The 110,616-nt window shown below is 70.2% G+C and carries 111 protein-coding genes, 2 tRNA genes and 1 pseudogene (1 of these 114 only partly in view); 50 read left to right on the top strand and 64 right to left on the bottom strand.

From position 1 onward, the window contains the following. Positions 1–127, bottom strand: partial view of a hypothetical protein gene (locus MKK60_RS12815; protein ID WP_147727275.1) — the 5' portion only. Its footprint begins 113 nt before the window's first position; the window shows 127 of its 240 coding nt (coding positions 1–127); its start codon is at positions 125–127; its stop codon lies off the left edge, out of view. A 406-nt stretch (positions 128–533) separates the two neighbouring features. On the opposite strand from MKK60_RS12815, the gene MKK60_RS12810 reads away from it, so the two are divergent. Then, complete coding sequence (locus MKK60_RS12810) at positions 534–659, top strand: hypothetical protein (protein WP_409567394.1); 126 nt, start codon at positions 534–536, stop codon at positions 657–659. Between the two features lie 271 nt (positions 660–930). Continuing rightward, positions 931–3,831: a M10 family metallopeptidase C-terminal domain-containing protein gene (locus MKK60_RS12805; RefSeq protein WP_243986272.1), complete on the top strand. Its 2,901-nt coding sequence runs from the start codon at positions 931–933 to the stop codon at positions 3,829–3,831. Between the two features lie 421 nt (positions 3,832–4,252). Here the strand turns inward: MKK60_RS12805 and MKK60_RS12800 are convergent, their stop codons facing one another. Then, a complete protein-coding gene (locus tag MKK60_RS12800; RefSeq protein WP_243986270.1) occupies positions 4,253–5,305 on the bottom strand; it encodes a DUF6551 family protein in 1,053 nt (350 codons plus the stop codon). Positions 5,306–5,750: 445 nt separating this feature from the next. Here MKK60_RS12800 and MKK60_RS12795 point away from each other — a divergent pair, with 445 nt between their 5' ends. Both MKK60_RS12795 and MKK60_RS12790 read left to right on the top strand, forming a co-directional pair. Further along, the gene (locus MKK60_RS12795; RefSeq protein ID WP_243986268.1) at positions 5,751–6,335 is read left to right on the top strand and encodes a hypothetical protein; all 585 of its coding nucleotides are present in this window, start codon (positions 5,751–5,753) and stop codon (positions 6,333–6,335) included. Next, on the top strand, positions 6,328–6,573 hold the full coding sequence (locus MKK60_RS12790) for a hypothetical protein (RefSeq protein WP_243986266.1): 246 nt from the start codon (positions 6,328–6,330) through the stop codon (positions 6,571–6,573). Before MKK60_RS12795 ends, MKK60_RS12790 begins: the two co-directional genes overlap by 8 nt. Before the next feature lie 35 nt (positions 6,574–6,608). On the opposite strand, the gene MKK60_RS12785 is transcribed toward MKK60_RS12790, so the two are convergent. After that, positions 6,609–6,845 carry a hypothetical protein gene (locus MKK60_RS12785; protein WP_147841751.1) on the bottom strand — a complete coding sequence of 79 codons (237 nt, stop codon included), beginning with the start codon at positions 6,843–6,845 and terminating at the stop codon, positions 6,609–6,611. Positions 6,846–7,571: 726 nt separating this feature from the next. Next, positions 7,572–7,648 (bottom strand) — tRNA-Arg (locus MKK60_RS12780). Positions 7,649–7,997: 349 nt separating this feature from the next. Here MKK60_RS12780 and dusA point away from each other — a divergent pair. Next, entirely contained in the window at positions 7,998–9,017 is a 1,020-nt protein-coding gene (gene dusA / locus MKK60_RS12775; RefSeq protein WP_279604079.1) for a tRNA dihydrouridine(20/20a) synthase DusA, read from the top strand. Here the strand turns inward: dusA and MKK60_RS12770 are convergent, their stop codons facing one another. Genes MKK60_RS12770 through cobS form a run of 3 tightly spaced genes read right to left on the bottom strand, consistent with a single transcriptional unit; the run spans position 9,018 to position 10,785 of the window. Next, positions 9,018–9,707: a TIGR02281 family clan AA aspartic protease gene (locus tag MKK60_RS12770; protein WP_243951022.1), complete on the bottom strand. Its 690-nt coding sequence runs from the start codon at positions 9,705–9,707 to the stop codon at positions 9,018–9,020. Further along, positions 9,704–9,925: a DUF1289 domain-containing protein gene (locus MKK60_RS12765; RefSeq protein WP_147841755.1), complete on the bottom strand. Its 222-nt coding sequence runs from the start codon at positions 9,923–9,925 to the stop codon at positions 9,704–9,706. The genes MKK60_RS12770 and MKK60_RS12765 overlap by 4 nt, the downstream gene beginning before the upstream one ends. A gap of 38 nt (positions 9,926–9,963) precedes the next feature. Then, positions 9,964–10,785, bottom strand: coding sequence for an adenosylcobinamide-GDP ribazoletransferase (gene cobS, locus MKK60_RS12760; RefSeq protein ID WP_243986257.1), 822 nt, complete (start codon positions 10,783–10,785; stop codon positions 9,964–9,966). A 133-nt stretch (positions 10,786–10,918) separates the two neighbouring features. On the opposite strand from cobS, the gene cobT reads away from it, so the two are divergent. From cobT to queC, 3 genes are read left to right on the top strand one after another with little or no spacing between them, the layout of a single operon-like run. After that, positions 10,919–11,956, top strand: coding sequence for a nicotinate-nucleotide--dimethylbenzimidazole phosphoribosyltransferase (cobT, locus tag MKK60_RS12755; RefSeq protein ID WP_243986247.1), 1,038 nt, complete (start codon positions 10,919–10,921; stop codon positions 11,954–11,956). A gap of 4 nt (positions 11,957–11,960) precedes the next feature. Beyond that, positions 11,961–12,317 (top strand): 6-carboxytetrahydropterin synthase QueD, encoded by a 357-nt coding sequence (queD, locus tag MKK60_RS12750; protein ID WP_243986240.1) that lies wholly within the window; start codon positions 11,961–11,963, stop codon positions 12,315–12,317. Continuing rightward, positions 12,310–13,041, top strand: coding sequence for a 7-cyano-7-deazaguanine synthase QueC (gene queC, locus MKK60_RS12745; protein WP_243986234.1), 732 nt, complete (start codon positions 12,310–12,312; stop codon positions 13,039–13,041). The genes queD and queC overlap by 8 nt, the downstream gene beginning before the upstream one ends. A 13-nt stretch (positions 13,042–13,054) precedes the next feature. Here queC and MKK60_RS28460 read toward each other — a convergent pair whose 3' ends face one another. Beyond that, entirely contained in the window at positions 13,055–14,131 is a 1,077-nt protein-coding gene (locus MKK60_RS28460; RefSeq protein WP_279604078.1) for a methyl-accepting chemotaxis protein, read from the bottom strand. 169 nt (positions 14,132–14,300) lie between these two features. Continuing rightward, on the bottom strand, positions 14,301–14,861 hold the full coding sequence (locus MKK60_RS12735) for a TetR/AcrR family transcriptional regulator (RefSeq protein WP_243986226.1): 561 nt from the start codon (positions 14,859–14,861) through the stop codon (positions 14,301–14,303). A gap of 173 nt (positions 14,862–15,034) precedes the next feature. Between MKK60_RS12735 and MKK60_RS12730 the strand changes: the two genes are divergently transcribed. The 9 genes from MKK60_RS12730 to MKK60_RS12690 all read left to right on the top strand — a co-directional run bounded on the left by MKK60_RS12730 (position 15,035) and on the right by MKK60_RS12690 (position 22,219). Beyond that, entirely contained in the window at positions 15,035–15,967 is a 933-nt protein-coding gene (locus tag MKK60_RS12730) for a quinoprotein relay system zinc metallohydrolase 2 (protein ID WP_243986224.1), read from the top strand. A gap of 41 nt (positions 15,968–16,008) precedes the next feature. Then, positions 16,009–16,842 carry a quinoprotein dehydrogenase-associated SoxYZ-like carrier gene (locus MKK60_RS12725; protein WP_243986222.1) on the top strand — a complete coding sequence of 278 codons (834 nt, stop codon included), beginning with the start codon at positions 16,009–16,011 and terminating at the stop codon, positions 16,840–16,842. After that, the gene (locus MKK60_RS12720; protein WP_243986220.1) at positions 16,842–17,438 is read left to right on the top strand and encodes a rhodanese-like domain-containing protein; all 597 of its coding nucleotides are present in this window, start codon (positions 16,842–16,844) and stop codon (positions 17,436–17,438) included. Before MKK60_RS12725 ends, MKK60_RS12720 begins: the two co-directional genes overlap by 1 nt. A gap of 199 nt (positions 17,439–17,637) precedes the next feature. Continuing rightward, positions 17,638–18,462, top strand: a complete 825-nt coding sequence (gene panB, locus MKK60_RS12715) for a 3-methyl-2-oxobutanoate hydroxymethyltransferase (RefSeq protein ID WP_243986218.1) — start codon at positions 17,638–17,640, stop codon at positions 18,460–18,462. 101 nt (positions 18,463–18,563) lie between these two features. Beyond that, on the top strand, positions 18,564–18,800 hold the full coding sequence (locus MKK60_RS12710; RefSeq protein WP_147841765.1) for a hypothetical protein: 237 nt from the start codon (positions 18,564–18,566) through the stop codon (positions 18,798–18,800). 105 nt (positions 18,801–18,905) lie between these two features. After that, positions 18,906–20,279: an MBOAT family O-acyltransferase gene (locus MKK60_RS12705; RefSeq protein WP_243986212.1), complete on the top strand. Its 1,374-nt coding sequence runs from the start codon at positions 18,906–18,908 to the stop codon at positions 20,277–20,279. A 4-nt stretch (positions 20,280–20,283) separates the two neighbouring features. Continuing rightward, positions 20,284–21,303, top strand: coding sequence for a hypothetical protein (locus MKK60_RS12700; protein ID WP_243934716.1), 1,020 nt, complete (start codon positions 20,284–20,286; stop codon positions 21,301–21,303). 176 nt (positions 21,304–21,479) lie between these two features. Continuing rightward, on the top strand, positions 21,480–21,899 hold the full coding sequence (gene dksA / locus MKK60_RS12695) for an RNA polymerase-binding protein DksA (RefSeq protein ID WP_147728054.1): 420 nt from the start codon (positions 21,480–21,482) through the stop codon (positions 21,897–21,899). A 140-nt stretch (positions 21,900–22,039) separates the two neighbouring features. Continuing rightward, positions 22,040–22,219 (top strand): hypothetical protein, encoded by a 180-nt coding sequence (locus MKK60_RS12690; RefSeq protein ID WP_147728053.1) that lies wholly within the window; start codon positions 22,040–22,042, stop codon positions 22,217–22,219. A 19-nt stretch (positions 22,220–22,238) separates the two neighbouring features. Here MKK60_RS12690 and flgH read toward each other — a convergent pair whose 3' ends face one another. From flgH to flgF, 4 genes are read right to left on the bottom strand one after another with little or no spacing between them, the layout of a single operon-like run. Then, entirely contained in the window at positions 22,239–23,003 is a 765-nt protein-coding gene (gene flgH, locus MKK60_RS12685; protein WP_147841768.1) for a flagellar basal body L-ring protein FlgH, read from the bottom strand. 33 nt (positions 23,004–23,036) lie between these two features. Beyond that, a complete protein-coding gene (flgA, locus tag MKK60_RS12680; protein WP_243986210.1) occupies positions 23,037–24,122 on the bottom strand; it encodes a flagellar basal body P-ring formation chaperone FlgA in 1,086 nt (361 codons plus the stop codon). Between the two features lie 22 nt (positions 24,123–24,144). Further along, a complete protein-coding gene (gene flgG / locus MKK60_RS12675) occupies positions 24,145–24,936 on the bottom strand; it encodes a flagellar basal-body rod protein FlgG (protein WP_147728051.1) in 792 nt (263 codons plus the stop codon). Positions 24,937–24,950: 14 nt separating this feature from the next. Beyond that, a complete protein-coding gene (gene flgF / locus MKK60_RS12670) occupies positions 24,951–25,691 on the bottom strand; it encodes a flagellar basal-body rod protein FlgF (protein ID WP_147841770.1) in 741 nt (246 codons plus the stop codon). A gap of 280 nt (positions 25,692–25,971) precedes the next feature. On the opposite strand from flgF, the gene fliL reads away from it, so the two are divergent. The 4 genes from fliL (at position 25,972) to MKK60_RS12650 (ending at position 29,156) form a co-directional block, all read left to right on the top strand. Continuing rightward, a complete protein-coding gene (fliL, locus tag MKK60_RS12665) occupies positions 25,972–26,487 on the top strand; it encodes a flagellar basal body-associated protein FliL (protein WP_147728049.1) in 516 nt (171 codons plus the stop codon). A gap of 52 nt (positions 26,488–26,539) precedes the next feature. Then, entirely contained in the window at positions 26,540–27,754 is a 1,215-nt protein-coding gene (gene fliM, locus MKK60_RS12660; protein ID WP_147728048.1) for a flagellar motor switch protein FliM, read from the top strand. Positions 27,755–27,771: 17 nt separating this feature from the next. Continuing rightward, positions 27,772–28,275: a DUF6468 domain-containing protein gene (locus MKK60_RS12655; protein ID WP_243986205.1), complete on the top strand. Its 504-nt coding sequence runs from the start codon at positions 27,772–27,774 to the stop codon at positions 28,273–28,275. Between the two features lie 128 nt (positions 28,276–28,403). After that, a complete protein-coding gene (locus tag MKK60_RS12650; protein WP_243986334.1) occupies positions 28,404–29,156 on the top strand; it encodes a MotE family protein in 753 nt (250 codons plus the stop codon). A gap of 70 nt (positions 29,157–29,226) precedes the next feature. On the opposite strand, the gene MKK60_RS12645 is transcribed toward MKK60_RS12650, so the two are convergent. Beyond that, on the bottom strand, positions 29,227–29,778 hold the full coding sequence (locus MKK60_RS12645; protein WP_243986203.1) for a GNAT family N-acetyltransferase: 552 nt from the start codon (positions 29,776–29,778) through the stop codon (positions 29,227–29,229). A gap of 141 nt (positions 29,779–29,919) precedes the next feature. Further along, positions 29,920–31,086 (bottom strand): type III PLP-dependent enzyme, encoded by a 1,167-nt coding sequence (locus MKK60_RS12640; protein ID WP_243986201.1) that lies wholly within the window; start codon positions 31,084–31,086, stop codon positions 29,920–29,922. Between the two features lie 763 nt (positions 31,087–31,849). Here MKK60_RS12640 and MKK60_RS12635 point away from each other — a divergent pair. Then, positions 31,850–32,383: a GNAT family N-acetyltransferase gene (locus MKK60_RS12635; protein ID WP_243986199.1), complete on the top strand. Its 534-nt coding sequence runs from the start codon at positions 31,850–31,852 to the stop codon at positions 32,381–32,383. A 10-nt stretch (positions 32,384–32,393) separates the two neighbouring features. On the opposite strand, the gene MKK60_RS12630 is transcribed toward MKK60_RS12635, so the two are convergent. Beyond that, the gene (locus MKK60_RS12630) at positions 32,394–32,630 is read right to left on the bottom strand and encodes a hypothetical protein (RefSeq protein WP_147728402.1); all 237 of its coding nucleotides are present in this window, start codon (positions 32,628–32,630) and stop codon (positions 32,394–32,396) included. A 188-nt stretch (positions 32,631–32,818) separates the two neighbouring features. Here MKK60_RS12630 and MKK60_RS12625 point away from each other — a divergent pair, with 188 nt between their 5' ends. The 3 genes from MKK60_RS12625 to glcF all read left to right on the top strand — a co-directional run bounded on the left by MKK60_RS12625 (position 32,819) and on the right by glcF (position 37,020). Further along, a complete protein-coding gene (locus tag MKK60_RS12625) occupies positions 32,819–34,261 on the top strand; it encodes a lipopolysaccharide biosynthesis protein (protein ID WP_243935445.1) in 1,443 nt (480 codons plus the stop codon). Positions 34,262–34,363: 102 nt separating this feature from the next. After that, positions 34,364–35,548 (top strand): FAD-binding protein, encoded by a 1,185-nt coding sequence (locus tag MKK60_RS12620; RefSeq protein WP_243986197.1) that lies wholly within the window; start codon positions 34,364–34,366, stop codon positions 35,546–35,548. A gap of 131 nt (positions 35,549–35,679) precedes the next feature. Further along, positions 35,680–37,020: a glycolate oxidase subunit GlcF gene (gene glcF / locus MKK60_RS12615; protein WP_243986195.1), complete on the top strand. Its 1,341-nt coding sequence runs from the start codon at positions 35,680–35,682 to the stop codon at positions 37,018–37,020. Between the two features lie 6 nt (positions 37,021–37,026). On the opposite strand, the pseudogene MKK60_RS12610 reads toward glcF, so the two are convergent. The 4 genes and pseudogenes from MKK60_RS12610 to fumC form a co-directional block, all read right to left on the bottom strand. Then, positions 37,027–37,653 (bottom strand): annotated as a pseudogene (locus MKK60_RS12610) (MBL fold metallo-hydrolase); the annotation flags it as partial. A gap of 2 nt (positions 37,654–37,655) precedes the next feature. After that, positions 37,656–37,871 (bottom strand): ribbon-helix-helix domain-containing protein, encoded by a 216-nt coding sequence (locus MKK60_RS12605; RefSeq protein WP_147727339.1) that lies wholly within the window; start codon positions 37,869–37,871, stop codon positions 37,656–37,658. A 172-nt stretch (positions 37,872–38,043) separates the two neighbouring features. Further along, positions 38,044–38,235: a DUF4169 family protein gene (locus tag MKK60_RS12600; protein ID WP_243986193.1), complete on the bottom strand. Its 192-nt coding sequence runs from the start codon at positions 38,233–38,235 to the stop codon at positions 38,044–38,046. Between the two features lie 30 nt (positions 38,236–38,265). After that, positions 38,266–39,678 carry a class II fumarate hydratase gene (gene fumC / locus MKK60_RS12595; RefSeq protein WP_243986192.1) on the bottom strand — a complete coding sequence of 471 codons (1,413 nt, stop codon included), beginning with the start codon at positions 39,676–39,678 and terminating at the stop codon, positions 38,266–38,268. 135 nt (positions 39,679–39,813) lie between these two features. Here fumC and MKK60_RS12590 point away from each other — a divergent pair, with 135 nt between their 5' ends. Further along, positions 39,814–41,208, top strand: a complete 1,395-nt coding sequence (locus tag MKK60_RS12590) for a cytochrome P450 (RefSeq protein ID WP_243986191.1) — start codon at positions 39,814–39,816, stop codon at positions 41,206–41,208. A 12-nt stretch (positions 41,209–41,220) separates the two neighbouring features. Here MKK60_RS12590 and MKK60_RS12585 read toward each other — a convergent pair whose 3' ends face one another. Beyond that, positions 41,221–41,970 carry a phosphodiester glycosidase family protein gene (locus MKK60_RS12585; protein WP_147727335.1) on the bottom strand — a complete coding sequence of 250 codons (750 nt, stop codon included), beginning with the start codon at positions 41,968–41,970 and terminating at the stop codon, positions 41,221–41,223. A 196-nt stretch (positions 41,971–42,166) separates the two neighbouring features. On the opposite strand from MKK60_RS12585, the gene MKK60_RS12580 reads away from it, so the two are divergent. Then, positions 42,167–42,637, top strand: coding sequence for a hypothetical protein (locus tag MKK60_RS12580; RefSeq protein ID WP_147727334.1), 471 nt, complete (start codon positions 42,167–42,169; stop codon positions 42,635–42,637). Between the two features lie 61 nt (positions 42,638–42,698). On the opposite strand, the gene MKK60_RS12575 is transcribed toward MKK60_RS12580, so the two are convergent. Continuing rightward, positions 42,699–43,109 (bottom strand): DUF4174 domain-containing protein, encoded by a 411-nt coding sequence (locus tag MKK60_RS12575; RefSeq protein ID WP_243986190.1) that lies wholly within the window; start codon positions 43,107–43,109, stop codon positions 42,699–42,701. A 126-nt stretch (positions 43,110–43,235) separates the two neighbouring features. On the opposite strand from MKK60_RS12575, the gene MKK60_RS12570 reads away from it, so the two are divergent. From MKK60_RS12570 to MKK60_RS12550, 5 genes are all read left to right on the top strand, one after another. Beyond that, entirely contained in the window at positions 43,236–44,252 is a 1,017-nt protein-coding gene (locus tag MKK60_RS12570; protein ID WP_243986189.1) for an NADP-dependent oxidoreductase, read from the top strand. A gap of 210 nt (positions 44,253–44,462) precedes the next feature. Then, positions 44,463–44,999 (top strand): single-stranded DNA-binding protein, encoded by a 537-nt coding sequence (gene ssb / locus MKK60_RS12565; RefSeq protein ID WP_243934693.1) that lies wholly within the window; start codon positions 44,463–44,465, stop codon positions 44,997–44,999. 363 nt (positions 45,000–45,362) lie between these two features. After that, positions 45,363–45,968 carry a TadE/TadG family type IV pilus assembly protein gene (locus MKK60_RS12560; RefSeq protein WP_243986188.1) on the top strand — a complete coding sequence of 202 codons (606 nt, stop codon included), beginning with the start codon at positions 45,363–45,365 and terminating at the stop codon, positions 45,966–45,968. Beyond that, a complete protein-coding gene (locus tag MKK60_RS12555) occupies positions 45,962–46,627 on the top strand; it encodes a TadE/TadG family type IV pilus assembly protein (RefSeq protein ID WP_409567338.1) in 666 nt (221 codons plus the stop codon). Before MKK60_RS12560 ends, MKK60_RS12555 begins: the two co-directional genes overlap by 7 nt. Positions 46,628–46,659: 32 nt before the next feature. After that, positions 46,660–48,327, top strand: a complete 1,668-nt coding sequence (locus MKK60_RS12550) for a vWA domain-containing protein (RefSeq protein WP_147727838.1) — start codon at positions 46,660–46,662, stop codon at positions 48,325–48,327. On the opposite strand, the gene MKK60_RS12545 is transcribed toward MKK60_RS12550, so the two are convergent. Next, a complete protein-coding gene (locus tag MKK60_RS12545) occupies positions 48,328–51,000 on the bottom strand; it encodes an MGH1-like glycoside hydrolase domain-containing protein (protein WP_243986186.1) in 2,673 nt (890 codons plus the stop codon). Between the two features lie 191 nt (positions 51,001–51,191). Here MKK60_RS12545 and MKK60_RS12540 point away from each other — a divergent pair, with 191 nt between their 5' ends. After that, positions 51,192–52,166, top strand: a complete 975-nt coding sequence (locus tag MKK60_RS12540; RefSeq protein WP_243986184.1) for a phosphoribosylaminoimidazolesuccinocarboxamide synthase — start codon at positions 51,192–51,194, stop codon at positions 52,164–52,166. Between the two features lie 72 nt (positions 52,167–52,238). Here MKK60_RS12540 and MKK60_RS12535 read toward each other — a convergent pair whose 3' ends face one another. Continuing rightward, positions 52,239–53,600 carry a nucleotide sugar dehydrogenase gene (locus MKK60_RS12535; RefSeq protein ID WP_243986182.1) on the bottom strand — a complete coding sequence of 454 codons (1,362 nt, stop codon included), beginning with the start codon at positions 53,598–53,600 and terminating at the stop codon, positions 52,239–52,241. Between the two features lie 189 nt (positions 53,601–53,789). On the opposite strand from MKK60_RS12535, the gene MKK60_RS12530 reads away from it, so the two are divergent. Then, positions 53,790–54,332 carry a hypothetical protein gene (locus MKK60_RS12530; RefSeq protein ID WP_243986180.1) on the top strand — a complete coding sequence of 181 codons (543 nt, stop codon included), beginning with the start codon at positions 53,790–53,792 and terminating at the stop codon, positions 54,330–54,332. A gap of 126 nt (positions 54,333–54,458) precedes the next feature. Here the strand turns inward: MKK60_RS12530 and MKK60_RS12525 are convergent, their stop codons facing one another. Next, entirely contained in the window at positions 54,459–55,928 is a 1,470-nt protein-coding gene (locus MKK60_RS12525) for a sensor histidine kinase (protein WP_243935420.1), read from the bottom strand. Between the two features lie 49 nt (positions 55,929–55,977). Further along, positions 55,978–56,679 (bottom strand): response regulator transcription factor, encoded by a 702-nt coding sequence (locus MKK60_RS12520; protein ID WP_243935262.1) that lies wholly within the window; start codon positions 56,677–56,679, stop codon positions 55,978–55,980. Positions 56,680–56,979: 300 nt separating this feature from the next. On the opposite strand from MKK60_RS12520, the gene MKK60_RS12515 reads away from it, so the two are divergent. Further along, the gene (locus MKK60_RS12515; RefSeq protein ID WP_147842201.1) at positions 56,980–58,188 is read left to right on the top strand and encodes an oxalate decarboxylase family bicupin; all 1,209 of its coding nucleotides are present in this window, start codon (positions 56,980–56,982) and stop codon (positions 58,186–58,188) included. A gap of 10 nt (positions 58,189–58,198) precedes the next feature. Here MKK60_RS12515 and MKK60_RS12510 read toward each other — a convergent pair whose 3' ends face one another. After that, the gene (locus tag MKK60_RS12510; protein WP_243986178.1) at positions 58,199–59,332 is read right to left on the bottom strand and encodes a DUF2778 domain-containing protein; all 1,134 of its coding nucleotides are present in this window, start codon (positions 59,330–59,332) and stop codon (positions 58,199–58,201) included. A 225-nt stretch (positions 59,333–59,557) separates the two neighbouring features. Beyond that, positions 59,558–60,364: a lytic transglycosylase domain-containing protein gene (locus MKK60_RS12505; RefSeq protein WP_147725576.1), complete on the bottom strand. Its 807-nt coding sequence runs from the start codon at positions 60,362–60,364 to the stop codon at positions 59,558–59,560. A 152-nt stretch (positions 60,365–60,516) separates the two neighbouring features. Here MKK60_RS12505 and MKK60_RS12500 point away from each other — a divergent pair, with 152 nt between their 5' ends. Beyond that, positions 60,517–60,804: an MTH1187 family thiamine-binding protein gene (locus tag MKK60_RS12500; protein WP_243949564.1), complete on the top strand. Its 288-nt coding sequence runs from the start codon at positions 60,517–60,519 to the stop codon at positions 60,802–60,804. 38 nt (positions 60,805–60,842) lie between these two features. Here MKK60_RS12500 and MKK60_RS12495 read toward each other — a convergent pair whose 3' ends face one another. From MKK60_RS12495 to MKK60_RS12450, 10 genes are all read right to left on the bottom strand, one after another. After that, entirely contained in the window at positions 60,843–61,046 is a 204-nt protein-coding gene (locus MKK60_RS12495) for a hypothetical protein (RefSeq protein ID WP_147725574.1), read from the bottom strand. A 362-nt stretch (positions 61,047–61,408) separates the two neighbouring features. Beyond that, positions 61,409–61,498, bottom strand: a tRNA-Ser gene (locus tag MKK60_RS12490). A 110-nt stretch (positions 61,499–61,608) separates the two neighbouring features. Beyond that, a complete protein-coding gene (locus MKK60_RS12485; protein WP_147841394.1) occupies positions 61,609–61,953 on the bottom strand; it encodes a hypothetical protein in 345 nt (114 codons plus the stop codon). A gap of 241 nt (positions 61,954–62,194) precedes the next feature. Beyond that, positions 62,195–63,064: a MipA/OmpV family protein gene (locus MKK60_RS12480; RefSeq protein ID WP_243986175.1), complete on the bottom strand. Its 870-nt coding sequence runs from the start codon at positions 63,062–63,064 to the stop codon at positions 62,195–62,197. A gap of 168 nt (positions 63,065–63,232) precedes the next feature. Continuing rightward, positions 63,233–64,684: an amidase gene (locus MKK60_RS12475; protein ID WP_243986173.1), complete on the bottom strand. Its 1,452-nt coding sequence runs from the start codon at positions 64,682–64,684 to the stop codon at positions 63,233–63,235. A 22-nt stretch (positions 64,685–64,706) separates the two neighbouring features. Then, entirely contained in the window at positions 64,707–65,699 is a 993-nt protein-coding gene (locus MKK60_RS12470; RefSeq protein WP_243986171.1) for an ABC transporter ATP-binding protein, read from the bottom strand. After that, positions 65,696–66,676: an ABC transporter ATP-binding protein gene (locus MKK60_RS12465; protein WP_243986167.1), complete on the bottom strand. Its 981-nt coding sequence runs from the start codon at positions 66,674–66,676 to the stop codon at positions 65,696–65,698. The genes MKK60_RS12470 and MKK60_RS12465 overlap by 4 nt, the downstream gene beginning before the upstream one ends. Next, the gene (locus MKK60_RS12460; RefSeq protein WP_147725568.1) at positions 66,673–67,605 is read right to left on the bottom strand and encodes an ABC transporter permease; all 933 of its coding nucleotides are present in this window, start codon (positions 67,603–67,605) and stop codon (positions 66,673–66,675) included. Before MKK60_RS12460 ends, MKK60_RS12465 begins: the two co-directional genes overlap by 4 nt. Continuing rightward, on the bottom strand, positions 67,602–68,579 hold the full coding sequence (locus tag MKK60_RS12455; RefSeq protein WP_243986166.1) for an ABC transporter permease: 978 nt from the start codon (positions 68,577–68,579) through the stop codon (positions 67,602–67,604). Before MKK60_RS12455 ends, MKK60_RS12460 begins: the two co-directional genes overlap by 4 nt. 24 nt (positions 68,580–68,603) lie before the next feature. Beyond that, entirely contained in the window at positions 68,604–70,196 is a 1,593-nt protein-coding gene (locus MKK60_RS12450) for an ABC transporter substrate-binding protein (RefSeq protein WP_243986165.1), read from the bottom strand. A 308-nt stretch (positions 70,197–70,504) separates the two neighbouring features. Here MKK60_RS12450 and MKK60_RS12445 point away from each other — a divergent pair, with 308 nt between their 5' ends. Further along, complete coding sequence (locus tag MKK60_RS12445; RefSeq protein WP_147725565.1) at positions 70,505–71,011, top strand: hypothetical protein; 507 nt, start codon at positions 70,505–70,507, stop codon at positions 71,009–71,011. Positions 71,012–71,036: 25 nt separating this feature from the next. Here the strand turns inward: MKK60_RS12445 and MKK60_RS12440 are convergent, their stop codons facing one another. From MKK60_RS12440 to MKK60_RS12430, 3 genes are all read right to left on the bottom strand, one after another. Then, positions 71,037–71,252, bottom strand: a complete 216-nt coding sequence (locus MKK60_RS12440; RefSeq protein ID WP_147841387.1) for a hypothetical protein — start codon at positions 71,250–71,252, stop codon at positions 71,037–71,039. Between the two features lie 262 nt (positions 71,253–71,514). Further along, entirely contained in the window at positions 71,515–72,243 is a 729-nt protein-coding gene (locus MKK60_RS12435; RefSeq protein ID WP_243986164.1) for a MarR family winged helix-turn-helix transcriptional regulator, read from the bottom strand. A 147-nt stretch (positions 72,244–72,390) separates the two neighbouring features. Beyond that, on the bottom strand, positions 72,391–72,789 hold the full coding sequence (locus tag MKK60_RS12430; protein ID WP_243986162.1) for a response regulator: 399 nt from the start codon (positions 72,787–72,789) through the stop codon (positions 72,391–72,393). A 170-nt stretch (positions 72,790–72,959) separates the two neighbouring features. Here MKK60_RS12430 and MKK60_RS12425 point away from each other — a divergent pair, with 170 nt between their 5' ends. Further along, entirely contained in the window at positions 72,960–73,529 is a 570-nt protein-coding gene (locus MKK60_RS12425; protein WP_243986160.1) for a hypothetical protein, read from the top strand. A gap of 128 nt (positions 73,530–73,657) precedes the next feature. Here MKK60_RS12425 and MKK60_RS12420 read toward each other — a convergent pair whose 3' ends face one another. Then, the gene (locus tag MKK60_RS12420) at positions 73,658–74,929 is read right to left on the bottom strand and encodes an adenosylmethionine--8-amino-7-oxononanoate transaminase (RefSeq protein ID WP_243986158.1); all 1,272 of its coding nucleotides are present in this window, start codon (positions 74,927–74,929) and stop codon (positions 73,658–73,660) included. A gap of 90 nt (positions 74,930–75,019) precedes the next feature. Here MKK60_RS12420 and MKK60_RS12415 point away from each other — a divergent pair, with 90 nt between their 5' ends. After that, a complete protein-coding gene (locus MKK60_RS12415) occupies positions 75,020–76,141 on the top strand; it encodes an aminotransferase class I/II-fold pyridoxal phosphate-dependent enzyme (protein ID WP_243986156.1) in 1,122 nt (373 codons plus the stop codon). 6 nt (positions 76,142–76,147) lie between these two features. Here the strand turns inward: MKK60_RS12415 and MKK60_RS12410 are convergent, their stop codons facing one another. The 4 genes from MKK60_RS12410 to purE form a co-directional block, all read right to left on the bottom strand. Continuing rightward, a complete protein-coding gene (locus tag MKK60_RS12410; protein WP_243986154.1) occupies positions 76,148–76,594 on the bottom strand; it encodes a DUF6894 family protein in 447 nt (148 codons plus the stop codon). Between the two features lie 200 nt (positions 76,595–76,794). After that, positions 76,795–77,667: a tetratricopeptide repeat protein gene (locus MKK60_RS12405; RefSeq protein ID WP_243986152.1), complete on the bottom strand. Its 873-nt coding sequence runs from the start codon at positions 77,665–77,667 to the stop codon at positions 76,795–76,797. A gap of 274 nt (positions 77,668–77,941) precedes the next feature. Next, positions 77,942–79,042: a 5-(carboxyamino)imidazole ribonucleotide synthase gene (locus MKK60_RS12400; protein ID WP_243935283.1), complete on the bottom strand. Its 1,101-nt coding sequence runs from the start codon at positions 79,040–79,042 to the stop codon at positions 77,942–77,944. Beyond that, positions 79,039–79,536 (bottom strand): 5-(carboxyamino)imidazole ribonucleotide mutase, encoded by a 498-nt coding sequence (gene purE, locus MKK60_RS12395; RefSeq protein WP_243935285.1) that lies wholly within the window; start codon positions 79,534–79,536, stop codon positions 79,039–79,041. Before purE ends, MKK60_RS12400 begins: the two co-directional genes overlap by 4 nt. Between purE and MKK60_RS12390 the strand changes: the two genes are divergently transcribed. Continuing rightward, positions 79,505–79,669 carry a hypothetical protein gene (locus tag MKK60_RS12390; RefSeq protein ID WP_243935604.1) on the top strand — a complete coding sequence of 55 codons (165 nt, stop codon included), beginning with the start codon at positions 79,505–79,507 and terminating at the stop codon, positions 79,667–79,669. The genes purE and MKK60_RS12390 overlap by 32 nt on opposite strands. Here the strand turns inward: MKK60_RS12390 and MKK60_RS12385 are convergent. Continuing rightward, on the bottom strand, positions 79,659–79,877 hold the full coding sequence (locus MKK60_RS12385; protein WP_147725555.1) for a YdcH family protein: 219 nt from the start codon (positions 79,875–79,877) through the stop codon (positions 79,659–79,661). The two genes, MKK60_RS12390 and MKK60_RS12385, sit on opposite strands and share 11 nt — an antisense overlap. Positions 79,878–80,034: 157 nt before the next feature. Here MKK60_RS12385 and MKK60_RS12380 point away from each other — a divergent pair, with 157 nt between their 5' ends. From MKK60_RS12380 to MKK60_RS12345, 8 genes are all read left to right on the top strand, one after another. After that, positions 80,035–80,217 carry a YdcH family protein gene (locus MKK60_RS12380; RefSeq protein WP_147725554.1) on the top strand — a complete coding sequence of 61 codons (183 nt, stop codon included), beginning with the start codon at positions 80,035–80,037 and terminating at the stop codon, positions 80,215–80,217. Between the two features lie 151 nt (positions 80,218–80,368). After that, complete coding sequence (locus MKK60_RS12375) at positions 80,369–82,297, top strand: propionyl-CoA synthetase (RefSeq protein WP_243986150.1); 1,929 nt, start codon at positions 80,369–80,371, stop codon at positions 82,295–82,297. A 103-nt stretch (positions 82,298–82,400) separates the two neighbouring features. Further along, the gene (locus tag MKK60_RS12370; RefSeq protein WP_243986148.1) at positions 82,401–83,519 is read left to right on the top strand and encodes an NADH:flavin oxidoreductase/NADH oxidase; all 1,119 of its coding nucleotides are present in this window, start codon (positions 82,401–82,403) and stop codon (positions 83,517–83,519) included. Between the two features lie 54 nt (positions 83,520–83,573). Next, entirely contained in the window at positions 83,574–84,509 is a 936-nt protein-coding gene (locus MKK60_RS12365) for a glycosyltransferase family 2 protein (protein WP_243986146.1), read from the top strand. Next, the gene (locus tag MKK60_RS12360; RefSeq protein ID WP_243986144.1) at positions 84,506–85,465 is read left to right on the top strand and encodes a glycosyltransferase family 2 protein; all 960 of its coding nucleotides are present in this window, start codon (positions 84,506–84,508) and stop codon (positions 85,463–85,465) included. The genes MKK60_RS12365 and MKK60_RS12360 overlap by 4 nt, the downstream gene beginning before the upstream one ends. Before the next feature lie 54 nt (positions 85,466–85,519). Continuing rightward, positions 85,520–86,278, top strand: a complete 759-nt coding sequence (locus MKK60_RS12355; RefSeq protein WP_147858102.1) for a glycosyltransferase family 2 protein — start codon at positions 85,520–85,522, stop codon at positions 86,276–86,278. After that, positions 86,275–86,973, top strand: coding sequence for a TVP38/TMEM64 family protein (locus MKK60_RS12350; RefSeq protein WP_243986142.1), 699 nt, complete (start codon positions 86,275–86,277; stop codon positions 86,971–86,973). Before MKK60_RS12355 ends, MKK60_RS12350 begins: the two co-directional genes overlap by 4 nt. Further along, the gene (locus MKK60_RS12345) at positions 86,970–88,415 is read left to right on the top strand and encodes a DUF2142 domain-containing protein (RefSeq protein WP_243986140.1); all 1,446 of its coding nucleotides are present in this window, start codon (positions 86,970–86,972) and stop codon (positions 88,413–88,415) included. Before MKK60_RS12350 ends, MKK60_RS12345 begins: the two co-directional genes overlap by 4 nt. Positions 88,416–88,428: 13 nt before the next feature. On the opposite strand, the gene glgA is transcribed toward MKK60_RS12345, so the two are convergent. After that, positions 88,429–89,964 carry a glycogen synthase GlgA gene (gene glgA / locus MKK60_RS12340; RefSeq protein WP_243986137.1) on the bottom strand — a complete coding sequence of 512 codons (1,536 nt, stop codon included), beginning with the start codon at positions 89,962–89,964 and terminating at the stop codon, positions 88,429–88,431. Positions 89,965–90,141: 177 nt separating this feature from the next. Beyond that, the gene (locus tag MKK60_RS12335; RefSeq protein WP_243986135.1) at positions 90,142–91,728 is read right to left on the bottom strand and encodes an alpha-amylase family glycosyl hydrolase; all 1,587 of its coding nucleotides are present in this window, start codon (positions 91,726–91,728) and stop codon (positions 90,142–90,144) included. Between the two features lie 392 nt (positions 91,729–92,120). On the opposite strand from MKK60_RS12335, the gene MKK60_RS12330 reads away from it, so the two are divergent. Continuing rightward, positions 92,121–94,754 (top strand): glycogen/starch/alpha-glucan phosphorylase, encoded by a 2,634-nt coding sequence (locus tag MKK60_RS12330; protein ID WP_243986330.1) that lies wholly within the window; start codon positions 92,121–92,123, stop codon positions 94,752–94,754. On the opposite strand, the gene MKK60_RS12325 is transcribed toward MKK60_RS12330, so the two are convergent. The 15 genes from MKK60_RS12325 to coxB all read right to left on the bottom strand — a co-directional run bounded on the left by MKK60_RS12325 (position 94,730) and on the right by coxB (position 110,144). Next, complete coding sequence (locus MKK60_RS12325; protein ID WP_187274634.1) at positions 94,730–95,659, bottom strand: ferredoxin--NAD(+) reductase; 930 nt, start codon at positions 95,657–95,659, stop codon at positions 94,730–94,732. The genes MKK60_RS12330 and MKK60_RS12325 overlap by 25 nt on opposite strands. Positions 95,660–95,693: 34 nt before the next feature. After that, entirely contained in the window at positions 95,694–96,080 is a 387-nt protein-coding gene (locus MKK60_RS12320; protein WP_243986126.1) for a hypothetical protein, read from the bottom strand. Positions 96,081–96,385: 305 nt separating this feature from the next. Next, positions 96,386–96,817 carry a DUF805 domain-containing protein gene (locus tag MKK60_RS12315; protein ID WP_243986125.1) on the bottom strand — a complete coding sequence of 144 codons (432 nt, stop codon included), beginning with the start codon at positions 96,815–96,817 and terminating at the stop codon, positions 96,386–96,388. A 167-nt stretch (positions 96,818–96,984) separates the two neighbouring features. After that, the gene (locus tag MKK60_RS12310; RefSeq protein WP_147725207.1) at positions 96,985–99,855 is read right to left on the bottom strand and encodes an EAL domain-containing protein; all 2,871 of its coding nucleotides are present in this window, start codon (positions 99,853–99,855) and stop codon (positions 96,985–96,987) included. 211 nt (positions 99,856–100,066) lie between these two features. After that, on the bottom strand, positions 100,067–101,362 hold the full coding sequence (locus MKK60_RS12305) for a M16 family metallopeptidase (protein WP_243986124.1): 1,296 nt from the start codon (positions 101,360–101,362) through the stop codon (positions 100,067–100,069). Beyond that, positions 101,359–102,771 (bottom strand): threonine synthase, encoded by a 1,413-nt coding sequence (gene thrC, locus MKK60_RS12300; protein ID WP_243986120.1) that lies wholly within the window; start codon positions 102,769–102,771, stop codon positions 101,359–101,361. The genes MKK60_RS12305 and thrC overlap by 4 nt, the downstream gene beginning before the upstream one ends. 69 nt (positions 102,772–102,840) lie before the next feature. Next, positions 102,841–103,254 (bottom strand): DUF4864 domain-containing protein, encoded by a 414-nt coding sequence (locus tag MKK60_RS12295; RefSeq protein WP_243945788.1) that lies wholly within the window; start codon positions 103,252–103,254, stop codon positions 102,841–102,843. A gap of 63 nt (positions 103,255–103,317) precedes the next feature. Continuing rightward, a complete protein-coding gene (locus MKK60_RS12290) occupies positions 103,318–104,010 on the bottom strand; it encodes an SURF1 family protein (RefSeq protein ID WP_243986328.1) in 693 nt (230 codons plus the stop codon). A 74-nt stretch (positions 104,011–104,084) separates the two neighbouring features. Continuing rightward, complete coding sequence (locus MKK60_RS12285; RefSeq protein ID WP_243935313.1) at positions 104,085–104,456, bottom strand: DUF983 domain-containing protein; 372 nt, start codon at positions 104,454–104,456, stop codon at positions 104,085–104,087. Positions 104,457–104,609: 153 nt separating this feature from the next. Beyond that, positions 104,610–105,467: a cytochrome c oxidase subunit 3 gene (locus MKK60_RS12280; RefSeq protein WP_147725199.1), complete on the bottom strand. Its 858-nt coding sequence runs from the start codon at positions 105,465–105,467 to the stop codon at positions 104,610–104,612. A gap of 166 nt (positions 105,468–105,633) precedes the next feature. Next, positions 105,634–106,236 (bottom strand): cytochrome c oxidase assembly protein, encoded by a 603-nt coding sequence (locus tag MKK60_RS12275; RefSeq protein ID WP_243986119.1) that lies wholly within the window; start codon positions 106,234–106,236, stop codon positions 105,634–105,636. Further along, on the bottom strand, positions 106,236–106,415 hold the full coding sequence (locus MKK60_RS12270; protein WP_147725195.1) for a hypothetical protein: 180 nt from the start codon (positions 106,413–106,415) through the stop codon (positions 106,236–106,238). The genes MKK60_RS12275 and MKK60_RS12270 overlap by 1 nt, the downstream gene beginning before the upstream one ends. Continuing rightward, the gene (locus MKK60_RS12265; protein ID WP_243935525.1) at positions 106,415–107,359 is read right to left on the bottom strand and encodes a heme o synthase; all 945 of its coding nucleotides are present in this window, start codon (positions 107,357–107,359) and stop codon (positions 106,415–106,417) included. The genes MKK60_RS12270 and MKK60_RS12265 overlap by 1 nt, the downstream gene beginning before the upstream one ends. A 237-nt stretch (positions 107,360–107,596) precedes the next feature. Further along, complete coding sequence (gene ctaD, locus MKK60_RS12260) at positions 107,597–109,225, bottom strand: cytochrome c oxidase subunit I (RefSeq protein ID WP_147725193.1); 1,629 nt, start codon at positions 109,223–109,225, stop codon at positions 107,597–107,599. A gap of 82 nt (positions 109,226–109,307) precedes the next feature. Next, positions 109,308–110,144: a cytochrome c oxidase subunit II gene (coxB, locus tag MKK60_RS12255; RefSeq protein WP_147725192.1), complete on the bottom strand. Its 837-nt coding sequence runs from the start codon at positions 110,142–110,144 to the stop codon at positions 109,308–109,310. Between the two features lie 285 nt (positions 110,145–110,429). Between coxB and MKK60_RS12250 the strand changes: the two genes are divergently transcribed. Continuing rightward, the coding region (locus tag MKK60_RS12250) for a hypothetical protein (protein WP_243986118.1) at positions 110,430–110,616 on the top strand (187 nt) is incomplete at its 3' end.

Raw genomic sequence — 110,616 nt, 5'->3', positions numbered from 1 at the left:
CGGCGCGGATCTCGTCGCGAAAATCCGAGAGGAAGCCGACCGGGTAGCGGTTCTCGCTCGCCATCCGGGCGATGACGCCGGTGAGCAGGATCTGCAGCCCGAGAACCCGGCCGTTGAGTTCGTCCATCGTCGTCCCCCGTCCCAGGCACGCGCTGCGCCATCCGGGCGCCGGATCGCCGAGCGATCCATCCGGACGGTCGCGAATGCGACGTCCACGGCCCGATCTATCCCAAAAGCGGGACGCCTCTGGAAGCGGCATCGTCATCTGGGTGCGGACGTGCGGACCGTCCGGCATCGTGGGCATGACGCCAGCTACCGCTTCGACGACCGACGCCGCGGACGGGGTCGAGAGCACGGGCCGTGGCGCGCAGCCGCATCGGCACCTGGGGGCGCTCGGTGTGCGCGTCAGCCGAGAACCGCTCCCCCTTCGAACGGCGTGCCGGCGACGATGCGGTTGCGGCGCAGGGCGCGTGGCATGGCGAGGCGTTCGCGATTGCGACGAGCCGTGGGAAGCGCGCTCGCGAAGCTGGGTCGTGGAGCGGACCCATGCCGGGTTCGATCGCTTCCGTCGCCTGCCCGTCCGCTCCAAGCGACGCGCCGACATCCACGACGCCTTCACCGCCCTCGCCGCAAGCTTCATGACCCGCAACCAGATCTGACGGTTCCGTTAGGCGCTTCGAGACCGGTATAATTTCTTATGTGAAGATCGAAGCGGACATACTGTCTTATTGCCTTTGTTCTGTAGTTATTTTCAGTATTTACTTGATGTAATGACTGCGCGCCGGCGCAACGGGCGCGAGCCGCAAAAGTACGATCTGCGAAGAATCGAGCGAGGCTGTTAACGGCTTGTTCGAACCTCGGAAAATAAACCTGACGGCATCGCGCGCCGGATCTGCGATCGGCGGACGCGCGCATATCGGGGGGCGAAGCATGGCCGAGCAGACGACGGGCATCTGGTATTTTGGCAATCCGGTGATCGACAGCCTGAACGTCGGGCGAGCCTGGATCGGACCGGACCTGACCTACAGCTTCGCCTACAGCGACATTAACGGCAACGGCGTCCCGGACATGGACGAGGGCGACTGGAAGCCGTTCTATCGCGAGATCATCGCAAATATTGAAAGCTTCACCGCCTTGCGCTTCACCGAGGTCGCATGGGGCGGCAATCTGAGCTTCAGGCTCGAGGAAGGCGGTGGCGGCGAATCGGTGCTGCCGTGGGTGGGCGTGACCAGCGCCGACAGCGTCATCGGCATCAACGCCAATGTGGCCGGATCGGCCGCGGCGGTGCGGCTGGGCACCTACTCGGAAACATGGTTCCACGAGACCGGCCATGCCCTGGGCCTCAAGCACACTCACGACCTCGATTTCGGAAATGTCCTGGATGGCGCGACCTGGGCGGGCGATCCCGGCAGGCATCAGCTGAATTCTCAGCTGTACTCTGTGATGACCTACACCTCGCCATTCCTGGGCGAGGACAACCCGTTCACACCCTGGGTCGATTACGGAACGCCGCTCAACGCTCAGCCCGGCTCTTATGCCGCGATCGACATCGCAGCGCTGCAGGCGATGTACGGCCGGTCCGAAAACGCCACCGGCGACACCGTCTATCGCTTTGGCGACGACGTCGACTTCAACCACGGATATACGACGATCTGGGATACCGGCGGCATCGACTCGATTGCGTACGTCGGCGACGTCCGTTCCAAGATCGATCTGCGCGCCGCGACGCTGAAGGAAGAGATCGGCGGCGGCGGCTGGGTGAGCACGTCCGAGACGTTCACCGGCGGCTTCACCATCGCCAACGGCGTCACGATCGAGAATGCGGTCGGCGGCCGCGCGGCCGACATTCTGATCGGCAACGATGTCGCCAACCGGCTCGATGGCGGCGCCGGCGACGACAAGCTGACCGGCAATGGCGGCGACGACGCGCTCGTCGGCGGCACGGGCTTCGACACGGCGGTGTACGCGGGCAACCGCGCGGATTACACCGTGATCTGGAATCCCGCCGCGTTGAACGCCGGCTTCTCGATCCGCGGCGCGGCGACCGGCACGGATACGCTCAGCGGCATCGAGATGCTGTCGTTCGACGACGGCACGGTCGCGGTCGCCGACCTGATGGCTGCGTTGCGCGCGCGCGGAGGCGTCGGGCAGCAGGAAACCGTCATTCCGGCCGTGCTGGCCGCCGACATCCACGGCGCCTTCACCGCCACCGCCCAGGCCCGGTTCGACGATCCCGCCGGCGGCACGTGGCAGCGCGTGTTCGACTTCGGCAACGGCCCTGGGCAGGACAACGTGTTCCTGGGCCAGCGCGCCGACAGCACCGACATGATATTCGCGATCTGGCGCGACGGCCGGCCCTACAGCATCACCGCCGCGAACGCGATCGTTGCGGGCGAGACGGCGACGTGGAAGGTCGCGGTCGACGACGGCGGCACGATGCTCCTGTCGAAGAACGGCACGCTGGTGGCGCAGGGTCAGGGTGTCGTCCCCGCCGACGTCGCGCGCGCCAGCGAACTGGTCGGCAAATCCAACTGGGGCTGGGACACGCCGCTGATCGGCAAGGTGCTCGACGTCACCGTGGCCCAGAATCCGGCGGACATCCATGGCGCCTTCGTTGCGGACGTCGTCGCCCGGTTCGACGATCCGGCCGGCGGCGCGTGGCAGCGCGTGTTCGACTTCGGCAACGGCCCCGAGCGGGACAACGTGTTCCTGGGCCAGCGCGCCGACAGCACCGACATGGTGTTCTCGATCTGGCGCGACGGCGAGGACCACAGCATCACCGCCAAGGACGCGATCGTCGCCGGGCAGGACGCGCACTGGACGACGAGCGTCGACGAGACCGGTGTGATGAAGCTCTACAAGGACGGCGTCCTGCTCGCCGAAGGGCACGGGGTCGTTCCCGCCGATGTCGTGCGCACCAGCGAGTTGGTCGGCAAGTCCAACTGGACGAGTGATGCGCCGCTGCTCGGCAGTGCCGGCAAGGTCGACGTCCATGCCTACAGCGAACTGAATCATGCCGAAGGGGCTTTCTCGGTCAGCGCCGAGGCGCGCTTCGATGATCTCGGACACGGCTGGTACCAGCGGATCTTCGACACCGGCAGCGGCGCGGACACGAACAACATCTGGATGGGCCAGGTCGGGAACGGCGCCGACATGGCGTTCGAGATCATCGAGGACGGCATCAAGCACCGGCTGGTCGCCAAGCATGCGATCGCCCAGAGCGAAACCGCGCTGTGGCAGGCGAGCGTCGACGAGGGTGGCGTCATGCGCATCTACAAGGACGGCGTGCTGCTCACGCAGGGCGAGGGCGCGGTGCCGTCGGACGTGGTGCGCGGCCACAGCCTGATCGGCGCGTCCAACTATGCCAGCGATACCCCCTTGGTCGGCAGCGTGAACCATCTCGAGGTCCAGGCCCACAACGCGATTCCCGAGATCCACGGCGCGTTCGACGCCTACGCGACCGTACGCTTCGACGACCTCGATGCGGGCGGCTTCCAGCGCGTATTCGACACCGGCAACGGCGCGGGGACGGACAACATCTGGCTGGGGCAGGTCGGGCAGTCCGACACCATGGCGTTCGAGATCTTCGACAAGGGCGTCGCACACCGGATCGCCGCCGCGGACGCGATCGTCGAGGGAGAGACGGCGACCTGGCACGCCGGCGTGGACAGCCACGGCCTGATGCAACTGTTCAAGAACGGTACGCTGCTGGCACAGGGGCAGGGCGAGGTGCCGGACGACGTCGCTCGCGCCAGCGATCTCGTCGGCGCCTCGAACTGGGCGAACGACGCCCATCTGAAGGGAATCGTCCACGACCTGTTCTTCGTCTGACGCCGCGACCGAGGAGCCTTCGTTCCGAACCCGCGCCCATCCGATCTCGATCGGATGGGCGCGTATCGCATGCGTCCCGCTCGTTCCGTGCCGATGCGGCGATGCAGGTGGATCGCATCCCTTCGATCGGCCGGATTCGAAGGATGTGCATCGCGGCGCACGTGACGATGGCGGGGCGAGCGAGCGGCATTCGGCGGCTTGGTACCGTCGGTCAGATGTCGATTCTCCGGCGCAGGCGTTCGGTCGCCGGGCAACGCGAGCGGCCCCGGGCGGCATTGTCGTGCCTCCGCCGTGGCTCGATCACGACGTCGGCAGGCAGGATCGCGCGCGACCCGTCACACGCCGCCCGCGCGCGCGAACTGTGGCCGGGTCGCAGGGGGGGGCCGACGTGGCGAGGCGTTCTCAACGCGATGCACCGCGCTCAGAGGTTGACGACCTCGAGATTGGGGCGCGGCGCGTCCCAGCGCACGGGTCGATGCTCGCGCGTGACCGGCATGAGGGCCGACAGCTCGACCGCGATCACCTCGGCCATTCTCTGCACGAGGTCGCTTCCGGTGGCCGAGCCGTCGTCGCAGCGGGCCTGCAGGCGCGCGAGATCGATCTGGTCGAACGCGTCGAACAGGGCGAGGGCGCCCTCGCGCCAGTCCTGATGCCGGTCGATCGCCGCGCACAGGGCCTTGATCATGCGGGCATTCAGCATCCCGGGCTTGTTGTTGCCGGTCTCGATCACGCATTGCAGGGCGGTGATGACGGTGTTCTGGCCGTGCCGCTTGATGCATTGCTTGATCGCGCCGACCGCCATGGTCTGGCCGGCGGCCTGCTTGCTGATCGGCAGCGGATAGCGGAGCAGCGTGGCGTCCGCCCGGGCGCAGACGTCGGCGACCTGGACGGCCCAGGTCTCGCCGGCGACCAGGGCGGCGGCGTGGACCGCGACGCGGGCGATCGGCGTGGTGACGCAGTTGATCGCCTTGAACGCCGCCGCCTGCTGCTCACGCGCGGCGATCACGATCTGGCAGGGCACCTCGTCGTACCCGACGAGCAGCGCCGCCGTGGTGCGATGCTGCCCGTCGATGATCGCGAAGCGGCCGCCTTCGACGGGGGAGACGACCACGGGAGTGAAGCACCACCACGAGAACATGCTGGCAATGCGTTCGACGTTCCTGCGACCCACACCGATGATCGGGCGCTGGTAGCTCGGGTCGATCGTCAGCGCGCTGATCTTCAACCATTGCAGCATCGGCGCCACCCCGGCGTCGACGTGACTGGGACGCGTGAACCCATCGGTAGAGATCGTATGCATGGCCTGCCCTCGAACGAATTCTCGCCTGTCGCGATCGATATCCCGGCTCCTGCCGGCTGCGATGTTTCCCTCGATCGTGTCCTGCAGCGGATCCGCGATGTTGATTTCAGGCGACGAAGTGACCAGTCGGTTCTGATCGCGCTTCGAAGCCCGTCCACGATCCGGATCGAGCATTTTGCCGTTTATTGATTTCCGCCAAATTGTATTTGACGAAAAACTGTATCCATTAGGAGAAAAAGTCAATGTTAACCTATATTAAACCGGACGTTGTGTTTGGGGCGGCCCTATAGTGGATTTTTGCCAGTTTCCAGGACACGCGCTGCGGATGGTCCGGTGCCTCGGATGGGGCCGAGATGCCATCGTCGTCCGTCGATGATGTTCGGATTTTTGTGCTGGACGATCGCACGATGGCTGCAAACAGCGCTGCCGAATTGCCGAAGATCGTCATCGTCCGTGCGGGGTTTTGATTTTATATCCATTGTAGCATCATATTCGATTCCATAAACTAGAAATTTGATTGATATCTATTTTTGAGACTGTGATATGCATGCAATATCTTAGAGCAAATGAGCTTAGAATGGGATTTCGGCTGGGATATTCAGCATTCGTAGTCGATGTTATGAAGCCGGATGAGGCGGAGCGGAGCTTTGTCCCTCTCCTCGACACGCTTCCCGGGAGGCTCACTGGCAACGACCAGCGCCTGATTGGTCTTGAGAAAACCGACATCGAGAGCGCCGCGCTCCACGCGTCATCGGTTTACTGTTTTGAGTCGCGATTTAGCGTTTTGCACAGGGTTCTTGCGTCGATCGGTCAGATCCTCGCCCCACAACTGGAGGTCGACGGCGACCGTCTCGCGCGGGGGAACCCCGCCGTTCTGGCCGTCTCGCGTCGCGCGGGCGTATCCTTCGCATTCGGCGAATGGGTCCGAGCCGCGTCCGATCTCGCGGGCAGGCTCGGAAACACGGCCGAGCGTACTCCGGTGCGGGCGGACTCACCGACCAATCGATCGAGTGCCGCCTCTGGCGTCGACACGACCGATTCAGTGCCCTGCCACGTCGTCATCGCGGATCGGGTGGCTGCGAGCGACAAGCCGGCGGATCCCAAGGGGATTGCGGGCCATGCCTGGCTCGCCCAACCCTTCGCGAGCCGTGCCGTCAGGCCTTTCGCCGCGATGGCCGGCCGGGAGCGGCGGCGCCATGGCTGAGGCGAAGCCCTGGCTGCCCGCGAGCGGGCGCTACCGCCTCGAGATCCTGTCGCGCGGCGCTCGCCTCTACCATCCGCAGGACCGCCAGATTAGAGCCCTGGCCAAGCGCGGGCTGATCGAACCCTTGCCGGAGGCCGACCTCGCCGGTGCCTGCCGCTGGACGATCACCGAGGCCGGGCTGACCGCGCTGATGGGGTTCGTGCCCGCAAGCAAGATGGGGCCGTCGGGCAACGGCTGATGCTCCGCGAGCTTCGGCATCGGGGAACGCCCGACTCAGCCACCGGGCTCGACATCGAGCGTTCTCGCCGGACCCTCCAGTTCCTTGGCGACATCGTGGAGCACCTGCTCGACCAAAGGCGGCCACGGGACATCGCAGGCCTGAAGCAGCTTCGCCGCATCGAGAAGCGCTTCGATCTGCGCCGGCAGGATCGGACCGCCCACCATCTGCGCATAGCGGACCCGAGCCGCGAGAGCCGACGACAGCCGTACGACTTCCGAGCGTTTGTCCATCTATGGCTCCGGGGATTCGTTCTTGTCGTAGTTCACCAAAGCGATGCTTTCAAAATGGTCGTCTCAAGGGTTGTTATTAAATATTTCACGACTATCATTAAAGTGGCTGTGAGATTTAATCAATTAATTAAATTTGATTTTTTATCCCCAGAGATCACAACTTGTAGCATTTTGGAGACGAGTAGGCAGTTGGGCTCGATAAATAAATTTCGATATATCGATAAAGAGTAGCATCAAAATTATGAACTACATCGCGCGCGCTGTGCGACGAAGCCACCGCGAATGTCACGCACCTCGCGTCCGCGCGCTGCGCTCCGAGCGCCTACGCAGATCCAATAGCAGGACAGGAGTTAGGCCACCGCCGCCGTGAAACGGAACCTAGACCGGCTCTGTCGAATGGTCGAGGACGAGGTTGGCGATTTCGAAGCGGTCGGGAAGGAACGCTGCAGGCTGCCGACGGCTCAGCGGACCTTAGCAGATGCGGCGCTGCAACGGCCCCGTGTCGGCGAGTTTCCCGCGCGTTCGCCCGGTTGCCGACCGTGGGTTCCCCCGGCCGATGCGAGAGACCATGACGATGGGCGAGATTTCGTTCCGAAACGCGTGGCTTCCGGTGTTCGTCGACCGCGCCGTGACGAACGTCGTCGACCGAGTCGATGACAGGACCATCTGGGCGTCGTCGTGGCGGGTGCATGGCCACCGCCCGGTGTTCGCATTGCTGTGTGGGAATGGCGCGCCCGAAAGGATTCGAACCTCTGACCCCCAGATTCGTAGTCTGGTGCTCTATCCAGCTGAGCTACGGGCGCCCTGCGGACCGGTCGGCGGTGGAGGCCTGTTCCGGTCGCGAGGGGGTGTCTAGAGGGTCGTTCCGCGCTTGGCAAGTGGGTATCGGCAGGTGGGTTGGCGGAGCGGTCCCTTGCCGTCGCGCACGCGGCGCATCGATCCGATGGCTCGCGACGGCGCTCGCAACCGAGGCGTCGCTCGGGCCCGCGCATCGCCGAGCCCATTGTGCTGCCTTTGTGCCGTCTCCTGCGCATGGTATCCGAACGCGTCCGCGCGCCGGCTCGCGGCCGAGGTGGATACGGCAAAGCCGCCGCAGGCGGGCAGGGCGGCGTCCTGCCGGCGAGAGATGCTTTTTTGGGGTACGAGATCCGAATGATTGCGGCGGCCGAGACGGACGGCACCCTCGCGGGCTGGCGCTTCAGCGTCGCGCCGATGATGGACTGGACGGATCGCCATTGCCGGGCGTTCCATCGTGTGCTGTCGGCGCGGGCGCGGCTCTATACCGAGATGGTCACCACCGGCGCGGTCATCCACGGCCCACGGGAGCGGCTGCTCGGGTTCTCGCGCGCGGAGCATCCGGTGGCGGTGCAGCTCGGCGGCTCCGAGCCGGCCGACCTCGCCGAGGCCGCGCGGATCGCGGAGGGCTACGGCTACGACGAGATCAACCTGAACGTCGGCTGCCCATCGGACCGGGTGCAGAACGGGCGCTTCGGCGCCTGCCTGATGCTGGAGCCAGAGCATGTCGGCGCCTGCGTCGCGGCGATGAAGGCGGCGGTGCGGGTGCCGGTGACGGTGAAGTGCCGGATCGGCGTGGACGAGCAGGACCCGGAGCCGGCGCTCGACACGCTCGCCCGCGCGGTCGTCGCGGCCGGCGTCGACGGGCTGATCGTGCACGCGCGCAAGGCCTGGCTCCAGGGCCTGTCGCCGAAGGAGAACCGCGACGTGCCGCCCCTCGACTACGGCCGGGTGGTCCGCCTCAAGCAGGCATTTCCCGCCCTGCCGATCGCGGTGAACGGCGGCATCGCCACCGTGGCGCAGGCGAAGGCGCACCTGTCCGGCCTCGACGGCGTGATGGTCGGGCGCGCGGCCTACGGCGATCCGGCCGGGCTGATCGCGGTCGATCCCGAGCTGTTCGGGGCGCCGGCCCCGGTGGCGGACGCGTTCGAGGCGGTCGAGGCCTATGCGCCCTACGTCGCGGCGGCGCTGGAAGGCGGCGAGCGGCTCCATGCCATCACCCGGCACATGCTCGGGCTGTTCAACGGGCGGCCGGGCGCGCGGGCGTACCGGCGCCACCTCTCGACGGCGGGCGTCGAGGCCGCGGCCGACCTCGCGACCCTGCGCGCGGCCGTGGCGCTGGTCTCGCGGGCGTTGCCGGAGCGGGACGCCGCCTGATCAGCGCCCGCGCAGGATCAGCCGGTCGCCGCGGACCTCGTAGCCGGCGAGCCGCGTCAGGAAGCTCTGCCCGAGCAGGTTGCCGTCGAGGGCGCCCGGCTTGGCGACGAGCGCCGGGACGCGCCGTTCCGTGATCGGGCCGATGGCGAGCGCGTCGAGCGTGGTCGGCGCGGCATAGGCGATGCCGTTCGCCGTCGCGACGCGGGCGGTGAATGCGCCGGCTTCCGGGCGGAGGCCGAGCGCCGCGGCGTTCTCCGCGGTGAGGACGACCGCGCTGGCGCCGGTGTCGAAGGCGAAGCTCTGGCTCCGCCCATCGACCTGCGCCTCGACCAGGAATGCGCCGTCCGACCGGCGCGTGATCGTCACTGTGCCCCCGGGGCCGATCGTCGGGGAGCCGGGGCGCAACGCACCGGTCACCCGCGCGCCGACCTCCTGCAGCGGCTCGCGATAGACGTAGCCGACGATGCAGGCGAGCCCGAGGCCGCACCAGAGCAGCAGCGCCTGGAGGTTCTTTCCGGGGGCGCCGGCGAATTGCCGCCAGAACCCGGCGACCACCAGCGCGAGGATGCCGGCGCCCCAGGCGAGGCCGGCGAGCTGGTCGGGCTCGATCGCCCCGGCGATCCGGCCGCCGTCGGTCGCGACCAGCACGGCCACCACCAGGCCGATCGCGATCAACGCGAGGATCGTCATGCCGGCGTTCCGGCCACCGCGAGACCGGCCCCCCGCAACCGGGCCGGGAGCCCTGCCATGATCGCGCGGCGCTGCGGCTCGGAGAGCGAGCCCCACAGCCCGATCTCGTCGCGCGTCCGGCCGCAGCCGATGCACAGGCCGCTCGGCCCGTCGAGGACGCAGACCTTGGTGCACGGGCTCGAGGGTTTGCCGGACGACGTCGGGATGGGCGGGTTCATGCCGCGTCCATGCCCGCTTCGTGGCCTTGCGATCAAGCTCAGACCGTGGCCAGCAGGGCGAGCAGGGCCCCGATCTCCGCGACCTGCTGGCAGGCTCCGACGACGTCGCCGGTCTGCCCGCCGATCTTCCGCCGGGCGATGCGCGTCATGGCGAGGGCGGCAAGCGGCGCCAGCACCACCATCGCGAGGATGCCGGAGAACGGCAGACCGAGCGGCCGCGCCAGCAATGCCAGCACCAATCCGATGCCGATGGCCGTGCCCGTCGCCGCCCGGCTCGGGCGGCCGACCGCGGCGGACAAGCCCTCGGGCCGGGCCGGCGCGAGCAGCACCATCGGCGCGAGCGCGGCGACCCGCGACAGGATCGCGGCGAGGGCGAGGCCGGTGGCGGCGGCCGTGCCGGTCCGGTCCAGGAGGGTGGCGAACGCGCCGATCCGGAGCGCCAGCGACAGCATCAGCGCGACGCCGCCATAGGCGCCGATGCGGCTGTCCTTCATGATCTCGAGCCTGCGCTCCGGCGTCGCGCCGCCGCCGAACCCATCGGCGACGTCGGCGAGGCCGTCCTCGTGCAGCGCACCGGTGAGCATCACCGCGACGGCGACGGCGAGCGTCGCCGCGACGAAGGGCCCGAGGTCGATCCACCATCCGGCGATCAGCACGAGGGCCGGCGGCAGCGCCAGAATCAGGCCGGCCAGCGGCAGCATCCGTGGGATCGTCCGGAAGTCGGGGACGGCGTGCGGATCGGGCTCGCCCGGAAACCTCGGCAGCGGCAGGCGCGAGTAGAAGCGCAGGCAGGCCGCCAGATCGTGCAACAGGTCGCGGCCCGGCCAGTCGGCCTCGCCGCGGAACGGTCCGCCCACCATCACGCCGCCTTCGCTCGCAATCGGCCTTCGTCCGCACGCAGCCTTCACCCGCGCGTCCCGCACCACTATAGCTCGCGGGAACGGCGCGCCCGTCCACCGGCGCAAGCCCGCCCACAACAATCCTTCGGACCCGATGACCGACCCGACCCCGTTCGCGGATATCCGCCGCCTGATCGAGACGATGCCCGGCCCCGATCGCGATGCGACCGCGGCGATCGCGGCGCGCGAGGCGCGGCTGACGAAGCCCGCCGGCGCGCTCGGGCGGATGGAGCAGCTCGTCGCCTGGCTCGGGGCGTGGCAGGGCAAGGCGATGCCGACGCTGGACCGGCCGCTGGTCTGCGTGTTCGCCGGCAGCCACGGCGTGACGAAGCGCGGCGTCTCGGCCTTCCCCGATGCGGTGAATCGCCAGATGCTCGAGAACTTCGCCGCGGGCGGGGGAGCGATTAACCAGATCTGCGCCGCCTACGGCCTCGGCTTCAAGGTGTTCGACCTCGCCATCGACCTGCCGACCGGCGACATCACGCAAGACGCGGCCCTCGACGAGAAGGCCACCGTCGCGACCATGGCGTTCGGCATGGAGGCGGTGGCCGCCGGCACGGATTGCGTCGGCGTCGGCGAGATGGGCATCGGCAACACCACGATCGCCGCCGCGATCTACGCCGCCGTGTTCGGGGGAGCGCCGTCGCACTGGGTCGGGCACGGCACCGGCTTGGACGGGGCCGGGATCGCGCGGAAGGTCGCGGCGGTGGAGGCCGCGCTCGCCCACCATGCCGGCCATCTCGACGACCCGCTCGAGGTCCTGCGCCGCCTCGGCGGGCGCGAGGTCGCGGCGATGGCCGGCGCGATCCTGGCCGCGCGGCTGCAGCGGGTGCCGGTGGTGCTCGACGGCTACGTCGCGACCGCCGCCGCGGCGGTGCTGCACGCGCTCGACCCGCGCGCGCTCGACCATTGCCTCGCCGGCCACGTCTCGGCCGAGGGCGCCCATGCGGAGGTGCTGGAACGCCTCGGGCTGGTGCCGCTGCTGGCCCTCGGCATGCGGCTCGGCGAGGGCTCGGGCGCCGGCATGGCGATGGGGCTGCTGAAGGGCGCGCTCGCCTGCCATCGCGACATGGCGACGTTCGAGCAGGCCGGCGTCTCGGGCAAGGCCGGCGTCTCGGACAAGGCGGAGTAGCAGGATGAAGATCACCCAGGCCTTCACCTTCGAGGCGGCCCACCGCCTGCCGAACGTGCCCGAGACCCACCGCTGCCACCGGATGCACGGGCATTCCTACCGCGTCGAGCTGACGATCGCCGGCCCGGTCGACCCGCGGACCGGCTGGGTGGTCGACTTCTTCGACATGGAGGCGATCTTCGCGCCGGTGCTGCTCCGGCTCGATCATTACTGCCTCAACGAGGTCGAGGGTCTGGAGAACCCGACCGCCGAGAACATCGCGGCCTGGATCTGGCATCGCACGAAGGACGGCCTGCCGGGCCTCAGCTCGGTGAAGGTGTTCGAGACGCCGATGTCCTGGGCGGAGTACGACGGTGACTGACGAGCGCGCGCTGGTCCTGTTCTCTGGCGGCCAGGATTCCGCCACCTGCCTCGCCTGGGCGCTCGACCGGTTCGCCCATGTCGAGACGCTGGGCTTCGACTACGGCCAGCGCCACCGGATCGAGCTCGACGGCCGCGACGCGCTCCGCGACGGGATCGTCGGCATCCGCCCCGACTGGGCGGAACGGCTCGGCGCGGACCATACCCTGGCCCTCGACGCGCTCGGGCAGGTCTCGGAGACGGCGCTGACGCGCGAGACGGCGATCGGCTTCGAGGCCGGCGGGCTGCCGAACACCTTCGTGCCGGGCCGCAACCTCGTCTTCCTCACCTTCGCCGCCGCTCTGGCCTATCGAAGGGGCCTGCGGCACGTCGTCGGCGGCATGTGCGAGACCGACTATTCCGGCTACCCGGATTGCCGCGACGACACGATCAAGGCGCTGCAGGTCGCGCTCAACCTCGGCATGGAGCGACGCTTCGTGCTGCACACCCCGCTCATGTGGCTCGACAAGGCCGAGACCTGGCGCCTCGCCGAGCGCCTGGGCGGACGGCCGCTGGTCGATCTGATCGTCGAGGACAGCCACACCTGCTACCTCGGCGAGCGCGGCGCGAGCCACGCCTGGGGCTACGGCTGCGGCACCTGCCCGGCCTGCGCCCTGCGGGCCTCCGGCTACGCCCGCTTCGTGGCCGACGCACCCGGGAAATCTGGCCAGAACGCCGCCGCTTGATAGGGCGCCCGCGTCAGCGGGTTTGGACGATCACCCCGTACCAGCCGAGGCCCGCATAGGTCTCGTAGCCGGGGGTGCGGTGGAAGGCGGTGACGGCCGAGCCCTGCACCACGCCGTTGGCGCTTCCCTTCGGATCGAAGGCCAGCGTCTCGCTCAGCACGCCCCGGTCGTCGGAGGCGGCGAGGACACGGCGGTCCGCATCCACGAGCAGCACCCGCGTGCGGGCACGATCCTGCGGCGAGACCCGCACGCCTGCTACGATCGCCCGCGCCTGCGGTTCCCAATCGAAATGGATCGCCAGGACGCCGGCCGGCACCCCGTCCGCTCGCCCGCCCGCGCGGATGCTCGCGCAGTACGTCGCGACCTGCGCCCCGCCGAGACGCGCCTCGCGCCGCACGTTGCCGGAGACGTAGTCGTCGCCGCTGCGCAGGACGGTGGCCTCTCGGAACCAGGGCTCGTCGGCGACGCTGTCGCCGCGCACCCCGGGATACCGATTCGGCCTGCCGACGGCGAGGATGCGTCCGTCGCGGTCGCAGACCCAGAGGTCGAGATAGACCGTGTAGGCGGACAGGATCACGCCGAGGCGTGCGCACGCATGGGCCGCGGTCGCTTCGCCGGGCTCGGTCACGCAGGCCACCAGGGCCGCATCCGTCGCCCACCAGCGCACGTCGCAGGTCCGCTCGTAGAGATTGCGGTCGACGAGCTCGATCGCATTGAGGGCGAGATCGATCATGCGCTCGCCCTGGGCCTGGACGGCCATCGCGCCGACGGTGCGGCCGAGCTCGCCGATATGCCCGGACAGCTGCGTCTCCAGCTCGCTGGCGAGGCTCTCGATCTCGGCGCCGATGCCGCGGACCTCCTGTGCCACCACGGAGAAACCCTTGCCGTGCTCACCGGCATGGGCCGCCTCGATCAGCGCGTTGAGCGCAAGGATCTTCGCCTGCGCGGTGATCTGGTGGATGCGCCCGATCTTCTCCTGTGCCACCCGGCTGACCCCGGCGGTCAGGGTCGAGATCGTCGCCAAGGTCGGCGCCGGCTCGACCGCCGCGTCCGCGGCTCGGCCGACGATGTTCGAGGCGGAGACGGGCATGCGGTTCGGCTCGGGTTCGGATCGTCGTTCGTGACTTAATACCTAGACTGGCCGAGTGAAAAAGACTTTAATCTAATCGAAGAGCCGGGCGCCGCTGCTTTCAATCCGGCCGCCGCTGTCAGCGGCGCGAAACCCGTCCGTCTCGGGCGGCCATCGTTCGCGAGCCGGGTCAGCGCAGGCGGTCGGTCAGCGCGGTCAGCGTCCCGGCGAAGGCTTCGGGCCCGCCGAGCAGCCGCTCCAGCAGCAGCGCGCCTTCGAGCGTCGCCACCACCAGGCGGGCATGGCGCGCGGGGTCGAGCCCGGCCCGGATGCTCCCATCGGCCGCGCCGTCGCGAAACACCTGCTCCAGCCACGTCAGGTGATGGGCGAAGAACGCGCCGACGTCGCCCCGCAGCCGTTCGGGCAGCGCGTCTCCCTCCGTGGCGAGCGCGGCGCACAGGCAGCCGAGCCCCTGCTCGACACCGCCGAGATAGAGCCGGCCGTAAGCCGCGATCCGGTCGATGCCGGCCGGGTGCGTTGCGCAGATGTCGGCGAGGGCCACGTCGTAGCGTTCGCCGTAGGCCGCTACCAGCGCCGCGCCGAGATCGTCCTTGGTCCGGAAGTGATGGTGGATGCTGGCCTTGCGGATGCCGACCACCTCGGCGAGGTCGGCGTAGCTGAAGCCGGACCAGCCGCGCCCGCGCACCAGCATCTCGGCCTGAAGCAGCAACTCGGCGCGGGTGTCTCGCATCGCAGGGTCGGAAACCGTGTTCGCAGCGCGCCGCCGGGCAGCACGTTCGCCCCTTGTGGCACTTGACGCCGAAGAAATCTACCTACTAGATGGTTGGAACAATAAGTCAGGAGGTCCCGCATGTCGGGAACGGCTCAGCGCCACGCCCATGCCCGCCGCAGGGATTCCCGGCGATGAGCGCCGTGCTGACGCGCCGCGCCGCGCTCTTCGGCGGGTTCTGCCTGTGCTGCCTTCCGAAGCCCGGCTTCTCGGCCGAGTCCTTCGCGATGAAGGAGGTCGGGCCCGGCATCTTCATGCGCCGCGGACCGAACGCCGACGCGACGCCCGAGAACGACGACGCGATCGCCAACATCGGCTTCATCGTCGGCAAGGAGGCCGTGCTGGTCACGGAGTCGGGCGGCAGCCTCGCCGACGGGCAATGGCTCCGCTCCGAGATCGTGAAGCGCACCTCGAAGCCGATCCGGCACGTGGTCATCACCCACGTCCATCCGGACCATTGCTTCGGCGCCGCGGCCTTCCTGGCCGACAAGCCCAACGTCATCGGCCATGCCCGCCTGCGCGAGGCGCTCGACGCGCGGGGCGACTATTACCGCCAGCGGCTCGTCGACATCCTCGGCGCCGACAAGGCCGGCAGCGTCGTCTACCCGACGCAGGAGGTGAAGGACGGGGCCGAGGTCGACCTTGGCGATCGCACCCTGCGCTTCGCTGCACACGCCACCGCGCACACCTCCTGCGATCTCTCGATGATCGACAGCGCGAGCGGCCTGCTGTTCACCGGCGACCTGCTCTCGGTCGGCCGCATCCCCTCGCTCGACGGCAACCTCAATGGGTGGCTGAAGGAGATCGAGGGCTTGCGGGGCTCGGGCGCGACCCGGGCGGTCCCCGGCCACGGCCCGGTGTCCGTCGCATTGGCGCCGGGGCTCGATGCGCTCGCCGGCTATCTCACCACGCTGCGCGACGAGACCCGCAAGGCCATCGCCGCCGACGTGTCGATCGAGAAGGCGGTGGGGACCGTCGCGCAATCCGAGCGCGGCAAGTGGGACCTGTTCGACAGCTACAACGGCCGCAACGTCACCGAAGCCTACAAGGAGCTCGAGTGGGAATGAGGCCCGGCACGACTTATCTTTCACGCCATCGGAGGAACGCCATGAAGTCCGCCCTTTCGTTGATCCTGAGCGCGAGCCTGTCGGCCGCCATCCTCGCCGGCCCGGTCCTGTCCGGACCCGTCCTGGCGGCCGGTGCCTCGGACACCGACGCCGAGCGCGCCGCGCGCTGGCAGGAGATCGCCAAATCGGTGTTCGGCGACCGCAAGATCGTGCCGACCGACAGCGTCATCCGGATCGACGCGCCGAACCGCGCGATGGATGCGGCGCTGGTGCCGATCACCCTGACCATGCCGGAGAAGGACAAGATCAAGGCGGTGCACTTCGTCATCGACGACAACCCGTCGCCCTACGCCGCGCACTTCACCTTCGGCCCGGCCGCCGACCCGAGCGAGCTGAAGCTCCGGGTGCGCGTGAACAACTACACCAACGTCCACGCCGTCGCCGACACGAAGGACGGCGGCCTCTACGAGGCGGTCAAGTTCGTGAAGGCCTCGGGCGGCTGCTCGGCTCCCATGGGCATGAGCGACGAGGAGGCGATGAAGGGCATGGGCGACATGCGGATGAAGTTTTCCGGCGAGGCCCAAGCCGGCAAGCCCGTCGAGGCGACGCTGATGATCCGCCACCCGAACTTCTCGGGCATGCAGATGAACCAGGTGACCCGCGACTACACGCCGGCACGCTACATCAACAAGCTCGTCGTCACCGCCGGCGACAAGACCGTGTTCACCATGGACGGCGACATCTCGATCGCCTCGAACCCGGTGATCAATTTCGGCCTCATCCCCGAGCCCGGCAAGCCGATCAAGGTCGCCGCCACCGACAGCCAGGGCGGCTCGTGGGAGCACAGCTTCAACGCGCCGAGCCCGAGCAACTGATGCCCGCGCGCCGAACCCATCGTCTGATCCGCGTCGGCACGGCGCTCGCCGCCGCGGGTCTCCTCGCCGCGGCGCCGGCGGACTCGCCGGTGAACGTGCCGGAGCCGGCGGGCCTGCATGAGGGCGTGCAGCAGGGCTACACGCCGAAGACCCTGAGCGGCGCCGTCGTCGTCGACATCGCCGCCCTCGACGCGCTGATGCCGAAGCAGCCGCTGCTGATCGATGTGGCTTTGGCCGACCGAAAGCCCGCGAACTTCCCGGCGGACCGGCCCTGGCTTCCGGCCCACCGCTCGGTGCCCGGCGCGGTCTGGATGCCGAATGCGGGCGCGGCGCCCGTCGATCCCGCACGGGAGGACCTGTTCCTGAAGCGGGTCGAGGCGCTGAGCGGCGGCGACAAGGCGAAGCCCATCGTCACCTTCTGCCATCCCGATTGCTGGGGCAGCTGGAACGCCGGCAAGCGTCTCGTCCGGCAGGGCTACACCGCGGTGCACTGGTTCCCCGACGGGATCGAGGGCTGGCAGGACAAGCACGAGACCGCTGTGGTCCGAGAGGACCCCGAATGGGCGCGCAAGCCGGTCTCCGCCGGCGAGCGCTAGCGCCTTCTCGAGCGCGCCGCATGCGGCTCGCGTGGACGCGTATCGCCCGGCCGAGCCTGACACCCTCCCGCAAAGGAAAAGCGGCGGGCGGGATTCTCGGCGCCGGACGGTGTAGAGGAGGCGCGCGGGCGATCCTGATCGGCCGCGAGCCTCCGGCCCGTCAGCCGCGGGCGAGGTGACGAGAACGGAGTCCAAGACCATGTCGCAGGTCGTGCAGTCGCGGCGCGTGATGGCGGTGGATCTCGCCAAGCGGAAGGCCGAAGGCGCCAAGATCATCGCGCTGACCGCCTACCACGCCCACACCGCCAGCATCCTGGATCCGTATTGCGACTTCATCCTCGTCGGCGACTCGCTCGGCATGGTGATGCACGGCCTCGAATCGACCCTGCCGGTCACGCTGGAGATGATGATCCTCCAGGCCCAGGCGGTGATCCGCGGCACCTCGCGGGCGCTGGTGGTGGTCGACATGCCGTTCGGGTCCTACGAGGCGTCGCGCGAGCAGGCGTTCATGAACGCGGCGCGGGTGCTGAAGGAGACCGGGGCCGGCGCGATCAAGATGGAAGGCGGCGCCCGCTTCGCCGACACCGTCGCGTTCCTGACCCAGCGCGGCATCCCGGTGATGGGCCATATCGGCCTGACGCCGCAATCCGTGAACACCATGGGCGGTTTCCGCGTCCAGGGCCGCGGCCCGGACGGCGAGCGCATCCTGATGGAGGATGCCCGCGCGATCAGCGAGGCCGGCGCCTTCGCGATCGTGCTGGAAGGCATCGTCGAGCCGGTGGCCAACGCCATCGCCCGGTCGCCGGCCGTGACCGCGCCGACGATCGGCATCGGCGCCTCTGCGGCCTGCGACGGCCAGATCCTGGTGCTCGAGGACATGCTCGGCCTGAGCGACCGGGCGCCGAAATTCGTGAAGAGCTTCGGCTCGCTGCGCGCCAACATCGAGGAGGCGGTGCGCACCTACGCCGACGAGGTCCGGTCCGGGCGCTTCCCCGCCGAGGATCACACCTACGGGCCGCGTTGAGGGCCGGTTCACCCTGTTCGGGACGAAAACCCTCGGTCGCGCATACCGGACGATCGATCGGGCGTGGTCGTGCGTTACCCTCCCGATCATTCGGAGACGGCATGGACGCGCGCTGCATCACCCTGAACAACGAGGCGGTCCGCATCGGATCGGAGCGGCTGCTCAGCCACCTCCGCAGCGAGGGCTTGAATTACGACCTCTGGGTCACCGGCACCGATTGCGGGAGCACGGTGCACCTGCGGGTCGACGACCTTACCGACAGCCTGGACAGCCGGATCCGCGCGGTGCTGGTCGGAACCGCCACGACGCTGGACCTTGCGACCCGGCCCCACGCGTGAGGCGCGACGCCGTCGATTGACGCATCCCGGTCGATCCCCGACAAGGCGGCCGCCCGACGCTCGGTCCGAGCGGCGCGGCATTCCCCCGCCGCGCCGCCCCGGCCGATGCTGTTCAACTCCTTCGTCTTCCTCCTCGCGTTCCTGCCCGCGGCGCTGGCGCTGCACGCCCTCGTCGAGCGCCATCGGCCGGGCCTGCGGCTGCCGCTGCTCGTCCTGCTGTCGTTCGTGTTCTACGGCTGGTGGGACCTGCGGTTCGTGCCGCTGCTGCTTGGCTCGATCCTGGCGAACTGGCTCGTCGCCCGCGCCTTCGTCAGGGCGTCGACCCGCTGGCTGATCCCGGGTGCGATCGCGGCGAACCTCGTCGTCCTGGCGCTGTTCAAGTACCTCGATTTCTTCGCCGACCTCGCCGGCCTGATCCCGGGGATCGAGGCGCCGCGGCTCGGCTGGGTGCTGCCGCTTGGGATCTCGTTCTTCACCTTTCACCACATCATGTACCTGACCGACCTTCGGGCCGGCCGCGCGCCGTCCTTCGGGCTGACCAAGTACGCGCTCTACATCGCCTTCTTCCCGCAGGTTCTCGCCGGCCCGCTCGTGCGCTGGAGCGAGATCATGCACCAGTTCGACGAGCGCCCCTATGCGCGCCCGGATGCGGCGGAGCGGATCGGCCGCGGGCTGATGCTGCTCACCGTCGGCCTGTCGAAGAAGGTCTTCTTCGGCGATCCGCTGGCGGGCTACGTCAACCCGGTGTTCCAGGCCGCCGCCGCCGGCAAGGCGGTGACGACCGCCGAGGCGTGGCAGGCCACCCTCGGGTTCACCTTCCAGATCTACTTCGACTTCTCGGGCTACACCGACATGGCGCTGGGCATCGCGCTGCTGTTCGGGCTCGTGCTGCCGCAGAACTTCGACGTGCCGTACCGGTCGGCGTCGCTGCGCGACTTCTGGCGGCGCTGGCACATGACGCTGTCGCGGTTCCTGCGCGACTACCTCTACATTCCGTTCGGCGGCAACCGCCGCGGCCTCGCCATCCAGGTCGCGGCCCTGTTCGCGACGATGACGCTCGGCGGCCTCTGGCACGGGGCCGGGCTGACCTTCGTCGCCTGGGGAGCGCTGCACGGGGCCGGCCTCGGGGCGGGCATCCTGTTCCGCCGGGCGAACCTTCGGATGCCGATGGTCCTCGGCTGGGCGCTGACGTTCCTGTTCGTGGTGCTGACCTGGGTGCTGTTCCGCGCCACCAGCTTCGAGGCGGCGCTGATCGTGTTCAAGGGGCTGGCCGGCTTCGGTCCGTCCGGCACCGGCTTCAAGTGGCGGACCATCGCCGTCGCCGCGGCCGTGGCGACGGTCGGGCCGAGCGCCTGGGCCGCGGTCCACCGCATGCCGCCGAGCCGGCTCATCGCCGCCGCCTTCGCGCTGCTGTTCGTCGTCGTGCTCCTGAAGATCGGCGACGACGGCAATTACGACTTCATCTATTTCCAGTTCTGAGCCGATGCGGACCCCGTCGCCCGACACGGCCTGGCACGATTTCGCCCGCACCGCCGTGCTGACGGCGATCGGCCTCCTGTACGGCTACCTCGCCCTCGCGATCGCGATCGATCCCTACGACAGCGGGCGCTCCACGCTGTTCTCCGTCGGCGGCGTCCGGCCCCAGGGGCCGCGCACCGCGCTCGCGGTCCGCGGGCGCGACCCGGCCTTCACGGGGGCCGTCATCGGCAATTCGCACATCCAGCTCGTCGAGCCGGCCCGCCTCTCGGCCGCCACCGGCATTCCGTTCGTGCAACTCTCCGTGCCGGCGACGGGCCCGGGCGAGCAGCTGCTGGTTCTCGACTGGTACCTGCGCCATCATCCGAAACCCGCCGCCTTGGTGATGGCGGCCGACGACTTCTGGTGCACCGACGATCCGGCGCTGCCGCCCGGCAAACCGTTCCCCTTCTGGCTCCTGGAACGCGACCCCGTCGCCTACGCCTTCGGCCTGCTGCGCTTCAACGTGGCCCAGGAGGTCGTCGGCCGGATCGGGTGGCTGCTGCGCAGGAAGCGGCCGATGGCCCGCGCCGACGGGTGGTGGGATTACGAGCCGGATTATCTCAAGCTCGGGTTCGGCGGCGGCGACCGGCGCGCGCCGAGCGCGGGGCCGCCCGTGCCGGACACCCCCGATCCGCACAAGGCCGGCCCGTTCCCCGCGGCCGCGCGCCTGACCGCGATGCTCGCCCGCGTCCCACCCGCGACCCCCGTCGTGCTGGTGTTTCCGCCGATCCATGCCTCGGCCCTGCCGCGCCCGGGGACCGCCCGCGCGGCGGCCGAGCAGGCCTGCAAGGCCGCCATCGCGGCGGCGGTCGCGACCCATCCGCTCGGCAGCGTGCTCGACGAGCGCCGCGACACGCCCGAAACGCACGAGGATGCGCAGTTCTTCGACCAGAGCCATTACCGGCACCCGATCGCCCGGGCGCTCACCGATGCCGTCGCCGCGGCGATCGTCCGCCTCCGCGGTCCGTCGGCAATCCACGATTGAGCAAACCAATCTCCGTCGCACGCGCGCGACCGTGGCACCTTTGCCGCATCAATTGGCGCAGCGTGTGCAAGCACCGCAGCTTGAACGCGGGTGCGTTGTAGCAGCAATCCACCTCGACTATACGGCAGGCAATTATCGCCGCGGACCGGCCGTACGGGACTATGGAAGGGCGACGAATGGCGAAGGTGACGCTGGAGGACGGCTACGTTCCGTCCGACGACGAGCCCTTCATGAACGAGCGTCAGCGCGAGTATTTTCGGCGCAAGCTGCTCGGCTGGAAGAGCGACATCCTGCGCGAGGCGCAGGACACCCTGGTTGCGCTGCAGAGCGAGAACGAGAACCACCCCGACCTCGCCGACCGCGCCTCATCGGAGACCGACCGGGCGATCGAGCTGCGGGCCCGCGACCGGCAGCGCAAGCTCACCGGCAAGATCGATGCGGCCTTGGCGCGGATCGAGGACCGCTCCTACGGCTATTGCGAGGAGACCGGCGAGCCGATCTCGCTGCGCCGGCTCGATGCCCGGCCGATCGCGACCCTGTCGCTGGAGGCGCAGGAGCGCCACGAGCGCCGCGAGCGCGTCTACCGCGACGACTGAAGTCTCTCGCGGTGCAGCATGCGGTTTTTTTAGTAACCGGACGGTCTCGACTGTGCCGTCGCCCTGAAATCGCAAGCTGAGCCGCGGGAACCCTCGGGCTTGACCGTGCTTTACCCGATCACATCATCGGAGGCACGTCCATGGACAACGATGTTCTGATTCCGGTCCTCGCCATCGGAACGATCGTGGTCGCGACGGTGATCGCGGTCTGGCAGCGGACGCGCGTCGCGAAGATCAAGCACGATCCCACCCGCTCGGCGGTGATCTCTGGGCACGGCGAGGCGCCGCGCCCCAACCGGCCCGGCACCGAGCACACCTGATCGGAGCGTTCGGCCCTGGTCAGAACGGCAGCAGGATGTCGACGATTTGCTGGCCGTAACGCGGCTGCTGCACGTCGGTGATCTGGCCGCGTCCGCCATAGGCGATGCGCGCCTGGGCGATCTTGGTCGATTCGATGGTGTTGTCCGACTCGATGTCCTCCGGGCGGACCACGCCGGCCACGATCAGCTCGCGCACCTCGAAGTTGATCCGGATCTCCTGCTTGCCCTCGACCACCAGGTTCCCGTTGGGCAGGACCTGCGTCACGATCGCGGCGACGTTGGTCGACACGGTCTCGTTGCGCTGGACCGAGCCGACGCCGTCGTTCGAGGAGCTCGACGTGGCGGCGAGCAGCTTGTCGGGCGACACGCCGGCGGCGAGCACGGCGGCGTTCTTCTCCAGGCCGCCGGCATTCGGCAAGCCGAAATTCTCGGTGTTGCTGCGCGAGCGCTTGGTCTCGTTCGAGATGTTGGCCTGATCCGTGACGTTGACCTTCACCGTGACGAGGTCGCCGATCCGCGCGGCGCGCTGGTCCTTGAAGAAGGCGCGCGAGCCGGTGCGCCAGAGCGAGTTCGGCGCATACGAGACCGGCTGCACGTCGGGCATCGGCAGGCGGACCGGCTTGTAGCCGGCCTGCGCCGTCGGATCCTCGATCGCCGACAGGTTGGGCTGCGCGCCGACCTGGGACAGGCGGTCCATGGTGTTGCAGGCGCCGAGCCCGGCGCAGGCGACCAGCGCCGCGGCGAGGGGCAGGGCGCGGCGCGGGGAGCGCGAAGGATGACGCATCGGATCGTCTCTGCCTGATCTTGATGGGTGCGGTCAGCGAAGCGTGGTCGGCGGCTCGGCGCTCGCCTGCCGCTGCGGCGGGGCCGGGCCGACCGAGACGCGGCCCGGGCCGATCACGATCGCCTGGAGAACCTTCTTCGAGGCGATGTTGACGACGTTGACCGTCGCGCCCAGCCGTCCGGCATCGGTGGCCTGGCCGCGCATCGCCAAGCTGATGCCGGGGGATTCGTAGACGATGGTCACCGCCTCGCCGCGGGCGACGAGTTCCGGCGGGGCGGTATCGCCGGTGCGGAGGATCGCGCCCTGGCTCAGCGTGCGCTGCGCGACCTCGCCGACCAGCGTCGCGCCCGAGGCCAGCGCGTCCGGCGGCGAGCCCTCCCGCGGGCGGCGCTCGATCGTCAGGTCGACGGCGGTGACCGGCTCGCCGCGGTTGAGGGTGCGGTTGACGATGGCGACGTCGCGCATCTCGATCACCACGCCGGAGACCCGCAGCGAGGCCTGGCGCTCGCCGAGCGTCATCAACCCGCCGACGCGGCGCGAGCGCGGATCGTAGTTGAGATCGAGGGCGACGACCTGGCCGTCGAGATCGACCGGTGCCAGCAGCATCGGCCCGTCCCCGTCGAGGCGCACGCTCACCGATTTCGCGTCGACCCCGTAAGCGGTCTCGAGCGCGCGGCGCAGCGCCGCCTCGATCTCCTGGGCCCCGACCCGGCGCGCGGCGCGCTGCACCGCGACCTGGAGCCGGCCGCCCGTCTCGACGGCGCCAAGGTTGAGGGCGGCGACCGCCTCGAGGATGCGGCGGGCCTGGATCGTGCCGGTGGCGCCGAGCGCGGGCGCCCGGAACAGCGGGCGCTTGGCCGCCGAGCTCGGCGCGCCTTCGACGAGATCCTCGAGGGTGAGCACGTCGCCGCGCGCGGTGACGTCGCCGCGCAGGCGCATCGCCTCGTCGGCGAACGCCGGCAGCGTGTAGGCGCCGAGAACGGCCAGCGCGAGGAAAGCGAAGGCCGCGCGCAGCAGCACCGCGACGCCGAGCGGGGCGGTGCGCAGGCCGGCGGAACGCGTGATCGGCCGCAGCTCGGCCTCCTGGCGCGGTTCGTCGTAGGCGGGGGAATGGAACATGACCGTCGGGCTCCGGGCGGCGCTAGCTGCGGAACATCTGCGAGGTGGTGGAGAGCATCTGGTCGGCGGCGGTGACGACCTTCGAGTTCATCTCGTAGGCGCGCTGCGCGGCGATCAGCGACGAGATCTCGGTGACGGCGTTCACGTTCGCCTCTTCCAGGTACGATTGCTGGAGGTTGCCGAAGCCCTCGCCGCCGGGCAGCCCGCTGACCGCCGGACCCGAGGCCGCGGTCTCGATGAACAGGTTGTCGCCGATCGATTCGAGGCCGGTCTTGTTGACGAAGCGGGCGAGCTGGAACTGGCCGAGCGATTGCGGTGCGGTCTGCCCGGGCAGCGTCGCCTGCACCGCGCCGGTGGCGCTGATGGTGACGGCGGTGGCGGTGTTCGGCACGGTGATGCCGGGATCGACGAGGTAGCCGTCCCGGGTGACGAGCTGCCCCTGCGCCGACAGGTCGAAGGAGCCGTCGCGGCTGTAGGCGGTGCGCCCGTCCGGCATCGTCACGCGGAAGAAGCCCTCGCCGCGGATCGCGACGTCGTAATCCTTCTCCGTCGAGGTCAGCGTGCCCTGCGACATGATGCGGGCGGTCGAGACGGTCTTCACGCCCGATCCGATGGCGAGGCCGGCCGGAAGCTGCGTGTTCTGGTCCGAGGTCGAGGCGCCGGCGCGGCGCAGGTTCTGGTAGAGCAGATCCTGGAAATGCGGCTGCTGGCGCTTGTAGCCGGTGGTGCGAAGGTTGGCGATGTTGTTCGAGATGACCTGGACGTTGAGTTCCTGGGCCGCCATGCCGGTGGCGGCGGCGTAGAGCGCGCGCATCGTCTAGCTCCCGCTCAGGCGACGTCGGCGAGGCGGCGGATCGCCGTGCCCCGCAGATCGTCGAGCCGCGTGATCACGCTGGAGACCATGGCGTAGGTCCGGTTCACGTCCATCAGCCGGGTCATCTCGAGCACCGGGCGCACGTTGGACTTCTCCAGCGCACCCGATTCGAGGCGCCCCCTGATCCCCGCGGGCTGCGGCTGCGCGCTCGATTCGTAGAGGTTGGCGCCGGCATTGGTCAGGGTCTGCGGGTTGGCGAAGGTCACGAGCCGCACCTTCCCGCGCACGCCGAGATTGGTGGAGACCGTGCCGTCGGGGCCGATCGAGAGCCCGGTCTCCTGCGGGTTGACGGTGATCGGGCCGCCCTCGCCCTGCACCGCGTAGCCGTCGCTGGTGACGAGGGTGCCCTGCGCGTTCACCTCGAAGGCGCCGTTGCGGGTGAAGCGCACGCCCTGCGGCGTCTGCACCGAGAAGAACGCCTCGCCCTGGATCGCCACGTGGGTCGGGTTGCCGTCGGGCTCGATCGCGCCCTGGCCGAGGTCGAGCGCGGTGCCCTGGTCGATCACGTAGGAGAGGCGGCGATCCGAGCCGGCGAAGGTGTCTGCGCTCGCCGTCGGCATCAGGTATTCCTGGAAGCGCGTCGAACGGCCCTTGAAGCCTGTGGTCGAGACGTTGGCCATGTTGTTGGCGATGACGTCGAGCTCGCGCTGAAGCGCCATTTGGCTCGACACGCCGACGAGGAGGGCATTCTGCATCGTGGACTCGATCCGTCGTGCCGCGGTGGCGGCGAGGGGATATCCGCATCCCTCGTGCCAGAGTGCGAAAACCGATTTTCGTGTTTCAAGTCAACGGCTTGGCGGGGCAATCGCGGGTCGGCCGAAACGACCGGATCGGTCCGGCGGCAAAGCCGACCCGGCAGATTGTGCCGACTTAACGGCGTGTTAACCCTGCCGGCCGATACCGGAGCCTCGAAGGGGCCCGCACCCGATAGGCGTGGGCCCGGATGCTCACCCGACGGATCGCGGACCACCGCTCATGGCCAAGAAGCCCAAGAAAGCGGATGCCGCCGAGGGTGCCGGCGGCGAAGCCGCAGCCCCGAAGAGCAAGAAGAAGCTCATCATCATCGTCGCGGCCGCCGTGCTCCTCCTCGGCGGGGGAGGGGGCGCGTTCATGCTGAAGAAGCGTGCCGCCGCCGAGGCCGAGGCCGAGCACGCCGCCGAGGTCGCGGAGGTGAAGAAGCCGTCCATCTTCCTCGACGTCCGGGAGATGGTGATGAACCTCAGCCCCGAGGCCGGCGTCGAAAAGGCCAAGTTCGCCAAGGTCCGCATCGCCCTCGAGCTCAAGGACGCGAAGGTCGAGAGCGAGGTGAAGCCGCTGATGCCGCGGGTCGAGGACGCGCTGCAGATCTACATGCGCGACCTGCGCGGCAGCGACCTCTCCGGATCGCTCGGCCTGTATCGCCTCCGCGAGGAGCTGCTGAAGCGGGTCAACGTCGCGGTCTATCCCGCCCGTGTCGAGGCGGTGCTCTTCAAGGACGTGATCGTCCAGTAGCGACCGGCCGCAAACCCGAGCCCGACCGCGCCCCTCTGCAACCGAGCCCCTCATGGAACCCGACGACCCGAACGTGGAGGACGACTGGTCGGCAGCCCTGATCGAGCAGGGCGCCGAGGGCGGGGACGCGTCGCTCGCCGACGAGTGGGGCGCCGCGCTCGCGGAGCAGGGCACCACCCGCAACGCCAGCGACGTCGCCGCCGAGTGGGCGACGATGATCGAGGACGGGGAGAGCGACAACCTTCCCGAGCTCGCCGGCAACGACCGCATCCTCAGCCAGGACGAGATCGACGACGTCGTCGGCTTCTCGCTGCGCGAGCTGTCAGCCTCGGGCGCCGGCGGCGTCCGCGCCATCGTCGATTCGGGCGTCGTCCAGTACGAACGCCTGCCGATGCTGGAGATCGTCTTCGACCGGATGATCCGGTTGCTGTCGACCTCGCTGCGCAACTTCTTCCAGGACAACGTCGAGGTCACCCTCGACAACATCACCTCGGTCCGCTTCGGCGACTACCTCAACGCCATCCCGCTGCCGACCCTGCTCGGGGTGTTCAAGGCCGACGCCTGGGAGAATTCCGGGCTGGTCACGGTCGAGTCGAACCTCGCCTACTCGACGCTCGACCTGCTGCTCGGGGGCAAGCGCGGCGGCTCGTCGAGCCGCCTCGACGGGCGTCCCTTCACCACCATCGAGATGCAGCTGGTCCGGCGCCTGGTCGAGATCATCCTCGGCGACCTCGAGCTGTCGTTCCAGCCGCTGTCGCCGGTGCGGTTCGCGATCGACCGGATCGAGACCAACCCGCGCTTCGCCACCATCACCCGGCCGGCCAACGCGGCGATCCTGATCTCGCTCCGCCTCGACATGGACGGGCGCGGCGGCCTGCTGCAGATCCTGTTCCCCTACGCCACCATCGAGCCGATCCGTGAACTGCTCATGCAGAGCTTCATGGGCGAGAAGCTCGGCCGCGACCACGTCTGGGAAGGGCACCTCGCCACCGAGATCTGGCAGGCGGACATGACGATGGAGGCGGTGCTCCACGAGATGACGCTGCCGCTGAAGCGCGTCATGGCGCTGAAGGTCGGCGACACGCTGATGTTCGACGCCAAGCCGAGCGACCTCATCACGGTCCGCTGCGGCGAGTGGGCGCTGACGCAGGGGCGGATCGGGCGCGTCGACGACAGCATCGCCGTGCAGGTGACGCGGCCGCTGCGGCGCTCGCGCACCACGCTCCAGGCCTACGAGGCCTCAATGAACAACCGAAGCGACACCTGAGCGATGGATTTTCGGTCATGAGCCTCTTCGTCACGCTCGCCGCAGACGGCCTCGTCGCCGTCCTGCTCGTGGCCACCATCGTGTCGTCGATCAAGCTGTCGCGCCGCATCGCGCAGCTGAAGGGCGACGAGGCCGCCCTGCGCCAGACCATCGGCGACCTGATGGTCGCGACCTCGACCGCCGAGCGCGCCATCGCCGGCCTGCGCAGCACGCTGGACGAGTGCGACCGCACGCTGGCGGAACGCCTCGGCACCGCCGAGCGCTACGCCGCCGACATCGCCGCGCAGGTCGAGGCCGGCGAGGGCGTGATCGCGCGCATCGGGGCGATCGTCACGCAGATGCGCGGCGCCGCGCCTCGGCCCGTCGCGCCCGAGCCGGCCGTGCAGCGCCCGACGATGCGCGTCGCGAGCGAGACCCCGGCCTCCGACGGCCCGAACGGCGAGCGCCTCGGCGCCGCCGCCGCCGCCGCCCTCGCGATGACCGAGCGCGCCCTCCACAGGGTGCGGAGCCGCGCCGCATGAGTGCGGGGCCTCCCGCCCGGACCGATCCCGCCCGGACCGCGCTCGCGGCCGCCGAGGGCGCGCGCGCGGCCAAGGTCGTCCGGGGCGCCAACAACGCGAAGGCCCTGACCGCCCTGGCGCGCGCGCGCATGCGCGCGATCCGTCCGTTGCGCCTGCGGATGATCGATGCGGTCACGCTCGCCGCCGCCGGGCTGCTGGTGCTGAAGCTCATCGCGATGTCGGTCGAGACGCCGCAGGTCGGCACCGAATTGCCGGCCCTCGCCCAGGTGCTCGCCAAGGCCCGCGCCGGCTACGAGCTGGCCGACCCCGCCACCACCGGATCGGTGACGCCGAAGGACGAGACGAAGGCGGATGCCAAGAAGCCCGAGCCGCCGCCCCAGGCTCAGCCGCCGATGCCCGAGCCGGTCTCGCCGAGCGAGCGCGCCCTGCTGGAGAAGCTCGGCGCCCGGCGCGACGCGCTCAAGCAGAAGAGCGACGAGCTGGAGCTGCGCGAGAAGATGCTCGGCGAGGCCGAGCGCAAGCTCGAGACCGGGCTCGGCGACCTCAAGCAGGCCGAGGACAAGGTCGACACATCCGGCAAGGCCAAGGCCGAGGCCGAGAAGGCCGGCCTGAAGAACCTCGTGACGATGTACGAGACGATGAAGCCGAAGGAGGCCGCCCGGGTCTTCGACCGTCTCGGCCAGGACGTCCTGGTATCGCTGGTGCTGGCGATGAATCCGCGCAAGATGGCGGAGGTGCTGGCCGTGATGCAGCCGGATGCTGCCGAGAAGCTGACCGTGGCCCTGGCCAATCGCGCCCGCGGCGTCGCCGGCCCGCAGGCCGCGGCCGGCGGAAGCCTCGGTCCGAACGAGCTGCCGGCGATCGAGCCAGACGGCCGCTGAGCCGTTCGGCTACGCTTCCGTCGCGCCACCCGGGTACGCGGCCGTGCCGCCCCGGCCGGCCCGGTCGCGCTCAGGCGGCGCGTCGTCGGCCGTCCGCCGCGCCCGCCGTGCCGAGATCCGCCGGGGCATCGAGGACGCCCGACGCCCGCACCAATCCTTCGGCGCCGGTGAGCGCGCCCGCCCGCAATTCGAGGCCGAGGAAGCGTTCGCGCGCGAACGGGCCGGGCAGCATGAGGTCGGCCGCCAGCGCCCCCGAGAAGCCGAAGCGGTCGTAGTAGGGCGCATCGCCCACGAGCAGCACGGCGCCGTGCCCGAGGGATTCGGCGCGTCCGAGGGCGGCATGCATCATGACCCGGCCGAGGCCCTGTCGCTGCAGCGCCGGGTCGACGGCGAGCGGCCCGAGAAGCAGGGCCGGCCGGGCGCCGGCCTCGACGGTCCAGAGCCGCAGCGTCCCGATCAGGCGCCCGTGGCGGGTCGCCGAGAAGGCGAGGCCGCGGGCGGGCAGGCGGCCTTCCCGCAGGCGCTCCGAAGTCTTCGCGCGGCGGTTCGCGCCGAAGCAGGCGTCGAGCAGGCGCTCGCGCGCCGCGACGTCGAGATGATGCTCCGCCCGGATCTGGATCATGACCGTAACCGCCCCGTCATGGCGTGACGCTCGAGGATCCGCGCATCCCCGCCGGCGACCGGATGAGAGCCGGCCGATCGGGATGCGCGGTCTGGGTTCAGATGCCGTAACGACCCGCGGCCGCCGAAGGTGCGGATCGGGTCAGATCACGATCTGTTGCAGCGGCGGGAAACCGTTGAAGGCGACCGCGGCGTAGGTCGTGGTGTAGGCGCCGGTGCCCTCGATCAGCACCTTGTCGCCGATGGAGAGGGAGACCGGCAGCGGGTAGTGATCGCGCTCGTAGAGCACGTCCATCGAGTCGCAGGTCGGGCCGGCCAGCACGCACGGCGCCATCCGGTCGCCGTCATGCGCAGTGCGGACGGGATAGCGGATCGACTCGTCCATGGTCTCGGCCAGCCCCCCGAACTTGCCGATGTCGAGGTAGACCCAGCGCACCTCGTCCTCCGCGGCCGACTTCTTCGAGATCAGCACGACCTCGGCCTCGATCAGGCCAGCGTTGCCGACCATGCCGCGGCCCGGCTCGATGATCGTCTCGGGCAGCCGGTTGCCGAAGTGCTTGGTGAGCGCGCGGAAGATCGCGTCGCCGTAGGATTCCACGCCCGGCACCTGCTTGAGGTACTTCGTGGGGAAGCCGCCGCCGAGGTTGACCATCGACAGGCCGATGCCGCGGAGCGCGCACTCGCGGAAGATGGTCGAGGCGGAGGCGAGCGCTCCGTCCCAGGCCTCGGTGTTGCCCTGCTGCGAGCCGACGTGGAACGAGACGCCGTAGGCCGAGAGGCCCTGACGATGGGCGTGATCCAGCACGTCGACCGCCATCTCCGGCTCGCAGCCGAACTTGCGCGACAGCGGCCAGTCGGCGCCGGCTCCGTCGCACAGGATGCGGCAGAACACCTGCACCGCCCCGGCCTCGACCCCGGCGGCGGCGGCGGCGCGGACGATCTTCTCGACCTCGGCCTCGCAATCGACCGCGAACAGGCGGATGCCGAGACGGAGCGCGCGGCCGATGCAGCGCTCCTTCTTGATGGTGTTGCCGAAGGAGATCCGCTCGGCGGTGGCGCCGGCCGCGAGCGCCATCTCGATCTCGGCGACCGACGCGGTGTCGAAGCACGAGCCCATGTCGGCCAAGAGGCGCAGCACCTCGGGGGCCGGGTTGGCCTTCACCGCGTAGAACACGCGGGTGTCGGGCAGCGCGCGGGCGAACGCGGTGTAGTTGTCCCGGACCACGTCGAGGTCGAGCACCATCACGGGGCCCTCGTCGCGGCCGAGGTCGCGGCGGACGCGCAGGAAGTCGCGGATGCGATCGGTCATGTCGGTTCCAACCCACAGGTTCGCGGGGCCGCCCACGGGGGAGCGCGCCGTCGAAGATGTGACGGTCCAGGGGGACCGCCGGCGTCTGGGGCCGATGCGTCGCGCGGACCCGCGCGCTGTGGAGACGCGACGATCCGTGCGGGCGCGAAGAGCACCCGGAGGCTGCCGTGGATTGGACGGGGTTTTCCCATCCGCACGCCGGGCAAGGAGAAACAAGCCTCTTCGGTGCCGGCCTTTGGAGGGCCGACGAGACCAAAAAAGCCCGTTCGTCGTTGCTTTAAGCTGCGTCCCCCGTGGAGAGCGGGGTTCGCCGGTTTCGCCTCCGGCTGCCGGTTGTTGTCGGGGTCCGGTGTTGCCACCTGGATGCCGGCCGGAGGGGATCCACCCTGTCGACCATCGATCCTTTAAGACCCCTGGCGGCTGTCCGGCAGTTGGCCGGATGCCCACCAACCGACACGCGGCCACAGGCACGTGCGAAATTGGGCAGGGCGGATATACGGACGCCGCCGCGCCATCACAAGGAGAAATCGCCGCCACGCGGTGGGATTCCCTGTGCAGAGCGGGCAGCTGTTGCCAAAACGCAGCGCTCGGCCGTGGCCGGGCTTCCCAAGCGCGCGAAGAGGGGGCATCTGACGCCGGTCGACGGTGGCGACGCCCTGCCGGTCCGCGGCATCCGGGCGTCGTGCTGCGCGTGCGGCGGGCGGTGAGCGGCGGTCATCATGGTCGGGGTGAGACGGCGGACGATTCGGCCCCGGGGGACCGCGTGAGCCCGCAAGCCGACGGCGAGCTGAAGATCCGCCTCGCTCGCCTCGACGATCTCGATGCCCTGGTCGCCCTGGAGAACGCGACCTTCTCGACCGACCGCGCCGAGCGGCGTGCGATCCGCCACGCGATCCGCTCGCTCTCGATGAGCGTGCTGGTCGCCTTGCTGGAGGAGGAGGACGGGACCAACGTCCTCATCGGCGCGGCGACGCTCGAGCGCCGCCGCAACAGCCGCAACGCGCGGCTCTCGTCGATCGCGGTGTCGTCGTCCCGTTCGGGTCTCGGCCTCGGCGGGCGGCTGATGCAGGCGGTGGAGGACGAGGCCCGCCGCCACGGCTGCACCCGCCTGCGCCTCGAGGTCCGCGCCGACAACGGCGCCGGCCTGCGCTTGTACGAGCGGCGCGGCTACACCCGCTTCGACGTGCGCGAGGATTATTACGAGGATGGGATGGAGGCGTGGCGCTACGAGCGCCCGCTCGTCGACGACGCGCCGGGAACGGCGCAGGTGCCGCCCCGGCAGCGCCGGAGCGGCTGACGCCGAAAGATCAGTCGCAGCGCTCCTTGCGCACCGTCTTGCGGTCGCCCTCGTCGTTGGTCGACGTGACCGTCTTCGTGGAGCAGCCGTCGCTGCTCTCGCGGGTCTCGACCGTCTTGCTCTCGGTCGCCGGCCGGTCGACGACGACGGTGTCCGGCGCGCCGCGCTCGATCACGGTGGTCTGGGCGGTGGCGGCCTGAACGCCCGCGAGGGCGAGGATTGCGGCGGCGGGAACGAGGATGCGCATCTGACGGGGACTCCGGGGAAGGTTTGGACCGGACGCGGAAACGGCCTTCGGCGCCAAACCGTTCCGGCGCGCCCTCGTCGTGCCGGATTCAGGGAATCTTACCGGCGCGGCGCTAGATCGAGGCCGCAGGCCGCGCTCGCCCGTGCCGGTTCGTCCCCGAAGGCTCGTTCGTCCCCGAAGGCTCGTCCATGGCCGTGATCGCCGCTTTCGTCCTGAATGCTGGGCTGAACTTCGTCCTCGGCCTGCTCATCGCCAAGCTGCTCGGGCCGGCCGATTTCGGACGGTTTGCACTGGCCACCGCGGGCACCCTGGTGATCACCACCGTGCTGTTCGAATGGCTGCGCCTGTCGGCGACGCGGTTCTATTCCGTGCGCGTGCGCCTCGACGAGCCGTGGATCCGCCACGGCCTCGACCGGGCCTACGCCATCCTCGCGGCGCTGCTGTTGTCCGCCGCGGCCATCGCCGGCGGCCTCGGTCTCGGCGACGGTCCCGACGGCCACGCCGCGATCCTGTCCGGCGCGATGCTGGCGGCGCTCGGCATCGGCGTGTTCGACTACCATGCCGCGCTCGCCCGCGCCCGCTTCGACGGCAAGCTCTACTTCGGCCTCGTCGCGGTGAAGAACGTGCTGGCCTTCGCGATGATGGCGGCGGCCGCCTGGTATCTGCGCCAGCCGGCCTGGGTGCTGGCCGCCGCCGGGCTGAGCCAGCTCCTCGCGGTGCTGATCCTGCGCCACCCGCTGCGCGACCCGGTGACGACGGTGGAGCATCATCGCCGGCGCGAGACCTGGACGCTGTTCCTGCGCTACGGACTGCCGCTGATCGCGGCCAACGCCGTCTACCAGCTCCTGCCGTTCCTCAACCGCGGCACCATCGCGGCGCAGGCGGGATTCGCCGAAGCCGGCTACTTCGCCCTCGCCGCCGACGTGACCGCACGCAGCCTGACCATGCTCGGCACGGCGCTCGACCTGCTGCTGTTCCAGCTCGCGGTCCGCGTCGAGGAGCTGCACGGACGTGCGGCGGCCGAACGTCAGGTCGCCGCCAACGCCGCCACGGTCTTCGCGCTGCTGCTGCCCTGCGCCGTCGGGTTCTGGGCGGTGCTGCCGGCGCTCGAGGCGCTCGTGGTGCCGGAGGCCTATCGCGGGCCGTTCGCCCTCTACGCGCTGCTGCTGATCCCGGGCCTGTTCTGCCTCGCGATGATGTTCTTCGCGATCAACCCGGTGTTCCAGATTCGTCGCCGCACCCTGCCGGTGATCGCGGCCGCGGCGGCCGGGCTCGCCGTCAACGGGCTCGGCCTGCTCGTCCTGCCGCCGCTGCTCGGCGGCGCCGGCGTGGCGCTGGCCCAGACGCTGGCGCTCGGCGCAGCCTTCGCCTGGCTGGCCGTGCGGGCCCTGACCGGACGCGACCGGCTCGTGCTGCCCTGGAGCGAGATCCTGTCTGCGAGCGCGGCCTGCGGCGCCATGGCCCTGGCGCTCACGCCGTTGCGCCATCTCGATCCGCCGCTCGCGCTCGGTCTCGCCGTGCCGCTCGGCGCCGGCCTCTACGCGGCCGTGGTGTGGATCTTCGACATCGCCGGCCTGCGCAGCCAGGTGGCCGGGCGCGTCCGTTCCGCCCATCCCCTGGCCGCAGAGTAGAGCGGTTCCACTTTGCAAGGCGGCCGCGATCCCGCATGATCGCGGCCACAAGGATGCCGCGCAGAAGGCATCCGCCGAAAACACGCGACCGGGCAGGAAACGATGCCATTCTACGAGCCCCGCGACGAGGGCGAGGCGGCCGAGATCGTCGGTGCGGCCGCCGGCCGGTCCGAGCGCCTGCGCCTCGTGGGCGGTGACACCATGGCCGGGATCGGCCGGCCGGCGCAGGACGAGGCGACCCTGTCGGCGCGGGCGCTCTCCGGGATCACCCTGTACGAGCCGGCCGAGATGGTGATCGCGGCGCGCGCCGGCACGCCGCTCTCCGAGGTCCAGGCGCTGCTCGCCGCGCGCGGCCAGATGCTGCCGTTCGAGCCGATGGACGCCCGGGTCCTGATGGGCAGCGCCGGCGCGCCGAGCTTCGGCGCGGTCGCGGCGGCCAACAATTCCGGTCCGCGCCGCATCAACGCCGGGGCCGCCCGCGACAGCCTGATCGGCGTGCGCTTCGTCAACGGCCGCGGGCAGGCGATCAAGTCCGGCGGCCGGGTGATGAAGAACGTCACCGGCCTCGACCTCGTGAAGCTGATGGCCGGCTCCTGGGGCACCCTCGGGCTGCTGACCGAGGTCACCTTCAAGGTGCTGCCGGTGCAGGAACGCGTCGCGACGCTGGCCTTCTCGGGGCTCGACGACGCCCGCGCCGTCGCCGCGCTCGCCGCCGCGCTGGGCTCGCCGTTCGAGCTCACCGGCGCGGCGCACCTCCCCGCGGGGATCGACGGCGAGGACCCCCGCACGCTGATGCGCCTCGAAGGCTTCTCCGACTCCCTCGACTACCGCATCGGCGAGCTGCGCAAGCTCCTGAAGCGTTTCGGCGCCGCCGAAATCCTGGATGGCGAGCCCGGAGCCGCCCTGTGGACGGCGATCCGCGACGCGACGCCGTTCGCCGGCTCGGCGGATGCCGTGTGGCGCCTCTCGACCGCTCCGACGCGCGGGCCGGCGCTCGCCGCCGCGATCGGCCGCACGATGCCGGCCCGCTGGTTCTACGACTGGGGCGGCGGCCTGGTCTGGCTCGCCGTGCCGAGCGCGGGCGATGCCGGGGCCGCGGCGATCCGCGGCGCGCTCGCCGAGCACCGCGGCCACGCCACGCTGATCCGCGCGCCCGACGCGGTGCGCGCCGCGGTGCCGGTGTTCCAGCCGCTGTCCGAGCCGCTGATGCGGGTGACGCAGGGGATCAAGGCGGCGCACGATCCTGCGGGAATTTTCAACCCCGGGCGGATGTACGCGGGGGTTTAGCGCTTCCGCGCGGGGGCCCGACCTCGTGCGGGCCGTCCGCCGCATCGTGCCCGGCGCGAAACGGTGGCACAGACGATCGAACGACGGGGCCGACGCGATCGGCCTGAGACAGGACGCATCCAGAACGCGCCATGCAAACCAATTTCTCCCTCGCCCAGCTCGCCGACCCGGCGATGGCGACCTCCGAGAAGATCCTGCGCACCTGCGTGCATTGCGGGTTCTGCACGGCGACCTGCCCGACCTACCTGCTGCTCGGCGACGAGCTGGATTCCCCGCGCGGGCGGATCTACCTGATCAAGGACATGCTCGAGGGCGGCAAGGCGGCGAGCGCCGAGGTGGTCAAGCACGTCGACCGCTGCCTGTCGTGCCTGTCCTGCATGACGACCTGCCCGTCGGGCGTGCACTACATGCACCTCGTCGACCACGCCCGCAGCCATATCGAGGAGACGTTCTCCCGGCGGCTCGACGACCGCGCGCTCCGGGCGATCCTGGCCTTCGTGCTGCCCCATCCCGGCCGGTTCCGGCTGGCCCTGTGGGCGGCCAAGCTCGGCGCGCCGTTCAAGCCGCTGGTCGCGCGCCTGCCGCGGGTCGGCAACCGCCTCGCCGCGATGCTCGACCTCGCGCCCGCCGCGCTGCCGCGCCGCGAGCCGACGAACCGGCCCGCGACCTTCCCGGCCGTCGGCGCCCGGGCCGAGAGGAAGCGCGTGGCGCTGCTGCGCGGCTGCGCCCAGAGCGTGCTCCGCCCCGATTTCAACGCGGCCGCGATCCGCCTGCTGACCCGGCACGGCGTCGAGGTGGTGCATGCGGACGGGGAGGGCTGCTGCGGCGCGCTCACCCACCACATGGGCAGGACGGGCGATTCGCACGCCCAGGCCAAGCGCACCATCGACGCCTGGATCGCGGAGGCCGACGGCGCCGGGCTCGACGCGATCCTCGTCACGGCGTCCGGCTGCGGCACGACGATCAAGGATTACGGATTCATGTTCCGCGACGACCCGGCCTATGCCGACAAGGCGGCGCGGGTCTCGGCGCTGGCCAAGGATGTCACTGAGTTCGTCGCCACGCTCGGCATCGCGCCGGTGATCGAGAGCGACCTCGTCGTCGCCTACCATTCCGCCTGCTCGATGCAGCACGGCCAGGGTATCCCCACCGAGCCGAAGGCCTTGCTGAAGCGGGCGGGCTTCACCGTGAAGGACGTGCCCGAGGGGCACATCTGCTGCGGCTCGGCCGGCACCTACAACATCCTGCAGCCGGAGCTGGCAGGCAAGCTGCGGGCGCGCAAGGTCGCCAACATCGAGCGCATGCGCCCCGACGTGATCGCCACCGGCAACATCGGCTGCGCCACCCAGATCGGGAAGGGCACCGCGATCCCGATCGTCCACACGGTGGAGTTGCTGGATTGGGCGACCGGCGGACCGCGGCCGGCCGCGATCGGGCGATCGGCCGAGCCGGCGCTGCAGGCGGCGGAGTGACGAACCTCAGCGTTCGAGCTGATAGGTGACCGGGATCCAGCGATAGCCGGTGCCGCTGCGCCCGACGTAGCCGAGCGAGGGGAACGAGGTGTGGTAGCCGGCGACGACGAGGTCGTCGGTGGTCGCCATGTCGTAGATCCGCCGGCGCGTCGCGGCGCCCGCGGCCTTGTCCATGTCGAACAGGGCGTGCCAGCCGGGCTCGGCGAGCGAGGCGACCTCGTGGTGGGCGCAATCGCCCCAGATCAGCATCCGCCGCCCTTCGCTCTCGACGTGGAAGGCAAGGTGGCCGGGCGTATGCCCGTAGGCCGCGAGCGCATGGATGCCCGGCACGACCTCGTCGCCATCCTTCACTAAGCGCGTCCTTGCGGCGAGCGGCATGAGGTGGGTGCGGAACACCAGCGCCGAGGCGTGCTCGTTGCTCGATGGCGCCGCCGCGAGCCGTTCGGGCTTCGCCCAGAACTCGTACTCGGTCGCGCCGACGACGAGGCGCGCGTTCGGGAATGCCGGATGCCCGTCGCGCATCAGCCCGCCGATGTGGTCGGTGTGGCAATGGGTGAGCACGACGACGTCGACCGCCTCCGGCGTGGTGCCGGCCGCCTCGCTTAGCCTTCGCGACATCCGGCGCTGACGACCGGTCAGGGCGCCCGCTCGCGAAACGCCGCCAGCACGAAGACCCGGATCGCCGAGGACAGGTTCTGGCCGTCGCGGCCGGCATCGATCGCCCCGATCAGCGCCTGCACCGATTGGCCGCGTGCTGCTGCGATCTCGCCTAGAGCGGTCCAGAACGGATCCTCCAGCGACACGCTGGTGCGGTGGCCGGCGATCATCACCGAGCGCTTGGTGATGCTCATCGCGGGCTCTTCCCTCCCTTCCCAACCTTCCCCGTCATCCCGGGCTCTGCTGCGCAGCCCCGGGATGACGGAGTGAAGCGGTATCAGAAGCAATCCACCTGGTTCGGACGAGATCGGTGAACGCCGTGGCCCCCTCCAGGGAAACGGACGTCGCGCGGCGGCGCACCCTCGCTCACGTCTCCGAATCCGGCCCGACCAGCTTGTGGCCCTCGTGGCGGGCGACCTCGATCGCCGTCTTGCGCTCCTGCAGGGTCCGGCCCTTCTTCGGGCGGCCGAAGGCGATGCGGTTGTCGGCCGCCTTCTCGTCCTTCTCGACCCGCAGGCGTGCCTTGCGGGCTTGGCGCAGGTTGATGATCTCGGCCATCGCGTCGATCTCCCCGGTCTCGGCTTCGGCCTACTCGGCGCTCGGGGCCAGCATGGTCTCGGGCCGCACCACGCGCTCAAACTCGGCTTCCGTCACGTAGCCGAGGCGCAGGGCCTCCTGCTTCAGGGTGGTGCCGTTCTTGTGCGCCGTCTTGGCGATCTCGGCGGCCTTGTCGTAGCCGATCGAGGGCGCGAGCGCGGTCACGAGCATCAGCGAGCGGCTCATCAGGTCGGCGATCTTGTCCTCGTTGGCCTTGATCCCGACGACGCAGTTGTCGGTGAAGCTCACCGCCGCGTCGGCGAGCAGGCGGATCGACTGCAGCACCGCGTTGGCGATCACCGGCTTGAACACGTTGAGCTCGAAGTTGCCCTGGCTGCCGGCGAAGCTCACCGTGGTGCCGTTGCCGATCACCTGCGCGCAGACCATCGTCAGCGCCTCGCACTGGGTCGGGTTGACCTTGCCCGGCATGATCGAGGAGCCCGGCTCGTTCTCCGGCAGCGACAGCTCGCCCAACCCGGAGCGCGGGCCGGATGCCAGCAGGCGGATGTCCTGCGCGATCTTGAACAGGCCGGCGGCGAGCGCCGAGAGCGCGCCCTGCGTGAACACCAGCGCGTCGTGGGTCGCCAGCGCCTCGAACTTGTTGGCGGCCGAGGTGAAGGGCAGGCCGGTCAGCTCCGAGACCTTGGCGGCGAAGCGCTCGGCGAATTCCGGATGCGCGTTCAGCCCGGTGCCGACGGCGGTGCCGCCCTGCGCCAGCGCCAGCACGCCGGGCAGCGTCGCCGCGATGCGCGAGCCGCCGAGCGCGACCTGCGCGGCGTAGCCCGAGAATTCCTGGCCGAGCGAGACCGGGGTCGCGTCCTGCAGGTGGGTGCGGCCGATCTTGACGATCGATTCGAAGGCCTTCGCCTTCGCGTCGAGCGCGGTGTGCAGGTGCGTCAGCGCCGGCATCAGGCGCTCGGTGATCTCGCGCGAGACCGCGATGTGCATCGCCGTCGGGAAGACGTCGTTCGAGGACTGGCCGCGGTTGCAATGGTCGTTGGGGTGGACCGGCGACTTGCCGCCGCGCTTGCCCCCGAGCCGCTCGTTGGCGAGGCTGGCGATCACCTCGTTGGCGTTCATGTTGGACTGGGTGCCCGATCCGGTCTGCCACACCACCAGCGGGAACTCGTCGTCGTGCCGGCCCTCGACCACCTCGGCCGCCGACGCCGCGATCGCCTCGGCCACCTTCGGGTCGAGGCCGCCGAGATCCTGGTTCACCAGGGCGGCCGACTGCTTGACGAGGCCCAGCGCGTGGACGAGCGGCGCCGGCATGTGCTCGGTGCCGATCTTGAAGTTCTGGATCGAGCGCTGGGTCTGCGCCCCCCAATACCGGTGCGCCGGAACCTCGATCGGCCCGAAAGTGTCGGATTCCGTGCGGGTGGCGGTCTCGGGCTGCGGCGACATCGTGGCCTCTACGTTCGGTGCGGTGCGGTGCCTACCTACGACAGGCGGCGGCAAATCGCGAAGGCGCTTTTCCGGCCGTGTCCCGACAAACGCGGCGGCCTGTTCCCCGTCGCGCCAAGCAAGGATGGCGCCCGAATGACGGCGACGATCGCGATCGACACGGATGCGCCGGTGGCGTCCCGCTTCCGGCCGCCGGTGCCGGCGCCGCGCCGCACGGCGATGGGCCTGTTCGAGTTCCTCAAGGCGGCGCGCAAGAACCCGATCACCACCTGGATGGAGGATCACTTCACCGCCCCCGTGGTGGCCGGCGACGGCGCCATGGGCCGCATCACCGTGGTCAGCGACCCGGCACTGATTCGCTACCTCCTCGTCGAGAACGTCGGCAACTACCGCAAGGACGACCTCCAGCGCCGCGTCCTGGCGCCCGGGCTCGGCAACGGCCTGCTCAGCGCCGAGGGCGACGCCTGGAAGCTGCAGCGGCGGACGCTAGCGCCGATCTTCTCGGCGCGCACCGTGCAAGGTTTTTCCGATGCGATGAACGCGTCCGGCGCCAAGCTCGCCCGCCGCCTGGTCCGGCGCGACGGCACGCAGGTCGACGTCGCGCTGGAGATGACCCGCGTGACGCTGGACGTGCTGGAGCGGACTATCTTCACCCAGGGCCTGCCCGGCGATCCCGATGCGCTCGGGCGGGCGATCACCCGCTTCCTCGAGGCCGTCGGGCCGATCGACCCGCTCGACGTGTTCGGCGTGCCCGATTTCGTGCCCCGGCTCGGAAGGCTGCGGGCGCGGCCGGCGGGGCGCTACTTCGCCGAGGTGGTCGAGGAGCTGATCGCCCGCCGCAAGGCGCTGTTGGCGGCCGGCGGCGCGCCGCAGGACCTGATGACGCTGTTGCTGGCGGCGCAGGACCCCGAGACCGGCAAGGGCCTCACCGACCTCGAGGTTCAGGCCAACATCGTCACCTTCATCGCCGCCGGGCACGAGACCACGGCGAATGCCCTGACCTGGGCGCTGTACTGCTTGGCGAAGGACGACGCCGCCCGCGAGCGCCTCGAGGTCGAGGTCGACGCGGCGGGCGACGGCGACGTCGCGATCGAGGCGCTGCCCTTCGCCAAGGCGGTGATGGAGGAGGCGATGCGCCTGTTCCCGCCGGTGCCGTTCCTCAGCCGCCAGGCGATCCGCGACGATCGACTCGGCCGCATCAAGGTGCCGCGCGGGTCGATGGTGCTGGTCGCGCCCTACGTGCTGCACCGGCACCGCACCCTATGGGACGATCCGGACGCCTTCGTGCCGGAGCGGTTCCTCGGTGCGAACCGCGACGCGATCCCGCGCTTCGCCTACCTGCCGTTCGGGGCGGGCCCGCGCGTCTGCATCGGTCAGAGCTTCTCGCTGCAGGAGGCGGTGATCGTGCTGGCCCACATCGTCCGCGCCGTGCGGTTCCGGATGCCGGCCGACCATCCGCCGATGACGCCGCTGCACCGGGTGACCTTGCGGCCCGAGCACGGCCTGCGCATGGATGCGACCCGCCGCTGAGGCGGGCCGTCCCTATCGTGCGACCGCCCCGACCATTGGCCCGAGCGGGCGGCTGATGTCGCTGCGCTTGAGCGCCGGCGCGTAGAGGCTCGACACGCTGCCGTCGAGGAACAGCGCATTGCGGCAGCCGAGGTCGTCCCGGAACAGGCGCGCGAAGGCGCCGAAGGTGACGGGATGCTCCGAGATCGCGAACACCGCCACCCGCCCGTCGTCGCGGACGCCGACGCCGTTGCGGATCTTCTGGCTCGGCCCGTCGGCGGAGATCTTGGGGTGGATCTGCCCGTCGATCACCAGCATCGGGCCGGACTGCGTCGCGAAGTCGGGCCTCAGGCGTGCCTTGAGGTAGTGCCCGGTGTCGAGCACGCCGGCGCGCTCGCCCTTCACATAGAACACGCCATTCGGCTTAAGGTGGAAGTTGCCCGGCCCGTTGGCGGTCGAGACGCCCTTCATCTCGCGGCCGTCCTCGACGTAGAGGCCGACCGGGGCCTGGCCCTTGTCGTACATGCCGGCGTTCATCGCGAAGCTCAGGCGCGGGCCCTGCTTCTCGGCGAGCGCCGAGAGCGACGAATAGGGCTGCCCGTCGGCGCCGAGCCAGAACAGCCGCACGCGCTGGCGGCGGAGATCGACGGTGCACACGGTGAAGCTGTCGCCCTGCGCCTGGACGGGCCGGCAGGCCTCGGGGACGGCAGTCTCCGCGCGCGCGCCGCCGCTCGAGACGGCCAGGAAGGCGAGAGCCGCCGCTAGGGTCGGACGTAACATCATCGTGAGGCCTCGAAGCAGCCGAGCCATTCGCACGCCTGCGGCGCGTCTCCTCACCTTAGAATGCGACGCTTTTCAAGCAGCCGCGATGGCCGCAGCGAGGAGGCGGTTTCGAATGTCGCAGCCTGAACCGAAATCGGCGCCTGCGCGTTTCTCGGACGATGGGGGTTACGGTCACGACTCTTCTGGAGATGGTTTGATGAAGCGTCTTCTTCTTGCTTCGACGTTGATGGTCGGAGCGCTCGCTTACCTGCCGGCGTCGGCCGAGGCGCGCGGCTTCGGCGGTGGCTTCCATGGCGGTGGCTTTCACGGCGGCGGCTTCGGCGGGTTCCGTGGCGGTGGCTTCGGCGGGTTCCGCGGCGCCGGCTTCCGGGGCGGGTTCGGCGGCTATCGCGGCGGCTTCGGCGGATATCGGGGCTACGGTTACGGCCGCGGCTACGGGTACGGCCTCGGCGGCCTGGGTCTCGGTGTCGGCCTCGGCCTCGCCGCTGGCGGCCTCTACGGGGGATACGGCGGCTACGGCTACCCGGGTTACGGCTACGGCTATGGCTACGCCCCGGCCGCCTACGGCGGCTACGGTTACGGTTACGGTGGCGAGTGCGTGACCGTTCCCCGGGTCCGCTGGACGCCGTACGGCTATCGCCGCGTGCTGGTCGAGCGCTGCTACTGAGCGGATCGACGACGGAAACGAGAAAGAGGGCTGCCCGCGGGCGGCCCTTTTTTGTTTCGGCTCAGCGCTGGCGGCGCATCTCGTCCCGGCGCATCGGCATCGCGTCGATCGTCGAGAACAGCGGCAGTGCCGGGATCGGCTCCGCCGCCGTGATCTTGGCGCCGCCGTCCTTGCCGACGAGCACCGCGCGGAACGCGTCGGCCGGAAGGCGCAGCTGCCGCCGGATCGCCGCGGCGCTTTCCCCATCACCCACCGCCTCGACCACCACGAGATCCCGCTCGCCGAACCCGGCACGCGCCGCCTCGACGGCGGCGCGCTGCTCGGCGAGCCGGCGATCGTCGGCATCCGGGGCGGACAGGACGAGCACGCGCGACGCCTGGCGATAGCGCGCCAGCGGATCCTGCGCCGCGGCGGCCTGGCCGGCGAGGGCGATCGACGCGATGGCGAGGGCGAGTCCGGATCCGACGCGCATGCGGTTGCTCTCGTGTTTTGGGGATCGGTTCGATCGGGCAACGCGGAACGCGCGCGACGGTGACATCGGGCCTCGCCGCTGCGACATGATAGGCCGATCGATCCTCGACCCTCACGGAGACCCGGCATGGCCGCCAAGAACCGCCGCATCGTCCTCGCCGCGCGTCCGCACGGCGAGCCGACCTTGCAGAACTTCCGCCTCGAGGAGGCCGTCGTCCCGACGCCGCGCGCCGGCGAGATCCTGCTGCGCACACGCTGGCTCTCGCTTGACCCCTACATGCGCGGCCGGATGAGCGCGGCGAAATCCTACGCGCAGCCGGTCGGCATCGGCGAGCCGATGACCGGCGGGACGGTGAGCGAGGTGATGCGCTCCGAGCACCCGGACTTCCCCATCGGAACCCTGGTCCAGGCCTTCGGCGGATGGCAGGAGTTCTCGGTGTCCGACGGCAAGGGCCTGCGAAAGGTCGATCCCGCGGTCGCACCGCCGACGACGGCGCTCGGCGTCCTCGGCATGCCCGGCATGACTGCCTATACCGGGCTCCTCAACATCGGCGAGCCGAAGCCCGGCGAGACCGTGGTGGTGGCCGCCGCCGCCGGGCCGGTGGGGTCGCTCGTCGGGCAGATCGCCAAGCTCAAGGGCGCGCGCGCCGTCGGCATCGCGGGCGGCCCCGAGAAGTGCGCCTACCTCACGCGCGAGCTCGGCTTCGACGCCGCGGTCGACCATCGCTCCGACGACCTCCCCGGCGCGCTGGCCGCCGCCTGCCCGAAGGGCATCGACGTCTACTTCGAGAATGTCGGCGGCGCGGTCTTCGAGGCGGTGCTGCCGCTGCTCAACGACTTCGCGCGCATGCCGGTCTGCGGCCTGATCGCCGGCTACAACGCCACCGAGCTGCCGCCCGGCCCCGACCGGTCGCCGCTGCTGATGCGCGCGGTGCTGACCAAGCGCCTGCGGATCCAGGGCTTCATCGTCTGGGATTTCGCGAGCCAGATCGACGCCTTCGAGCGGGAGGTCGGCGACTGGATCGCGGATGGATCGGTGAAGTACCGCGAGGACGTGGTCGAGGGCCTGGAGAACGCGCCCGAGGCCTTCATCGGCCTGCTGAAGGGCCGCAACTTCGGCAAGCTCATCGTCCACGTCGCCTGAGCGGGACCCCGCGGCCGGCGCCGCGCGATGCGGCACCAGCTTGCCGCGTAATCGGAACAAAGATAGAACACAGGAGGCCGGCGCCGCGTGTGGGTGATGGGGACAAGCGCCGCTGCGCCGGTTGCCCGGGCTCGTCCCGAGGCTCATGAAGAGCACCCGCGGGTTCGGCCGGACCGAGCCCTGTGAGATCCGACGGCGAAGGAGAGAGCGATGGCGGGCAGCGTCAACAAGGTCATTCTGGTGGGCAATCTCGGGCGCGATCCCGAGACGCGCCGCCTCGGCTCCGGCGATCCGGTGGTCAACCTGCGCCTCGCGACCTCCGAGTCGTGGAAGGACAAGGCGTCGGGCGAGCGCAAGGAGAAGACCGAGTGGCACTCGGTCGTGATCTACAACGAGAACCTCGCCCGCGTGGCCGAGCAGTACCTGCGCAAGGGCTCGAAGGTCTACATCGAGGGCCAGCTCCAGACCCGGAAGTGGACCGACAATTCCGGCGTCGAGAAGTACACCACCGAGGTGGTGCTCCAGCGCTTCCGCGGCGAGATGACGATTCTCGACGGGCGCGGCGGCGGTGGCGAGATGGCGGCCGACGACGAGGGCGGCGGCCAGGTCAGCCGCGGCGGCGGCGGCGGCGAGTATGGCGGCGGCCGTTCCCAGGGCGGCAGCGAGCGGCGTCAGCCCCCGGCGCCCGCGGGCGGTGGCGGCGGTTCGCGCGGCAACTACGACCTCGACGACGACATACCGTTCTAGGCAGCACCCGCCCGCCGGGCGCCGTCGGCACCTTGCTCCTGATATTGTGAAGGCCCCGGATCACGCATCCGGGGCCTTTTTCGTTCCGGGTTCCAAAGCATCGTCGCTCACGGATCGAGCAGATCGCGAACGGCGGAAAGTCATTTTTTCCCGGCCGACATGATGCGCCGCTCTCCGCAAGTCTTTATCCCGGCCGATCGCCTTATTGTCCTAGATGAGGGGGTGTTCCGTGCGACCGAGGGTTGTGCTCATGTCGCGATGACGCCGCAGGATGTCATCTAGGGTTGGTAGGGCGATTCAACTTTGGTTTAGATCTTCGGGTGGATAGCGTCTGGATAACGTATCTCATCCGCCTCAGGTGTCATGCCTCGCCGCCTCGTCCGCGCATTTTGTCCGTCACCGATCCGCACGTTCGCCGCCGCCGCCGAGGGGGCCGCCGCGGTCGAGTTCGCCCTCGTGTCGTTGCCCTTCCTCGCGCTGGTCGGCGCGATCATCCAGATCGCGTTCGTGATCTGGGCCGGCCAGAACTTCGACCGCACCGTCCAGAACGCGGTGCGCGGCCTGTTCACCGGCCAGTTCCAGATCGCCAACAGTGGGACGACCAGCGCGGCGGTCCTGCTGCAGAAGCTCAACGACGCGATGTGCGGAACCGGCGCCAACCGGGCCTTCACGTTGTTCGACTGCTCGAGCGTGAAGATCGACGTGTCGCTGGCGAGCTCGTTCGCGGCCGGGTCGAGCGCGACGCCGATGAACGCCACCACGAGGACCTGGAACAACGGCTTCGGGACGAGCTACGCCTGCGCGAAGCCGGGATCGATCGTCGTCGTCACCGCGGCCGTCAAGGTGCCGGTGTTCTTCAGCCTGCTCGACCTCGCCCAGATGAGCTTCGCCGACGGGACGCATCTGTTGCAGTCCACGGCCGTGTTCCGCACCGAGCCGTACCAGACCACCGCCTCGACCGGATGCTGAGGGCCGGGATGGTGCGGTGTTCCCCTCTTCATAGCTCAGGCGCGTCCGAGCGGGCCTTCGCTCGGTTCGCACGCGCGTCCGGCGGCGTCTCCGCGATCGAGTTCGCGTTGATCCTGCCCGTGCTACTCGCGATCTTCGTGGGCCTTTCGGAGTACGCCCACGCGGTCGACAACTGGCGGAAGGTCACGCAGCTCGCCCGGACGGTGTCCGACCTGACTGCGCAGGGCGACGCCCAGAACCCCATCGACGCGTCGCTGATGCGCGACATCCTCGCCACCTCGACCCTGGTGCTGAAGCCGTTCGACGCCAGCGGCGTGAAGATCGTGGTGAGCGCGATGGCGGTCGACCTCACGAACCTCAACCTGATCCCCCGGGTCTGTTCCAGCACCGCCAACGCCAACGCGTCGCCCCGCGCCACGGGCGCCGCCTCCGACCTCACCGTGCCGACCGGATTCCGCACCAACGGGGTCCGCTACGTCCTCACCGAGGTGAGCATGCCCTACACGCCGATGCTCGGCTCGGCGCTGGTCAAGCTCGTCAACGGCGCCACGAGCACGATCACGCTCAAATCCAGCATGCCCTGGCCGGCGCGCGGCGGGCAGCCCGCCAAATCCACCTACACCGAAGTCTGGATGCCGGGAGGCGCAGCATGCCCGTGACCCCGGCCCGCTCGACACCTCGAAGGATCTCGATGCGCCGACATCTCGGCCGCTTCGCGCGGCAGCGCGACGGCAACGTCGTCCTGCTGTTCGGGCTGCTCGCGCTGCCGCTCCTCGGCTTCACCGGCGCCGCGATCGATTACGGCTTCGCCACCTACATGGAGACCAAGCTCCAGGCCGCGACCGACGCCACCGCCCTCGCTCTGTGCCAGACGCCGATGGCGACGACGAACCCGGCTCTCCAGGCCCAGGCCGTCGCGATGATGACGGGCTACATGGGCGCGACCGGCCTCACGGTCGACCCGCTGGCGGTGACGGCGAACCCGCGCCAGATCACCCTGACCACGCACATGGTCTCGCCGGTCTTCTACAGCCGCATCACGGGCGTGACGGCCCCGCGCCCGGGCGGGTCGGCGCGCTGCGCCACCCCGGTGCCCAAGACCTTCGAGATCGCCCTGGTGCTCGACAACACCGGCTCGATGGCGGAATCGAGCGGCGGCCAGAGCAAGCTCCAGGCGGTGCAGACGGCGGCGACGAACTTCGTCGACTACGTGTACACCAACGCCGCCTTCGCCACCGGCACCAAGATCTCGATCGTGCCGTTCGCCGCCGCGGTCGCGGTCGATCCGGCCGCCTACCGCTATGCCACCTGGATCGACCAGAACGGCAAGTCGGCCTATCACTGGACCAACGTGATCGCACCGGCCTCCGCCGGCTTCACCAACCGCTTCGGCCTCTTCACGGCGCTGCAGAGCGCCTACTCGGGCTGGGGCTGGGCCGGGTGCCTGGAAACGTTGCCCTATCCGCTCAACGTCCAGGACGGCGCGCCGACGAGCTCGAACCCAAGCTCGTACTACGTGCCGATGTTCGCGCCCGACGAGCCGGGCGATGGCAGCACGACCTTCGCCGGCTACAACAACAATTCTGCGTTCAGCTTCAACAGCTACATCGACGACTACACCAACGCCAACAGTTGTGCGAGCCAGTCGCAGTCGAGCACCACCTTCGCCGCCGCCGAGGGCCGCGCCTGCAAGTACGTCAACGCCCGCGACGCATCGCCGACCGCGTCGAACAGCTATACCGGCATCCCGAACGGCCCGAATTTCGGCTGCACCACCCGCCCGCTCCAACGGCTGACCAGCAGCACGGCGACGCTGAAGTCGCTGATCAACGCGATGGCGCCGCTCGGATCGACCAACATCCACGAGGGCCTGATGTGGGGCTGGCGGACGCTGTCGCCGAGCAGCGTCTTCGCCGACGGTGCGCCCTACGCGTCGAGCACGGTCAACAAGATCATCATCCTGATGACCGACGGCGCCAACAGCTGGGCGACGAACGGCTACTCGCCGTTCAATCAGTCGATGTATTTCGCCGCCGGCTACTTCCAGAACGTCGACGGTTCGACGCCGAATCCGCGGCTCCCGCCCGGCAACCAGAACGTCACGAACGCGAGCAACGCACGCGCCGCCCTCGACGCGCTGACGGCCCTGGCCTGCAGCAACGCCAAGAGCGCCGGCATCTCGATCTACACGATCGGCTTCAGCGTGCCCTCGGACCCGATCGACAGTGCCGGCCTGAACCTCCTGAGTAACTGCGCGACGACGGCGTCCCAATCGTTCGTCGCCAACGATTCGAACAGCCTCATCTCGGCCTTCAACCAGATCGCGGCCAGCATCGGCACGCTGCGGCTCACCCAGTAGTCACGAGGCGCCCGAGGGCGACAGCGCGTGGATCGGACCGAGCGCGCATTGCTGGATCAGCAGCGCGACCAGGCCCGACCAGCCGGTTTGATGCGAGGCGCCGAGGCCCCGGCCCGTGTCGCCGTGGTAGTACTCGTAGCAGAGCACGTGGTCGCGGAAATGCGGGTCCTCCTGCTCCAGCCTGCTCGTCGCCTGGAACGGGCGCGTCCCGTCCGGCCCGCGGGTCGAGAGCCCGATCATGCGGTTCGCCAGCTCGTCGGCGATCTCCTGCAGCGACAGGAAGGTCCCTGAGCCGGTCGGGGCCTCGACCCGGAAGTCGGGCCCGTAATAGCGGTGGAACCGGCGCAGGCCGTCGATCAGCAGGTAGTTGATCGGCAGCCAGATCGGCCCGCGCCAGTTCGAGTTCCCGCCGAACAGCCGCGTCCGCGACTCGGCCGGCTCGTAGGGCAGGGTCAGGTCGGCCCCGTCCCAGACGAAGTGGAACGGCGTGCGCTCGTAGACCTTGGAGACGCCGCGGATACCGTGCGGCGACAGGAACTCGCCTTCGTCGAGCATCCGCCGCAGCAGCGCCTTGAGGCGATGGCCGCGCAGCAGCGACAGCAGGGCCGTGCCGCCTTCGCCCGGCTCCTGCCAGCGCGAGACCAGGGATGCGAGGTCGGGCCGGTTCTCCAGGAAGAAGCGCAGCCGCTTCTGCAGCCCGGGCAGCTTCACGAGGTCGGTCTCGCGCAGCACGGCGACCGCGCAGATCGGGATCAACCCGACGAGGGTGCGGGCGCGGATCGGGATGCGCTCGCCGCCCGGCGTCTCGATCACGTCGTAGAAGAACTGGTCGGCCTCGTCCCAGAGGCCGCCCCTGCGCGCGGCGGCATCGGCGATCAGCAGGAAATGCTCGAAGAACTTTTCCGCCATGTCCTCGTAGGCGGGATCGCGCAGCGCAAGCTCCACCGCAATCCGCATCAGCTCGAGCGCGTTCATCGCCATCCAGGCGGTCGCGTCCGACTGCGTCAGCGCCCCGCCCGCGATCGGCTTCGAGCGGTCGAACAGGCCGATGTTGTCGAGCCCGAGGAAGCCGCCCTGGAACAGGTTGCGCCCGGATGCGTCCTTGCGGTTCACCCACCAGGTGAAGTTCATCGTCAGCTTGTTGAACACCCGGAGCAGGAAGTCGTGGTCCGGCCGCCCGGTCAGCGCCTGGTCGAGGGAGAACACCCGCCACGCGGCGAAGGCGTGCAGCGGCGGATTGGCATCGGAGAAGTTCCACTCGTAGGCCGGCACCTCGGCATTGGGGTGGCCGTAGGCGTCGTCGAGCAGCAGCAGGATCTGCCCCTTGGCGAAATAGGGGTCGATCGTCGCGAAGACGAGGCTCTGGAGCGCGAGGTCCCAGGAGGCGAACCACGGGTATTCCCAGGCATCCGGCATCGAGATGATGTCGTGCGCCCGCACGTGGCGCCAATCGGCGTTGCGGCCGGCCTTGCGCGCCTCGGGCGGGGCCGGCTGGGCCGGGTCGCCGTCGAGCCACTCGCGCACGTCGTAATGGTAGAGCTGCTTCGACCACAGCATCCCGGCCAGGGCCTGGCGCTGGACCGCCCGGCGGTCGGCATCCGCGATGTCGGCCTGCAACGCGGCGTAGAATGCGTCGGCCTCGGCGATGCGGGCGGAAAACACCGCGTCGAAGTCGGCGAAGGCGTCGCCGGACGCCTCCGCGATGCGGAAGCGCAGGCGCACGCTTTGCTCGCCGCCCGGCGCGATGGTCAGCCGGTGCACGCCGGCGCATTTGGTGCCGGACCGGTCAGGATTGACCGCGTCCATCTCCCCGTCGACCACGCGACGGCCGATTCCGTCCTTCGGGTAGCCGGATTGCGGCGCGCCGAACAGGCGGTGGGCGTTGGTCTCGTTCTCGCAGAACAGCCATTCCGGTGCCCCGTCGGCATGGAGCCGCATCGCCGGCATGGCATGGTGGACGGCGAGCACGGTGCCGTCGGCGGCGAGCCGCAGGTCGGGGCGCGGGCCGTTCGCCCACGACCACGTGTTGCGCGAGAACAGCTGCGGCAGCAGCGCCAGCGTCGCTTCATCCGGGCCGCGGTTGATCGCGGTCACCCGCATCAGCACGTCGTCGGGCCCCGCCTTGGCGTACTCGATGGTGACGTCGCAGTAGCGGCCCGCGTCGAACAGGCCGGTATCGATCAGCTCGAACTCGCGGTCGTCGAGGCCGCGGCGCGCGTTCTCCTTGGTCAGGCGAGAATACGGAAACGCGTCGTGCGGGTACTTGTACAGCATCCGCATGTAAGCGTGGGTCGGGACGCCGTCGAGGTAGTAGTACAGCTCCTTGACGTCTTCGCCGTGATTGCCCTCGGCATTGGTCAGGCCGAACAGGCGTTCCTTGAGGATCGGGTCGCGGCCGTTCCACAGGGCGAGCGACAGGCACCAGTTCAGGTCCTTGTCGGCGAAGCCGCCGATGCCGTCCTCGCCCCAGCGATAGGCGCGCGAGCGGGCATGGTCGTGGGGCAGGTAGTCCCAGGCCGCGCCGTCGGCGCTGTAATCCTCCCGCACCGTGCCCCATTGCCGATCGCTGAGATACGGCCCCCACAGGCGCCAGGCGGGGTCGGTCCGCGTCTCGGCGAGGCGCCCTCCCTCGACGGTCTCGAAGATGCGCGGCGGTCGATGGGTGTGGGACACGTCGAGAATCCCTCGCTTCACGTTCGTCGGATCGAGCCGGGCCTGCGGACCGCGCGCAGGTCGGAGCGGTTTCATGAGCGGCGCCGTCCTGCAAGGCTCGCGCCCCGCATCGGAGGCGGGGGCTGGTCACGCCGCGTGCGCTGGTTCACACCGCGTCCGGTCATCCGCGCAGCCTGATGGAGCAACCCGGTTTGGACACGGCATCCCTCGCCCCGCACGCCCACCAAGTCCTCGAGGACGCGACGCTGCCGGAATGGCCGAACCATTATCGCGGCAAGGTGCGCGACAACTACGACCTGCCGGACGGGCGCCGCATCCTGATCAGCAGCGACCGGATCAGCGCCTTCGATCGGGCGCTCGCCGCGATCCCCTTCAAGGGCCAGGTGCTGACGCAGACCGCCCGCTACTGGTTCGAGGCGACCGCCGACCTCTGCCCGAACCACGTCCTCGCCTATCCCAACCCGAACGTGCTCGTCGGGCAACGCCTCGACATCCTGCCGGTGGAGATCGTGGTGCGGGGCTACCTCGCCGGCAGCACTGCGACCTCGATCCTGACGCAGTACAAGGCCGGCGCGCGCACGATGTACGGCCATACCCTGCCGGACGGGATGCGCCCGAACGAGCGGCTGCCGCAGGCGATCATCACCCCGACCACCAAGGCCGCCGACGGTGCCCATGACGCGCCGCTGACCGCCGACGCGATCCTCGACCAGGGCCTGCTTACGCCGGCGCAGTGGCGGACCGTATCGGAGACGGCGCTCGCGCTGTTCGCCCGCGGCCAGGACCTCGCGGCGCGGCGCGGGCTGATCCTCGCCGACACCAAGTACGAGTTCGGCACCGACGCCGACGGCCGCATCGTGCTCGCCGACGAGATCCATACCCCCGACAGCAGCCGCTACTGGTTCGCGAAGACCTATCCCGAGCGCTTCGCCGCCGGCGCGGCCCCGGAGAGCTTCGACAAGGATTTCGTCCGCAACTGGGTGGTGGCGCGCTGCGACCCCTACAACGACCCGATCCCGGAAATCCCGGCCGAGATCGTGCTGGAGACGGCGGCCGTCTACATCAACGCCTACGAGACGATCACCGGCGCCACGTTCACCCTGCCGGACCCGGCCGAGGTGCCGCTCGACCGCATCCGCCGGAACCTGAAGGCGTATCTGACTTAGGAGGTCGGATCGAACCGGAAGGTCGGGTGCATTTCCCCTCCCGCAAAGGGGGGAGGGAAGACTGCGCCGCTATCACGCCAAGATCACGATCTTCGCGGTCAGCCCGCGGCTGCGAAGCGCGTTGCGGCAATCGACGACGATCCGGGCGCTCCCGCAGATCGCGGGGTAATCGACCGCGTCGTGGTCGGTCACGATCAGCACGGCGTCGAACGACGCCAGCGTCCCGTCCGTCAGCGCGACCGATCTCGCGCCCTGTAGCGTCCTATATTCCCGCGTCGCGGGAACCGCGGGCACGAACGGATCGTGGTAGGCGACCCGCGCGCCGCGCGCCTCCAGCATCGACCAGAGCCTGAGCGCCGGGCTCTCGCGGATGTCGGAGATGTTCTTCTTGTAGGCCAGGCCGACGATCAGGATCCGGCTGCCCGACAGGCCGCGTCCGGCGTGGGTGTCGAGGCCGCGGATCAGCTTGTCGAGCACGAAGCCCGGCATCTGCTGGTTGATTTCGCCGGCGAGCTCGATGAACTTCGTCGCGATACCGAACTCGCGCGCCTTCCACGTGAGGTAGAACGGATCGATCGGGATGCAGTGCCCGCCGAGGCCGGGGCCCGGATAGAACGGGGTGAAGCCGAACGGCTTGGTCTTGGCCGCCTCGATGACCTCCCAGACATCGATCCCCATCGCGTCGAAGATCACCTTCAGCTCGTTGACTAGGGCGATGTTGACGGCGCGGAAGATGTTCTCCGTCAGCTTCGTCGCCTCCGCCGTCGCGGTGGACGACACCATCACCGTGCGGGCGACGAACGGCGCATAGAGCGCCTCGGCGAGCCGCGCCGCCGCGGGGCCGTCGCCGCCGACGATCTTCGGGATCGTCGCGGTGCTGAAGGCGCGGTTGCCGGGATCCTCGCGCTCGGGCGAGAAGGCGAGGAAGAAGTCCGATCCGCTGCGATAGCCGGTGAGCGCCTCGAGCAGCGGTCGCACGACCTGATCGGTCGTTCCCGGCCAGGTGGTGGATTCGAGCACGACCAGCTGCCCCGGCCGCAAGCGCTTCGCGATCTCCTGCGTGGTCGTGCGCACAAACGACAGGTCGGGCTCGCGCTGCCGGGTGAGCGGCGTCGGAACGCAGATCAGGATCGCGTCGACCTGCGCCAGACCGTCGAAATCGGTCGTGGCGCGGAAGCGGCCGCTTCCCGCCATCGCCGCCACCGCCGGCGCCGGAATGTGCTCAAGATAGGTCTCGCCGCGCATCAGCATCGCCGGCTTGTCGGCGTCGATGTCGAAGCCGACGACGGCGAAGCCGGCCTCCGTCGCCGCGAGGCAGAGCGGCAGGCCGACATAGCCGAGCCCGACGACCCCGATGGTGGCGGCGCAGCGCTCGAAGCGCGCGGCGATCGCGTCGATCGAGACGTGGGGGCCGGCGGCTGGGTCTTCGGTCATCGCATGCGTTCCAGCGCCGGGCTCGTCGCAGCGGCCCGGCGATCGTGTCTTACCCGGTCCGCGGCCTCAGGCCAGGGCGTCGGCATCCGCAGGGCGGTTTTCCTGACGTACAGATGGCAATGCCCTTGCCGGTCTTGACCCGTCTTGGCGCCTATGAGTTATGGCCCCCATTCGAGAGTAGAGGCGGCCATGGCAGAAGATCACACCATCACGAAGGCACTTGCGGAAATCAGCCAGCGCCGTGATCTCCTTCAGGCCGAGTACGAGCGGATCGGGACCGAGCTGGCAAAGCTGCAGATGGCCGAGGGGGCGCTGCGGTCGATCGTCGACAACACGCCGCTCGATGCCGCCGTGTCGCTCGGCGACGGCCCGGCGCGAAGGAGCGCCGAGCGCGTCGCGACGCCCGGCCAGACCTCGACGCGCGGCCCGCGCGGTCCCCGGGCGAACTCGGCGAAGGGCCGGCTCCGCGCCCTCCTGGAAAGCGCCGGCCCGCAGGGCCTGTCCACCGCTCAAATCGCGCAGCGCCTGCCCGACGTCGCGCCGGCCACGCTGAACGCCTACCTCAGCACCATGGCTTCGGGCGGCGAGGCGATCCGCCGGGGCGACTTCATCAGCATTGCCAAGGCGACGTCCGCCGACGCGGATGCGGAGGCCGATGCGGAACTCGAGAACGAGGACGCGTCCGAGGACGAGGCGGCTTCGGAGATCGACGAAGCGACCGCCGAGAGCTGAGGGCGCGCATCCCGCGATCGTGCCGGTTGCCGGCCGACGCACCGGCGGGAGACGATCGCGGGCCGGTTGGTCCGCGCTTCGTCGCGCAGGCCGCCCTGTCCCGGCCGGCGAAGGTCGCCGTCGCGATCAGGCCCCGCCCTCCGACGGAGCGTCCGGGCTCTGCCGGTTCGCGGCGCCCGCCGCCGGCAGGGCGATCGCCACGCGCAGGCCGGGCGCGTTGTCCTCCAGCGTCAGGCGCCCCTGATGCAGGCGCACGACGGCGGCGACGAGGCTCAGGCCCAGGCCGAAGCCCGGTGCCGATCGGGCGTCCTCCAGGCGCACGAAGCGGTCGAGGACGCGCCCGCGCTCGGCTTCCGGGATGCCCGGGCCGCGATCGGCCACCGTGACGACGATCTCCGCACCGATCCGTGACGCCGCCATCACGATCCCGCCCGGCGACCCGCCGCGGGCCTCGGCGCCGTACTTGATCGCGTTGTCCAGGAGGTTGGCGAGCGCCTGCCCCGCCAGCTCGCGGTTGCCGTCGACGATCAGGCCGTCCGGCGCCGACACGTCGAGGCGCTGGCCGCGCTCCTCGGCCAGCGCCTCGTAGAGCTCGCCGATCGCCCGCACGGACGGTCCGAGATCGAACGGCGCCATCATCTCGCGGGCGTTGCCCGCCTCGAGCCGCGCGATCATCAGGAGCGCGTTGAACACCCGGATCAGGCCGTCGCTGTCCTCGATCACCCCGTCCAGCGCCGCGCGCAGGGCGTCCGGCGAGCGCTCGCCGCGAAGCGCCTCGTCGGCGCGGTTGCGCAGGCGCGTCAGCGGCGTCTTCAAGTCGTGGGCGATGTTGTCGGAGACCTCCCGCAGGCCGCGCATCAGCTCGCCGATCCGCTCCAGCATCAGGTTCAGATTCTGGGCGAGGCGATCGAGCTCGTCGCCGTTGCCCGCGACCGGCAGGCGGCGGCCGAGATCGCCCGCCATGATGGTGCCGGCGGTCTCGGTCATCGCGTCGACCCGCTTGAGGACCCGGCCGGCGACCACCCAGCCGCCGATCACGCCGAGCAGCACCACGACCGCGAGCGAGGTGCCGAAGGTGCTGGCGATCACCCCGCGCAGGCGGTCGCGCTCCTCGACGTCGCGGCCGACGAGCAGCCGGAAGCCGCCGGGCAAAGTGAAGATGCGCACGATCGCGCGATGGGTCTCGCGCCCTTGCGTCTCGCGGCTGCGGCCGTAGACGGTCTCCGCCTGTCCCGGCGTCGCCAGCACGCTCGCGGGCAGGTCGCCGACGTTGCCGACCACGTGGTCGCCGTTGGCCGTGGTCACGAGGTAGAGCGAGGCGCCGGGCTCGGCCGCCCTTCGCTCGACCGCGGAGATCAGCCGGCGCAGGCCGCCGCCGTTGTACTGCTCGGCGAGCCCGTTGATCTCGGCGTCGATCGTCGAGACGATCTGGTCGTCGAGGACGCGACGGGCGCTCCAGGCGATGGTGCCGAGCGCCACCCCGGCGCAGGCTGCGAACACGACGAGGTACGCGATCGACAGCTTGAACGCCGTCGTCCGGAACAGCTTCTGGATGCGGACGAAGGCGCTATCCGGCGTCGGGACGTGCGGCGTCACGGGACGACGATGCCGGCGATCGCGCGGGCTCGATCCGTCCTCGCGGGCATCATGATGGCGGCCGCGCCTCGTCGGCGCGCAGGATGTAGCCGGCGCCGCGGATCGTGTGGATCATCGGCGTGCCGAAACCCTTGTCGAGCTTGGCCCTGAGGCGCGAGACGTGCACGTCGATGACGTTGGTCTGCGGGTCGAAGTGATAGTCCCAGACGTGCTCCAGGAGCATGGTCCGGGTCACGACCTGGCCGGCATGGCGCATCAGGTACTCCAGCAGCCGGAACTCGCGCGGCTGCAGGGCGACGTCCTGGCCCGCCCGCGTCACCCGGTGGGAGAGCCGGTCGAGCTCGAGGTCGCCGACGCGGTAGGCGGTCGCCTCGGCGCTCGCGGCGGACGAGCCGCCGCGCCGGGCCAACACCTCGACGCGGGCGAGCAGCTCCGAGAAGGCGTAGGGCTTCGGCAGGTAGTCGTCGCCGCCGGCGCGCAGGCCCTTCACCCGGTCGTCCACCTGCCCCAGCGCCGACAGGATCAGCACCGGCGTCGTCACCCTCTGCTCGCGCAGGGAGCGGATCAGCGAAAGCCCGTCGAGCTTCGGCAGCATCCGGTCGACGATCAGCACGTCGTAGGCGCCGTCGCAGGCGAGGCCGTAGCCGTCGAGGCCGTCGGTCGCGTGGTCGGCGAGGTGCCCGGCCTCCCGGAACGCCTTGACGAGGTAGGAGACCGCCTCGCGATCGTCCTCGATGATCAGGAGCCGCATGGGTTCGGTCCATAGCGCGGACCGGGACGGGGCGGAATGGGCTTGGACGGTCACGGTCGGGCTGCCCTCCATCATTCGGTCGTCCGCATCCTGCACCCGCCCGGATGACCGGGAGATCGCGGGAAGATGACTGTTCGGACAGGTTCGCCCGCCACGCGTTGCAGCCATGCCAGGAATGGCGGGATCGGATCGCAACCATGCGGCTTGTCCTGCCGCGCACGCCGTCGCCACGCCGATGATCCACCGACGGACCCGGGCCAGGCGACGGCGCAGGACCCATCGCATCCACGGACAGGCCGCATGAACGACATCTCACGCCGTACCCTGATCGCCGCCGGCACCGCGCTCGCCGCCGGCGGTGCCCGCGCCGCCGAAGGGCCGATGCCCGAGCGCGCCGGCAAGGGGGCGGACATCCTCGGGCCGCGCAACCCCGCCCGCGAGGCCGAGGATCCCTATACCGTCGCGCCGCCCGCCACCGACCACGGCACGATGCCGAACCTGAAATGGTCGTTCGCCGACAGCCACATGCGCCTGGAGGAGGGCGGCTGGGCCCGGCAGACCACGGTGCGCGAGCTGCCGATCTCGAAGGCGATGGCGGGCGTGAACATGCGCCTGAAGGCCAACGCGGTGCGCGAGATGCATTGGCACAAGGAGGCCGAGTGGTCCTACATGATCAAGGGCCGTGCCCGGATCACCGCCATCGATCCGGACGGGCGGACCTTCGCGGACGACGTCGGCGAGGGCGACCTGTGGTACTTCCCCTCCGGAATCCCGCACTCGATCCAGGCGCTGGAATCCGACGTCGACGGCTGCGAGTTCCTGCTGGTGTTCGACGATGGCGGCTTCTCAGAAGACTCGACCTTCCTGATCACCGACTGGCTGGCGCACACCCCGAAGGAGGTGCTCGCCAAGAACTTCGGCCTGCCGGAGAGCGCCTTCGCGAACATCCCCGAGCGCGAGCTCTACATCTTCCCCGGCCCGAAGCCCGGCCCGCTGGCGGGCGACCGGATGGGGGGCGCCGGGCCGATCCCGAAGTCGTTCAGCCACCGAATGCTGGCGCAGGAGCCGATCCGCACGAAGGGCGGAACGGTGCGGATCACCGATTCGACCAACTTCCCGGCCTCGGAGACGATCGCCGCGGCGCTGGTCGAGCTCGAACCCGGCGCGATGCGGGAGCTGCACTGGCACCCGAACGGCGACGAGTGGCAGTACTACCTCTCCGGCAAGGGGCGGATGACGGTGTTCGGCTCGGAGTCGAAGGCGCGGACCTTCGACTATCAGGGCGGCGACGTCGGCTACGTGCCGTTCGCCATGGGCCACTACATCGAGAACACCGGCGACACGCCGCTGACCTTCCTCGAGATGTTCAAGAGCCCGCGCTACGCCGACCTGTCCCTGCGCCAGTGGATGGCGCTGACGCCGCACGCGCTCGTCCAGGCCCACACCAAGCTCGATCCGAAGCTGATCGACGGGCTGTCGGCGAAGAAGGGCCCCGTGGTGCCGCTCTGAGGCGGCGCCCCTACACGTCGTTGCCGAGCCGGGCCGAACGGCCCGGCGTCGGGGCCGGAGCCGGGGGGCTCTGCTGGGCGACGCTCGGCGGTGCGTCCTGGCCGCGTCCGGGCACGACGACGAGGCGCTGGACCTCGCCGCGCAGGTAGGCCTGCAGGAAGGCCTGGTAGTCCTTGAACGACACGCAGCCGTTCGAGGCCCCTGTCGGCCCCAGCATGTAGGTGTGGGCGAGGAGCCCGACCCGGCCGTAGACCGCGGCGGTGCCGCCCACCGGCGTGAGCCGGATCGCGCGGACGCCGTGGAACAGGTCCTCGCGCTCGGTGAGGTCGTAGGTGCCGGGAGGCGTCGCCCCCCGCATCCGCACGTGGACGTTGCGCGGGTCGTCCATCATCTCGCCGAGGCCGGAATGCGCCTCGAGCTTGGTGCCGTTGGGCAGCGTCACGATCCGCGCGCTGATGTCGTAGATCGCGACCGCCGCCGGGTCGGGGTTGGCCGGGGGCACGATCCGCTGGCGCGGCAGGTTCGCGGGGGAGGGCGTCTCCAGCGCGGCATAGGCCAACGCCGGCGTCGCGGTGCGCTCGATGCCGAAGAACTTCTCCAGGAAATTGCGATCGTCGGGGGCGGGCGCCGGGATCTGCGCCGTCCGGCTGCGGCGGGACGCCTGCCGGTCGGCGCGGCGGGTCGTCTCGGGACCGATCGGGCGCCGGAACTCCGGCGGCCGCGGCACCGGCAGCGGCACGGTCTGCGCCAGCAGGTTGGGCTCGGCAGCAGGCGGCGCGCCCGGAGGCGGCGCGTCCTGCGGGACCGGCTCCTGCTGCGCAAACGGGGTCGCCGGCTCCGGCGGCGCCTGCGGGCGCTCGGCGGACCAGTCGGGGAACGCTTCGAGCAGGGCCTCCCGCCACCGCGCGCGGGCTTCCGCTCCGAGCGTCGGCGCCGGGTCCTGAGCGACCGCGCCGGGCACGGCGCCGGCCGAGGCGACGAGGGGGTCCAATGTCGGTGCGGTGCGCAGGCCGCCGAGGACGACGCTTCCCGAGACGAGGGCGGCGACGGCTGCGACCGAGGCCGCCCTCAGCGCGACGCGGCGCAGGCTCGCGCTCGACCGAAACCGTTGCGCCTGTGGGCCGGAGGAGGGATCTTCGACCATGCGGGCACCGCCTGTTTCCAAACGGATGCCGTCGATCCGATCCCGCGACTGCCGGACGTATCCGTGCAAGCGGGCCGATCCGCACCCTCCCGGCCCGATCGGCCGAGCGGTGAGATGGCTCAGCCCGCCCGGTTTTTGTGGGGCGGCTTTATGGTTAACCGGCGACTAATCGTGGCCGTTCTCGGCCGGGGTTCGTCGCCGTGGCGGCCTGTCCGATCGCCGAGGTCAGTCCCCGTCGATCTGCCGGCCCATCAGGGCGATGGCGCGCTGGTACACCGAGGCGGCGTTCCAGCCCTGGAGCGCGGCGAAGTTGGGCTCGCCGGGCTGGTATCCGGCGCCGGCCTGCCAGCCGTGACCCTTCAGGAAGTTCGCCGTCGAGCTGAGCGCCGCGCCGACGTTGTTTAGGTCGCCGGTGCCGTAGGTCAGCACGTTCTTCGGCAGGAACTGGGTATGCCCGACCTCGCCGTGGGCCGCGCCGCGCGTGGCGGACGTGATCAGGCCGCGGTCGACCAGGGTGAGGGCCGCGTAGAGCTGGTCGGTGAAGTAGGCCGAGCGGCGGCAATCGTAGGCCAGCGTCGCCACCGCGGACAGCGTGTTGACGTTGCCGCGCACCGCGCCGAACCCGGTCTCCATGCCCCAGATCGCCAGCAGCGGGCCGGGGGGAACGCCGTAGCGCTGCTCGATCTGCGCGAACAGCGCCGCGTTCTGGCGCTTGAGCGCCCGCCCGCGCGACACGATGGTGGTGGCGCCGCGCTTGGCCAGGAACTGGTCGAGCGAGAGCTTGAAGCTCTTCTGGCCGCGGTCGGCCGAGATGGTCGGCGTCGAGTAGGAGGTCTCCTGCAGGGCGGCGAGGCTCGCGGCGCTCGCCCGGCCGCGGGCTTCCTCGGCGAACTGGGTCTTCCAGGCCTCGAAGCCGCTCGCCGAGTTGCCGCACTGGGCCGCCTCGGCGCCGCCGGCGAAACAGGCGAGCGCCACCGCGGCAACGGCCGCCAGGGAGGCGCGGCGCTTGGGGTCGGTCACGGAGATCTCCATCGACAGTCGGTTGGGTTGGGGGTTGGGTCGGGCTGGGAAACGCGGCACGGTTCGGCCAGAACGGCGCGGTGCCGGCTTCCTGCGGTCTGGCTCGCTATGTAGCGGGCGTTGCAGCCGGACATAACCCCGCGCCCGCCACCGAGGACAAGTTCATGAAGGTTGTTGCAGATCTGTGCATCGTGCCGATGGGCGTCGGCCCCTCGGTCTCGCCCTACGTGCGCGAGATTAAGACGATCCTGGAGACGAGCGGGCTCGACGCCGAGATGCATGCCAACGGCACCAACATCGAGGGCGAGCTCGCCGACATCTGCCGACTGATCGAGCTGTGCGAGGAGCGGCTGAGCCAGATCGGTGTGCAGCGCGTGTTCTACACGATGGCGTTCTCGTCGCGCCGGGACAAGGCGCAATCGATGGCCGACAAGCTGATCGCGGTCTCGTAGCGCTCGGAGATCCCTCCGCGCGCGGCAACCGGGCCGGCTCAGAGATAGTGGCGGAACACCGTCTGGCCGACCGTCGACTCGTGCTCCGCCGACAGCAGGTCGGCGAGGCAGCGATAGGCCAGCAGCAGACCGGTCGCGAGGGCGGCCAATGCCAGGAGGAGCGGGTTGGCGAGCGGCGTGACGGCGAAGGCCAGGGCCACGAGGACGACGGGAAGACGCAGGAGCCGGGTCGCGATGGTCATCTGTGCTGCCTCGCCGTTGTCGGGTCATCGAACGCACCCACGGTAGGCGCCGCGGGTTGCACGAATGTTTCCTGCGCCCGACGCAGCCGCTTCGGGGTGCTCCAGCGCACCTCGGCCCTCCGAAGCCGGAAATTTCGTGCCGAATGCGTCGGCGCGGCCCGACGAGCCCTCGTCGGGCCGGCGCATCGGCAGGATGCCATCGCGACGGCTCGGCCAGTCGTCGGCGTCGCTATTGCTGCCCGCCCCGCCGAGACGTTGTGGATTGCCGGTATGATGCGAGACAAACGCCACGGTCGAGCGACGCTCGAGACCGACGGCGCCGTGCCCCGGGGGCCGGCGAAAAACCGAAAGTCAGCGGTCCGTGGCGGAGGGAGCGGGATTCGAACCCGCGATACCGTTTCCGGTATACACACTTTCCAGGCGTGCGCCTTCAACCACTCGGCCACCCCTCCGTGCCCGGCAAGCGTCGGCGCCGCGCATCGCGCGGGCGGCGGACGGTTCGACCGGGTGGCGTGCTGTACCCGCCGCGTCGCCCGGGTGCAAGCGGCTTGACCGCTCCGGTCTAGGAGCGTGCGCGGCGCGACACGAGCGTGGTGGTGGCGATGGCGAGCCCGGTCCCGAGCATCGCCGCGCCGCCCTTGACGACGAAGTCCGCGAGGCGGCCGTGCCGGGTCAGGGTGAGGCCCTGCCCGAGCTCCAGGATGGCCGCGAGAGCGACGACGCCGACGAGGACGACGAGCCATCGGCGCGGATAGGCGAGGGCGAACAGCATCCCGAGCGCGCCGTAGGCGAGCGCGCGCTCGACGTTCGCGGGCGCCACGGACGGCCGCAGATCGATCGGCGACAGGGTGACGAAAACGAGCGCGGCCACCACGAGCCAGGCCGTGACGCGGAAGAAGGATTGCATCGGGTCGTGTCGCCCGAGACCGGCCTGCGGGTCAATGCAGGCGATCGATGAGCTTGGCGTGCGGACGCGAAATCAAGTCACCGCCCGTGGGCGATCGGCCTCCATGGCTGCCGAGCCTCACAGTTCTCGATGCAGGCGCCCGACGCTCCGGCCGACGCCCACGGTCGCCGGCGAGCCGCCTCGGACGTCGGTGCGGCAGAAGGGACCGTCGCGGCCGGACGCGCCGACGGTCGGCGCGCGCTCAGAACCAGGACCGCGTGGCGAAGGAGTAGTCGACCTTCAGGCCGAACAGGAACTGGTCCGGGTTGCCGAACGGGCGCCGCACCAGCGGGCTGTCGCCGGAGGAGCCGAGGATGCGCGAGTAGCCGGCGTAGCCGGTATAGGCCCAGGTCGCGTCCTGGGTGTAGGTGACCGCGCCGAGCACGCCCGCGGAGAAGAAGCTGCCGGGGTCGTAGGCGGCGACGCGACCGTTCACGGCGGCTTCGTCGGCGGTGACGCCGAAGTACTTCCGCGCGTAGGAGGCGTCGCCGATGTTCAGGCGCGGTCCGATCGAGAACTGGAAGCGGTCGACCGGCAGGATGTAGTCCGCCCCGACCGAGCCGACGGTGCCGTGGTGCCCGTACACGCCCTGCCGGACTTCCACCCGCGTGCGGATCGACGGGATCGGGTAGAACTCGATGAACAGGCCCGGCTCGACGGCGAAGCGCGCATCGCGGAAGCCGAACAGGTGCCGGCGGTCGTCGCCGTAGTAGCGGCCCGGCACGAAACGCGCGGTCGGGCCGATGCGGAACACCGCGTTGTCGTAGAGCGAGAAGCTGAACCCGTCGTCGGGCGCGGAGAAGCGGCGCGGCTCGCCGGCGCGGCGCACGTCGATCGCCGGGTAGCCGATCACCGTGTAGTCCTCCGAGCCGGGATAGCGCGGCGTGAACTGGAGGTTGCCGGTCAGGGTCACGATCCAGGTGTCGGGATCGACCTGCGCGAAGGTCGGCACCGCCCGCGGCATGATCGCGCCGAGGTCGGCGGCGAGGGCCGATCCACCAACGGCGATCGCGAGGGGGAGGGCGAGAAAAGCCGCACGCGGCTTCGAGGAGGGGCGAACCGCATTGCTCATGGCCGATCTTATAGACACGCCGAACCGCGCTCCGCCCGCGTTTCATCCCGTCGCGGCCGCAAAAACCCCGATTGTGTCCGCGCCGCAACGAACGCTTGCAACCGGCCGAACGGGTGGTCGCGTCCGGTGCGTCTCAGGATTGCAGCGCTTCGGGTCGAAGGGTCAGGATTATGCCCCGAGCAGCGGCGGCGGCCGGCGCGAGACCCAGCCGGCCGCCGCGTCGTAGGCGGCGCCGAGCTGCAGGCAAGCCAGCTCGCCCCGGTTGGGGCCGACGATCTGGATGCCGGTCGGCAGCCCGCCGGGGCCAAACCCGGCCGGAACGTTCAGGGAGGGCAGGCCGCTCATGGTCGCCGGGATCACCACCTGCATCCAGCGGTGATAGGTATCCATCGTGCGGCCGCCGACCTCTTTCGGCCAATCGAGGCCGATCGCGAACGGGAACACCTGCGCGCTCGGCATCACCAGGAAGTCGAAGCGCGCCATGAAGGTCCGCACGGCCTCGTACCAGGCGGTGCGGCCCTCCTGCGCCGACCTGATCTGGTCGGCGGTGAGGGCCAATCCCCGCTCGACCTCCCAGATCGCCTCGGGCTTGAGCAGGGCGCGGTGCGCCGGGTCGTCGTAGAGCGGGCGGAGGCTCGACGCATTCATCCAGGCGCGCAGCAGGACGTAGTCCTGCCACAGCCGCTCCATGTCGAAGGCGGGCCGGGCGTGCTCGACGCGGCAGCCGACCGCCTCGAAGGCCGATAGCGCCTCGACCCCGCATTCCAGCACCCCGGGATCGAAGGGCAGCTGCCCGTCGAGGTCGCCGAGCCACGCGATCCGCGTGCCGGAAAAATCGCGCTTCAGGTCCTCGGCGAAGATCGCCGGATCCTGCGGGATCGAGAACGGCACGCGCGGGTCGGCGCCGGCCTGAACCGACAGCATCAGGCCGATATCGGCCGGCGAGCGGCCGATCGCGCCGGAGACGCCGAAGCCCGGCGTGAACACGTCCGGTGCGGCGATCGGGATCCGGCCGTAGCTGGTGCGCAGGCCGAACAGGTTGTTGAAGGCCGGCGGGTTGCGAAGGCTGCCGGCATGGTCGCTGCCGTCGGCCACCGGCTGCATCCGCAACGCCACCGATACCGCGGCGCCGCCGCTCGAGCCGCCCGCGGACCTGCTCTGGTCGTAGGCGTTGGCGGTGGCGCCGTAGACCGGGTTGAAGGTGTGCGAGCCGAGGCCGAATTCCGGGACGTTGGTCTTGCCGATGAACACGGCGCCGCCGCGGCGAAGCCGTCCCGCCATGATCGAATCGGCCGACGCGATCCGGTCGCGGAAGATCGGCGAGCCTTGCGTGAACGGCAGGCCGCGGACCGCATCGAAGTCCTTCACCGCCAGGGGAAACCCGTGGAGCGGGCCGGCGCTCTCGCCGCGGGCTAGGCGGGCGTCGCGCTCCGCGGCTTCCGCGATCAGGCGGCCCGGGTCCTGCAGCGCGACGATCGCGTTCACCGCCGGGTTCAGCCGCGCGATCCGCGCGAGTGCGGCTTGCATCACCTCGACGCAGGACACCGCCTTCCGGTGGATCGCGGCGGACAGCGCGACCGCGCTCATTTCGAGGATGTCGGACGGCGCGCTGGATGTCATCGGAACTCCATCGGGCAGGCGGTCAGGTCAGCCGCCCTTCCTGATAGGCGTGGCAGGCGACGCCATCGATCAGCGCCGGCACCTCGGCCCGGCAGCGGTCGTCGGCGAAGGGGCAACGCGGGTTGAAGCTGCAGCCCGGCGGCGGGTCGATCGGGTTGGGGATCTCGCCGGAGACCGGCGTGCGCTGCCGCCCGGTCAGGCCGATATCGGGCACCGCGTCGAGCAGCATCCGGGTGTAGGGATGCTTCGGATGCGTGAACAGCTCGCGCCCGCCGCCGATCTCGACGACGCGGCCGAGATACATCACGCCGATCCGCGTCGCCATGTGGCGCACCACGGCGAGGTTGTGGCTGATGAACAGGTAGGTCAGCCCGAGCCGGTCCTGCAGGTCGCGCATCAGGTTGAGGATCTGTGCCTGCACCGACACGTCGAGCGCCGAGGTCGGCTCGTCGCCGACCAGGAACTCCGCTTCCGAGGCGAGCGCGCGGGCGATGGCGATGCGCTGGCGCTGCCCGCCGGAGAAGGCGTGCGGGTACTTCACCCGGTCGTCGGGATGCAGGCCGACCAGCGTGAGCAGCTCCCCGACGCGGTCGGCGATCGCCGCCTCGCCCCGGAGCAGGTCGAAGGCCCGAATCGGCTCGGCGACGATCCGTCCGACCCGCCAGCGTGGGTTCATCGACGCGTAGGGATCCTGGAACACCATCTGGATGCGTCGCCGCAGCCGGCGGCGGGCCGCGTTCTGCGCCGGATCGGTCATCGAGACGCCGGTGATGCGGACGTCGCCCGCGCTCGGCGGAAGCAGGCCGACCACCATGCGCGCGACCGTCGACTTGCCGGAGCCGGATTCGCCGACCAGGGCGAAGGTCTCGCCGCGCTCGATCGTGAAGGCGACGCCGTCGACCGCCTTCAGCCACTGCTTCGGCTGCCGCTCGATCATCCGGTTGAGCCACGGCTTCGACACGTCGAACAGCCGTCGCAGGCCCTCGACCTCGACGTACGGCGCGGGCGCGCTCATGCCGCCACCTCGGCGCGATCGTAGAGGTGGCAGGCGACGCGGTGCTCGCCCACCGGGATCGGGTCGGGGCGCTCGACGCGGCAGCGGTCGAACACCTTCGGGCAGCGCGGGTTGAAGGCGCAGCCGGCGGGAATCGCGGTCAGGCGCGGCATCGCACCGGGGATCTGCGCCAGCCGCCCGGTCTCCTGCGTCAGGGTCGGGATCGCGCCCATCAGGCCCTTGGCGTAGGGATGCAGAGGGTCGCCGACCACGGCGCGGACCGGGCCGATCTCGGCGATGCGGCCGGAATACATCACCGCGACCCGGTCGGCCGCCTCGGCGATCACGCCCATGTCATGGGTGATCAGCATCACGGCGGTGCCGTGATCGCGCCCGAGGCGCTTGAGCAGGGTGATGATCTGCGCCTGCACCGAGACGTCGAGCGCCGTCGTCGGCTCGTCGGCGATGATCAGCTCAGGCTCGGCCGCCAGCGCGAGGGCGATCACCACGCGCTGGCGCATGCCGCCGGAGAACTCGTGCGGATAGCCGTCGATCCGCCGCTCGGGCGCCGGGATGCCGACCTCGGCGAGCAGGTCGATCGCCCGCGTCCGCGCGGCCTTGGCCGAGAGGTCGGTATGCGTCTGCACGGTTTCGATGATCTGCCGTCCGATGCGGTAGAGCGGGTTGAGGCTGGTCAGCGGGTCCTGGAAGATCATGCCGATGCGCCGGCCCCGGATGCGACGCAGCCGCTCGGGCGGCAGGTCGTCGATGCGTTCGCCGCCGAGCCGGACTTCGCCGCCGCTGATCCGGCCGGGCGGGTCGATCAGGCCGATCACCGCCGCGCCGGTCACCGATTTCCCGGCGCCGGATTCGCCGACGACGCCGAGGATCTCGCCGCGGGCGATGTCGAAGGACACGCCGTCGATCGCCTTCAGGATGCCGCGCCGCGTCGCGAACTCGACGCGCAGGTCGCGGACGGAGAGGACGGGTTTTGTCATTGCAGCTTCGGGTTCAGCGCGTCGCGCAGCCAGTCGCCGAGCAGGTTGATCGCCAGCACCAGCCCGGCGAGCGCCAGGCCGGGGAAGGCGACGATCCACCACTCGCCGGAGAACAGGAAGCGGTTGCCGGTGCGGATCAGCGTGCCCAGCGACGGCATGGTCTCGGGCAGGCCGGTCCCGAGGAACGACAGCGTCGCCTCGGTGATGATCGCCAGCGCGAGGTTGATCGTCGCGATGACGAAGACCGGTCCCAGCACGTTCGGCAGGACATGGCGGACCATGATCACGGGCGACGACAGCCCGATCAGGCGCCCGGCCTGGACGTAGTCCTTGTTCTTCTCGACCATCACCGAGGAACGGACGGTGCGGGCGTACTGCACCCAGAACGACAGCCCGATCGAGACGACGATCAGCCCGATGGTCGCGTTGGTGTCGAGGCCGCCGCCGGCCGCAGCCTTCGCCACGCCGTCGACGACCAGCGCGATCAGGATCGCCGGGAAGGTCAGCTGCACGTCGGCGACGCGCATGATGACCGTGTCGACGAGGCCGCCGAAGTAGCCGGCGATCAGCCCGAGCGCGAGGCCGAGGCCGCCCGAGACGAGCACGCCGAGAAGGCCGACGACGAGCGAGAGGCGCAGGCCGTAGAAGACGGCCGAGAGCACGTCGCGGCCCTGGTCGTCGGTGCCGATCAGGAACGGCGCCTGCCCCTCCGCCGACCAGATCGGCGGCAGGTTCGAGTTGATCAGGTCGAGCTCGGCCGGATCGTAGGGATTCTGTGGCGAGATCCACGGCGCGGCGATGGCGAGCGCGAAGAACAGCACCGTGACGGCGAGCGCCGCCATCGCCAGCTTCGAGCGGCGGAAGCTCGCGAAGACGTCGGAATCGAGGAACCGCGCCCAGCGCGAGGGCGTCGCGGCGAGGGCGCTCATGCGGTGCGCCCCGCCAGCCGCAGGCGCGGGTCGACGATCGTGTAGAGCACGTCGACCGCGAGGTTGATCGCCACGAAGATCGCCGCGACCAGCAGCAGGTAGGCGGCCATGATCGGGATGTCGACGTTCTGCACCGCCTGCACGAAGAGCAGGCCCATGCCCGGCCACTGGAACACCGTCTCGGTGATGATCGAGAAGGCGATCACCGAGCCGAGCTGAAGCCCGGCGATGGTGATGACCGGGACGAGGGTGTTCTTCAGCGCATGCCCGAAATGGATCGAGCGGGTGGTGAGGCCGCGCGCCCGGGCGAAGCGGATGTAGTCGGCGCGCAGCACCTCCAGCATCTCGGCGCGGACGAGCCGCATGATCAGGGTCATCTGGAACAGCCCCAGGGTGATCGAGGGCAGGATCAGGGCGCGGAGCCCCGAGACCGTGAGGAAGCCGGTGGTCCACCAGCCGAGGCGCACGGTGTCGCCGCGGCCGAACGACGGCAGCCAGCCGAGCGTCACAGAGAACAGGAAGATCAGCAGGATGCCGATCAGGAAGGGCGGCAGGCTGACGCCGGCGAGCGAGATCGCCAGGAAGAGCTTGGCCAGCGCCGTCTCGCGGTGCAGCGCGCAGTAGACCCCCATCAGGATCCCGACGACGAGGGCGAAGATCGTGGCGCACAGCGCCAGCTCGAGGGTCGCGGGCATCCGCTCCGCCAGCAGGTGCGAGACCGGCTGGCGGAACTGGTACGAGATCCCGAAATCGCCTCGCAGCACGTTGGCGGCGTAGCGCGCCGCCTGCACCGCGACGGAATCGTCGAGCCCGAGGTTCCTGCGGATCTCGGCCCGCTCCGAGACCGGGGTGTCGACGCCGACGATCTGGTTCACCGGGTCGCCGGCGAAGCGGAACATCGAGAACGCGATCACCCCGACGACGGCCAGGACCACGACCGATTGCAGCAGGCGGCGGAGGATGAAGGCGAGCATCGGGTCAACCGTTCGTGCCGCGCCTCAAGGCTTCTTCGACACCCAGTAGAGCAGCAGGAGGTTGTCGGGCCGCTGCGTCAGCGTCACCGTCTTCGAGACGCCCCAGGCCAGCGCCTGCTGGTGCAGCGGGATGACGGCCCAGTCCTTCTGCAGGATCTCGAAGCCCTCCTTGATCTCGGCGTCGCGCTTGGCCTGATCGGTCTCGCCCTCGACCTGGTCGGCGATGGCGTCGAGCTTGGTGTTGCAATAGCCGCCGAGGTTCCAGCCGCCGCGGCTCGACTTCGGATCGGTCCGGCAGCCGACCATCTCGTAGAGGATGTTGTGGCTGTCCTGCGACGACGGCGTCCAGCCTAGCAGGTAGAACGCGGTGTCGTAGTTCGGCGCCAGCACCTTGGCGAAGTACTTGGCCTTCGGCTGGGCGTTGAGGTTCACCTTCACGCCGACGCGGGCCAGCATCGACACGACCGCCTGGCAGATCGCCTCGTCGTTGACGTAGCGATCGTTCGGGCAATCCATCGGGACGGTGAAGCCGTCCGGGTAGCCGGCCTCGGCGAGCAGCGCCTTGGCCCGCTTCGCGTCCGTCGCCGGGCGCTTGAACTCGGCCGAGCGCGCATAGAGCGAGGGCGCGATCATCAGGGCGGTCGGCGTCGCCTGCCCGCGCATGACTCGCTTGGCGATCGTGTCCTCGTCGATGGCGAGGTACATCGCCTCGCGCACGCGCACGTCCTTGAACGGGTTCTTGCCCTTGACGCTCGAATCCTTGAGCTCGTCGCGGACCTGATCCATTCCGAGGAAGATCGTGCGCAGCTCCGGCCCGGTCATCACCGTGGCGTTGCCGCTGGCGTTGACGCGCTGCTGATCCTGCAGCGGCACCGGGTCGATCCAGTCGACCTCGCCGCCGAGCAGGGCCGCGACGCGGGTGGCGTCGTTCGAGATCGTGGTGAACACCGCCTCGTCGAGGTTCGACTCGACCTTGCCCCAGTAGCCGGGGAACTTCTTGAAGATGGTGCGGACGCCGGGCTGGTGCTCGGTGATGACGAACGGGCCGGTGCCGTTCTCGTGCAGGGTGGCGTAGCTCGGCGACGCCGCGCTCACGGGCGAGGGCGCGACGGCGTTGTTCTTCTCCGCCCAGGCCCTCGACATGATGTACCAGGTCGAGAACTGGTAGACCGCGATCGGGTTGGGCTTCGACAGCACCATGTCGACGGTGTGGTCGTCGACCTTCACGAACTTGGCGTCGGACGGGATGTTGGTGGTGAAGCTCGATCCGGCGGCCCGGACCCGGTCGGCGGAGAACAGCACGTCGTCGGCGGTGAAGGGCGAGCCGTCGTGGAAGCTGACGTTCTTGCGCAGGTGGAAGCGCCAGCGCGTCGGCTCCGGCGTCTCCCACGATTCGGCGAGGCCGGGCGCGAGGTTGAGATCCTTGTCGCGGGTGATCAGCGCCTCATAGACCGCGGCGTGCATGCCGATCGTGAAGCTTTCCTTCAGCGAATACGGATCGAGGGACTTGATGTCGCCCTGGAAGGCGAAGCGGAAGACGTTGGCCGCCTGGGCCGGCGCCATCCCGAAGGCCAGGGCAAGGCCGGCGGCGGCCGCGAACGTCCGGATCCGTGACATCGACAAACGCAACTCCCTGAAGCGACCGGTCTCGGCGGGATCGACGACCCTTGGATGCCTAAGAAAACGGCACCGGGTCAACCGCCCGTCATATCATTCGGGATGATCCGTCGTTTCGGCGCCCGCCGCGAGGGCGCGCACGCATGGATCGCCATGCACCATGCGGGACTCGTGCCAGCGGTTGCGGATCGCCGACCGCGCCGGATCGATCTCGGCGGTGCATGACCTTTCCGAGGCCCCTCGACTCTCGATGCACCGTCGTCCACGGCTCTTCGCGCGCGCCACGATCGGCGACGGGGGAGGTTGTCTTGAGAAACATCATTGCGACGACGGCGGTTCTTGGATTCCTTTTCGCAAACCCAGCATCCACCGCGTCGGCGAAGCCGTTCGAGCTGCCCGACACCAAGCCGATCGTGACGATCGACCTCCCGAACGCGTGGTCGCCCGAGGAAATCGAGAAGGGTGCCCAGGCGACGTCCCCGGATACGTCGATCTACGTCGCTTTCGAGGTGCAGAACCTTAAGAATCTCGAGAACGCCATCGTCGAAGGCGTGAAGTTCTTCGCCGAGAGCGGTGTGAAGATCGATCCGAAGTCGCAGAAGAAGTCCGAAGCCAAGATCAACGGCTTCGACGTGGTCGATCTCGGCTGGGACGGCGTCGACAAGGACGGCCCGACCAAGGTGAGCCTGTCGATCATCGTGCTGTCGGAGACCAAGGTCGGCATGCTGTCCTACTGGGGCTCGCCCGCCGGCGAGACGAAGTACGCGGCGCAGCTCAAGGCGATCGCCAACAGCATCCAGCCGCTCGGCCGATAGGCGACTCGCCGTCGCCGGGGCGGACCTAGCTCGCCGGGCCGGACCTGCCCTCGCGGCGGTCCGGCCCGGCGCCGCCGCACAGGTGCCGGGAATCGCCGAGCGTCCGGAAATCCTGCGTGCGCAGGTTGGTCGTCGTGAAGACCTTGCCGCGGTCATCGCCCTTCGGGATCGAGACCGGACAGGTCTTCACAGGATCGCCGACCTTCGCGTCCGCGACCGCCGGGACGAAGACGTAGGACACGCTTCGACGCCGTTTCCAAGCTCGACGCCGGTGCCGTCGTCGGTGGCCTTGCTCTTGGGTCTCACCAGCGGAGCGCCGAAGCGCCTCCCGATCGCGGGAATCACCGTCGTCGCGCAGGCCCCGACCCGCCTCGGCATCGCATCGCCGGCGACGGTGGGTCCGGCAAGGCGTGCGGCGATCACGACGGCGACGGCGAGGGCCGTGGGCGTGCCCGCAGCGTATCGCCCGCGGCCATCGTGTGCAGCGGCTCCGAACGGCCGTGTCAGTGCGCCGGGATCGGGGCGAGCGCGTCGGCTTCGTCCTCGTCGGCCTCGATCTCCGCATCGGCCTCGGTCTCGTGCCCGGTCAGCCCGCCGGCCTCGGCGAGTCCCTTGGCGGCCTTGCGCAGGAGCTTGCGCAGGCGCCGCCGCTCCTTGTTGTCGAGGCCGGCGAGCAGCTCCGCCTCGACCGCGTCCCAGATGCCCTCGATCGCCTCCGCCTTGGCGAGCCCCGCCTCGGTGAGGCGCACGCGCACGATGCGGCCGTCGCCGGCCTCCGCGCGCCGCTCGACGAAGCCGAGGGCGGCGAGCCGCGAGATCGTCTTCGATGCGGTCGGCGGGCGCACGCGCAAGGTCGCGGCGAGGTCGCCCATCGTCATCGTGCCGGAGGCCGCGAGCACCTGCACGACCTGCTCCTGGCCGGCGAACAGGTCGAGCATCGCCAGCCGGTCGCCGATGCGGGCGCGATGCAGGCGCGCCGCCTGGACCAGCGCCCAGCCGACGCTCTTGGCGCCCGGTGGCTTCGATCCGGGCCGCTTCGCGGCCGCCGTTTCGGGGCTCGGAGCCGGGACCTCACCGGGGCGCTCAGCCGAGGCGTCGCGGCCCTTCCGCTTGATCCGCGCCGCGTCGTGAGAGGGCCGCCCGTCCTTCCGGTTCTTCGCTTTGCCGTTCACGGGCAGCCCCGGGTTCTCGATGACCGGCGCGGCTGCCGGGATCTCGTCCGCCGCTGACATCCCATACCCCGCGCTGCACGACCGAACACGTCGAAAATCCGGCCCCGGAAACGGGACCGGCCTCGTTCGCGGCCGGCTGTGCCTCGGGCGTGTGAAGCTGGGATGACGGTCGGGGCGGCGATCCCCTGCTCAGCAGGGCATGAGGCCTCAGCAGGGCATGAGGCGGCGGAGCTGGTCGAGGATGTCCTCGCCGCTGCACGGGCGGGCGATGAAGTGTGCGCCGGCCGGCATCCGGGCCGGGTCGGGCGCGGCGCGGCCGGAGACGATCAGGATCGGCAGCTTCGGCCGCGCCTCGGCGACGGAGCTGGCGAGGTCGAAGCCGTTGGCCCTGCCCGAGAGCTCCACGTCGGTGACGAGGCCGCAGATGTCCGGCCGCGCCTGAAGGATGCTCATCGCCCGCTCGGCCGATGCGCATTGCACCGTCTCGTAGCCGCCACCCTCGAGAACGTCGCCGAGATCCATGATGGTGAGCGCCTCGTCCTCGACGAGGAGGATCACGGGCCGGTCTTCCTGGGGACTCGTCTGCTCGCTCGTCACGATATGCATCTCCAGCGTTTCGGTCCGGGAGCGTCGCCGGGACACGCCCCCCGCCGCACCCTCATCCTGGATGTCCAACGGCAGAGGGGCGTTCCGGTTGCAGCGACGCTGGCCGGTCCTCGAAGCGTCCGTGGCAGGTCGAATGCCACCGACATCGGGCCGGAAAGTCTTTCCCGTGGATGACGGCCGAAGGTCGTCGCTCCGCCCTGCAACGATCCGCCGCCGATCCGGCGATGTCCCCGCTTCGTGCCGGCGACCCGCAGCGCGGCGTTCGGCGACACGGGCGGCTGCGATCTCTATCGCTAGGTAATCATTCCGTGATAATGGAGCGCCTCCGGATCGTCGATCTCGGCGCGGTTCCGGCCCCCGACCGCGACGACGGATCGGAGGATGCCATGCGACGGCGTGACCTCGAGCAACTTCTCCCCCTCGCCATTCTCAGCATTTCCACAGTGCTGGCCGTACGACTCGACTCGCGGCCTGGAGCGCTGGCGACCGCCGCGAGCGCCGCTTGTTCGCCTCTGATGAAATGGTGGCTGGAAACCCGGCGAATGCCATCGGCATTCGATGACGGACGGGCGATCAGGAAGAGGCCTATCATCATCGCAGCGGGTTGGACGCTCCTTGGTACGGCGATCGCCGCGCGGCCGCTCTACGACCTCGTCGCTGCGCTTGATGGTGGAGTCGCGATCGGATCGGCCGTTTGCGTTGTCTGGAGCGGCACGCTGTACTGGATCCTGAGATCGTGACGGTCAGCGCTGTACCGCCCCCCGTGCGTGCCGGCGAGATGCGACATCCGGCGCGGCCTTGAGTGGGTGGGATCCCATTCCTTCGCGAAGCACCGCCCTCCTCGCCGCAGCCCGCGTCATGGTGCCCGTCAAATCGCCCTGTGCGACGCGACCCCCGTGGATACCGAGACGACGGATTCGATCAGGTGGTCGAGGTCGTCCCGGCCGATGGTCAGCGCCGGCGTCAGGTAGACGACGTCGCCGAACGGGCGCACCCAGACGCCGCGCTCCACGAGCCGCGCCTTGAGCGTCGCGAGGTCGGGCGGCTCGGCGAACTGCACCACGCCGATCGCGCCGAGCGTGCGGATGTCGGCGATGCCCGGCCGCCCACGGAGCGGTTCGAACCCCTCCGCGAGGCGCGTGCCGATCGCGTGGGCCTGCTCGAGCCGCGGCTCGCGCGCGAACAGGTCGAGGCTGGCATCGGCCGCCGCGCAGGCGAGCGGGTTCGCCATGAAGGTCGGGCCGTGCATCAGCGCGGCGCCGGGATCGTCCGACCAGAACGCGGAGAACACCTCGCTGGTGGCGATCGTGGCCGCGAGCGCCATCGTGCCGCCGGTCAGCGCCTTCGACAGGCACAGGATGTCGGGCACGATGCCGGCCTGCTCGCAGGCGAACAGCGTGCCGGTGCGGCCGAAGCCGGTGAAGATCTCGTCGACGATCAGCGGCAGGCCGTGGCGGCGGGCGAGGCGCGCGATCGTCGCCAAGACATCGGGCGGATGCATCCGCATGCCGCCCGCACCCTGCACCAGCGGCTCGACGATCACCGCGGCGAGCTCGGTGCGGTGGCGCGCGAGGATGCCGTCGAGGGCGGCCGCCTCCGCCTCGGTCCGCGGCAGGTCAGAGAAGAGCTGGGTCGGCAGGAAGGCGCCGAAGCGGCGGTGCATGCCCTCCTCGGGGTCGCAGACCGACATCGCCCCGACCGTGTCGCCGTGGTAGCCGCCGCGGAACGCGAGGATGCGGGTGCGGCCGGCCTCGCCGCGGTTCAGCCAGAGCTGCACCGCCATCTTCAGGGCGACCTCGACGGCGACCGAGCCGGAATCGGTGAAGAACACGTGGTTCAGGTCGCCGGGCAGCAAGCCGGCGAGCCGGCGCGCCAGACGCTCGGCCGGGGCGTGCGTCAGGCCGCCGAACATCACGTGCGGCATGGTGCCGAGCTGCTTGGAGACCGCCGCGGCGATGTGGGGATGGTTGTAGCCGTGCACCGCCGTCCACCACGAGGCGATGCCGTCGACCAGCGCCCGCCCGTCGGCGAGCACGATGCGCGAGCCGTGCGTGCGCACCGCTTCCAGCGGCGGCGCCGCATGCTTCATCTGCGTGTAGGGGCGCCACAGGGGCGCGGCGCTCGGATCGTCGGTCGGCATCCGCAGATCGATGCGGGCATGCCGCGCGACGGTCAACCGGGCGCGACGCCGGACTTGACTCCGGCCGGCGCCGCGGGGCTTTGAGGCCCGATGTCGAGCCTCGAATCCTTCGCCCGCGACAAGCTTTCCGGCCTGGATGCCGCCGCCCTCCGCCGCCGCCTGGTGCCGACGATCCGCGCCGCCGACGCGATGGCCGAGCGCGGCGCGCGCCGGCTCGTCTCGTTCTCCTGCAACGATTATCTCGGCCTGAGCCACGACCCGCGGGTGATCGCGGCCGCGCAAGCTGCCGTCGCCGCCTACGGCGCCGGCTCCGGCGGGTCGCGGCTGGTGACCGGCAACCATCCGCTGCTGACCGCGCTCGAAGCGCGGCTCGCCGCGCACAAGGGCACCGAGGCGGCGCTGGTGTTCGGCAGCGGCTACCTCGCCAACCTGGGGATCACCCCGGCGCTGGTCGGTGCGGGCGACCTCATCCTCGTCGACGAACTCGCCCATGCCTGCATGTGGGGCGGTGCGCGGATCTCGGGCGCGACGATCCTGACGTTCCGGCACAACGACGTCGCCGACCTCGGCCGCCTGCTTTCGGCGCATCGCGCGCAGCATCGCCGGGCGATGATCCTGACCGAGCGGGTGTTCAGCATGGACGGCGACCGCGCGCCGCTCGGCGACATCCTCGGGCTCGGCGACGCCCACGACGCCTGGACGCTGGTGGACGACGCGCACGGGCTCGGCGTCGTCGAAGGCGGACCGCGGGCGCCGCTGGAGATGGGCACCCTGTCGAAGTCGCTCGGCTCCTACGGCGGTTATCTCTGCGCGTCGCAGGCGGTGATCGACCTGCTCACCAGCCGCGCCCGCAGCTTCGTCTACACCACCGGGCTGCCGCCGGCCTCTGCGGCCGCCGCCCTCGAAGCTCTGGCGATCCTGGAGGCGGAGCCGGAGCGGGGTGCCAAGCCCCTGGCGCTCGCCCGCCGCTTCACCGCGCGGCTCGGATTGCCGGAGGCCGAAAGCGCCGTGGTGCCGGTGATGGTCGGCGAGGCGCAGGCCGCGCTCGCGCGCTCGGCCGCCCTCGAAGCGCAGGGCTTCCTCGTGGTGGCGATCCGGCCGCCGACCGTCCCAGCCGGCACCGCGCGGCTGCGGGTGGCGTTCTCGGCGGCGCACGACGCAGCGCAGGTGGACGCGCTGGCCGACGGCATCGCTGCCCTACGCTCGGCGTGACTTGACCTAAGAGGCGACGGCACCCGATCGCGGCGAGGCGCCCCATGGATCGGCCGCGCCGCTCGCGCGCGACCGGGCGACGATCAGCTGGGACATGCGGATCGTCTGGCTCGGGCGATCGATCGAGTCGGAGACGGCTGCGCGCAGATGCACCGCCCGCACCATCTCGCGGCGCTGCGTGGCCGACGAGACGTGAAGAAGCCGACGCCTGCTTCGGAGACCCTTGCTCAGCATCTCGCGGAACGGGACGTCCATGAGCAGGAGGCCGTCGGCATCCGTGATCTCGAAGGCGTAGGGCATCGGGTCGTGGCCGGACCGTGCCAGCTCCGCCGCCATGTCGAGGATGGCGCGGCAGACCTCGAGATACGCCGCATCGAGGTCGGCGAATTCCAGCCCGATCTCGTCGCGTTCATAACCGCTCGGGCCACGTAGATGACAGTAGAAGTACGGCATCCGACGAAGTGTGACAGGTTTCGAGCGCCGGCGCCATGGGTGTTCCTCGGCCCGATGGCGGCAAAGGTCGTCAGTTTCCTGTCGCTTTCACCCTACGGTCTTGGTTATCTCGGTTGTTCGCGCGGTGGTGGTCATCGCGATCCGAAACGAAGAACGCCGCGCTCTCGCGCGGCGTTCTTCGTTCGAGCAAACCCAGGGCTTCAGTTGAACAGCGAGCCGACGCCGCCCTGCACCCGGCCGAGGCCCTGGCGGGCGATCGGGTTGCTCGGGTCGATGGTGGAGGCGCGCTGGTAGTTCTCCATCGCTTCCTTCTTGCGGTTCGACTTCTCGTAGGCGAGGCCGCGATAGGCCCAGGAGGTCGCGTCCTTGTTGTTCACGTTGAGGGCCGCGTTGTAGTCCTCGATCGCCTTGTCGTACTGGTTCGTGGCGATCAGGCTCTGGCCGCGGGCCGCGTAGGGCGCGCTGACGAAGGGATTGCGGTCGATCGCGGCGTCGAAGTCGCCGATGGCGGCGGTGTTCTGGCCCTGCTTCTGCCGGACCAGGCCGCGGGCATGATACGCCTCGGCCGATTCGGGCATCAGGCGGATCGCCACGTTGAGGTCGCTCATCGCGCCGTCGAGGTCGCCCTGCGCCCGCAGCACGTTGGCGCGGCCGATATAGGCGGGGCCGTAATTCGGGTCGGAGGCGATCGCCTTGGTGAAGTCCTGCAGCGCCGCGTCGTTGCGGCCGGTCTGGCGATAGGCCAGCGCGCGGTTGTTGTAGGCCGAGCCGGAATTCGGATCGATCTGCACCGCCTTGGTGAAGTCGCCGATCGCGTCGTTGAACTGGCCCGCGCGGGCATAGGCCGCGCCGCGGGTGTTGTAGGCGGCGGCGTCGTTCGGGTTGCGCTGCACCACCTCGGTCAGCGAGGCGATGTTGACGTCGGTCGCGCCCGTGGTGTCCGCCTCGAGCACCGCGAATTGCCGCGGGCCGGCAGCGCTCCCCACGGTCTCGCAGCCGGCGAGCGCCACGCTCGCGAGCGCAGCGAGGCCGAGCAGGGCCGACCGTTGAAACCGCACGCTGTCTGACGTCATCGCCCCATTCCCCTCGGCACGGTGCTCAAGTCTGCAGCACGCCCGAACCTTGATCCACGCACCCCGAGCGGCGCGGCCGACACGGAACCGGTCCGATCCGGTCGCGTAGGCTCCGGCACGTTCGCGCATCGCGGTGAACGCCCGATTAAGCACGGGCGACGGACCCGTTGATGCGGGCCGATGTGGCGAACATATGGCTCGACTGGAAAAGACCTTGCGATCTTGGGAACAGGGCGCACGCGAAGCATCCGCTGTTGTGCGGATGCATCGGATTTCAGGGCTCGAGGCGGGTGACGTGGCCCATCTTGCGGCCGGGCCGGGCTTCGCCCTTGCCGTAGAGATGCAGATGCGCGCCGGGCTCGGCCAGCAGCGACCGCCAGCCCGAAACCTCGTCTCCGATGAGGTTGCGCATCTCGGCGCGCAGTCCGCCGGGGCGGGACGGATCGCCGAGCGGCCAGCCGCAGACCGCGCGCACGTGCTGGGCGAACTGCGAGGTCGCGGCGCCCTCGATCGTCCAGTGCCCGGAATTGTGCACCCGCGGCGCGATCTCGTTGACGACGAGCCGCTCGCCGCCGTCGGCCTCGCGCACCAGGAACATCTCGACGGCGAGCACCCCGACATAGTCGAGGGCGTCGGCGATCGTCCTGGCGATGGCGAAGGCGGCCTGCGCCGTCTCCGGCGCGATCCCCGGCGCCGGCGCGCGGGTTACGGCCAGGATGTGGTTGCGGTGCTCGTTCTCGCACAGGTCGAAGGCGGCGAAGCTGCCGTCGGCCGAGCGCGCGGCCACCACCGAGACCTCGCGCTCGAACGCGACGAAGCCTTCGAGGATCAGCGCCGCGCCGCCGAACTCGGCGAAGATCGCGTTGCGATCCGATTCGGCCTCCGTCCGGATGATGCGCTGGCCCTTGCCGTCGTAGCCGAAGCGGCGGGTCTTCAGCACCGCCGGGCGGCCGATGGCGTCCAGCGCGCGGGCGAAGTCGTCCGGCGTGTCGACGGCGCGGAACGGCGCCGTCGGGATGCCGAGGCGGTTGATGAAGTCCTTCTCCGACAGCCGGTCCTGCGTCGTCGCCAGCGCCGAGGCGCTCGGGTGGAGCGGCGCGTGCGCCGCCAGCAGGTCGGCGGTCTCGCGCGGGATGTTCTCGAACTCGTAGGTGACCACGTCGACGCTTCGCGCGAACCGCGCCAGCGCCTCGGCGTCGTCGTAGGCCGCGCAGGTGGTCGCGGCCGCGACGTCGAAGGCCGGGCTGTCGGCGTCCGGGCAGTAGACGTGGACCTTGAGGCCGAGATTCGCCGCCGCGAGCGCGATCATGCGGCCGAGTTGGCCGCCCCCGACGATGCCGAGGGTGCTGCCGGGCGCGATTGTCGTCGTGGTCACGGGGTCTCGGTCTCCGGCCGTTCGGCGACGGATGCGGTCTGGGCCGCGCGCCACGCATCGAGGCGGGCGGCGAGGTCGGCATCGGACAGCGCGAGCACGGCGGCCGCCAGGAGCGCGGCGTTGATCGCGCCGGCCCGGCCGATCGCCAGCGTCCCCACCGGAATGCCGGCCGGCATCTGCACGATCGAGAGCAGGCTGTCCTGTCCTGACAGCGCCTTGGATTCGACCGGCACGCCGAAGACCGGAAGGCTCGTCATCGCGGCGGCCATGCCAGGCAGGTGCGCAGCACCGCCGGCGCCCGCGATCACCACCTGGAAGCCGGCCGCCTTCGCGCCCTTGGCGAAGGCCACCAGCCGGTCCGGCGTGCGATGCGCCGAGACGATGCGCGCGTCATGGGCGACGCCGAGCGCGTCGAGCGTTTCGGCGGCGTGCCGCATGGTCGCCCAGTCGGACTGGCTGCCCATGATGATCGCGACCGCAGGCGCCGACACCATCCGCGTCAAACCCATTCTCTGCGCGAAGGAAGCCCGTGAGCCCGAATCCGCCGCTGGCAAGCTCGCCGCTTACAGGCGCGGGCCCGACGCGGCAAGGCGAGGCGCGGCGGCATCCACCGGCATCAGGCGATGATGTCGGGGGTGATCTGGTCCTCGACGAAGGCGATCCGGTCGCGCAGCGTGAGCTTGCGCTTCTTCAGCCGCTGGATCTGCAGCTGATCGCCGGCGACGTTGCGCTCGAGGGCGTCGATCGCGTCGTCGAGGTCGCGGTGCTCCTGCCTCAGCCGCGCCAGCTCGACGTCCAGTTCGGACTGCTCATCCGGGACCAACTCAACCGTCATCGTCGCCTTCGAAACCCGCCGCGTGCCTAGAGCGAGCATGCGTCAGGCACGCCCGAGCGGCAAGCATTCGTGAGGCATAGGCTGAGGATTGCCTTCGACAGCCGGCTCGACATGTGCGAGATTCGACCGGTCGGAACGATGACAGGAGACACGACTCATGTCGCTGCAGACGCATCTGAGCCAGCTCACCCGGAAGCACGAAGCCCTCGAACGGGAAATCCACCAGGCGACGCTGAGGCCGTCCGAGGACGACCTTCGCATCGCGGAGCTGAAGCGGCGAAAGCTTCTCCTGAAGGACGAGATCAACCGGTTGCAGGCCGACGTCGACACGCTGCACTGACGCGCCTGATCCCCAGCACGGCACCGAGGTCCGCCGCGCCGTCCCTGACGGCGCGGCTTTTTTGTGCGGTCCGCCGATCCTGCGGCGAGCGCGAGTCTGCTAGGCTCGCCCCGTAAGGCGCCCCGTGAAGAGGTCGCCCCGAGGAGCCGCCATGCCGACCGACCCCTCCGCCGATGCGCCGTCGCGCTATGCCGACGTGCACGCCGCCGCGATGCGCGATCCCGAGGGGTTCTGGCTCGACACGGCGCGGGCGATCGATTGGGCGACCCGGCCGACGCGGGCCTTCGACGCCGCCTCCGGCCCCTACGGCCGCTGGTTCCCGGACGGATCGCTGAACGCCTGCTGGAACGCGGTCGACCGCCACGTCGCGGCCGGCCGGGCCGACCAGGTCGCGATCCGGTACGATTCGCCGGTGACCGGGACCAAGCGCGCGATCACCTACGCGGAGCTGCTCCGCGAGGTCTCCGCCCTGGCGGCGGTGCTCGGCGACCTTGGAGTGGTGCGCGGCGACCGGGTGATCCTCTACATGCCGATGGTGCCCGAAGCCCTGTTCGGCATGCTGGCCTGCGCCCGGATCGGCGCGGTGCATTCGGTGGTGTTCGGCGGGTTCGCCGCCAACGAGCTCGCCGTCCGGATCGAGGACGCGGCGCCGAAGGTGGTGCTCGCCGCCTCCTGCGGCATCGAGCCGAGCCGGGTGGTCGCCTACAAGCCGCTGCTCGACGCGGCGCTCGCCGCGGCCGAGCACAAGCCCGCCGCCTGCCTGATCCTCCAGCGTCCGCAAGCGGCCGCGAGCCTCGTCGAGGGGCGCGACCGCGACTGGGCCGAGGCGGTCGCCGCGGCCTCGGGACGGTCGACGGACTGCGTCGCGATGGCGGCGACCGACCCGCTCTACGTGCTCTACACCTCCGGCACGACGGGCAAGCCCAAGGGCGTGGTGCGCGACACCGGCGGATACCTCGTGGCGCTGGCCTGGTCGATGCCGAACCTCTACGGCGTCCAGCCCGGCGAGACCTACTTCTGCGCCTCCGACATCGGCTGGGTGGTCGGGCATTCCTACATCGTCTACGCGCCGCTCCTGCACGGCTGCACCACGGTACTCTACGAAGGCAAGCCGGTCGGCACCCCCGATCCCGGCGCGTTCTGGCGGGTCGTCGCCGAGACCGGGACCGTCTGCCTGTTCACCGCGCCGACCGCGCTGCGGGCGATCAAGAAGGAGGACCCGAAGGGCACCCACGTCGCCGGCCACGACCTCTCGCGCTTCCGCACCCTATTCCTGGCCGGCGAGCGCGCCGACCCGGATTCGGTCGCCTGGGCCGAGCGGGTGCTCGACCGGCCCGTCATCGACCACTGGTGGCAGACCGAGACCGGCTGGCCGATCGCCGGCAACCCGGTCGGCCTCGGGATGCTGCCGGTCAAGCACGGCAGCACCTGCGTGCCGATGCCGGGCTACGACGTGCAGGTGCTCGACGAGGGCGGCAAGCCGGTGCCCGCCGGCACGATGGGCACCATCGCGATCCGCCTGCCGCTGCCGCCGGGCTGCCTGCCGACCCTGTGGGGCTCCGACGCCCGGATGCGCACGAGCTACCTCGAGACCTTCCCGGGCTGGTACGACACCTCGGACGCGGGCGTGATCGATGCCGACGGCTACATCACCGTGCTCGGGCGGACCGACGACATTATCAACGTCGCCGGCCACCGCCTCTCCACCGGCGGGATGGAGGCGGTGCTCTCCGCCCACCCCGACGTCGCCGAATGCGCCGTCATCGGCATCCGCGACGCGCTCAAGGGCGAGGCGCCCTGCGGCTTCGTCGTGCTCAAGGCCCAGGTCGCGCGCGATCCGGCGGAGATCGAGCGTGAGCTCGTCGCCAAGGTCCGCGACGAGATCGGGCCCGTGGCCGCGTTCAAGCTGGCGCTGACGGTCCAGCGGCTGCCGAAGACGCGCTCGGGCAAGATCCTGCGCGCCACAATGAAGCGCATCGCCGACCACGAGCCCTGGACCATGCCGGCGACCATCGACGATGCCGGCGTGCTCGACGAGATCGGCGAGAGCCTGAAGGCCCGCGGGATCGGGGAGGGGTGAGCCGCCCCCTGCTACGGCGCAAAGGGCCGGCATGAGGCGGCGAGCTGGCGTCCGTCCCGAGAGTGCGGCACACAGCCGATGCCCCCGCAACCCGGAGTTGCCGATGACCGCCCGCCTGTTCGAACCGCTGACGCTCGACGACCTGACGCTGGAGAACCGCATCCTGATCGCGCCGATGTGCCAGTACTCGGCCCGCGACGGCGAGGCGACCGACTGGCACATGATGCATCTCGGCCAGCTCGCGATGTCGGGCGCCGGGCTGCTGACGCTGGAGGCGACGGCGGTGTCGCCCGAGGCGCGGATCACCGCGTGGGACCTCGGGCTGTACTCCGACGGCTGCGAGCGCGCGCTCGGTCGGGTTCTGGCGGCGATCCGCGAGTACGCGCCGATCCCGGTCTGCATCCAGATCGCCCATGCCGGCCGCAAGGCGTCGAGCCGGGCGCCCTGGGACGGCGGCCAGCAGATCGCGCCGGATCATCCCTACGGCTGGCGCACCGAAGCCCCGTCCGCCCTGGCACACGGCGACGGCGAGATGGCCCCGCACGCCCTCGACGGCGCGGACCTCAAGCGCATCCGCGACGACTTCGTCGCGACCGCCAAGCGCGCGGTGCGCCTCGGGATCGAGGCGTTCGAGCTGCACGGCGCTCACGGCTACCTGCTGCACCAGTTCCTCTCGCCGCTGGCCAACCAGCGCACCGACGCCTACGGCGGCAGCCTCGAGAACCGGATGCGGTTCCCGCTCGAGCTGTTCGAGGCGGTGCGGGCGGTGGTGCCCGCAGGCCACCCGGTGTGGATGCGGGTCTCGGCGACCGACTGGGTCGAGGACGGCTGGGACCTCGAGGAGACCGTGGAGCTCGGCCAGCGCCTGAAGCGCGCCGGCGCCCCCGCGATCCACGTCTCGACCGGCGGCGTCTCGCCGAAGCAGGCGATCAAGCTCGGGCCTGGCTACCAGGTGCCCTATGCCGAGCGGATCAAGGCCGAGACCGGGCTCGCCACCATCGCCGTGGGGCTGATCACCGAAGCGGACCAGGCCGAGGCGATCCTCGCCGAGGGCCGGGCGGACGCGATCTCGCTCGCGCGCGCCCTGCTCTACGATCCGCGCTGGCCCTGGCACGCGGCGGCCGCGCTCGGCGAGACGGTGCGCGCGCCCAAGCAGTACTGGCGCTCGCAGCCCCGCGAGCACAAGGACCTGTTCAAGGATCCGACCTTCGGCCAGCGTTGATCGCACCTATACCTGAGCCTGGGCCCGAGCCTCGGCCCGGGCCTCGCCTCGGGCGTGCGTTTCCGTTATCGGCTCGGGCCGCAGGCCGGCCGCGGCCTGTCCTGGATGTGCGTGATGCTGGCCATCGGCCTGACCCTGTTCCACCCGAGCCGAGACCAGGTCGACGACATCGTCCGACGCTATGCCGGCAGCCTCCATCCGGTCCTCGCCTTCGACAATGGCGGCCTCGGCCCCGTGGATCGGATGAAGCTCGAGGCGGCCGGCGTGCGCTTGCTGTCGGCCGGGAGCAACGTCGGCATCGCGGCCGCCCTCAACGGCGTCGTCGAGGCCGCGACGCGGGTCGGCGCGGACGGCGTCCTCCTGCTCGACCAGGATGCGCAGGTCGGGCCGGAGATGATCGGCGCGCTCGCCGATGCCCGCACGCGGCTCCGTGCGGAGAATCGGCCCTGTGCGGTGATCGGACCGGTGCCGGGCCGTGCAAACGCCGAGGCCAAGCCGCCGCGGTTTCGGCGCCGGCCCGGGCAGGCGGCCGTCGGCACGCTGGTGCCGGTGGAATTCCTTGCGACCTCGGGCTCGCTCGTCGACGTGGCGGCGTTCCGCGCCGTGGGGCCGTTCCGGGCGGACTACTTCATCGACGGGGTCGAGCTCGAATGGTGCTTTCGCGCCTGGGATGCGGGCTACGGCTGCTGGATGGCGCAGGACGCCGCGATCGGCCACCGCGTCGGCGGCGGCACGATCCGCGCGCTCGGCATCGAGACGCCGCGCCAGCCGCTGTTCCGCATGGCGACCTACCTGCGCAACTCCGTCTACGGCTGGCGCCTGCGGCACATCCCGCTGCCGTGGAAGCTGCGCCAGGTCGCCTACCTCCCAATGCAGACGCTCCTGTACTGGCGCGACAGCGGCTACCGCCCGGCGGTGCTGCGGCGGCTGGCCGGGGCGGTGCTCGACGGCTTCCGCGGCCGCCTCGGCCGCCCCTTCGACGCGCCATGACGACGCCCCGCACCGATCGACCGCCCGCGATCGACGTCGTGATCGTCAACTGGAACGGCGGCCCCCTGGTGCGCGCATGCCTCGCCAGCCTGGCCGCCGCCGGCGACGATCCCGCCACGGACGTGGTCGTGGTCGACAACGCCTCGACCGACGGCTCCGCCGACGGCCTGGAGCGGCCGGACCTGCGCCTCATCGTGATCGGGAACGCCGACAATGCCGGGTTCGGGCGCGCCTGCAACCAGGGCGCGGCGGTCGGCCGGGCGCCGGCGATCCTGTTCCTCAACCCCGACACCGAGGTCGGGCCGGATGCGCTGCGTCTGGCGCTGGCGGCGCTCGACGCCGATCCGACGGTCGGCGTCGTCGGCGCACAGCTGGTCGACGAAGCCGGCCGTGTGCAGCGGATGTGCGCAAGGCGCCCGACCGCGGGCAGCCTGATCGGCCAGGAGCTTCATCTCGACCGGGTGATGCCGAGCCGAGTGCCGACGCATTTCATGACGGAATGGGACCATGCCGCGTCCGGTCCGGTCGACCAGGTGATGGGCGCCTTCCTGCTGATCCGCCGGTCGCTGTTCGAACGGCTCGGCGGCTTCGACGAGCGCTTCCACGTCTATTACGAGGATGTCGATCTCTGCGCCCGCGCCTGGGATGCGGGCTTCACGGTGCGCCACGTCGCCGAGGCGACGGTCCGGCACGACGGCCAGGGGACGACCCGGCAGGTGAGGGCGCGGCGCCTGTTCTACATCCAGCGCAGCCGCATCCTCTATGCGGCCAAGCACCAGGGTGCGGCGACCGCCCTCGCGCTGCTGGCGGCGACCTTCGCGGTCCAGATCCCGTTGCGCCTCGCCCTGGCGCTGCGTCGCCGGTCCCTGCGCGAGGCCGGGGAGGTCGTCCACGCGGCGGCGCTGCTCGGCGGCGCCGTTCCCGCCCTTCTTGCGCGGCTGCGCCGCGCCGATTGACCCGACCACAAGCGCGACGGACCGTCCCGAAGCGCGCCGACGTCAGCAGGATCCATGCTTCACGGACAGAAGATCGCCGTCGTCCTCCCGGCCTACAACGCGGCCGCGACCCTTCAGAAGACGTTCGACGACATCCCCAAGGACATCGTCGACGACATCATCCTGATCGACGACGCGAGCCGCGACCGGACCGCCCTTATCGCCGAGGGCCTCGGCATCCACACCATTCGGCACGAGCGCAACCGCGGCTACGGCGGCAACCAGAAGACCTGCTACGAGGCGGCGCTGGCGCGGGGCGCCGACATCGTCGTCATGCTCCACCCCGACTACCAGTACGCGCCGCGCCTGGTCACCGCGATGGCCTCGATGATCGTCTCGGGCGAGTACGATGCGGTCCTCGCCTCCCGCATCCTCGGCAAGGGCGCCCTCGTCGGGGGCATGCCGCGGTACAAGTACGTCGCCAACCGCGTGCTGACGCTGCTGCAGAACCTCCTCATGGGCCAGAAGCTCTCGGAATATCACTCCGGCTACCGCGCCTGGAGCCGCACGGTGATCGAGACGATCCCCCTCGACCGCTGCTCGGAGGACTTCGTGTTCGACAACCAGATGCTCGCCCTGGCGATGCAGGCCGAGTTCCGGATCGGCGAGATCTCCTGCCCGACGCGGTACTTCCCCGAAGCCTCGTCGATCAATTTCCGCCGCAGCGTCGTCTACGGCTTCGGCGTGCTGCGGACGGCCTTCGCCTACCGCCTGCACCGCCTCGGGATCCGCCGGGAACCGCTCTTCGCCCCCACCGGGACGCCGCGGCGATGAACGCCGCACGTACCCGCCTCGTCCTGGCGGGCGGGGTGCTGCTGGCTGCGATCGCGGTCCCGATCGTGCTCGGAGCGGTCTTCCCCGGAACGATCCTCGACCTGCTCAACGCAGCGATGAGCGCCGGTGCGGCCTTCGGCGTGGCCGGATGGGCCTGCCTCGTCCTCGCGCAGACCCTCGTCGCCACCGTCGGGATCCTGCCGGCCTCCCTCATCGGCGTGGCGGCGGGCGCGCTCTATGGGCCCGGCCTCGGTTTCGCCCTCGCGACGGCGGGGACGCTGCTCGGCGCGGGCGCGAGCTTCGCCATCGGCCGGTCGTGGCTCCGCCCGCACCTCGCGGGCTGGGTTTCAGGCGGCCGCCGGCTGGCTGCCATCGACCGGATGATCGTTGCCGACGGTTGGAAGGCGGTCGGCCTGATCCGCCTGTCGCCGATCCTGCCGTTCGCGCCGACGAGCTTCGCCCTGAGCCTCACCACCGTGCACGCGGGCGCCTACGCCATCGGCACGCTCGCAGCCTTGCCCGGCCTCTTCGTCTGCGTCCTCACGGGCGCGGCCGGGCGCAGCGGCGTCCTGGCCGCGACCGGCGGAACGGCATGGCTCTCGCCGATCCTCCTCGGGATCGGGATCGCGGCGAACCTCGGCCTGACGATGAGGCTGCGCAGCGCGCTCGGGCCGTTCGAGGGCGCCGAGCGATGACCCTCGGCTCGGTTTCCGGCCGCGCAGCCGACGACCTCCGTCTCTGGCTCGGTGCGTTCCTGCTCCTGGCGATGCCGCTCTGCCTGGTGCTGGCGCTGGTGATCCCCCTCGGCGAGGTGGCGGACGAGCCCGCCCACCTCATGCGCGCGGCGAGCCTCGTCGACGGGCAGATCGTCGGGCATCGCGAGACCATCGTCGGCCCCGACGGGCGATCCGCGATGGCGGCGGGCGTCCGGGTCGATCCCGTCTGGGAAGAGCTGGCGCGCACCCGCATGCCGCACAACGCCAAGATCGCGGCGCCGCCCGTCGATCCGGCCGTCGGCACCGGGCCCTGGCGCCGGACCGGCGCCTTCGCGCCGCTCTACACGATCGCCACCTATTTCCCCGTCTTCTACCTGCCGTCGGCCGCCGGCCTCGGGATCGGTCATGCCCTCGACCTGTCGGCCCGGGCATCCGCCCGGCTCGGGCGCCTGTTCGACGTGGCAGCCTATGCGCTGATCGGCCTCTGCGCCCTCGCGGTGGCACGCCGCGGCCGGGCCTGGCTGTTCGCCCTCCTCGTGTTGCCGATGACCCTGTCGCTCGCCGCCTCGTTCAACCAGGACGGGCTGATCGTCGCCGTCGCGATCCTGGCCGTCGCGCTGCTCACCCATGAGCCGGACGACCCGCGGGCGCGGCGACGCTTCGCCGGCGCCGCCATCCTGATCGCGCTGATCCTCCTGGCGAAGCCGCCCTACGCTCCGATCGCGCTGATCCTGCTCCTGCCGCTCCCGCGCGGAACCGGGCGCCGGATCGGCGCCGGCCTGCTTTCGCGCCTGGCTGCGGTCGCGGCGGTCGTCCTGCCGGCCGCGCTCTGGACCGCATACGCCACCGCGACGATCGCGACCCCGGTTCCCCGGCCGCCCTACGAGGCCGGCCCACTCTGGCCCGGCGACCGTCCGGCCACCTTCCACGGCACCGACCCGGCGGCGCAGCTTCGGGTGCTGATCGCGGAGCCGATGCGCTTCCTGACCGTGCCGGCGTGCTTCCTGCTGACGGTGAAGCACGCCGCGACGATGACCGAGGGCGTCGTCGGCATCCTGCGCTGGCACGACCGCCACCTTCCGGTGGTGCTGCACGCGCTGTGGATTCTCGCCCTCGCGGCGGCCCTGGCCGGCACCGGGCGAGCCCCCGGAAGCGGCGCCACCCTCGCGCTGCTGGTGCTCGCCGCCGCGCTCGCCTTATGGCTCGTCCTGATCTCGCAGTATCTCAGCTGGACCAATGTCGGCGATCCGCGCATCGACGGGCCCCAGGGACGCTACCTGCTGCCGATCCTGCCGATCTTCGCGCTGGTCCTGAGGCCCGATGCCGAGGCGGGCGTCGCGCCCCCCCGACGCCTCGTCCGCTACGCGGCGGTCGCCGTCGCGGCCCTCGGCCTCGTCGTGGTCCCGATCGTAGCCCTGTGAGCGGCGGCTCGGGTCAGGCCGCGCGCCAGCGCAGGGCGGCGCCGTTGCCGAAGGCGCGGCCGTAGAGGGTGCCGTAATTGGCCGCGGCATCGTCCCAGCCGAAGGTGCGCGACATCGCCGTGCGGCGCATGGCGTTCAGGCGCTTCTTCTGGCCGAAGGTGTCGAGCGCTCGGCGGACGGCCCCGGTGAAGCCCTTCGACGAGGTGTCGGCGAAGGTGAAGCCGGTGACGCCGTCCTCGACCGTGTCGGCGAGGCCGCCCGTGCGGCGCACGATCGGCAGCGAGCCGAAGCGCTGGGCGTACATCTGCGCGAGGCCGCAGGGCTCGAAACGCGACGGCATCAGCAGGAAGTCGCTTCCGGCGAACATCCGCCGCGCGTCGCGCTCCTCGAACCCGACATGGACGCCGACCGAATCGGGGTGCCGCCGGGCGAGGCCGCGCAGCGCATCCTCGAACCGCGCCTCGCCCTGGCCGATGGCCACGAGCTGCCCGCCCTCCGCGACGATGGTCTCGGCCGCCTGGATCGAGAGGTCGATGCCCTTCTGGTGCACGAGCCGCGAGACGATGGCGAAGAGCGGTCCGCGCGAGACCGCGAGCCCGAACTGGCGCCGCACCGATTCCGCGTTGGCGCGCTTGCCCTTCCAGTCGTCGGCCTCGAACCGCGTCGCGAGGTGCGGATCGGTCCGCGGGTCCCAGCTCTCGTCGATGCCGTTGAGGATGCCCGCGAGCCGCCCCTGCGCCGCGCGCGTGCGCAGCAGCCCGTCGAGGCCGCAGCCCGAATCCGGCGTCAGGATCTCGCGGGCGTAGGTCTCGCTCACGGTGGTGACGTGGGTGGCGTAGTACAGGCCGGCCTTGAGGAACGAGAGCTGCCCGTAGAACTCGACGCCGTTCATGTCGAAGGCGTCCTCGGGCATGCCGAGGCGCGCCATCGTCTCGCGCGGGAACAGGCCCTGGTAGGCGAGGTTGTGGATCGTCAGCACGCTCGGCACGCGGATCCGGCGCCAGGCGAGATAGGCCGGGGCGAGGGCCGACTGCCAATCGTTGAGGTGAAGGAGATCGGCCGCCCAGGCCGGGTCGGCGCCCTGCGCGATCTCGGCGGCGGCGAGGCTCAGCCGGGCGAAGCGCAGGTCGTTGTCGGGGAAGTCGCCGTCGGCGTTGCCGTAGGGAGTTCCCTCGCGCTCGTAGAGGCCGGGGCTGAGCAGGACGTAGATGCGTAGTCCGTCGCCGGTCTCGACGAGGCCGAGGTCGCAGGGCGGGACGCCGGCGAAGCCGTCGAGCCGCGCCACGACGGGCATGTTTGGAAACGCGTCGACCACCTGCCGGTAGCCGGGGATCAGGACGCGGACGTCGTAGTGCTTGCGCAGCGCCCGCGGCAGCGCGCCGGCGACCTCGCCGAGACCGCCGGTCTTCACGAAATCGGCCATCTCCGGCGTCGCGTAGAGGATGCGGGGCTGGAGTGCGGTGCGAAGGTCGGGCAGGGCGTGCGACGGCGTCAGGATCGGCCGATCGAGGTTCGCGGCGGCCGGGTGGTACGCGTGGGGCTCGACCATCGATGGGTTTCCGCGCCGTGCGGATCGGTCCTGGCGCACCGTTCCATCCGCAGCCGATCTCGACATTGCCAACGCCCTCGTGCTCCGCCGGGTTTCCGCTGCGACGCACAATCTAGGCCAGGCAGATCGTTAATGCGCGGTTCATCGCATTGCACTGCGGCATTTAGGTTCGTGGTTTCAGCGCTTCTGCAGGATCAGCCCCTCGTCCGGCCCGAGCGCGATGGAAGCGACCGCGCCATCGCCGCCACGATGTCCGCGGGTCGAGAGAAGCACCGTCCAGGTCTCGTCGGCGGGCAGGGCCAGCATGTGCGAGGCGCCGCCGAAGTTCAGCAGGATGCGGAACGCGCCGTCATCGCCGAACCGCTCATAGGCGAACACTTCGGCCGCTTCGGTCGCGATGCCGCGATACGCGCCTACCGAAAGCGCCGCGTGCTCGCGCCGCAGCGCGAGGAGGCGCCGGTACAGGGTGAGGATCGAGGTCGGATCGTCGCGGAGCGCGTCGACGTTCCGGGCCGCCGCATCGCCGGAGAGCGGCAGCCACGGTTCCACCGTCGAGAAGCCGGCATGGACCTCGCCGTCCCACTGCATCGGCGTCCGCTCGGGATCGCGGCCGTGTCCGGGCTCGTTCCGCTCCCACGGATCGCGGACGCGGTCGGCCGGGATCGGCACGTGGGCCAGGCCGATCTCGTCGCCGTAATACAGCGTCGGCGTGCCGCGCAGCGTCAGCAGCAGCATCGCCGCGATCCGCGCTTGGTCCGCCCCGACGCGGGCCGCGATGCGCGGCTGGTCGTGGTTGCCGAGCACCCAGTTCGGCCAGCCGCCGTCGGGCAGCGCGGCTTCGTAGTTCTCAACGAGGTCGGACACCGCCTCCGCGCTCCACGGCGTCTGGATCAGCTGGAAGTTGAACGGCATGTCGGCGCCGGAGAGGTCCAGGCCGTAATAGGCCATCAGCCGCTCCATCGGCAGGTAGATCTCGCCGATCAGCACCCGCTCGCCGTAGGGGCGCAGCACCGCGCGCATCTCGGCGATGACGTCGAGCACCTCGGGGCGGTCGGCGGAGTAGACCTGGGCGAAGCGGTTGATCTCCGGCTGCTCGGGCGAGAAGTCGGGATTGGCCGGATTGTCGCGGAATCCGGCATCCTTCATCAGGTGCCAGATCACGTCGACGCGGAACCCGTCGACGCCGCGCTCGAGCCAGAACCGGAGGGCGTCGTGCATCGCCGCCCGCACCGCCGGGTTGCGCCAGTTCAGGTCGGGCTGCTCCCTCAGGAAGGCGTGGTAGTAGTATTGCCCGGTGGCCGGATCGAGGGTCCAGGCCGGTCCGCCGAAGTTGCTGAGCCAGTTGTTCGGCGGCCCACCATCCGGGGCCGGATCGCGCCAGATGTACCAGTCGCGCCGCGGGTTCGCGCGCGACGCGCGGCTTTCCGCGAACCAGGGATGTGTGATAGCGCTGTGGTTCGGCACGAAGTCGAGAATCACCTTCAGCCGCCGCCGATGCGCTTCCGCGACCAGGGCGTCGAAATCGGCCAGCGTGCCGAACAGCGGGTCGATCCCGCAATAGTCGGCCACATCGTAGCCGTAGTCGGCCATCGGCGACGGGTAGATCGGCGAGATCCAGACCGCGTCGACCCCGAGCCAGGCGAGATGCTCGAGCCGGGCGGTGATGCCGGGCAGGTCGCCGATCCCGTCGCCGTCCGTGTCCTGGAAGGAGCGCGGATAGACTTGGTAGACCGTGCCGCGCTTCCACCAGACCGTGCCGGCCATGAGCGATATCCCCGAAGTTGACTGGCTCGGCTTTAGCGTTTTCGCCGGCGGGAGGCGACGGGGGTACGGTTCACCCGGAGTTCAACACCGGCGTGACAAAGTCCTGTCGGGTTTCGGTGCGACGGTGCTTGTGTCTGAAAGGACACAAAGGCGAATCAGATCGCCGCCATCGACGGGATCGAGCCCTAGCGACGCCTCGACAAGACCGGTGAGCGACCGCAGGATCGTCGATCCGAGACAGGGGTCGATCGCCGCCGACGAACGCAAGCGGCGCTCCCGAGACGCGAAGACGCGCCGGGGCCGACGATGGGGGATTGCACGTGCTGAAAGACGCTATCTTGGCACCCGTACCCGGCGACGAGCGATCCGACGCGCCGGATCGGACGAGCACCGTGCCGTTCCGTGAACCGCAGGTGTGGGACAAGCCGGCGCAGCCCGCCTCGGGCGATGCCGTCGCCGACCTCCGCGAAGCGATCCGCGCCAAGCTCGCCTACGCGATCGGCAAGTCTGCCGAGACGGCGCGGGAGCGCGACTGGTTCGCGGCCACCGCCCTCGCGCTGCGCGACCGGATCGTCGACGCCTGCCAGGCCGCAGACCCGTCGGTACCGAACAAGCGGGTCTACTATCTCTCCCTCGAATTCCTGATCGGCCGGCTCCTGTCGGACGCGATGAACAATCTCGGCCTGGTCGAGACCACGCGTGCCGCCCTGCAGAGCCTGGGCGTCGACCTCGGCACCGTCGAGGGCGCCGAGCCCGACGCGGCTCTGGGCAATGGCGGCCTCGGCCGCCTCGCCGCCTGCTTCATGGAGAGCATGGCGAGCATCGGCATCCCGGCGATCGGCTACGGCATCCGCTACGACCACGGCCTGTTCCGCCAGACCTTCGAGGACGGCTGGCAGCGCGAGGCACCCGAGACCTGGCTCGCGGAGGGCAACCCCTGGGAGTTCGTGCGTCCGGACGCGACCTACGCGATCGGCTTCGGCGGCCACGTCGCCATGGCGGCGGTCTCGGACGGCGTGATCCGCCGGCACTGGCATCCGGCCGAGACGGTGCTCGCGGTGGCGCACGACGTGCCCGTCGTCGGCTGGCGGGGAAAGACCGTGAACACGCTCCGCCTGTGGAAGGCCGAAAGCGAGGCGCCGGTCGATCTGGCGCAGTTCAACGGCGGCGACCATGTCGGCGCGGTCTCCAGCCGGATGCGCGCCGAGGCGATCTCGCGGGTGCTGTACCCGAGCGACTCCTCGACCGCCGGCCAGGAGCTGCGCCTGCGCCAGGAATACTTCTTCACCTCAGCCTCGCTGCAGGACCTCGTCCGGCGGCACGTGGCCGAGCGCGGCGACGTTCGCTCGCTGCACGACCACGCCGCGATCCAGCTCAACGACACGCACCCGGCCATCGCCGTGCCCGAGCTGATGCGCATCCTGCTGGAGGATCACGGGCTGCAGTGGGACGATGCCTGGCACGTCACGACCAACACGCTGAACTACACCAACCACACCCTGCTGCCGGAGGCGCTCGAGACCTGGCCGGTGGAGCTGATGGAGCGGCTGCTGCCGCGCCACATGCAGATCATCTACCTGATCAACTGGATGCACCTTGAGGAGCAGGGCCGCCACGGCCGCCACGACGCCGCCCACCTCGCCTCGGTCTCGCTGATCGACGAATCGCAGGGGCGCCGGGTGCGGATGGGGCACCTGGCCTTCCACGGCGCGCGCCGGGTGAACGGCGTCTCGGCGCTCCACACCGATCTGATGCGCTCGACGGTGTTCCGCGACCTGCACGCGCTCGACGGCGACAAGATCGTCAACAAGACCAACGGCATCACCTTCCGCCGCTGGCTGCACAACGCCAATCCCGGCCTGACCCGCCTCGCGGTGGAAGCGGTCGGGCCCGGCGTCCTCGACGATCCCGGCCTGCTGCGCGGGCTCGACGCCTTCGCCGAGGATCCGGCCTTCGTGAAGCGCTACGCGGCGGCCCGCTTCAGCCGCAAGCAGGCGCTGGCCGGGATCATCGCCGAGCGCACCGGGATCGACGTCGACCCCTCGGCGCTGTTCGACGTGCAGATCAAGCGCATCCACGAATACAAGCGCCAGCTTCTCAACGTCATCGAGACGGTGGCGCTCTACCAGGCGATCAAGGCCGAGCCCCACAAGGACTGGACGCCCCGCGTCAAGATCTTCGGCGGCAAGGCGGCCCCGAGCTACAGCCAGGCCAAGCTGATCATCAAGCTGGCGCTGGACGTGGCCAAGGCCGTCAACGACGACCCCGAGGTCGCCGACCGCCTGAAGGTGGTGTTCCTGCCGAACTATTCGGTGAGCCTCGCCGAGGCGATCATTCCGGCCGCCGACCTCTCCGAGCAGATCTCGACCGCGGGCATGGAGGCGTCGGGCACCGGCAACATGAAGCTGGCGCTCAACGGCGCGCTCACGGTCGGCACGCTCGACGGCGCCAACATCGAGATCCGCGACCATGTCGGTGCGGACAACATCTTCATCTTCGGGCTCGACGCCGCCGGCGTTCAGGCCCGCATCGCCGAGACCAACTACGCGCGCGACGCGATCCAGGCCTCGCCGCGCCTGGCCGCCGCCCTCGACATGATCGCCTCGGGCCGGTTCTCGCCGGACGAGCCGAACCGCTTCCGGCCGCTGACCGACGACCTGCGCCACCGCGACCAGTACCTGCTCACCGTCGACTTCGACGATTACTGGCGGGTCCAGCGCGAGATCGACGCCGCCTGGAAGGACCAGGCCGGCTGGTGGGCCAAGGCGATCCGCAACACGGCGCGGATGGCCTGGTTCTCGTCGGACCGGTCGATGCGGGAATACGCGCAGGAGATCTGGCGGGTGCAGGTCGAGGGGGACGCCTCTCGCCGCGGTTTTCCCTCCCCTCCTGCGGGGGAGGGAAGGGCGGGCGCCTTCAAGAGAATCGCTGCACACGCCAGCCGCTCAGGCTCAGGGTGGCTCGTGTCGCAAAGCGAGAACGAGACGCGCGCCTGGGCGATCTACGCGTCGACCAGGACCGGATAGCATCGTGCGCCTACGGCAGCCGCGAGAACCTGCACCGCGCCGACCGTCGAGCTGTCGCCGGCCACGTGCACCACGTCCGTGGCGCGCAAAGCCGGCAGGTGGGCTGTGAGCGGTCCGGGCCGCACGTCCGGCGGCCGCTGGCGGCTGCGGTCGGCGCTGAGCACGATGCGCCCGACGCCCGTGGCCCGCAGCCATTCTAGGCTCTCGCGCATGTAGAGATCCAGCGGATCGCGCGCGCCGACGACGACGCAGAGGTCGCGGGTCGGCTCGATGTAGCGGGCGGCGCGGGCGATCGACCAGATCTGCCCAAAGCCGCAGCCGGCCGACACCAGCACGAGGCGTCCGCCGCCGGGGCGGTACTGCGCGCGTCCGACCGGGCCGCGGATCTTCACCTCGGAATGCAGCGGCAGCGAATCGGCGAGCGACCAGCCGTCCTCGTCCCGCGCGAGGTGGAACACCAGCTCGTTGAGTTCCGCCGAGCCGTCGACGCGCAGCGTCGGGCACAGGGTGCGCAGGCCGACGCCGTCCAGCGCGAGCGCGACCTGGGCGCCGGGGCCGAGCGGCAGGTCCTTGCTCACCGTGACGACGAGCTCGATCACATGCGCCGTGAGCGCGCGGACCTCGGTGACGGTGCCGGTGCGCATCGCGACCGCCGGGGCCGGCTCCTCCGCATGCGCGTGGATCGAAGGGCCGGCCGGAAGCGCCAGCTTGATCGGGTCGACCCGCTCGCGGCGGCCCGGGACGCGGCGCGCTCCGGGAGTCGCTCCCTGTCCCGGAACGGCGGCGCCGTGGGTCGCCTGGGCGGTCGCGATCATGCCGTCGGCGACCGCCGCATCGAGCGGGGTGTCGCCGGTGGCGATGCGGACGGACTTGCCGTTGACGACGAGCGAGCAGCGCGCGCTCATGGTCGTCTCCCGAATGTCATGAGGATGGCGGCGATCAGCGCGGGGACATCAGCAGGCGATCGACCATGCCGGCCCAGCGCTCGCGGGTGGCACGCGCCTCCGCGCCGATCGGCTCCGGCTCGACGTGCAGCGCCATCCGGGCGCGTAGGGAAGCCGCCTCGGCCCGCTCGGCCATCAGGATGGCTTTCATCACCGCCATCTCGGCCTGAAGCCGCTCGACGACGTCCTCCTCGGGCTCGCCGTCGAAGGTCTCGTCCTGGAATTCGAGGTCTTCGAGGGCCGCCATCTCGTGCTCCGAGGTGGCGAACGCGGCCTCGAGCCGGGCGTCGGCCGGCTCATAAGCCGGCATCGCGTACGCGGTCGGCGCGGCGCTGCGCGGCGCGTCGAGGCGGATCGGGCGCGCGATCAGCCGGCGTACCACATCGGATCCGCTCGTCTCGCGAAACCGCCTTGCCGCTTCGGCCATCACCGTTCTCCAGCACGCGGCAGGGGCGTCGTGCGCCCTGCCATTTCTCCACACAACCTTCCGTCGGCATGGTTAAGGGAGGCTTAAATCGCGGTTGTCACGCGCCGATTCCTCCGGTCGGCGACGGGCGAGCATGGCGCCCGTCCGCCTTCTAAAAATTCGGCTGCGCACCCGGCGCCGACCGAAATGGGTGCGCATCGTCGCGCGGAAACGCTGCGACGTCACCGATTCGGGATCGTCGCAGCATCGATCGCGCGGCGTCAGATCGCCGGAGACAGGCCCGCGGACGTCGCGACGCCGCGGCCGCGCGGGTCGGGGCCGAACGTGTTCGGGCCGACCGTGCCCCGCAGGAACCCGGTCTCGATAAAGTACCAGAGGTTGCCGAGCGGAATGAGCGAGAGCAGCACCCAGACGCCGGGCTTGTCGCGGTTGTGGTAGCGCTTGATCCCGAGGCAGACCGACGACCAGACGATGAAGACCGTGGTGAGGAGGTTCAGGATTACGAACGGGATCGCTGCCGGCCCATCGACCTTGAAGCCTTCCCCTGCGGCGGCCTCGTTCGGGATCATCTGGGCCAGCACGTAGTTCAGCGCGGACGCGACGATGATGGCGCCGAACACCGAGCCGAGGATGCCCTTCCAGAAGGTCGCGCGCCCGATCCGGCCTTCGGCGGAGAAGAGAAGTTTTTTCATGATGTCGACAGCCCCATCGGCCCTCCGTCCGCGCATGGTTCTGCGGGATCGGCCGGCGATCGAGCGTTAGGGTGCCGAAAGCTTGGCTTCAACGCGAAGGGGGACCGCGGGACGGGGGTGCAAGAGTTCGGGACGCCGGAGCAATCGACCTGGGGATGAAACCCCGATCACGCGGCTTCCGGTGCCGCCCCCACGAGCTGGCGGGCCTGCAGCATCGTCATCGGCTCGCCGAAGGCGTAGCCCTGCGCGTAGTCGCAGCCGAGCTCGGCCAAGGCCTGGGCGTCGGCCTCGGACTCCGCACCCTCGGCGACGATGGCGAGGTTGAGCTCGTTGGCCATCCGCACGATCGAGCGCAGGATCGCCGTCTTGCCCGAGGCCATCTGGCGGACGAAGGACTGGTCGATCTTGATCGTGTCGAATGGGAAGCGCTGCAGGTAGGACAGCGCCGAGTAGCCGGTGCCGAAATCGTCGAGCGAGAGCCCGGCGCCGAGATCGTGGATGCGGGTCAGCATCTGCGCGGCGTATTCGGGGTTCTCCATCACCAGGCTCTCGGTGAGCTCGAGCTTGAGCGAGCCCGGGATCACGCCGGAGCGGGCGAGCACCGTCTTCACGTCGTGCAGCAGGTCGTGCCGCAGCAGCTGGCGCGACGAGACGTTGACCGAGGCGAAGATCGGCGGGTCGACCTCGAGCGAGCGCTGCCATGCGGCGAGCTCCAGCGCGGTCCGTTCGAGGGCGAAGATCCCGAGGTTGACGACGAACCCGCTCTCTTCCGCGACCGGCATGAAGGTGGCCGGCGGGATGCGCCCGAGCTTGGGGTGATCCCAGCGCAGGATCGCCTCGAAGCCGGCCACCGTGCGGTCCTCCAGGCGGACGACCGGCTGGAACAGCACCTTCATCTCGTTGCGCTCGAGCGAGCGGCGGAGGTCGCTCTCCAGCATCAGCCGGTCCGAGCGCTCGGCGCGCATGTCGGCGCGGAACACCTCGATGCGGTCGCCGCCGCCGCGCTTGGCCTGGACCATCGCGGTCTCGGCGTTCTTGAACACCTCGTCGCGCTTGAGGCTGGCGCCGGTCTCGTGCAGCGCCAGGCCGATCGAGACGGTGAGGAAGATCTCGCGGTCGGCATAGGTGATCGGCGTCGCGATGGCGCGGCGGATCATCTCCGCGAAGGCCAGGATGCGGTCCGAATCGCGTTCCGACAGCAGGATGACCGCGAACTCGTCGCCGGCCACGCGCGCCAGCGTGTCCTGCGGCCGCAGCAGGCGGCCGAGGCGGCGCGACAGGGTGAGCAGGATCGAGTCGCCGGCCGAGAGGCCGATCGCGTCGTTGATGCCCTTGAACCGGTCGATGTCGAGGACGATCACCGTCGGCTTCAGCCGCGGGTCCTGGCTCGCGAAGGCGATCGCGGCATCGAGACGGTCGCCGAACAGCTCGCGGTTCGGCAGGCCGGTGAGGCTGTCGTGCACGGCGTCGTGCAGGAGGCGCTCCTCGGCGGTCTTGATCTCGGTGACGTCGGCGATGGTGCCGACGATGCGGATCACCTCGCCGTCGTTGCCGATCACCGGGCGGGCCTTGAGGCGGTACCAGTAATAGGCCCCGCCCGAGGTGCGCAGGCGGAAATCGTGCACGATGCGGCCGCGCCGCTCCTCGATCATGGTGTCGAGGGTGGCCGAGTAGCGCTCGATGTCGAACGGGTGCAGCAGCCCGAGCCAGTTCGCGGCCGGCCCCTCCAATGCGCCGCGCTTGAGGCCGAGCTGGACCTCGATCTCCTGGCCGGCGAAGACCCGGTCGCCCGGCACGTCCCAGTCGAACACCACGTCGCCAGCGCCGGTGAGCGCCAGCGCCCGGCGCTCGGTGTCGGAGACGAGGGCGTGGGTGAGGCCGCCGCCGGCGAAGGCGTGCTGCATCACCGTGAAGCCGATCAGCATGACGATCAGCACGAGGCCGCCGATCAGCGCCGGCTGGGTCAGCTCGCTGCCGATCTGGCCGGTCACCGCGAAGCCGGCGGCCGTGACCCAGACGACGAGCAGCGTCCAGGTCGGGACGAGCAGGATGGCGCGGTCGTAGCCGTTATGGGCGGCGAGGTAGGCGATCAGCAGCAGCCCGACCCCGGCGACCGCGGCGATCGAGATGCGCGCGACGCCCGCCGCCACCGGCGGATCGAACAGGGCGAGGCCGACGAGCCCTGCCAGGAAGGTCAGCCAGAAGAACGCGACGTGGCTGTAGCGCACGTGCCAGCGCGAGAGGTTGAGGTAGGCGAACAGGAACACCAGCAGCGTCGCGGCCAGCACCGCCTCCGCCGAGGCGCGGTAGACCCGCTCCGCCAGCTCGGTGACCGGGAAGACCCGCTGCAGGAAACCGAAATCGATGCAGGCATAGGCCAGGACCGACCAGGCGAGCGCGGCCGCCGCGGGGAAGATGATCGCGCCCTTGACCACGAAGACGATGGTGAGGAACAGCGCCAGCAGGCCGCTGATGCCGATGATGATGCCCTTGTAGAGCGTCAGGCCGGCGGCCTTCTTGCGGTAGGCGTCCTGATCCCAGAGGTGCACCTGCGGGATGTTCGGGCCGCGCAGCTCGGCGACGTAGGTGATCGTCGTGCCGGGATCGAGGGTGATGACGAACTCGTCGGCTTCCGGGTTCTCGTTGCGCTCGGGCCGGATGCCCTGGCTCGCGGTGATCGCCGCGATGCGCGAGCCGCCGAGATCGGGCCAGACCACGCCGGAATCGACCAGCCGGAAATGCGGCGCGACGAGGATGCGCTCGATCTGCTCGTCGGTGTCGTTGGTGAGCGCGAACACCATCCAGTCGGGCCGCGCGCCGGCATCGCGCGCCTTCACGACGATGCGGCGGACGATGCCGTCCTTGCCCGGTGCCGTCGAGATCTGGATCAGGTCGCCGTCCGAGCGGTAGCGCTCGATCGCCGTCGTCAGGTCGATCACCGGCGCGTCGAGGGTGACCCGCACCGCCTCCACGGCCCGAGCGGAACCGCTGAGCAGAAGGCCGCAGAAGAGTGCGAGATAAAGGGCGAGGATGCGCAACGGGCGAGTGTTCCGGCCGGGTACGGCGGCGAGTACGGCTCAGGTTCCGCGCAGTGGTAGAGGCGGGATTAACCTGGAGCAAGGCGGTAGAGGCCCGGCGGCCGGCGTCACCCACCGCTGGCATACGCGATCGTCCGGGCCGGGGATCGCCCGCTTTTGCGGCCAAAACAAGTTTTCGGTCGCAGCGCGGGCGTGTCGTCCCCGGTCTCGCTCAGGCGGCGCGCAGCACCGCCGTGATCCGGTCGAGGGACGGGAGCTTTTTGATCGGGCCGATGGCGGCGAGCGTCGGCGTCCCGGCGAGGACCGCGAGGCCGGCCGCGCGCACGTGGTCCACCGTGACGGCGTCGACCTTGGCGATCACCTCCTCGGCCGGGATCACGCGGCCCCAGGCGAGGATCTGGCGCGCGTTGCGCTCGATCCGGCCGCCGGGCGTCTCCAGCGCAGACAGCAGCGAGACCTTCAGCTGCGCCTTGGCGCGGGCGATCTCGACGGTGTCGAGGTCGCGTGCCGCGCGCGCGGTCGCCGACAGCGTCACCTCGACGAGCTCGGGCAGGTCCGCGCCGGAGGTCGCCGCGCCGATGCCGAACAGCCCGCAATCGGAGAACGGCCAGTGAAACGCCTGGATCTCGTAGGCGAGGCCACGGGTCTCGCGCACCTCCTGCCAGAGCCGCGAGGTCAGCCCGCCGCCGAGCACCTGCGAGAACATGTGCAGCGCGTAGTAGGCGTCGTCGCGGAACGACAGGCCGGGCAGGCCGATCACCACGTTGGCCTGCTCGAGCTTCTTCGGCATGCGGCGCTCGCCGCCGGCATAGGTCCCGGGGATCGCCTCGGGCGCGCTCGACCTCGGCATGGCGCCGAAATGGCGCTCGGCCGACGCGACGAAGGCCTCGTGCTCGACGGCGCCGGCGGCGGCGACCACGAAGCGGTCGGGGGTGTATTCGCGGGCGAGATAGGCGCGGATGCCGGCCTCGTCGAAGCTCCGGATGGTCTCCGGCCGGCCGATGATCGGGCGCCCGATCGGCTGCCCGGGGAAAGCGGCCTCGGTGAAGGCGTCGTAGACCACGTCGTCCGGCGTGTCCTCGATCCCGGCATGTTCCTGCAGGATCACGCCCTTCTCGCGGGCGAGCTCGCCCGCGTCGAACACGGAATCGGTCAGGATGTCGCCGAGCACGTCGAGCGCGGTGCCGACATCCTCGCCGAGCACCCGCGCGGTGTAGCTCGTGCCCTCGGCCGAGGTCGCGGCGTTGATCTCGCCGCCGAGGTTCTCGATGTCCTCGGCGATGGCCCGGGCCGAGCGCGTGCGCGTGCCCTTGAACGCCATGTGCTCGATGAGGTGGCTCAGGCCGTTCTCGTCCGGGCGCTCGTGGCGCGATCCCGCCCCGACCCAGACGCCGAGCGTCGCGGTGGCCACGCCCGGCATCGCTTCGGTCGCGACGGTGACGCCGTTGTCGAGGGTGGTGATGCGCAGGCCCGGGGAGGCGGCGTGGGTGGCGAAGTGCTGGTTCATGCGCCCCTCGTGATGCGCGCGCGGTCGCGGATCAGGGACTCGACCGCGGCCTGGTCGTTGCCGACCCGCGTCATGCGCTCGGGCCGGTCCATCAGGTCGGCGAGATGCGGGGGAAGGGCGGGGCGAAGGCCGCCGGTGGCGCGGCTCACCGCATCGGGGAACTTGGCGGCGTGCGCGGTCGCCAGCGCCACCACCGGGGTCGCCGGGTCCTTCCGCAGCAGGCGGCGGGCGGCCCGCACGCCGATGGCGCTGTGGGGATCGAGCACATGCCCGGTGGCGGCGTGGGTCTGGGCGATCTCGTCCATCACGTCGGGCTCCGACACGGCGGTGGCGTCGAACTCGGCACGCACCTTGGCGAGCACCCCCTCGTCGACGTTGAAGCCGCCGGACTGCTTGAGCCCGGACATGAGGCGGCCGAGCGAGGCGGCGTCGCGATCGAGCGCCTCGAACAGCAGCCGCTCGAAGTTCGACGAGATCTGGATGTCCATCGAGGGCGAGGTCGTGGCCTGGACGCCGCGCAGCTCGTAGACGCCGTGCTCGAGGGTGCGCGCCAGGATGTCGTTGGCGTTGGTGCCGATCATCAGGCGCTCGATCGGCAGCCCCATGCGCTTGGCGACCCAGCCGGCCAGCACGTCGCCGAAGTTGCCGGTCGGCACCGCGAACGACACCTTGCGGTGCGGCGCGCCGAGCGCGACCGCGCTGGTGAAGTAGTACACGGCCTGCGCCGCGACGCGGGCCCAGTTGATCGAGTTGACGCCCGAGAGCTTCACCGCGTCGGCGAAGTCGGCATGCTGGAACATGGCCTTCACCATGTTCTGGCAGTCGTCGAAGTTGCCGTCGACCGCGAGCGCGTGGACGTTCGGCGCGTCGACCGAGGTCATCTGCCGGCGCTGCACCTCCGAGACGCGGCCGTGCGGGAACAGGATGAAGATGTCGACCTGGTCGAGTCCGCCGAAGGCCTCGACCGCGGCGCTGCCGGTGTCGCCCGAGGTCGCGCCGACGATGGTGGCGCGGCTGCCGCGGGCGCGGAGCACGTGGTCCATCAGCCGCCCGAGCAGCTGCATCGCCACGTCCTTGAACGCGAGCGTCGGGCCGTGGAAGAGCTCGAGCAGAAACAGGTTGTCGTCGAGCTGGGTCAGCGGGCAGATCGCCGGGTGGCGGAAGGTGGCGTAGGCCTCCTCGATCATCCGGTCGAGGTCGGCATCCGCGATCTCGCCGTCGATCAGGGGGCGCAGCACCAGCTTGGCGGCGTCGGCGTAGCGCTTGCCGGCCAGACCCGCGATCTCGCTCGCGGACAAGGTCGGCCACGCCTCCGGCACGTAGAGGCCGCCGTCGCGGGCGAGCCCGGCGAGCAGGGCATCGGAGAACGAGAGCGGCGCGGCGGATCCGCGGGTCGAGACGTGCAGCACGGGGGCCTCCGGGGAAGGCGCCCCCTCTACACGATGCGGTCGGGCGTGTCGAAGACCGCCAAGGCGGGTTCAGGCGTTCGTGCCCTCGGCCTTGACCAGCCGGCAGCCGCTGATGCGCCACGCTCCGTCGGCGCCGCGCTCGAGGCTGTAGACGGCGGTCCAGTCGACGCCGTCCTCGTCCTGGATCGCAACGTCCTGCGAGAGCGCCCCGTCGCCGAGGTCCTGCATCTGCCCGAACACGAAGGTGCGGTGCCGATAGACCGGCCGGTAGTTGTTGCGCACCATGCCGAGGAACACGTCGGCGGTCGGAAACATGCCCTGGATCGCCGGGGCGGCCTGGGCGTAGGCGGTGGCGGCGTCGTCGCGCACCAGCGCCTCGGCCTGCCGGGTGATCGCCGCGCGGGCCGCCTCGCGGGCGCCGTCGTCGGCCGCGTGCGCCGACGTCAAGGCGAGGGCGAGGAACAGGGCGAGCCAGCTGCGCATCGGATCACTCCGCCATGGGACGCAGCGAGTGTAGCCGGCGTCGCCGCCGCCGCAAGCCCGGCCTCAGGCGCCGGAAGGCGCGTCCGGCTCGTTCAGGCGCTTCCAGGCAAACACGGAAAAGACGCCGAGCAGGCAGGCGGCGATGCCGAACCAGGTGAAGGCGTATTGCAGATGGTTGTTGGGCAGGTCGACCCGGAGCTGCCCGCCGCGCGGCCAGGTCCGGCTGCCGGGCGCGGCATCCGCCTCGATCAGGTAGGGGGCGGCCTCCGGGAAGCCGCGCGCCGCGGCGATGCCCGGCACGTCGCGGTTGAACCACTCGTTGCGCACCGGATCGGGCGCCGGCACGAACATCGTCCGTGGCTCGCTGCCGCGCATCAGGCCGACGATCGTGGTGTCGCCCTCGACGAGCCCGTCGCGGCGGTCGGCCTGGTTCTTCAGCTCGGTCGGCACGAAGCCGCGGTTGACCAGCACCATCGAGCCGTCGTCGCGCCGGAACGGCGTGATCACATAGTAGCCCTGCAGCGCGCGGCCCGGCGTCTCGCCGGCCGCGAGCCCGTGGACCAGCGTCTCGCGATCGTTGAGGAAGCGGCCGCCGACGCGGACATGCTCGAACTCGTCGCGCGCCGGGTTCCAGTCGGCGGGCGGCGGCACCGGCTCGGCCTGCGAGCGCGAGACGATGCGGGCGATCAGCGCCTCCTTCTCGCCCTTGCGCTCGAGCTGCCACACCCCGAGGCCGAGGAGGATCGCGAGCGCCATCAGCGTCGCGAGCGCCGGCGGGACAAGGTCGCGGATCGCGCCGGGGCGCGTCCGCGAGGCGGTCTCGGCCGCGGTCACGGCTCGAAGCGTCCCTGCTCGGCCTTGTTGGTGTATTGCAGGGCCAGCAGCATGCCCTTCAGCGGGCGGACCAGGATCAGGCTGAGGCCGATCGAGAGCGATCCGGCCACCAGCGCGTGGACCCACATTGGCGGCTGGTAGGTGATCTCCATCCACAGGGCGAGGCCGACCACGAGGATGCCGACGATCGACATCACGAAGAAGGCCGGCCCGTCGCCGGAATCGAACGCGCCGTAGTCGAGGCCGCAGACCTCGCAGGCGGGGGCGACGGTGAGGAACCCCTTGAACATGTGGCCTTCGCCGCAGCGCGGGCAGCGGCCGCGCAGGCCGGTCGAGATCGGTGCTTGTGGCGTGTAGGTCCGGGCCAAGCTCAGGTTCCTTGCATGACGTGAAGCCCCGCAGCGATGCACCACGTGTCGGCCTCAACGAGGATATGGGTGCCCGGACACGAAAAAGGGCGGCCGGAGCCGCCCTTCGATGCATGTCCCCCCTGCGTCACAGGGGATCCTGCCCGATCGCGATCAGTGCGCCGCGTGCCCGGCGCCCGAACCCCAGACGTAGATCGCCGCGAACAAGAACAGCCACACCACGTCGACGAAGTGCCAGTACCAGGCGGCGAACTCGAACCCGAGATGCTGCTTGACCGTGAACTGCCCGAGATAGGCGCGGTACAGGCAGATCCCGAGGAAGATCGTGCCGATGAGGACGTGCGCGCCGTGGAAGCCCGTCGCCATGAAGAAGGTCGACGAGTAGATGCTGCCGGCGAAGCCGAAATGCGCATGGCCGTACTCGTAGGCCTGGCAGGCGGTGAACAGCACGCCGAGGATCACGGTCAGCCACAGGCCGTACTTCAGGCCCTTGCGGTCGTCGTGGAGCAGGGCGTGGTGGGCCCAGGTCACGGTGGTGCCGGAGGTCAACAGGATCAGGGTGTTCAGCAGCGGCAGGTGCCAGGGGTCGAACGCCTCGATCCCCTTCGGCGGCCAGACGCCGCCGGTGAAGCCGACGCGCGAGGCCTGGATCGGGTCGGCGGTGTAGAGCGCCGCCTCGAAATAGGCCCAGAACCACGCGACGAAGAACATCACCTCGGAGGCGATGAACATCATCATGCCGTAGCGGTGATGAAGCTGCACCACGCGGGTGTGGTCGCCTTGGTTGGCCTCGTGGACCACGTCCTTCCACCACGAGAACATGGTGTAGAGCACGCCGAGCGAGCCGGCGCCGAAGATGTAGGGGCCGGGGGTGAGCGTGCCGATCTGCAGGCTCTTCATCCAGAACACGGCGCCGAAGGCCATCACGAAGCCGGAGAAGGCGCCGATGAGCGGCCAAGGGCTCGGTGCGAGGATGTGGAAGTCGTGATTCTTGGCGTGCGCCTCGGCCATCTTACCCGTCTCTCCTCGACCCCGTCGGTCCTGCGCCGTCGCCGGCTCGCGGTCCGCTTACCCTGAACGCCGAATTCGGGCCGTCCGGCCCGTCCGGTCTACCCGCACCCTTAGCGGAGGCGGGCGCGTGTTGTCACGCTTCGCGCACCGGGAAATCCCGGCACGGTCAGAAATCCCGCTTGTTTCCGGCCGTGCTCGTGTTGGCGACCGCAGCCGTGACCGGCTCGCCGTTCTTCGACGCGAAGTAGGTGTAGGACAGCGTCATCTCGGAGAGATGCGCGGTGTTCGAATCCTTGCGCACCTCGGGATCGATGTAGAACACCACCGGCACGTCGAGCGTCTCGCCCGGCTGGAGCGTCTGCTCCTTGAAGCAGAAGCACTCGATCTTGACGAAGTAGCTGCCCATCAGCCCGGGCTGCACGTTGAAGGTCGCCACGCCGGTGGACGGCGTCGTGCCGGTGTTCTTGACCTGGAAGAACACGGTCTTCGTCTCGCCGAGATGCGCCTCGACCCGGCGCGACTCGGCCTTGAACCGCCACGACAGCGAGGAAGACACGTTGGTGTCGAAGTGGACGACCATGCTGTCGTCGGTGGCGACGCCGGCGGTGAGCGCCGGGCCCTGGCGCGGCGTGCCGTCGTAGCCGGTCGCCTTGCAGAACGCGTCGTAGAGCGGCACCGACGCGAAGGCGAGGCCGATCATGCCCACGGCCATGCCGCCGCAGGCGAAGGCGGTGCGCAGCATCGTCCTGTCGGTGTTCGGTGTGCTCATCAGAGCGGCCGGTTCAGGATCTGCGGCCCGAGCTTGGCGATCGTCAGGACGAAGAACAGCAGCACCATGGCGCCGAGCGCCAGGGCGATCGCGATCGAGCGCTTGCGCCGGCGCGCCTCCTCCTCGGGGGTGAGGGGGCGCATCTCGATCTTGGGAAAGCCGTGCGGATCGTATTCCATCAGGCGAAGACCGGGCGGAACAGGCCGAGGCTCTGCTCGGCGAGCAGCGCCGAGAACAGAACGAAGAGGTAGAGGATCGAGAAGCCGAACATCCCCATGGCGGCCTTCTTCTCGGCCTCGCCCTCGCGGTTGCGATAGACCTGCACGCTGAAGGCCAGCATGCCGAGGCCGCCCAGCACGCCGACCACCGCGTAGAGCAGGCCGGCGAAGCCGAGCCAGACCGGCAAGAGGCCGAGCGGCGCGAGCAGCAGCGTGTAGTAGATGATCTGGCGGCGGGTCGAGGTCGGGCCGGCGGTGTTCGGCATCATCGGGATTCCGGCCTTGGCGTACTCGCCGGCCTTCACCAGGGCCAGCGCCCAGAAGTGCGGCGGCGTCCAGATGAAGATGATCGCGAACAGCACGAGCGACTCGATGCCGACCGAACCGGTCACCACCGCCTGCCCGATCACCGGGGGGAGGGCGCCGGCGGCGCCGCCGATGACGATGTTCTGAGCGGTCGCCCGCTTGAGCCACATCGAGTAGATCACCGCGTAGAACACGATGGTGAAGGCGAGCAGCCCGGCCGAGAGCCAGTTCGCGGCGAGCCCGAGCACCATCACCGAGCCGACCGAGAGCACGAGGCCGAAGGCCAGGGCCTCGTTCGGCTGGATGCGGCCATCGGGGATCGGGCGCTTGGCGGTGCGCGTCATGATCGCGTCGATGTCGGCGTCCCACCACATGTTGAGGCAGCCCGAGGCGCCGGCGCCGATGGCGATCATCAGTAGCGAGATCACCGCGACGGCCGGCGGCACGTGGCCGTGCGACACCACCATGCCGACGAGGGCGGTGAAGATCACCAGCACCATCACCCGCGGCTTCAGCAGGGCGAAGTAGTCGGGCACGTCTCCGCCAACGACCGAGACCGGCGTCGCGCCGGCGGGCAGGCTGTTCGACAGGGTGGTCATGGACACCGCAACCATTCTGCTTTTCGCGCTCGGGCCCGCGCGGCGGGAGCGCTCGATCCGGCACGGGAAGTCGCGAACCGGAACAGTTCCAAACGTCCGGGCGTCGCACGCCCGGAAAAAGGGGGGATCCTACCGAGCGCCGCTCAGACCGGACCGTCGCACCGCCCTTGCCGGGACCCTTCGCGGGAAGGATCCGGGGAAGGGCGGGGGCCGCGCGATGCGGCCCCCGCGAAGTGGTTAATGGTGACCCGGCTCGTCGACGATGCGGGGCAGCGTCTCGAACTGGTGGAAGGGCGGCGGCGACGACAGCGTCCACTCCAGGGTGGTTGCGCCGGGACCCCAGGGGTTGTCCGCGGCCCGCTCCTTCGAGCGGAAGGCGAGGATGACGCCGATCACGAACACCATCATGCCGAGGCCGAAGATGTGGCCGCCGTAGGTCGAGACCTTGTGCCAGCCCGCGAACGCCTCCGGGTAGTCGGCGTAGCGACGCGGCATGCCGGCGAGCCCGAGGAAGTGCATTGGGAAGAACAGGATGTTCGCGCCGATGAAGGCCAGCCAGAAGTGCAGCTTGCCGGCCCATTCGGGGATGATGTGGCCGGTCATCTTCGGGAACCAGTAGTAGATGCCGGCGAAGATAATGAACACGGCGCCGAGCGAGAGCACGTAGTGGAAGTGCGCGACGACGTAGTAGGTATCGTGCAGGTACTTATCGACCGCCGAGTTCGCGAGCACGACGCCGGTGACGCCGCCGACCGTGAACAGGAAGATGAAGCCCACCGCCCAGTGCATCGCCGCGGTGAAGCGGATCGAGCCGCCCCACATCGTCGCGATCCAGGAGAAGATCTTCACGCCGGTCGGCACCGCGATCACCATGGTGGCGAACACGAAGTAGGACTGCGTCTGCAGCGACAGGCCGACGGTGTACATGTGGTGCGCCCACACGACGAAGCCGACGACGCCGATCGCGACCATCGCGTAGGCCATCGCGAGGTAGCCGAAGACCGGCTTGCGCGAGAACGTGGCGATGATGTGCGAGACGATGCCGAAGGCCGGCAGGATCATGATGTACACTTCGGGGTGACCGAAGAACCAGAACAGGTGCTGGTACAGGATCGGGTCGCCGCCGCCGGCGGGGTCGAAGAAGGTGGTGCCGAAGTTGCGGTCAGTGAGCAGCATGGTGATCGCGCCGGCGAGGACCGGGAGCGACAGCAGCAGCAGGAAGGCGGTGACGAGCTCGGCCCAGGCGAAGAGCGGCATCTTGTGCAGCGTCATGCCGGGGGCGCGCATGTTGAGGATGGTCGTGATGAAGTTGATCGCCCCGAGGATCGAGCCGGCGCCGGAGAGGTGCAGCGCGAAGATCGCGAAGTCGACGGCCGGGCCGGGATGGCCGGCGGTGGAGAGCGGCGGGTAGACGGTCCAGCCGGTGCCGGCGCCGGACGCGCCGGGCGCGCCCTCGACGAACAGCGAGCAGATCAGGCTGCAGAAGCCCGCCACCGTCAGCCAGAACGAGATGTTGTTCATGCGCGGGAAGGCCATGTCCGGCGCGCCGATCATCAGCGGCACGAACCAGTTGCCGAACCCGCCGATCAGCGCCGGCATCACCATGAAGAACACCATGATGAGGCCGTGGCCGGTGACGAAGACGTTGTACGTCTGCGGATTGGAGAAGTACTGGAGGCCGGGCGCCTCCATCTCCATCCGGATGCCGAAGGACAGGAACGCGCCGATCATGCCCGCGCAGAACGCGAACAGCAGGTAGAGCGTGCCGATGTCCTTGTGGTTCGTCGACAGGAACCAGCGGGCGAAGAACGAAGGTTTGTGGTCGTGGGCCTCGTGGGCCCCTGCATGCGCTGCGGCGGTTGCCATCTGAGCTGAGCCTTGTGCGTGTCTCTCGAGATCTCGGTGGGTCGGGCCGGCGCCGTCGCGGCGCCGGCCCGAAGCGCGCCCGCTACCGGGCGTCGGCGAGCTTGGACCCGTCGTCGATGCGGGCGTACTTGGTCTTGGCCTCGCCGAGCCAGGCTGCGTAGGCCTCGTCGTTCACGACGCGGACGACGATCGGCATGTAGGCGTGGCGCTGGCCGCAGAGCTCGGAGCACTGGCCGTGATAGGTGCCCTCGCGGTCGGCCTTGAACCAGAACTGGTTGAGGCGGCCGGGGACGGCGTCGATCTTGAAGCCGAAGGACGGCATCGCCCACGAATGCATGACGTCGGCGGCGGTGACCTGGATCTTGACGATCTTGTTCACCGGAACGACCATCTCGTTGTCGGTCTGCAGCAGCCGCGGCTGCTTGTCCTCGTCGATGTTGGCATCGAACGAGAAGCCGCCGCCCTGGTCGGCGGGGTACTCGTAGGACCAGTACCAGGCGTGGCCGGTGACCTTGATCATCACGTCGGACTTCGGATCCGATAGCTGCACGCGCAGCAGGCGGAACGACGGGATCGCGACGGCGACGAGGATGAGCACCGGGACGATGGTCCAGGCCACCTCGATCAGGGTGTTGTGGGTGGTCTTCGAGGGCGTCGGGTTCCGCTTCTCGCTGAAGCGGTAGATGCACCACAGGATCAGGCCGAGCACGAACACGCAGATGGCCAGCGACAGCCAGTGCACCCACGACTCGAACTGGAGGATGTCGCGTGCGTTCTCGGTCACGGGGACCTGGCGGTCCATCTGCCAGGGCTCGGGCTGGCCGATGCCGGCGGCCAGGGCCTGCGACGACGTCAGGAGCAGCGCGCCGAACGCGGCGAGCCCCCTCATGGAGCGGTGTTTCGTCTGCGCCGTCCGCATGTGCCTCTCGTGGCTCCCCTTGGTCACGTTACGCTCCGTCGACCGCCCGCATCTTGCTTGAACGAGGTTTGCGGTGTCGCTCGACGGAATGGACGCCCCGAAGGCGCGAGGCCCGGGTATCCGATCGCGGTGTCAGACCACAAGGTCGTGAAAGGCGCAACCGCACAAGCGTCGCATCGCACGCTTTCCGGACGCTCCGCTCCGTCACCCGGGCGATCGCCGCAGGGGCGGCTCGGCCCGCGGCCTGCTATAGGGCGTGCTCGGGTCGAGCGGCGGGAACAGCCCATGACGGACGGACGGCGGCCGGTTCAGGCCACTTCAGAGACGGGCCTGCCTGAGACGGCCTTGCAGGAGACGGCCTTGCAGGAGACGGCCTTGCAGGAGACGGCCTTGCAGGAGACGGCCTTGCAGGAGACGGCCTTGCAGGAGACGGCCTTGCAGGAGACGGCCTTGCAGGAGACGGCCTTGCAGG

Origin of the sequence: Methylobacterium sp. J-092 (genome assembly GCF_022829325.1) — a bacterium.
GTDB lineage: Bacteria > Pseudomonadota > Alphaproteobacteria > Rhizobiales > Beijerinckiaceae > Methylobacterium.
This window is presented reverse-complemented; position numbering and strand designations above follow the sequence as displayed.

Coding starts and splice junctions, on each gene's coding strand:
- MKK60_RS12450 (WP_243986165.1), bottom strand. CDS start 70,196: ATGTCACGGATCCGGACGTTCGCGGCCGCCGCCGGCCTTGCCCTGGCC.
- MKK60_RS12575 (WP_243986190.1), bottom strand. CDS start 43,109: ATGCGCGTCGGATCCGGACTCGCCCTCGCCATCGCGTCGATCGCCCTC.
- MKK60_RS12455 (WP_243986166.1), bottom strand. CDS start 68,579: ATGCTCGCCTTCATCCTCCGCCGCCTGCTGCAATCGGTCGTGGTCCTG.
- MKK60_RS12655 (WP_243986205.1), top strand. CDS start 27,772: ATGAGCCTCTTCGTCACGCTCGCCGCAGACGGCCTCGTCGCCGTCCTG.
- MKK60_RS12690 (WP_147728053.1), top strand. CDS start 22,040: ATGGACAACGATGTTCTGATTCCGGTCCTCGCCATCGGAACGATCGTG.
- MKK60_RS12650 (WP_243986334.1), top strand. CDS start 28,404: ATGCGCGCGATCCGTCCGTTGCGCCTGCGGATGATCGATGCGGTCACG.
- MKK60_RS12360 (WP_243986144.1), top strand. CDS start 84,506: ATGACGACGCCCCGCACCGATCGACCGCCCGCGATCGACGTCGTGATC.
- MKK60_RS12530 (WP_243986180.1), top strand. CDS start 53,790: ATGGCAGAAGATCACACCATCACGAAGGCACTTGCGGAAATCAGCCAG.
- MKK60_RS12510 (WP_243986178.1), bottom strand. CDS start 59,332: ATGGTCGAAGATCCCTCCTCCGGCCCACAGGCGCAACGGTTTCGGTCG.
- MKK60_RS12315 (WP_243986125.1), bottom strand. CDS start 96,817: ATGAAAAAACTTCTCTTCTCCGCCGAAGGCCGGATCGGGCGCGCGACC.
- MKK60_RS12620 (WP_243986197.1), top strand. CDS start 34,364: ATGCCATTCTACGAGCCCCGCGACGAGGGCGAGGCGGCCGAGATCGTC.
- MKK60_RS12785 (WP_147841751.1), bottom strand. CDS start 6,845: ATGGACAAACGCTCGGAAGTCGTACGGCTGTCGTCGGCTCTCGCGGCT.
- MKK60_RS12765 (WP_147841755.1), bottom strand. CDS start 9,925: ATGAACCCGCCCATCCCGACGTCGTCCGGCAAACCCTCGAGCCCGTGC.
- flgF (WP_147841770.1), bottom strand. CDS start 25,691: ATGCAGAATGCCCTCCTCGTCGGCGTGTCGAGCCAAATGGCGCTTCAG.
- glgA (WP_243986137.1), bottom strand. CDS start 89,964: ATGGTCGAGCCCCACGCGTACCACCCGGCCGCCGCGAACCTCGATCGG.
- MKK60_RS12290 (WP_243986328.1), bottom strand. CDS start 104,010: ATGGCGCTCGCGATCCTCCTCGGCCTCGGGGTGTGGCAGCTCGAGCGC.
- MKK60_RS12535 (WP_243986182.1), bottom strand. CDS start 53,600: ATGACCGAAGACCCAGCCGCCGGCCCCCACGTCTCGATCGACGCGATC.
- MKK60_RS12770 (WP_243951022.1), bottom strand. CDS start 9,707: ATGACGATCCTCGCGTTGATCGCGATCGGCCTGGTGGTGGCCGTGCTG.
- MKK60_RS12585 (WP_147727335.1), bottom strand. CDS start 41,970: ATGATGTTACGTCCGACCCTAGCGGCGGCTCTCGCCTTCCTGGCCGTC.
- MKK60_RS12280 (WP_147725199.1), bottom strand. CDS start 105,467: ATGGCCGAGGCGCACGCCAAGAATCACGACTTCCACATCCTCGCACCG.
- MKK60_RS12460 (WP_147725568.1), bottom strand. CDS start 67,605: ATGAGCGCCCTCGCCGCGACGCCCTCGCGCTGGGCGCGGTTCCTCGAT.
- MKK60_RS12390 (WP_243935604.1), top strand. CDS start 79,505: ATGATGATCGCGACCGCAGGCGCCGACACCATCCGCGTCAAACCCATT.
- MKK60_RS12590 (WP_243986191.1), top strand. CDS start 39,814: ATGACGGCGACGATCGCGATCGACACGGATGCGCCGGTGGCGTCCCGC.
- dksA (WP_147728054.1), top strand. CDS start 21,480: ATGGCGAAGGTGACGCTGGAGGACGGCTACGTTCCGTCCGACGACGAG.
- cobT (WP_243986247.1), top strand. CDS start 10,919: ATGACCGACCCGACCCCGTTCGCGGATATCCGCCGCCTGATCGAGACG.
- MKK60_RS12570 (WP_243986189.1), top strand. CDS start 43,236: ATGGCCGCCAAGAACCGCCGCATCGTCCTCGCCGCGCGTCCGCACGGC.
- ssb (WP_243934693.1), top strand. CDS start 44,463: ATGGCGGGCAGCGTCAACAAGGTCATTCTGGTGGGCAATCTCGGGCGC.
- MKK60_RS12560 (WP_243986188.1), top strand. CDS start 45,363: ATGCCTCGCCGCCTCGTCCGCGCATTTTGTCCGTCACCGATCCGCACG.
- MKK60_RS28460 (WP_279604078.1), bottom strand. CDS start 14,131: ATGCCCGTCTCCGCCTCGAACATCGTCGGCCGAGCCGCGGACGCGGCG.
- MKK60_RS12790 (WP_243986266.1), top strand. CDS start 6,328: ATGGCTGAGGCGAAGCCCTGGCTGCCCGCGAGCGGGCGCTACCGCCTC.
- glcF (WP_243986195.1), top strand. CDS start 35,680: ATGCAAACCAATTTCTCCCTCGCCCAGCTCGCCGACCCGGCGATGGCG.
- MKK60_RS12325 (WP_187274634.1), bottom strand. CDS start 95,659: ATGAGCGCGCGCTGCTCGCTCGTCGTCAACGGCAAGTCCGTCCGCATC.
- MKK60_RS12470 (WP_243986171.1), bottom strand. CDS start 65,699: ATGAGCGCGCCCGCGCCGTACGTCGAGGTCGAGGGCCTGCGACGGCTG.
- MKK60_RS12550 (WP_147727838.1), top strand. CDS start 46,660: ATGCGCCGACATCTCGGCCGCTTCGCGCGGCAGCGCGACGGCAACGTC.
- queD (WP_243986240.1), top strand. CDS start 11,961: ATGAAGATCACCCAGGCCTTCACCTTCGAGGCGGCCCACCGCCTGCCG.
- ctaD (WP_147725193.1), bottom strand. CDS start 109,225: ATGGCAACCGCCGCAGCGCATGCAGGGGCCCACGAGGCCCACGACCAC.
- MKK60_RS12725 (WP_243986222.1), top strand. CDS start 16,009: ATGAAGTCCGCCCTTTCGTTGATCCTGAGCGCGAGCCTGTCGGCCGCC.
- MKK60_RS12795 (WP_243986268.1), top strand. CDS start 5,751: ATGAAGCCGGATGAGGCGGAGCGGAGCTTTGTCCCTCTCCTCGACACG.
- MKK60_RS12350 (WP_243986142.1), top strand. CDS start 86,275: ATGAACGCCGCACGTACCCGCCTCGTCCTGGCGGGCGGGGTGCTGCTG.
- MKK60_RS12345 (WP_243986140.1), top strand. CDS start 86,970: ATGACCCTCGGCTCGGTTTCCGGCCGCGCAGCCGACGACCTCCGTCTC.
- MKK60_RS12275 (WP_243986119.1), bottom strand. CDS start 106,236: ATGAGCACACCGAACACCGACAGGACGATGCTGCGCACCGCCTTCGCC.
- dusA (WP_279604079.1), top strand. CDS start 7,998: ATGATTGCGGCGGCCGAGACGGACGGCACCCTCGCGGGCTGGCGCTTC.
- MKK60_RS12420 (WP_243986158.1), bottom strand. CDS start 74,929: ATGCCGACCGACGATCCGAGCGCCGCGCCCCTGTGGCGCCCCTACACG.
- MKK60_RS12475 (WP_243986173.1), bottom strand. CDS start 64,684: ATGACATCCAGCGCGCCGTCCGACATCCTCGAAATGAGCGCGGTCGCG.
- MKK60_RS12700 (WP_243934716.1), top strand. CDS start 20,284: ATGCGGACCCCGTCGCCCGACACGGCCTGGCACGATTTCGCCCGCACC.
- MKK60_RS12305 (WP_243986124.1), bottom strand. CDS start 101,362: ATGAACCAGCACTTCGCCACCCACGCCGCCTCCCCGGGCCTGCGCATC.
- MKK60_RS12520 (WP_243935262.1), bottom strand. CDS start 56,679: ATGCGGCTCCTGATCATCGAGGACGATCGCGAGGCGGTCTCCTACCTC.
- coxB (WP_147725192.1), bottom strand. CDS start 110,144: ATGCGGACGGCGCAGACGAAACACCGCTCCATGAGGGGGCTCGCCGCG.
- MKK60_RS12385 (WP_147725555.1), bottom strand. CDS start 79,877: ATGACGGTTGAGTTGGTCCCGGATGAGCAGTCCGAACTGGACGTCGAG.
- panB (WP_243986218.1), top strand. CDS start 17,638: ATGTCGCAGGTCGTGCAGTCGCGGCGCGTGATGGCGGTGGATCTCGCC.
- MKK60_RS12265 (WP_243935525.1), bottom strand. CDS start 107,359: ATGACCACCCTGTCGAACAGCCTGCCCGCCGGCGCGACGCCGGTCTCG.
- MKK60_RS12730 (WP_243986224.1), top strand. CDS start 15,035: ATGAGCGCCGTGCTGACGCGCCGCGCCGCGCTCTTCGGCGGGTTCTGC.
- flgH (WP_147841768.1), bottom strand. CDS start 23,003: ATGCGTCATCCTTCGCGCTCCCCGCGCCGCGCCCTGCCCCTCGCCGCG.
- MKK60_RS12805 (WP_243986272.1), top strand. CDS start 931: ATGGCCGAGCAGACGACGGGCATCTGGTATTTTGGCAATCCGGTGATC.
- purE (WP_243935285.1), bottom strand. CDS start 79,536: ATGGTGTCGGCGCCTGCGGTCGCGATCATCATGGGCAGCCAGTCCGAC.
- MKK60_RS12720 (WP_243986220.1), top strand. CDS start 16,842: ATGCCCGCGCGCCGAACCCATCGTCTGATCCGCGTCGGCACGGCGCTC.
- MKK60_RS12425 (WP_243986160.1), top strand. CDS start 72,960: ATGACGGCCGAAGGTCGTCGCTCCGCCCTGCAACGATCCGCCGCCGAT.
- MKK60_RS12435 (WP_243986164.1), bottom strand. CDS start 72,243: ATGTCAGCGGCGGACGAGATCCCGGCAGCCGCGCCGGTCATCGAGAAC.
- MKK60_RS12410 (WP_243986154.1), bottom strand. CDS start 76,594: ATGCCGTACTTCTACTGTCATCTACGTGGCCCGAGCGGTTATGAACGC.
- MKK60_RS12430 (WP_243986162.1), bottom strand. CDS start 72,789: ATGCATATCGTGACGAGCGAGCAGACGAGTCCCCAGGAAGACCGGCCC.
- MKK60_RS12630 (WP_147728402.1), bottom strand. CDS start 32,630: ATGCGCATCCTCGTTCCCGCCGCCGCAATCCTCGCCCTCGCGGGCGTT.
- MKK60_RS12505 (WP_147725576.1), bottom strand. CDS start 60,364: ATGGAGATCTCCGTGACCGACCCCAAGCGCCGCGCCTCCCTGGCGGCC.
- MKK60_RS12625 (WP_243935445.1), top strand. CDS start 32,819: ATGGCCGTGATCGCCGCTTTCGTCCTGAATGCTGGGCTGAACTTCGTC.
- MKK60_RS12415 (WP_243986156.1), top strand. CDS start 75,020: ATGTCGAGCCTCGAATCCTTCGCCCGCGACAAGCTTTCCGGCCTGGAT.
- MKK60_RS12705 (WP_243986212.1), top strand. CDS start 18,906: ATGCTGTTCAACTCCTTCGTCTTCCTCCTCGCGTTCCTGCCCGCGGCG.
- MKK60_RS12370 (WP_243986148.1), top strand. CDS start 82,401: ATGACCGCCCGCCTGTTCGAACCGCTGACGCTCGACGACCTGACGCTG.
- MKK60_RS12480 (WP_243986175.1), bottom strand. CDS start 63,064: ATGAGCAATGCGGTTCGCCCCTCCTCGAAGCCGCGTGCGGCTTTTCTC.
- flgA (WP_243986210.1), bottom strand. CDS start 24,122: ATGTTCCATTCCCCCGCCTACGACGAACCGCGCCAGGAGGCCGAGCTG.
- flgG (WP_147728051.1), bottom strand. CDS start 24,936: ATGCGCGCGCTCTACGCCGCCGCCACCGGCATGGCGGCCCAGGAACTC.
- fliM (WP_147728048.1), top strand. CDS start 26,540: ATGGAACCCGACGACCCGAACGTGGAGGACGACTGGTCGGCAGCCCTG.
- MKK60_RS12555 (WP_409567338.1), top strand. CDS start 45,962: ATGCTGAGGGCCGGGATGGTGCGGTGTTCCCCTCTTCATAGCTCAGGC.
- MKK60_RS12405 (WP_243986152.1), bottom strand. CDS start 77,667: ATGACGTCAGACAGCGTGCGGTTTCAACGGTCGGCCCTGCTCGGCCTC.
- MKK60_RS12515 (WP_147842201.1), top strand. CDS start 56,980: ATGAACGACATCTCACGCCGTACCCTGATCGCCGCCGGCACCGCGCTC.
- MKK60_RS12500 (WP_243949564.1), top strand. CDS start 60,517: ATGAAGGTTGTTGCAGATCTGTGCATCGTGCCGATGGGCGTCGGCCCC.
- MKK60_RS12800 (WP_243986270.1), bottom strand. CDS start 5,305: ATGCTCGATCCGGATCGTGGACGGGCTTCGAAGCGCGATCAGAACCGA.
- MKK60_RS12495 (WP_147725574.1), bottom strand. CDS start 61,046: ATGACCATCGCGACCCGGCTCCTGCGTCTTCCCGTCGTCCTCGTGGCC.
- MKK60_RS12465 (WP_243986167.1), bottom strand. CDS start 66,676: ATGACAAAACCCGTCCTCTCCGTCCGCGACCTGCGCGTCGAGTTCGCG.
- MKK60_RS12380 (WP_147725554.1), top strand. CDS start 80,035: ATGTCGCTGCAGACGCATCTGAGCCAGCTCACCCGGAAGCACGAAGCC.
- MKK60_RS12375 (WP_243986150.1), top strand. CDS start 80,369: ATGCCGACCGACCCCTCCGCCGATGCGCCGTCGCGCTATGCCGACGTG.
- MKK60_RS12640 (WP_243986201.1), bottom strand. CDS start 31,086: ATGACCGATCGCATCCGCGACTTCCTGCGCGTCCGCCGCGACCTCGGC.
- fumC (WP_243986192.1), bottom strand. CDS start 39,678: ATGTCGCCGCAGCCCGAGACCGCCACCCGCACGGAATCCGACACTTTC.
- MKK60_RS12355 (WP_147858102.1), top strand. CDS start 85,520: ATGCTTCACGGACAGAAGATCGCCGTCGTCCTCCCGGCCTACAACGCG.
- MKK60_RS12485 (WP_147841394.1), bottom strand. CDS start 61,953: ATGCAATCCTTCTTCCGCGTCACGGCCTGGCTCGTGGTGGCCGCGCTC.
- MKK60_RS12645 (WP_243986203.1), bottom strand. CDS start 29,778: ATGATCCAGATCCGGGCGGAGCATCATCTCGACGTCGCGGCGCGCGAG.
- MKK60_RS12335 (WP_243986135.1), bottom strand. CDS start 91,728: ATGGCCGGCACGGTCTGGTGGAAGCGCGGCACGGTCTACCAAGTCTAT.
- MKK60_RS12295 (WP_243945788.1), bottom strand. CDS start 103,254: ATGCGCAGCTGGCTCGCCCTGTTCCTCGCCCTCGCCTTGACGTCGGCG.
- MKK60_RS12580 (WP_147727334.1), top strand. CDS start 42,167: ATGAAGCGTCTTCTTCTTGCTTCGACGTTGATGGTCGGAGCGCTCGCT.
- MKK60_RS12605 (WP_147727339.1), bottom strand. CDS start 37,871: ATGAGCATCACCAAGCGCTCGGTGATGATCGCCGGCCACCGCACCAGC.
- MKK60_RS12710 (WP_147841765.1), top strand. CDS start 18,564: ATGGACGCGCGCTGCATCACCCTGAACAACGAGGCGGTCCGCATCGGA.
- MKK60_RS12600 (WP_243986193.1), bottom strand. CDS start 38,235: ATGGCCGAGATCATCAACCTGCGCCAAGCCCGCAAGGCACGCCTGCGG.
- fliL (WP_147728049.1), top strand. CDS start 25,972: ATGGCCAAGAAGCCCAAGAAAGCGGATGCCGCCGAGGGTGCCGGCGGC.
- MKK60_RS12270 (WP_147725195.1), bottom strand. CDS start 106,415: ATGGAATACGATCCGCACGGCTTTCCCAAGATCGAGATGCGCCCCCTC.
- MKK60_RS12735 (WP_243986226.1), bottom strand. CDS start 14,861: ATGCGAGACACCCGCGCCGAGTTGCTGCTTCAGGCCGAGATGCTGGTG.
- cobS (WP_243986257.1), bottom strand. CDS start 10,785: ATGGTGGGCGGACCGTTCCGCGGCGAGGCCGACTGGCCGGGCCGCGAC.